This is a genomic window from Lysinibacillus phoenicis (assembly GCF_047238325.1).
Classification (GTDB): domain Bacteria; phylum Bacillota; class Bacilli; order Bacillales_A; family Planococcaceae; genus Lysinibacillus; species Lysinibacillus irui.
Genome location: NZ_JBDFMP010000002.1, coordinates 3,548,014 through 3,663,356, shown reverse-complemented (window position 1 = coordinate 3,663,356; position 115,343 = coordinate 3,548,014). Strand labels below are relative to the sequence as shown.

At 37.4% G+C, this 115,343-nt stretch carries 122 protein-coding genes, 1 tRNA gene and 1 other annotated feature (2 of these 124 only partly in view); of the genes, 34 read left to right on the top strand and 89 right to left on the bottom strand.

Annotated elements, in window-relative coordinates; genetic code table 11:
* The 6 genes from ABC382_RS19830 to ABC382_RS19805 all read right to left on the bottom strand — a co-directional run.
* Positions 1-225: the 5' portion of a phosphoglycerate kinase gene (locus tag ABC382_RS19830; protein WP_312506000.1), read on the bottom strand. It extends 960 nt beyond the left edge of the window; the window shows 225 of its 1,185 coding nt (coding positions 1-225); the start codon lies at positions 223-225; its stop codon lies off the left edge, out of view.
* A 517-nt stretch (positions 226-742) separates the two neighbouring features.
* On the bottom strand, positions 743-1,759 hold the full coding sequence (gene gap, locus ABC382_RS19825) for a type I glyceraldehyde-3-phosphate dehydrogenase (protein ID WP_312506004.1): 1,017 nt from the start codon (positions 1,757-1,759) through the stop codon (positions 743-745).
* Between the two features lie 126 nt (positions 1,760-1,885).
* Entirely contained in the window at positions 1,886-2,926 is a 1,041-nt protein-coding gene (locus tag ABC382_RS19820) for a sugar-binding transcriptional regulator (protein ID WP_274794374.1), read from the bottom strand.
* A 175-nt stretch (positions 2,927-3,101) separates the two neighbouring features.
* Positions 3,102-3,224 (bottom strand): hypothetical protein, encoded by a 123-nt coding sequence (locus tag ABC382_RS19815; protein ID WP_255250346.1) that lies wholly within the window; start codon positions 3,222-3,224, stop codon positions 3,102-3,104.
* A gap of 261 nt (positions 3,225-3,485) precedes the next feature.
* The gene (locus ABC382_RS19810; protein ID WP_274794375.1) at positions 3,486-3,719 is read right to left on the bottom strand and encodes a glutaredoxin family protein; all 234 of its coding nucleotides are present in this window, start codon (positions 3,717-3,719) and stop codon (positions 3,486-3,488) included.
* A 51-nt stretch (positions 3,720-3,770) separates the two neighbouring features.
* Complete coding sequence (locus ABC382_RS19805) at positions 3,771-4,688, bottom strand: DMT family transporter (RefSeq protein ID WP_312506009.1); 918 nt, start codon at positions 4,686-4,688, stop codon at positions 3,771-3,773.
* A gap of 123 nt (positions 4,689-4,811) precedes the next feature.
* Between ABC382_RS19805 and ABC382_RS19800 the strand changes: the two genes are divergently transcribed.
* Positions 4,812-6,182 carry an aminotransferase-like domain-containing protein gene (locus tag ABC382_RS19800; RefSeq protein WP_312506011.1) on the top strand — a complete coding sequence of 457 codons (1,371 nt, stop codon included), beginning with the start codon at positions 4,812-4,814 and terminating at the stop codon, positions 6,180-6,182.
* A gap of 57 nt (positions 6,183-6,239) precedes the next feature.
* On the opposite strand, the gene ABC382_RS19795 is transcribed toward ABC382_RS19800, so the two are convergent.
* From ABC382_RS19795 to ABC382_RS19785, 3 genes are all read right to left on the bottom strand, one after another.
* Positions 6,240-8,510 (bottom strand): S9 family peptidase, encoded by a 2,271-nt coding sequence (locus ABC382_RS19795; protein WP_274794377.1) that lies wholly within the window; start codon positions 8,508-8,510, stop codon positions 6,240-6,242.
* A 149-nt stretch (positions 8,511-8,659) separates the two neighbouring features.
* Positions 8,660-9,409 (bottom strand): TPM domain-containing protein, encoded by a 750-nt coding sequence (locus tag ABC382_RS19790; RefSeq protein WP_322611117.1) that lies wholly within the window; start codon positions 9,407-9,409, stop codon positions 8,660-8,662.
* The gene (locus tag ABC382_RS19785) at positions 9,409-9,993 is read right to left on the bottom strand and encodes a LemA family protein (protein ID WP_322611118.1); all 585 of its coding nucleotides are present in this window, start codon (positions 9,991-9,993) and stop codon (positions 9,409-9,411) included. Before ABC382_RS19785 ends, ABC382_RS19790 begins: the two co-directional genes overlap by 1 nt.
* Positions 9,994-10,128: 135 nt before the next feature.
* Between ABC382_RS19785 and ABC382_RS19780 the strand changes: the two genes are divergently transcribed.
* The gene (locus tag ABC382_RS19780) at positions 10,129-10,743 is read left to right on the top strand and encodes a spore coat protein (RefSeq protein ID WP_313469928.1); all 615 of its coding nucleotides are present in this window, start codon (positions 10,129-10,131) and stop codon (positions 10,741-10,743) included.
* A 42-nt stretch (positions 10,744-10,785) separates the two neighbouring features.
* On the opposite strand, the gene ABC382_RS19775 is transcribed toward ABC382_RS19780, so the two are convergent.
* From ABC382_RS19775 to ABC382_RS19760, 4 genes are all read right to left on the bottom strand, one after another.
* A complete protein-coding gene (locus ABC382_RS19775; RefSeq protein ID WP_274794381.1) occupies positions 10,786-11,508 on the bottom strand; it encodes an amino acid ABC transporter ATP-binding protein in 723 nt (240 codons plus the stop codon).
* A complete protein-coding gene (locus ABC382_RS19770; protein ID WP_274794382.1) occupies positions 11,505-12,209 on the bottom strand; it encodes an amino acid ABC transporter permease in 705 nt (234 codons plus the stop codon). The genes ABC382_RS19775 and ABC382_RS19770 overlap by 4 nt, the downstream gene beginning before the upstream one ends.
* 88 nt (positions 12,210-12,297) lie before the next feature.
* Entirely contained in the window at positions 12,298-13,095 is a 798-nt protein-coding gene (locus ABC382_RS19765; RefSeq protein ID WP_274794383.1) for a basic amino acid ABC transporter substrate-binding protein, read from the bottom strand.
* Between the two features lie 496 nt (positions 13,096-13,591).
* Positions 13,592-13,666, bottom strand: a tRNA-Arg gene (locus ABC382_RS19760).
* 306 nt (positions 13,667-13,972) lie between these two features.
* Between ABC382_RS19760 and clpP the strand changes: the two genes are divergently transcribed.
* Positions 13,973-14,563, top strand: coding sequence for an ATP-dependent Clp endopeptidase proteolytic subunit ClpP (gene clpP, locus ABC382_RS19755; RefSeq protein WP_004228025.1), 591 nt, complete (start codon positions 13,973-13,975; stop codon positions 14,561-14,563).
* 149 nt (positions 14,564-14,712) lie between these two features.
* On the top strand, positions 14,713-14,844 hold the full coding sequence (locus ABC382_RS19750) for a hypothetical protein (protein WP_313469932.1): 132 nt from the start codon (positions 14,713-14,715) through the stop codon (positions 14,842-14,844).
* On the opposite strand, the gene ABC382_RS19745 is transcribed toward ABC382_RS19750, so the two are convergent.
* From ABC382_RS19745 to lplA, 29 genes are all read right to left on the bottom strand, one after another.
* A complete protein-coding gene (locus ABC382_RS19745) occupies positions 14,841-15,098 on the bottom strand; it encodes an HPr family phosphocarrier protein (protein ID WP_274794385.1) in 258 nt (85 codons plus the stop codon). The two genes, ABC382_RS19750 and ABC382_RS19745, sit on opposite strands and share 4 nt — an antisense overlap.
* Before the next feature lie 113 nt (positions 15,099-15,211).
* Positions 15,212-16,159, bottom strand: coding sequence for a DNA-binding protein WhiA (gene whiA, locus ABC382_RS19740; protein WP_274794386.1), 948 nt, complete (start codon positions 16,157-16,159; stop codon positions 15,212-15,214).
* A gap of 63 nt (positions 16,160-16,222) precedes the next feature.
* On the bottom strand, positions 16,223-17,218 hold the full coding sequence (locus tag ABC382_RS19735) for a gluconeogenesis factor YvcK family protein (protein ID WP_274794387.1): 996 nt from the start codon (positions 17,216-17,218) through the stop codon (positions 16,223-16,225).
* 4 nt (positions 17,219-17,222) lie between these two features.
* Positions 17,223-18,116, bottom strand: coding sequence for an RNase adapter RapZ (rapZ, locus tag ABC382_RS19730; protein ID WP_274794388.1), 894 nt, complete (start codon positions 18,114-18,116; stop codon positions 17,223-17,225).
* Between the two features lie 9 nt (positions 18,117-18,125).
* Positions 18,126-18,593, bottom strand: a complete 468-nt coding sequence (locus ABC382_RS19725) for an NUDIX hydrolase (protein WP_274794389.1) — start codon at positions 18,591-18,593, stop codon at positions 18,126-18,128.
* Positions 18,594-19,017: 424 nt separating this feature from the next.
* Positions 19,018-19,962 (bottom strand): thioredoxin-disulfide reductase, encoded by a 945-nt coding sequence (gene trxB / locus ABC382_RS19720; protein WP_274794390.1) that lies wholly within the window; start codon positions 19,960-19,962, stop codon positions 19,018-19,020.
* A 186-nt stretch (positions 19,963-20,148) separates the two neighbouring features.
* Positions 20,149-21,672, bottom strand: coding sequence for a tetratricopeptide repeat protein (locus ABC382_RS19715; protein ID WP_274794391.1), 1,524 nt, complete (start codon positions 21,670-21,672; stop codon positions 20,149-20,151).
* Between the two features lie 90 nt (positions 21,673-21,762).
* Positions 21,763-22,380 (bottom strand): bifunctional phosphoribosyl-AMP cyclohydrolase/phosphoribosyl-ATP diphosphatase HisIE, encoded by a 618-nt coding sequence (hisIE, locus tag ABC382_RS19710; protein WP_274794392.1) that lies wholly within the window; start codon positions 22,378-22,380, stop codon positions 21,763-21,765.
* On the bottom strand, positions 22,377-23,138 hold the full coding sequence (hisF, locus tag ABC382_RS19705; protein ID WP_322605833.1) for an imidazole glycerol phosphate synthase subunit HisF: 762 nt from the start codon (positions 23,136-23,138) through the stop codon (positions 22,377-22,379). The genes hisIE and hisF overlap by 4 nt, the downstream gene beginning before the upstream one ends.
* Positions 23,132-23,764 (bottom strand): imidazole glycerol phosphate synthase subunit HisH, encoded by a 633-nt coding sequence (gene hisH, locus ABC382_RS19700; RefSeq protein WP_274794394.1) that lies wholly within the window; start codon positions 23,762-23,764, stop codon positions 23,132-23,134. Before hisH ends, hisF begins: the two co-directional genes overlap by 7 nt.
* Entirely contained in the window at positions 23,761-24,360 is a 600-nt protein-coding gene (gene hisB, locus ABC382_RS19695) for an imidazoleglycerol-phosphate dehydratase HisB (protein ID WP_274794395.1), read from the bottom strand. Before hisB ends, hisH begins: the two co-directional genes overlap by 4 nt.
* Positions 24,361-24,364: 4 nt before the next feature.
* Positions 24,365-25,639 (bottom strand): histidinol dehydrogenase, encoded by a 1,275-nt coding sequence (gene hisD / locus ABC382_RS19690; protein WP_274794396.1) that lies wholly within the window; start codon positions 25,637-25,639, stop codon positions 24,365-24,367.
* A gap of 32 nt (positions 25,640-25,671) precedes the next feature.
* On the bottom strand, positions 25,672-26,316 hold the full coding sequence (hisG, locus tag ABC382_RS19685; RefSeq protein WP_274794397.1) for an ATP phosphoribosyltransferase: 645 nt from the start codon (positions 26,314-26,316) through the stop codon (positions 25,672-25,674).
* Positions 26,309-27,481 (bottom strand): ATP phosphoribosyltransferase regulatory subunit, encoded by a 1,173-nt coding sequence (locus ABC382_RS19680; RefSeq protein WP_274794398.1) that lies wholly within the window; start codon positions 27,479-27,481, stop codon positions 26,309-26,311. Before ABC382_RS19680 ends, hisG begins: the two co-directional genes overlap by 8 nt.
* 331 nt (positions 27,482-27,812) lie before the next feature.
* Positions 27,813-28,355 (bottom strand): acyltransferase, encoded by a 543-nt coding sequence (locus ABC382_RS19675; protein WP_274794399.1) that lies wholly within the window; start codon positions 28,353-28,355, stop codon positions 27,813-27,815.
* Between the two features lie 5 nt (positions 28,356-28,360).
* Positions 28,361-29,002: a pyrophosphatase PpaX gene (ppaX, locus tag ABC382_RS19670; protein WP_274794400.1), complete on the bottom strand. Its 642-nt coding sequence runs from the start codon at positions 29,000-29,002 to the stop codon at positions 28,361-28,363.
* A 15-nt stretch (positions 29,003-29,017) separates the two neighbouring features.
* Entirely contained in the window at positions 29,018-29,839 is an 822-nt protein-coding gene (gene lgt, locus ABC382_RS19665) for a prolipoprotein diacylglyceryl transferase (protein WP_312506031.1), read from the bottom strand.
* A 55-nt stretch (positions 29,840-29,894) separates the two neighbouring features.
* Positions 29,895-30,830, bottom strand: a complete 936-nt coding sequence (gene hprK / locus ABC382_RS19660) for an HPr(Ser) kinase/phosphatase (protein ID WP_274794402.1) — start codon at positions 30,828-30,830, stop codon at positions 29,895-29,897.
* A gap of 122 nt (positions 30,831-30,952) precedes the next feature.
* Positions 30,953-31,270 carry a cytochrome c551 gene (gene cccB / locus ABC382_RS19655; RefSeq protein WP_274794403.1) on the bottom strand — a complete coding sequence of 106 codons (318 nt, stop codon included), beginning with the start codon at positions 31,268-31,270 and terminating at the stop codon, positions 30,953-30,955.
* Between the two features lie 48 nt (positions 31,271-31,318).
* Complete coding sequence (locus ABC382_RS19650) at positions 31,319-32,161, bottom strand: YitT family protein (RefSeq protein ID WP_274794404.1); 843 nt, start codon at positions 32,159-32,161, stop codon at positions 31,319-31,321.
* Positions 32,162-32,330: 169 nt separating this feature from the next.
* Positions 32,331-33,560 (bottom strand): EAL and HDOD domain-containing protein, encoded by a 1,230-nt coding sequence (locus ABC382_RS19645; RefSeq protein ID WP_274794405.1) that lies wholly within the window; start codon positions 33,558-33,560, stop codon positions 32,331-32,333.
* Positions 33,561-33,709: 149 nt separating this feature from the next.
* Positions 33,710-34,354, bottom strand: coding sequence for a VTT domain-containing protein (locus ABC382_RS19640; protein WP_274797377.1), 645 nt, complete (start codon positions 34,352-34,354; stop codon positions 33,710-33,712).
* A 252-nt stretch (positions 34,355-34,606) separates the two neighbouring features.
* Positions 34,607-36,154 (bottom strand): fatty acid--CoA ligase family protein, encoded by a 1,548-nt coding sequence (locus tag ABC382_RS19635; protein ID WP_274794406.1) that lies wholly within the window; start codon positions 36,152-36,154, stop codon positions 34,607-34,609.
* A gap of 142 nt (positions 36,155-36,296) precedes the next feature.
* Positions 36,297-38,231, bottom strand: coding sequence for an FtsX-like permease family protein (locus tag ABC382_RS19630; protein ID WP_274794407.1), 1,935 nt, complete (start codon positions 38,229-38,231; stop codon positions 36,297-36,299).
* Positions 38,203-38,979 (bottom strand): ABC transporter ATP-binding protein, encoded by a 777-nt coding sequence (locus ABC382_RS19625; RefSeq protein WP_274794408.1) that lies wholly within the window; start codon positions 38,977-38,979, stop codon positions 38,203-38,205. The genes ABC382_RS19630 and ABC382_RS19625 overlap by 29 nt, the downstream gene beginning before the upstream one ends.
* Before the next feature lie 12 nt (positions 38,980-38,991).
* A complete protein-coding gene (locus ABC382_RS19620) occupies positions 38,992-39,417 on the bottom strand; it encodes a hypothetical protein (protein ID WP_274794409.1) in 426 nt (141 codons plus the stop codon).
* Between the two features lie 11 nt (positions 39,418-39,428).
* The gene (locus ABC382_RS19615) at positions 39,429-40,412 is read right to left on the bottom strand and encodes a sensor histidine kinase (protein WP_274794410.1); all 984 of its coding nucleotides are present in this window, start codon (positions 40,410-40,412) and stop codon (positions 39,429-39,431) included.
* Positions 40,412-41,116: a response regulator transcription factor gene (locus tag ABC382_RS19610; RefSeq protein WP_312506040.1), complete on the bottom strand. Its 705-nt coding sequence runs from the start codon at positions 41,114-41,116 to the stop codon at positions 40,412-40,414. The genes ABC382_RS19615 and ABC382_RS19610 overlap by 1 nt, the downstream gene beginning before the upstream one ends.
* A 100-nt stretch (positions 41,117-41,216) precedes the next feature.
* Complete coding sequence (lplA, locus tag ABC382_RS19605; protein ID WP_312506041.1) at positions 41,217-42,209, bottom strand: lipoate--protein ligase; 993 nt, start codon at positions 42,207-42,209, stop codon at positions 41,217-41,219.
* Positions 42,210-42,353: 144 nt separating this feature from the next.
* On the opposite strand from lplA, the gene yhfH reads away from it, so the two are divergent.
* Positions 42,354-42,479, top strand: a complete 126-nt coding sequence (gene yhfH / locus ABC382_RS19600; protein ID WP_004230455.1) for a protein YhfH — start codon at positions 42,354-42,356, stop codon at positions 42,477-42,479.
* A 220-nt stretch (positions 42,480-42,699) separates the two neighbouring features.
* Here yhfH and ABC382_RS19595 read toward each other — a convergent pair whose 3' ends face one another.
* The 6 genes from ABC382_RS19595 to ABC382_RS19570 form a co-directional block, all read right to left on the bottom strand.
* A complete protein-coding gene (locus tag ABC382_RS19595) occupies positions 42,700-44,889 on the bottom strand; it encodes a YhgE/Pip domain-containing protein (RefSeq protein WP_274794413.1) in 2,190 nt (729 codons plus the stop codon).
* Positions 44,890-44,999: 110 nt separating this feature from the next.
* Entirely contained in the window at positions 45,000-45,572 is a 573-nt protein-coding gene (locus ABC382_RS19590; RefSeq protein ID WP_274794414.1) for a TetR/AcrR family transcriptional regulator, read from the bottom strand.
* A gap of 120 nt (positions 45,573-45,692) precedes the next feature.
* A complete protein-coding gene (locus tag ABC382_RS19585) occupies positions 45,693-46,217 on the bottom strand; it encodes a FixH family protein (RefSeq protein WP_322611120.1) in 525 nt (174 codons plus the stop codon).
* Positions 46,218-46,220: 3 nt separating this feature from the next.
* Positions 46,221-47,609 carry a sensor histidine kinase gene (locus tag ABC382_RS19580; protein WP_312506044.1) on the bottom strand — a complete coding sequence of 463 codons (1,389 nt, stop codon included), beginning with the start codon at positions 47,607-47,609 and terminating at the stop codon, positions 46,221-46,223.
* A complete protein-coding gene (locus ABC382_RS19575; protein ID WP_274797378.1) occupies positions 47,606-48,289 on the bottom strand; it encodes a response regulator transcription factor in 684 nt (227 codons plus the stop codon). The genes ABC382_RS19580 and ABC382_RS19575 overlap by 4 nt, the downstream gene beginning before the upstream one ends.
* Positions 48,289-49,257, bottom strand: a complete 969-nt coding sequence (locus ABC382_RS19570; RefSeq protein WP_322611121.1) for a YncE family protein — start codon at positions 49,255-49,257, stop codon at positions 48,289-48,291. Before ABC382_RS19570 ends, ABC382_RS19575 begins: the two co-directional genes overlap by 1 nt.
* A gap of 177 nt (positions 49,258-49,434) precedes the next feature.
* Between ABC382_RS19570 and ABC382_RS19565 the strand changes: the two genes are divergently transcribed.
* On the top strand, positions 49,435-50,520 hold the full coding sequence (locus ABC382_RS19565) for a glycosyltransferase (protein ID WP_274794418.1): 1,086 nt from the start codon (positions 49,435-49,437) through the stop codon (positions 50,518-50,520).
* 188 nt (positions 50,521-50,708) lie between these two features.
* On the top strand, positions 50,709-53,009 hold the full coding sequence (locus tag ABC382_RS19560; protein ID WP_322611122.1) for a collagen-like domain-containing protein: 2,301 nt from the start codon (positions 50,709-50,711) through the stop codon (positions 53,007-53,009).
* A 146-nt stretch (positions 53,010-53,155) separates the two neighbouring features.
* On the opposite strand, the gene hemY is transcribed toward ABC382_RS19560, so the two are convergent.
* The 3 genes from hemY to hemE form a co-directional block, all read right to left on the bottom strand.
* Positions 53,156-54,580 (bottom strand): protoporphyrinogen oxidase, encoded by a 1,425-nt coding sequence (hemY, locus tag ABC382_RS19555; protein WP_274794419.1) that lies wholly within the window; start codon positions 54,578-54,580, stop codon positions 53,156-53,158.
* Positions 54,581-54,594: 14 nt separating this feature from the next.
* Positions 54,595-55,515 carry a ferrochelatase gene (hemH, locus tag ABC382_RS19550; protein ID WP_274794420.1) on the bottom strand — a complete coding sequence of 307 codons (921 nt, stop codon included), beginning with the start codon at positions 55,513-55,515 and terminating at the stop codon, positions 54,595-54,597.
* Positions 55,516-55,661: 146 nt separating this feature from the next.
* Positions 55,662-56,711: a uroporphyrinogen decarboxylase gene (gene hemE, locus ABC382_RS19545; protein WP_412927038.1), complete on the bottom strand. Its 1,050-nt coding sequence runs from the start codon at positions 56,709-56,711 to the stop codon at positions 55,662-55,664.
* Between the two features lie 286 nt (positions 56,712-56,997).
* Here hemE and ABC382_RS19540 point away from each other — a divergent pair, with 286 nt between their 5' ends.
* Positions 56,998-57,516: an antibiotic biosynthesis monooxygenase family protein gene (locus ABC382_RS19540; protein WP_274794422.1), complete on the top strand. Its 519-nt coding sequence runs from the start codon at positions 56,998-57,000 to the stop codon at positions 57,514-57,516.
* Between the two features lie 79 nt (positions 57,517-57,595).
* On the opposite strand, the gene ABC382_RS19535 is transcribed toward ABC382_RS19540, so the two are convergent.
* Positions 57,596-58,777: an ABC transporter permease gene (locus ABC382_RS19535; protein ID WP_322611123.1), complete on the bottom strand. Its 1,182-nt coding sequence runs from the start codon at positions 58,775-58,777 to the stop codon at positions 57,596-57,598.
* Entirely contained in the window at positions 58,761-59,510 is a 750-nt protein-coding gene (locus tag ABC382_RS19530; RefSeq protein ID WP_274794424.1) for an ABC transporter ATP-binding protein, read from the bottom strand. The genes ABC382_RS19535 and ABC382_RS19530 overlap by 17 nt, the downstream gene beginning before the upstream one ends.
* A gap of 104 nt (positions 59,511-59,614) precedes the next feature.
* Between ABC382_RS19530 and ABC382_RS19525 the strand changes: the two genes are divergently transcribed.
* The 6 genes from ABC382_RS19525 (at position 59,615) to ABC382_RS19500 (ending at position 62,949) form a co-directional block, all read left to right on the top strand.
* On the top strand, positions 59,615-60,028 hold the full coding sequence (locus ABC382_RS19525) for an HIT family protein (RefSeq protein ID WP_274794425.1): 414 nt from the start codon (positions 59,615-59,617) through the stop codon (positions 60,026-60,028).
* Between the two features lie 146 nt (positions 60,029-60,174).
* Positions 60,175-60,711 carry a tryptophan transporter gene (locus ABC382_RS19520; protein WP_274794426.1) on the top strand — a complete coding sequence of 179 codons (537 nt, stop codon included), beginning with the start codon at positions 60,175-60,177 and terminating at the stop codon, positions 60,709-60,711.
* Positions 60,712-60,844: 133 nt separating this feature from the next.
* Positions 60,845-61,240: a YtxH domain-containing protein gene (locus ABC382_RS19515; protein ID WP_274794427.1), complete on the top strand. Its 396-nt coding sequence runs from the start codon at positions 60,845-60,847 to the stop codon at positions 61,238-61,240.
* Positions 61,241-61,397: 157 nt separating this feature from the next.
* Positions 61,398-61,958, top strand: coding sequence for an HTH-type transcriptional regulator Hpr (locus tag ABC382_RS19510; RefSeq protein WP_016992097.1), 561 nt, complete (start codon positions 61,398-61,400; stop codon positions 61,956-61,958).
* A 189-nt stretch (positions 61,959-62,147) separates the two neighbouring features.
* Positions 62,148-62,693: a DUF3267 domain-containing protein gene (locus ABC382_RS19505; RefSeq protein ID WP_274794428.1), complete on the top strand. Its 546-nt coding sequence runs from the start codon at positions 62,148-62,150 to the stop codon at positions 62,691-62,693.
* 70 nt (positions 62,694-62,763) lie between these two features.
* Positions 62,764-62,949 (top strand): hypothetical protein, encoded by a 186-nt coding sequence (locus ABC382_RS19500; protein ID WP_274794429.1) that lies wholly within the window; start codon positions 62,764-62,766, stop codon positions 62,947-62,949.
* Between the two features lie 230 nt (positions 62,950-63,179).
* Here ABC382_RS19500 and ABC382_RS19495 read toward each other — a convergent pair whose 3' ends face one another.
* Positions 63,180-63,284, bottom strand: a complete 105-nt coding sequence (locus ABC382_RS19495; RefSeq protein WP_274794430.1) for a YjcZ family sporulation protein — start codon at positions 63,282-63,284, stop codon at positions 63,180-63,182.
* A gap of 143 nt (positions 63,285-63,427) precedes the next feature.
* Here ABC382_RS19495 and ABC382_RS19490 point away from each other — a divergent pair, with 143 nt between their 5' ends.
* The gene (locus ABC382_RS19490; protein WP_274794431.1) at positions 63,428-64,405 is read left to right on the top strand and encodes a peptidylprolyl isomerase; all 978 of its coding nucleotides are present in this window, start codon (positions 63,428-63,430) and stop codon (positions 64,403-64,405) included.
* Between the two features lie 145 nt (positions 64,406-64,550).
* Here ABC382_RS19490 and yhaM read toward each other — a convergent pair whose 3' ends face one another.
* The 3 genes from yhaM to ABC382_RS19475 are packed head-to-tail and all read right to left on the bottom strand — an operon-like array spanning position 64,551 to position 69,587.
* The gene (gene yhaM, locus ABC382_RS19485; protein ID WP_412927037.1) at positions 64,551-65,486 is read right to left on the bottom strand and encodes a 3'-5' exoribonuclease YhaM; all 936 of its coding nucleotides are present in this window, start codon (positions 65,484-65,486) and stop codon (positions 64,551-64,553) included.
* On the bottom strand, positions 65,483-68,368 hold the full coding sequence (locus tag ABC382_RS19480) for an ATP-binding protein (RefSeq protein ID WP_322611124.1): 2,886 nt from the start codon (positions 68,366-68,368) through the stop codon (positions 65,483-65,485). The genes yhaM and ABC382_RS19480 overlap by 4 nt, the downstream gene beginning before the upstream one ends.
* 4 nt (positions 68,369-68,372) lie before the next feature.
* Positions 68,373-69,587 (bottom strand): metallophosphoesterase family protein, encoded by a 1,215-nt coding sequence (locus ABC382_RS19475; RefSeq protein WP_274794434.1) that lies wholly within the window; start codon positions 69,585-69,587, stop codon positions 68,373-68,375.
* Between the two features lie 256 nt (positions 69,588-69,843).
* Here ABC382_RS19475 and ABC382_RS19470 point away from each other — a divergent pair, with 256 nt between their 5' ends.
* Positions 69,844-70,029: a YhzD family protein gene (locus ABC382_RS19470; protein ID WP_274794435.1), complete on the top strand. Its 186-nt coding sequence runs from the start codon at positions 69,844-69,846 to the stop codon at positions 70,027-70,029.
* Positions 70,030-70,078: 49 nt separating this feature from the next.
* On the opposite strand, the gene ABC382_RS19465 is transcribed toward ABC382_RS19470, so the two are convergent.
* Positions 70,079-70,861, bottom strand: coding sequence for an enoyl-CoA hydratase (locus ABC382_RS19465; RefSeq protein ID WP_274794436.1), 783 nt, complete (start codon positions 70,859-70,861; stop codon positions 70,079-70,081).
* Between the two features lie 139 nt (positions 70,862-71,000).
* On the opposite strand from ABC382_RS19465, the gene trhO reads away from it, so the two are divergent.
* Positions 71,001-71,969 carry an oxygen-dependent tRNA uridine(34) hydroxylase TrhO gene (gene trhO, locus ABC382_RS19460; protein ID WP_274794437.1) on the top strand — a complete coding sequence of 323 codons (969 nt, stop codon included), beginning with the start codon at positions 71,001-71,003 and terminating at the stop codon, positions 71,967-71,969.
* Between the two features lie 338 nt (positions 71,970-72,307).
* Here trhO and ABC382_RS19455 read toward each other — a convergent pair whose 3' ends face one another.
* The gene (locus ABC382_RS19455; RefSeq protein WP_274794438.1) at positions 72,308-73,960 is read right to left on the bottom strand and encodes an FAD-binding dehydrogenase; all 1,653 of its coding nucleotides are present in this window, start codon (positions 73,958-73,960) and stop codon (positions 72,308-72,310) included.
* Positions 73,961-74,365: 405 nt separating this feature from the next.
* Positions 74,366-74,607, top strand: a binding site (T-box leader).
* 161 nt (positions 74,608-74,768) lie between these two features.
* On the opposite strand from ABC382_RS19455, the gene serA reads away from it, so the two are divergent.
* From serA to ABC382_RS19440, 3 genes are all read left to right on the top strand, one after another.
* Positions 74,769-76,376 (top strand): phosphoglycerate dehydrogenase, encoded by a 1,608-nt coding sequence (serA, locus tag ABC382_RS19450; protein ID WP_274794439.1) that lies wholly within the window; start codon positions 74,769-74,771, stop codon positions 76,374-76,376.
* 105 nt (positions 76,377-76,481) lie between these two features.
* Positions 76,482-76,976 carry an RNA polymerase sigma factor gene (locus tag ABC382_RS19445; RefSeq protein ID WP_274794440.1) on the top strand — a complete coding sequence of 165 codons (495 nt, stop codon included), beginning with the start codon at positions 76,482-76,484 and terminating at the stop codon, positions 76,974-76,976.
* Positions 76,963-77,895 (top strand): hypothetical protein, encoded by a 933-nt coding sequence (locus ABC382_RS19440; protein ID WP_274794441.1) that lies wholly within the window; start codon positions 76,963-76,965, stop codon positions 77,893-77,895. The genes ABC382_RS19445 and ABC382_RS19440 overlap by 14 nt, the downstream gene beginning before the upstream one ends.
* 56 nt (positions 77,896-77,951) lie before the next feature.
* Here ABC382_RS19440 and ABC382_RS19435 read toward each other — a convergent pair whose 3' ends face one another.
* From ABC382_RS19435 to ABC382_RS19415, 5 genes are all read right to left on the bottom strand, one after another.
* Positions 77,952-78,740 (bottom strand): HAD family hydrolase, encoded by a 789-nt coding sequence (locus ABC382_RS19435; protein ID WP_312507315.1) that lies wholly within the window; start codon positions 78,738-78,740, stop codon positions 77,952-77,954.
* Between the two features lie 130 nt (positions 78,741-78,870).
* Positions 78,871-79,119 carry a DUF3006 domain-containing protein gene (locus ABC382_RS19430; protein WP_274794443.1) on the bottom strand — a complete coding sequence of 83 codons (249 nt, stop codon included), beginning with the start codon at positions 79,117-79,119 and terminating at the stop codon, positions 78,871-78,873.
* Positions 79,106-80,293 (bottom strand): MBL fold metallo-hydrolase, encoded by a 1,188-nt coding sequence (locus tag ABC382_RS19425; RefSeq protein ID WP_322611125.1) that lies wholly within the window; start codon positions 80,291-80,293, stop codon positions 79,106-79,108. Before ABC382_RS19425 ends, ABC382_RS19430 begins: the two co-directional genes overlap by 14 nt.
* 67 nt (positions 80,294-80,360) lie before the next feature.
* Positions 80,361-81,707 (bottom strand): GntP family permease, encoded by a 1,347-nt coding sequence (locus ABC382_RS19420; RefSeq protein WP_274794445.1) that lies wholly within the window; start codon positions 81,705-81,707, stop codon positions 80,361-80,363.
* Positions 81,708-82,847: a glycerate kinase gene (locus ABC382_RS19415; protein WP_274794446.1), complete on the bottom strand. Its 1,140-nt coding sequence runs from the start codon at positions 82,845-82,847 to the stop codon at positions 81,708-81,710.
* Positions 82,848-83,002: 155 nt separating this feature from the next.
* Here ABC382_RS19415 and ABC382_RS19410 point away from each other — a divergent pair, with 155 nt between their 5' ends.
* On the top strand, positions 83,003-84,100 hold the full coding sequence (locus ABC382_RS19410) for a CdaR family transcriptional regulator (protein ID WP_322611126.1): 1,098 nt from the start codon (positions 83,003-83,005) through the stop codon (positions 84,098-84,100).
* Positions 84,101-84,121: 21 nt separating this feature from the next.
* Here the strand turns inward: ABC382_RS19410 and ABC382_RS19405 are convergent, their stop codons facing one another.
* A complete protein-coding gene (locus ABC382_RS19405; protein ID WP_312507320.1) occupies positions 84,122-85,627 on the bottom strand; it encodes a coproporphyrinogen III oxidase in 1,506 nt (501 codons plus the stop codon).
* A gap of 174 nt (positions 85,628-85,801) precedes the next feature.
* On the opposite strand from ABC382_RS19405, the gene ABC382_RS19400 reads away from it, so the two are divergent.
* Positions 85,802-86,197, top strand: a complete 396-nt coding sequence (locus ABC382_RS19400) for a hypothetical protein (protein ID WP_322611127.1) — start codon at positions 85,802-85,804, stop codon at positions 86,195-86,197.
* A 57-nt stretch (positions 86,198-86,254) separates the two neighbouring features.
* Here ABC382_RS19400 and ABC382_RS19395 read toward each other — a convergent pair whose 3' ends face one another.
* The 4 genes from ABC382_RS19395 to ABC382_RS19380 all read right to left on the bottom strand — a co-directional run bounded on the left by ABC382_RS19395 (position 86,255) and on the right by ABC382_RS19380 (position 89,590).
* Positions 86,255-87,163: a copper amine oxidase N-terminal domain-containing protein gene (locus ABC382_RS19395; protein ID WP_322611128.1), complete on the bottom strand. Its 909-nt coding sequence runs from the start codon at positions 87,161-87,163 to the stop codon at positions 86,255-86,257.
* A gap of 120 nt (positions 87,164-87,283) precedes the next feature.
* Complete coding sequence (locus tag ABC382_RS19390; protein WP_274794452.1) at positions 87,284-87,946, bottom strand: ribonuclease H family protein; 663 nt, start codon at positions 87,944-87,946, stop codon at positions 87,284-87,286.
* A 137-nt stretch (positions 87,947-88,083) separates the two neighbouring features.
* The gene (locus tag ABC382_RS19385; RefSeq protein WP_274794453.1) at positions 88,084-88,431 is read right to left on the bottom strand and encodes a YlbF family regulator; all 348 of its coding nucleotides are present in this window, start codon (positions 88,429-88,431) and stop codon (positions 88,084-88,086) included.
* Between the two features lie 16 nt (positions 88,432-88,447).
* On the bottom strand, positions 88,448-89,590 hold the full coding sequence (locus tag ABC382_RS19380; RefSeq protein ID WP_274794454.1) for a DUF445 domain-containing protein: 1,143 nt from the start codon (positions 89,588-89,590) through the stop codon (positions 88,448-88,450).
* Between the two features lie 209 nt (positions 89,591-89,799).
* Between ABC382_RS19380 and ABC382_RS19375 the strand changes: the two genes are divergently transcribed.
* The 4 genes from ABC382_RS19375 to ABC382_RS19360 all read left to right on the top strand — a co-directional run bounded on the left by ABC382_RS19375 (position 89,800) and on the right by ABC382_RS19360 (position 93,447).
* A complete protein-coding gene (locus tag ABC382_RS19375; RefSeq protein ID WP_274797379.1) occupies positions 89,800-90,003 on the top strand; it encodes a YheE family protein in 204 nt (67 codons plus the stop codon).
* A 171-nt stretch (positions 90,004-90,174) separates the two neighbouring features.
* Positions 90,175-90,591, top strand: coding sequence for a hypothetical protein (locus ABC382_RS19370; RefSeq protein ID WP_274794455.1), 417 nt, complete (start codon positions 90,175-90,177; stop codon positions 90,589-90,591).
* Between the two features lie 438 nt (positions 90,592-91,029).
* Positions 91,030-92,349, top strand: a complete 1,320-nt coding sequence (locus tag ABC382_RS19365) for a hemolysin family protein (protein WP_274797380.1) — start codon at positions 91,030-91,032, stop codon at positions 92,347-92,349.
* Between the two features lie 189 nt (positions 92,350-92,538).
* Entirely contained in the window at positions 92,539-93,447 is a 909-nt protein-coding gene (locus ABC382_RS19360) for a cation diffusion facilitator family transporter (protein ID WP_322611129.1), read from the top strand.
* A gap of 18 nt (positions 93,448-93,465) precedes the next feature.
* Here the strand turns inward: ABC382_RS19360 and ABC382_RS19355 are convergent, their stop codons facing one another.
* The gene (locus ABC382_RS19355) at positions 93,466-94,212 is read right to left on the bottom strand and encodes an effector binding domain-containing protein (RefSeq protein WP_274794457.1); all 747 of its coding nucleotides are present in this window, start codon (positions 94,210-94,212) and stop codon (positions 93,466-93,468) included.
* A gap of 65 nt (positions 94,213-94,277) precedes the next feature.
* On the bottom strand, positions 94,278-95,204 hold the full coding sequence (locus tag ABC382_RS19350) for a helix-turn-helix transcriptional regulator (protein WP_322611130.1): 927 nt from the start codon (positions 95,202-95,204) through the stop codon (positions 94,278-94,280).
* A gap of 538 nt (positions 95,205-95,742) precedes the next feature.
* Here ABC382_RS19350 and ABC382_RS19345 point away from each other — a divergent pair.
* On the top strand, positions 95,743-96,864 hold the full coding sequence (locus ABC382_RS19345; RefSeq protein ID WP_274794459.1) for a response regulator: 1,122 nt from the start codon (positions 95,743-95,745) through the stop codon (positions 96,862-96,864).
* A 74-nt stretch (positions 96,865-96,938) separates the two neighbouring features.
* On the opposite strand, the gene ABC382_RS19340 is transcribed toward ABC382_RS19345, so the two are convergent.
* Positions 96,939-97,586, bottom strand: a complete 648-nt coding sequence (locus ABC382_RS19340) for a response regulator (RefSeq protein ID WP_274794460.1) — start codon at positions 97,584-97,586, stop codon at positions 96,939-96,941.
* A gap of 12 nt (positions 97,587-97,598) precedes the next feature.
* Entirely contained in the window at positions 97,599-98,714 is a 1,116-nt protein-coding gene (locus ABC382_RS19335; protein ID WP_274794461.1) for a GAF domain-containing sensor histidine kinase, read from the bottom strand.
* 188 nt (positions 98,715-98,902) lie between these two features.
* Between ABC382_RS19335 and ABC382_RS19330 the strand changes: the two genes are divergently transcribed.
* Positions 98,903-99,328, top strand: a complete 426-nt coding sequence (locus ABC382_RS19330) for a disulfide formation protein C (protein WP_322611131.1) — start codon at positions 98,903-98,905, stop codon at positions 99,326-99,328.
* A 56-nt stretch (positions 99,329-99,384) separates the two neighbouring features.
* Positions 99,385-100,224 carry an RluA family pseudouridine synthase gene (locus ABC382_RS19325; protein ID WP_274794463.1) on the top strand — a complete coding sequence of 280 codons (840 nt, stop codon included), beginning with the start codon at positions 99,385-99,387 and terminating at the stop codon, positions 100,222-100,224.
* A 46-nt stretch (positions 100,225-100,270) separates the two neighbouring features.
* On the opposite strand, the gene ABC382_RS19320 is transcribed toward ABC382_RS19325, so the two are convergent.
* Together ABC382_RS19320 and ABC382_RS19315 are read right to left on the bottom strand one after the other, a co-directional pair.
* Entirely contained in the window at positions 100,271-101,101 is an 831-nt protein-coding gene (locus ABC382_RS19320) for an aldo/keto reductase (RefSeq protein ID WP_322611132.1), read from the bottom strand.
* 78 nt (positions 101,102-101,179) lie between these two features.
* Entirely contained in the window at positions 101,180-101,350 is a 171-nt protein-coding gene (locus ABC382_RS19315; RefSeq protein ID WP_274794466.1) for a hypothetical protein, read from the bottom strand.
* Between the two features lie 390 nt (positions 101,351-101,740).
* Between ABC382_RS19315 and ABC382_RS19310 the strand changes: the two genes are divergently transcribed.
* Complete coding sequence (locus tag ABC382_RS19310; protein ID WP_322611133.1) at positions 101,741-102,586, top strand: VOC family protein; 846 nt, start codon at positions 101,741-101,743, stop codon at positions 102,584-102,586.
* Between the two features lie 71 nt (positions 102,587-102,657).
* Here the strand turns inward: ABC382_RS19310 and trmL are convergent, their stop codons facing one another.
* The 3 genes from trmL to queG form a co-directional block, all read right to left on the bottom strand.
* Positions 102,658-103,131 carry a tRNA (uridine(34)/cytosine(34)/5-carboxymethylaminomethyluridine(34)-2'-O)-methyltransferase TrmL gene (trmL, locus tag ABC382_RS19305; RefSeq protein WP_322611134.1) on the bottom strand — a complete coding sequence of 158 codons (474 nt, stop codon included), beginning with the start codon at positions 103,129-103,131 and terminating at the stop codon, positions 102,658-102,660.
* A gap of 75 nt (positions 103,132-103,206) precedes the next feature.
* Positions 103,207-103,665, bottom strand: coding sequence for a hypothetical protein (locus tag ABC382_RS19300; RefSeq protein WP_412927036.1), 459 nt, complete (start codon positions 103,663-103,665; stop codon positions 103,207-103,209).
* Between the two features lie 70 nt (positions 103,666-103,735).
* Positions 103,736-104,866 (bottom strand): tRNA epoxyqueuosine(34) reductase QueG, encoded by a 1,131-nt coding sequence (queG, locus tag ABC382_RS19295; protein ID WP_312507328.1) that lies wholly within the window; start codon positions 104,864-104,866, stop codon positions 103,736-103,738.
* Between the two features lie 59 nt (positions 104,867-104,925).
* Between queG and ABC382_RS19290 the strand changes: the two genes are divergently transcribed.
* The 3 genes from ABC382_RS19290 (at position 104,926) to ABC382_RS19280 (ending at position 106,961) form a co-directional block, all read left to right on the top strand.
* Positions 104,926-105,615, top strand: coding sequence for a B3/B4 domain-containing protein (locus ABC382_RS19290; RefSeq protein WP_322611136.1), 690 nt, complete (start codon positions 104,926-104,928; stop codon positions 105,613-105,615).
* 15 nt (positions 105,616-105,630) lie between these two features.
* Positions 105,631-106,140, top strand: a complete 510-nt coding sequence (locus ABC382_RS19285; RefSeq protein WP_274794472.1) for a hypothetical protein — start codon at positions 105,631-105,633, stop codon at positions 106,138-106,140.
* 599 nt (positions 106,141-106,739) lie between these two features.
* On the top strand, positions 106,740-106,961 hold the full coding sequence (locus tag ABC382_RS19280) for an antA/AntB antirepressor family protein (RefSeq protein WP_412927035.1): 222 nt from the start codon (positions 106,740-106,742) through the stop codon (positions 106,959-106,961).
* On the opposite strand, the gene ABC382_RS19275 is transcribed toward ABC382_RS19280, so the two are convergent.
* A complete protein-coding gene (locus tag ABC382_RS19275; RefSeq protein ID WP_412927034.1) occupies positions 106,954-107,307 on the bottom strand; it encodes a hypothetical protein in 354 nt (117 codons plus the stop codon). The genes ABC382_RS19280 and ABC382_RS19275 overlap by 8 nt on opposite strands.
* 98 nt (positions 107,308-107,405) lie before the next feature.
* On the bottom strand, positions 107,406-107,636 hold the full coding sequence (locus tag ABC382_RS19270) for a hypothetical protein (protein ID WP_412927033.1): 231 nt from the start codon (positions 107,634-107,636) through the stop codon (positions 107,406-107,408).
* A gap of 193 nt (positions 107,637-107,829) precedes the next feature.
* Here ABC382_RS19270 and ABC382_RS19265 point away from each other — a divergent pair, with 193 nt between their 5' ends.
* Positions 107,830-108,051 (top strand): helix-turn-helix domain-containing protein, encoded by a 222-nt coding sequence (locus ABC382_RS19265; RefSeq protein ID WP_243432702.1) that lies wholly within the window; start codon positions 107,830-107,832, stop codon positions 108,049-108,051.
* A gap of 21 nt (positions 108,052-108,072) precedes the next feature.
* Here the strand turns inward: ABC382_RS19265 and ABC382_RS19260 are convergent, their stop codons facing one another.
* From ABC382_RS19260 to ABC382_RS19220, 9 genes are all read right to left on the bottom strand, one after another.
* Positions 108,073-108,345: a helix-turn-helix domain-containing protein gene (locus ABC382_RS19260; protein WP_341275678.1), complete on the bottom strand. Its 273-nt coding sequence runs from the start codon at positions 108,343-108,345 to the stop codon at positions 108,073-108,075.
* A gap of 141 nt (positions 108,346-108,486) precedes the next feature.
* On the bottom strand, positions 108,487-109,371 hold the full coding sequence (locus ABC382_RS19255; protein ID WP_313470542.1) for a DUF3037 domain-containing protein: 885 nt from the start codon (positions 109,369-109,371) through the stop codon (positions 108,487-108,489).
* Positions 109,338-110,336, bottom strand: coding sequence for a HipA family kinase (locus tag ABC382_RS19250; protein ID WP_412927032.1), 999 nt, complete (start codon positions 110,334-110,336; stop codon positions 109,338-109,340). Before ABC382_RS19250 ends, ABC382_RS19255 begins: the two co-directional genes overlap by 34 nt.
* 157 nt (positions 110,337-110,493) lie before the next feature.
* Complete coding sequence (locus tag ABC382_RS19245; protein WP_412927031.1) at positions 110,494-110,796, bottom strand: hypothetical protein; 303 nt, start codon at positions 110,794-110,796, stop codon at positions 110,494-110,496.
* A 96-nt stretch (positions 110,797-110,892) separates the two neighbouring features.
* A complete protein-coding gene (locus tag ABC382_RS19240) occupies positions 110,893-111,561 on the bottom strand; it encodes a hypothetical protein (protein WP_337976219.1) in 669 nt (222 codons plus the stop codon).
* Entirely contained in the window at positions 111,558-114,449 is a 2,892-nt protein-coding gene (locus ABC382_RS19235; protein ID WP_412927030.1) for a replication protein, read from the bottom strand. The genes ABC382_RS19240 and ABC382_RS19235 overlap by 4 nt, the downstream gene beginning before the upstream one ends.
* Positions 114,439-114,747, bottom strand: coding sequence for a hypothetical protein (locus ABC382_RS19230; protein WP_412927029.1), 309 nt, complete (start codon positions 114,745-114,747; stop codon positions 114,439-114,441). Before ABC382_RS19230 ends, ABC382_RS19235 begins: the two co-directional genes overlap by 11 nt.
* Positions 114,748-114,873: 126 nt before the next feature.
* Positions 114,874-115,335: a hypothetical protein gene (locus tag ABC382_RS19225; protein WP_412927028.1), complete on the bottom strand. Its 462-nt coding sequence runs from the start codon at positions 115,333-115,335 to the stop codon at positions 114,874-114,876.
* On the bottom strand, positions 115,335-115,343 hold the final stretch of the coding sequence (locus tag ABC382_RS19220) for a hypothetical protein (RefSeq protein WP_412927027.1). The gene runs 621 nt beyond the window's last position; 9 of the gene's 630 nt are visible here — the last part of the coding sequence; the start codon falls outside the window, past its right edge; its stop codon occupies positions 115,335-115,337. Before ABC382_RS19220 ends, ABC382_RS19225 begins: the two co-directional genes overlap by 1 nt.

Here is a 115,343-nt window from a genome sequence, read left to right as displayed (position 1 = left end):
TGTTAAACGCATGTCTTCTTTTACATCACCCTTTGGACGACCTAAGTGAGAAGCTAAAATAACTTTAGCACCTTGCTCTACTAAATACTCTATTGTAGGAATAGCTGCACGAATACGTGTTTCGTCGGTAATGGCACCATCTGCCATTGGAACATTAAAATCTACACGTACAAAAACGCGTTTACCCTTTACATCAATATCTTTCATTGTCTTCTTATTTAACATGAAGAAACTCCCTTCAAAGTTTGTTTTAGTTTTACATCCTTGTGTTTTACCCATCTTGGCTCCACACCATGCTTACTAAATTGAAAAGGCATGTTGGTACTTTTTCGATCATCATCTACGAGCATTAATTCCCCAACTTTTGATAATGAACCCTAATACTTGTTTTTATAGTAGCAAAAGTTACTTACTATGTCTTGCAATTCACCATGTATCAATTACGGCTCAGCCATAATTGCGTCCAGATTTTTTTCGAGCTTGTTCGAAAAGCTCCTCTTCAAAATCTGTGACATCCGCTGAGGCTCACCCCCGAATCGAAGAGAACCATTTGCGCATTCATTTCACCATCTATAGTGGGTGCTTTCTGCTGAATCAAGATAAAAAAGGGAGTAAGGGTAAAATCCCTTACTCCCATTACCCTTGTATATTATATCTATTGGATATTATAAAGGCTATACTTTTTGTGCATAAAAAGCCGTAATATGTCACACTTTTTACTCAAAATGTCGAAATATGATACTTATTTATGGTTTAATCCTTGTTCAGCAATGTATAAAGCTAAGTCCATTAAGCGAGTAGAGTAACCAATTTCGTTATCGTACCAAGCTAGTACTTTCACCATTTTATTTTCTAAAACCATTGTTGAAAGACCATCTACTGTAGATGAATGATGGTTACCATTATAATCAATAGAAACTAATGGTAGCTCATTGTAGCCTAAAATGCCTTTTAATTCATTTTCAGAAGCTTCTTTTAATACTTCGTTAATCGATTCTCTTGTTACATCTGCTTTTAGTTCTACAACTAAGTCCACACAAGATACGTTAGGTGTTGGCACACGCATAGAGAAGCCATCTAACTTACCTTTTAATTGTGGTAATACTTTTGAAACAGCTACTGCTGCACCAGTTGTTGTTGGAATCATAGACACCGCACCAGCACGTGCACGACGTGGATCAGAGTGTGGGAAGTCAAGGATACGTTGGTCATTTGTATAAGAGTGAATTGTTGTCATCATACCGCGTTCAATACCAAATTTCTCATCTAACACTTTAGCTACTGGTGCAAGACAGTTTGTTGTACAAGAAGCATTGGAGATCACATCATCAGTTGCTGGGTTATAGTCCTCATGGTTTACACCCATAACAAATGTAGGCATTGCCCCTTTAGCTGGTGCAGATAGAATAGCTTTTTTAGCACCTGCTTCAATGTGCTTTCCTACTTCCTCCATTGAACGGAAACGTCCTGTACATTCAAGAACTACGTCTACACCTAATTCGCCCCATGGTAATTGTGCTGGATCTTTTTCAGCATATACTTTTACGCGTCGACCATTTACTACGAAAGAATCTTCATCTGCATTGACTTCAGCATCATAGATACCGTGTACTGAATCATATTTCAATAAGTGTGCAAGCTGACCAGCATCTGTTAAGTCATTGACAGCCACTACTTCGAATTCATCATGCTTCATTGCCTCACGAAATACTAATCGTCCAATACGTCCAAATCCATTAATCGCTAATTTTAATGCCATTGTTAATTCCTCCAATAATGTGTATTGTCTGTCCCTAATAGTAGGAACATTAAATTTGTTTTATGCTCATTCAAAAAGTGTTCCAACACTTTTTGAGATCGAGTGACATGTTTGATATGATCCCCATCATCGATGGTTATTTTCTAAATTAGCAGCAATTGCTTTTGCAGCTGCTTCATCTGTTATAAAGATTGTTTGCTTTGGCGCCACTTTAAAATAAGAAAGCATGGCATTGACTTTTTGTTTTCCTGCAGCCACTGCAATGACTTGCTGACTGTTTTGAACCTGCTCAAGTTGAATACCAATCGTGCGGATACGATGCACGATTTCTCCTTCAGCATTAAAGTAATAGCCAAATGCCTCACTGACAGCGCCTTTTTCCTCTAAAATTCGCAAATCCTCAGGAGATGAATTACGACGAATGGCCATTTCCTCTGCTGAGCCGATCCCATGAATGACACAATCTGCTTGATCATAAAATGCCATCATTTCTGTTACCATCGGCTCTGTCAACATCGCTTGATAAGCCTGCTCACTTAAATGCTCTGGTAAGAATAAAGTGCGGTACTGTGTTTCCATTTGCATAGCAAAGGTTGCAACAAGTGTATTGGCCTGCATTTGCATTTCATGTCCAATTCCTCCCCGTGCAGCAACAAAAGTTATCTTCTTTTGAAGATCCACAGGATGCAAAAATTGTGCAAGAGAGGCAACGGATTTCCCACCAGTGACAGCTACTATTTGCCCATCAAAAGCTGAGGACATAAATTGAAGTGCTGCTTCTTTGCCAAGCAAGGATAGGATTGTATCGTCTTCATTATAGTCACCAGGAACAACGACAACACGATGGATACCGAAATGTTGTTCGAGCTTTTTAGCAAGCTGAGTTAAACCAGACCATTCATAAACAATAGCTCTTAGTTTCTCAATAACAATTTCTCCATCTTCTGTACATACCATACCCGACTTTTGCGAATCTATTAACCCTTGTTCACGTAAAATATCTGTTTCTTTACGAATTTCTCTTTCTGTCATTTTCAATGAATCAGCAAGTGTGCGTCGTCCGATTGGCTGCATAAGTTGAACGGCTTGCAAAATTCGATACCTTGATTGCAGAAGCGGATACATTTCAGGAAGTAGCCTTTGCTGCGCCTCTGGAACAGTTAACATATTTATCTACTCCCTTATCAATAGTTGTGGGTTATTTTTCATCCCACTATATTATTTTGTGTCCCACTTATGATTTTATTATAATATGCATTTTTTTAAAGCGCAAGTAATTGTCTAGTTTTGGATGAAAAAAAGTCCCATAGCCAATAAAAACGGCTACGAGACTTTGGGGAACTTATTTTGTGAAAGATAAAATTGCGTTTTTCTTAAATCCTTCTAAAGCTTTTGTTGCTTCATTTTTATTTGTAAATTCAAAAATTCGAACATCCTTTTTCTCAAAAACTGTAATAACCCACATTGTAAAATCTCCCTTCACATCATCCATTTTTGTAATATAACAACCACTAAAACCTGTGATACATTTGATTAACTGTTTTATAACAACTTCTTACTTGATACCTATTCTACTCCGATTTTCATGAAAAGAAAGTCTAATGTGAAGGTCTTCACAAACTGTTCAATTTCAAAACGCTTTCATTGAACAATTTGTGAATTGTGTGAATTACAGCTAACATTCTAGTCATTTTTACCGTTAATAACTCTTTATACGTTTGGTAACTTAACTGCCTAATTGCTCCATTAACGTGGCATAATCTAAATGACCATACTGGATGACAACACCATCTTTTTCAACTACGGGAATCATTAGCATATATTTTTCATGTATGAAATCATCCTGTTCAATATCGATCATATCAATTTCGAATGGAACATCTTCCTGAACAAGCTTTAATGTTTGCAACCCCTCTACACATAATGGACAATTGGCTCGACTAAAAAATTTTACAATCATGAATAGCACCTCCCACTCTATTATAAACAAAAGTGTGATAAAGAAATGCTTCTATTCATTGATGGCTTTTGATGGAACAGGTTTAGATTCTTTTTGCTTAACCGTCGTATTTTTGCCCACAATGACTGAAAGTACGACAATCATTGCTACAACGACTGTAAATGATGTGATAGATTCATTTAAAAAAAGAGTTGCAAAAAGGATCATTAAAAATGGCTGTACATATTGAATTTGACTCACTCTTGCAATGCCTCCCATAGCCATTCCGCCATACCAAGCAACATATGCTAAAAACTGGCTGACAACGGCTAAGTAGAACAGGCTAAGCCATGCTGTTGCAGGGGCCTGTAGCATATCTGCTGTAAAGCTTAAAAAAACTGGAATGATAAAAAAAGGACCTGCTATTAGAATGGCCCATGCAATAACTTGCCAACTACCTAGTTCCTTGGATAATTGTCCTCCTTCCGCATAGCTAAGACCTAGTATTAGCACTGCCGCTAATAGGGCTAAATCCGCCATATGTAATTGCCCTAAGCCTAGATAGCTAGCATAGATGATGACTGCTATCGCCCCAATGACACTTGATAGCCAAAATTTTAATGAGGGTCGTTCACCTGCTCGAAAGATAGCAAAACCTGCAGTTGCTAAAGGTAATAATGCTAATTCTACTGCGCCATGAGATACAGGCAAACTGGTCATCGCCCAAGAAGTAAGCAACGGAAATCCTAACACCGCTCCAAAGGAGACAATCATTAAGCTCTTAAATTGCCTTGCAGAAGGTAGCCTTTCTTTTCTTACAAGCAACACAATGGCTACAATAATCCCAGCGATTACTGCTCTCCCCAACCCAACGATTGTAGTACCAAAATACGGTACCGCTATACTTGTTGCAGGTAATGTTAAACTAAAGCAAATTACTCCAACAACACCTAACAACAAGCCTATTTTTTCCTTTCTTTTATCCGGCATAATTCTCATCCTTCCATTTTTCTCCCTATCTGTCCCTGGTATAATCAATAGTAAGAGGTACTACATCAAAAATAAACAGAATTTTCTAGCAACTGTCCTGGTACAGATAAGGGGGGAAACGAATTGGAGGCTAAATATTTGGGGATTATCGAGGACATAAAAGATAAGATGGCAAACGGCTTACTCACTACAGGTAGTAAGCTCCCTTCTGTTCGACAATTAGCTGAGCAATTTTCCTGTAGTAAAAATACAGTAATCAGAGCGTACAATGAGCTGGAAAAGGAACATTTTATTTTTTCCATTCCAAAAAGCGGTTACTATGTTGTGAATAAATTAGAGCAGCCAACCACATCACAATATGTCGTTGATTTTTTGTCTGCAGGTCCAGACAAAACGATTATGCCTTATATTGAATTTCAGCATTGTATCAATCAAGCCATCGATATCTATAAGGAAGAATTATTTAGTTATAGTGACCAACAAGGCCTTTACTCTCTTCGTGTTCAAATAACGAAGTATTTACAAAGCTTGCAGGTCTTTACCGATCCTGATCGCTTATTTATCGTTTCAGGCTCTCAGCAAGCCTTACATTTATTAGTGTCCATGCCATTTCCGAATGGCAAAAGTAATATATTAATTGAACAGCCTACCTATTTCGGTTTTATAGAATCTGTTCACCTACATCAGGCTACTACCTTTGGGATTGATTTGACGATGGAGGGTATTGATTTAGAGCGACTCGAATATATTTTTCGCAATAATGATATCAAGTTTTTCTATATAGTGCCGAGATTCCAAAATCCTCTCGGTCATAGCTATACAAATGCTGAAAAAAGAAAAATTGTAGAACTAGCAGAAAAATATGATGTTTATATTGTGGAGGATGATTTTTTAGGAGATTTGGATCCAGACTCTAAATCGGATCCATTGTTCGCTTATAATCCTTCTGGCAGAATTATTTATATTAAAAGCTTTTCAAAGGTGTTTCTCCCTGGCCTCAGAGTTGCTACTGTCGTACTCCCAACTATAATGATGAATCATTTCTTGCGTTATAAATTTAGTGCAGATTTCAATAGCGCTGTTCTCTCACAGGGTGCCTTAGATATTTATTTAAAAAGTGGTATGTTTAATAGCCATATTAAAACGATAAAAGCACTTTATGTAGGAAAAATGAAGGCTTTACAGGAGGCTTGCGAATCATTACTTCCAAGTCATACTAACTTCACGAAACCTGTATCAGGCTTTTATCTGTCAATCGTTCTTCCTGACAATGTGAGTGCTAAGCAGACAGTGCACCTATTAAAAAATAAAAATATTTTCATGGATGATGCTTCTAGAATGTTTTTACCAGAATTTAAAAGGGATAATCTGATTCGTTTAAGTATCTCTCAAGTGGATGAGCAATTCATTCATCACGGCATTGAGGAACTAGCTCAATGTATTTCTTCATTAGAACGTAAGAAGCCTTACCCAAATACCATTCACCTACTATAATCAACAAAAGGCATCGAGTGCGAGCAAGCTACACATCAATGCCTTTCGTTTTTCATGTTATTTTAAGTGACTGTCGAAGAATTTCACCATAGCATTATAGAATTCAATTCTATTTTCTTCATTCGCAAAGCCATGTCCTTCATTATCCTTAAGCATATACTCTACGTCGACACCTCTAGCACGTAAAGCTTCTACAATTTGATCAGATTCTGCTTTATTGACACGTGGATCATTTGCGCCTTGAGCGACAAATAAAGGTGTTTTAATTTTATCCGCATGGAAGATAGGTGAAACAGCTGTTAATAATTCTTTGTCTTTTTCTGGGTGACCTACTCGTTCATAAAACATGTCACGCATAGTTTCCCAGTATGGCGGGATGGTATTTAATAATGTGAAAATGTTAGAAACGCCTACATAGTCAACCGCTGCAGCATATAAATCAGGTGTATACGTAATACCAGCTAGTGTTGCATAACCACCAAAGGATGCACCATAAATACCAATGCGTTCTGGATCTGCAATACCTTGATCAATAGCCCATTGTACGCCATCTGTAATATCATCTTGAATTTTTAGACCCCATTGCTTATTACCAGCTTGAAGGAACTCCTTCCCATAGCCAGTTGACGAACGGAAATTCACTTGTAGTACTGCATAGCCACGGTTTGCTAATAATTGTACTTCTGGGTTAAAGCCCCACATATCACGAGCCCATGGTCCACCGTGTGGATTCACGATAAGAGGGAGATTTTTTGCCTCTTTATTTTTCGGCAAAGTTAAATAACCGTTAATTATTAAGCCGTCTCGACTCTTATATGAAATTGGATGCATTTCAGCAAGCTCCTCTGGGTTTAACCAAGGGCTTAGAGTGGCCAATTCTTTTAATTCGTCCGTAGTGGAATCATAATAATAATATTGTCCATAAACGGTATCACTAGAAACACTAACAATAAATTTTGTCATCTCTTTATTGTAATCATTAATACCTAATTCACTTTCAGGCACACCAAGTTTGTTTTGGATTTTACGGAATAATTTTTCAAAATCCTCGTCAAAGAATTGATAATTTGTTTTATCAGTAATATATGCACCATATAACAATTTATCTTGATCTGCATTATATAGTATACCTGAGACGTCTACTTCATCATTTGACATGATAACTTCTTCTTTACCTTTTAAATCATATTTTACTACTTCTACCTTATCCCGACCTTTATTCGATGTTGCGTAAATGTATTGATTGTCTTTCGAGAAAGCTACTGGCATTACTTCATCTCCAGCCTCAACTTCAATAAATGGTCTAAATTCATCCTTTTCAGAATCTCGATAAAGAATTGTGCCTGCCACACCGTCTGAAGCAACGGCAACACGCACATTACCGTTTCGATCTGCTAACCAGCTTGTAATATTGCCAGGGTTTTTTGCAACATGAGTCGTTTCCCCTGTTTTTACATTGAGCTTGTACACATCAAAAACAGTGGCATCCTCTTTATTCATCATGATCAATATTTCATCTTTCACACCCTGTAGACCACTTAAAATTCCAACTGTTACGTTTGGATACGGAGTTAAATCTTTTTCCTCTGACCCATTAAATGTTGTAGAATAAATATGGAAGTTTTCATCTCCTCCTTTATCCTTTAAATAAAGTAAAGTATCATCTTTCCAGAAAAAACCTGCAATATCACGATCTTTTGAGCTTGAGACACGTATCGGCTCACTATCATCATTCATTTTTTTCACGAACACATTAGAACGACTCTCCCATGCAGAGGCAAACGTAATGTAATTTCCATCTGGTGAAAGTTCATAACCGAAATTCCCAGGATTTTTCATGAAATCCTCTACAGAAATTTCCTTTACTCCTTCATTATTAGAACCATTCTTTATCTGATTTGCATTGTTTAAAATTTTTACTGCATCTTGTTTAGAAATAAATTCAGTACTTACCACACCATTAAATAAACCAAGTTTATTCGCCTTTTCTAAATACTCAGCAAGTGATGCTTCTTTCTCTTCTTTATTTATAGCCCTTACTAAAATACGAGCAACCTCATCACGTTTTATCATCGAACTTAAATCTGTTAGCTCTCCAGCCTTTACCCATTGCCCAATAATCTGTTGGCGCATTGGTTCTGATCCGTGCTGGAATGTTAAAGCTGTTACAGCTAAATTCAAAAATTCCTGTGCTGAAATGCGTTCCTCCTGTGCTACCACGACACTGTTCGTTTCATCTGCAGCACGTACTTCTTGTAGTGTGGTAGGAATGACCACAGATGTTGTTAATATTATCGCTAATGATGCAGATAAAAATCTTTTTTTCAAAATGATTCCTCCTTATATCAGTTTACGTTATACCGATTGTCGATATACCCAAATTATACCAATAATGTAATTAATGTCAATGAATAAGGTCACTAAATATATCCATAAGGAAAGCGAACTAATATGATTAGTTCGCTAATACAGACAGATTAGAATTTTCTGCTTGCTCCTCCTCCTGCAGAAGATCCTCCACCAAAGCCTCCAAAGCCTCCACCACTCGATCGACCTCCACCAAAGCTTCCTGGAAAACCACCAAAGCCCCCAGCTCTTGGACCACCACCGCCTTTTGAAAAGAACGAATAAATGATGAGGACAACAATTATGATTAAGATGATTAACCAAACAGGCATATCTTCACCCTCGTTAGCTCCTACAGGTACTTCACCATTCCAATTATACTCTTCCGCAACAGTGCGAAATACTTCAGCATATGTAGCTTGGAAGGCTTGATCAATGTTTCCCTCACTCGCAGATGGGTAAAATGCATGATCTAAAATACGTCCTAGCTTACCATCTGGTAATGGTCCCTCTAGTCCCTGACCAACAGCTATTACCACATCATTATTGCCTTCACCCTGACCAAAAGTGGCTAGTATTAGGACACCATTATTTTTTTCTTTGTCACCTATTCCCCATGAGCGAATCATTTTGGTTGCATACATCTTTGGCTCTTGCCCGCTGAGACTATCCACTGTGACAACCATAATCTCAGCACCCGTGCCTTGATCTAACTGCTCTGAATAATGATTTAATTGTTCTTTGACATTTGCAGATAAAACATTGGCAAAATCATGGATATACGTATTTTTCATTGGTGATGGCATAGCTGCTTTCGTCATATTCGTACAAAAAAGAAGCACCGAGCAAACGATGGTAATCTGTACAATATAACGTTTCATTAGTGTGTACCTGATGATTGACTAAAATCGATTGATGGCGCCTTGTCAGCCCCTGCGGCCACTTTAAAGTATTCTTTTTGCTCGAATCCAAACATCCCTGCAACTAAATTACCCGGGAAACGTTTAACATGCTTATTAAATTGCTGTACCTCATTGTTATAATCCTCGCGTGCTACAGCTAGACGATTTTCTGTGCCTGCTAATTCATCCATTAACTGACGGAAATTTGCATCAGCCTTTAAATTAGGGTAATTTTCCACTACTACAAGTAATCTGCTTAGTGCGCCAGTTAAAGCATCATTTGCCACAGCTTGCTCCTGCGGTGAATTAGCACTCCCCATTTGCGCACGTGCTTCCGTTATACTTGTTATGACTTCTTGTTCATGATTGGCATAACCTTTTACAGATTCTACTAAATTGGGGATTAAATCAAAACGGCGTTGGAGCTGATTCTCAACTTGAGCCCATTTTGAATCAACATTTTCCTCTGCCGACACCAGGCTATTATATTTAGGAATGAATAATAAAGCGATTACCACAAAAATAATAACAATGACAGCAATAGGTCCGAACGATTTTTTCAAATTTTAATGCCTCCTCAACTACCTTTTCCTTCTGTCATTAGTCTACATTTTTGCTTTTACATTTATACCGTATGAAATGGAATGGACTCGACATACTAAATACTGCAACAAAATATCTTTGAGGAGGCGTTTTTTTTGTCACAATCGTTTTATAACGAATCATCAAATCAAACAAATTTCAATCAACAACATAGCCTAAATCATGGTGGCCATGAAATGATGGACATACATGAAACGATCGGCGAAATTATTGCTGGTATGAACCAAGCCATTATTTTACGCCCACATGTAAAGGATCCAGAGCTACTAAGCATTTTGGATCGCCAATATAACTTCACTCTAGGTATGTACAATACAATTGTGGAGTCCTTTAAAACTGGACATGATCCATCTGTGCCAACAGGGCGTTATCAAATGGAGACAGGTAATGACTTTAAATACGGCTTAAATGCTGGTCAACCTAAAAAGCCAATGCAAAATGCCAATGAAATAAATGATGAAGCCATTTCTGGTTTCTTACTTGGTGCTCAAAAAGGGGCAGCTAAATGTATGACTACTGCGGCGATGGAGACAACAAACCCTGTTGTTCGTCGTGTTGTTGCTGATAGTATTCCAAACTGCATCGAAATGGCTTACGAATTATCGATTTACCAAAATATGCATGGCTATTATCAGGTGCCTCAGTACTCTGAACAGGATATGCAAACGATGCTTAATGCATACGACACAACATCTAATCCCCTTCATTAAAAAACAGTCCATGGTGTAATTCACCATGGACTGTCTTTTTAATTATAGAACTTTCCCTAAAAATGCCTTCGTACGTTCGTTTTGCGGATTGCCGAACAATTCATCCGGAGAGCCTTCTTCTACGATAAAGCCTCCATCCATAAAGACAACTCGATCGCCCACTTCACGAGCAAACCCCATTTCATGGGTAACAACAACCATTGTCATCCCTTCAGCAGCTAGATTTTTCATTACATCTAGCACCTCTTTTACCATTTCTGGATCAAGTGCGGAAGTAGGCTCGTCAAATAGAATGGCTTTGGGCTTCATTGCTAAGGCACGTGCAATGGCTACACGCTGCTGCTGACCACCTGAAAGCTGCTCAGGATAATTATAAGCCTTGCTGTCGAGTCCAACCTTTTTCAATAGCTCATGTCCAAGTGCTTCAGCATCTGGACGACTCATTTTACGAATTTGCATAGGTGCCATCGTTACATTATCGAGAACTGTCATATGAGGGAATAAGTTAAATTGTTGAAACACCATGCCAACTTCAGCTCGAATCTCATTGATATTCGTTTTAGGATCATTTATTTTTACGTTTTCAATATAAATAGCACCATCTGTCACTTCTTCAAGCATATTGATGCAGCGTAAAAATGTACTTTTCCCTGAACCAGATGGTCCAATGACACAGACAACCTGTTTCTCTTGAATTTCATAATCGATTCCTTTTAATACTTCAAGCTTGCCAAAATATTTGTGTAGGTTCTCAATTTTTATCATCTTGCTTCCCGCCCTTCTGCTTTACGAGGGACATAACTATTGCTAAAACGTTTCTCGATAAATGCGACAATCTTCGTTACACCATATGTTAAAACTAAGTATAGTAATGCAGCAACGATGTACGGTTCCCAGAAGCGGAAACTTGCACCCGCTACTACTTTACTAGCATATAAAATATCTGGTGCTGCAATAACTGTTACTAATGATGAATCTTTTAATAATGCAATGAATTCATTCCCTAACGGTGGAATCATGCGTCTAAATGCTTGCGGTAAAATGACCTTTCGCATCGCCTGGTTATGCGTTAAACCAAGAGAACGAGCTGCCTCCATTTGCCCTTTTGCAATACTTTGAATACCTGCACGGAAGATTTCCGCATTGTAAGCTGCACAGTTTAAAATTAGTGCTGTAATCCCTGAAACCATATAGCCTAAAGAATGACCAAAGATTGTTGGAATCACTGCTAAGTGTATTAACAAAATTTGCACAAGCATTGGTGTTCCACGGAATAAATCGATATATAGTTTAGATGGCCAATAAATCCATTTTTTACTCGATAATTTTCCTAGGCCCAAAAATAGACCTAATAGAATACCTCCAAAATAACCACTAAGTGTCAAAATAAGTGTTACGCCAATACCTCGTATAAACATATCTCGGTAGTTCCAGACAATGTCCCAGCGTAGGTCAAAGATGTCCATCCGAAAACCCCATTCCCCTTTAAAGTTACGAAAATTAAATGAGCCGCCAGCACAGTAGCTGTGCTAGTGGCATCACCCTACTCATTTATTACTGAAAATCCGTACCTGTAATTTCTTTTAATTTTCCGTTTTCTTTAATCTTTTTAAGACCTTCATTCAATTTATCTAATAGCTCTTTATTCCCCTTTTGAACCATAAAGCCATAGTATTCTTTTTCGAATGCATCATCTTCAATTACTTTTAGTTTTTGATCTGGATGAGCTTTAATATATTCATAAACTACTGCATTATCTCCAATAGCTGCATCAACGTTTCCATTTAACATCTCTTGAATAGCGATTGGCTGACTTTCAAAAGCCATAATATTTGTACTTGCTTCACCTTGTAACTTTTTCGCTGCCATATGACCAGTAGCATTAATTTGAACGGATACCTTTTTATCTTTTAGTTCTTCTAATGACTTAATCTTTGAATCTTCTTTCACAACGATTAGTAATTGAGATTCATAGTATGGTTCTGTAAAATCAAATGATTCTTTACGCTCTTCCGTGATTGTGATCCCAGAAGCACCGATATCTGTTTCGCCATTTTTAATTGTTTGGAAAACAGGCTCCCAACCAATATTATTCCATTCAACCTCAAAATCCATTTCATCCGCAATAGCTTGTAAAATATCGACATCAATCCCAACAATTTTCCCTGAATCGTCAACAGATTCAAATGGTGCAAAAGTAGCCTCTGTACCTACTTTATATACTTTCTTCCCATCTCCGCCATCTTCTGAAGGTGTACTACCTGAGGATGCATCATCTTTTGTTCCGCAACCTGCAAGTGCTAATGTTAAAGCTGCTATCATCATCAATAACATCCATCCTGTTTTTTTCATTGTTTTTCCCCCTGTTTCGATAATATTCCGAAATGCGTATTATTTTTCGCAATTCGGAAATGTTAGACTATTAGGTCAATTATATTAACATTATAGTAATTAGACAACAACTTTTCACATAAAACTAAATATTTTTTCATATAAATTTATATTAAATGCATATAATTAGATAAAATATGTATAAATAACAAGAAATCAAACCTAAAACTAATATATATACAATATAAACGATGCCAATTTTCGATAAATTTTGGCAAAAAAAAAGAATCCCCTCAGAAAGGATTCTTTTTTTGACTATGACTAGTCCACGTACAGTATGTTCACTAAAAAATAATTTGGAGTTGTTGCTTTTTTGAAGGTTTGAAAGGAACAAATAGGGGAATAATGCCAACTAGGACAGTATTCCCTTACTTTTTCCTCTCTATCTCCACTAAGCAGGCTGCTAAACTACTTATTAGGAGACGAGCTATAACAAGTATATCTATAATCAGTAAAATGGCGCCCTCGGAGGGAATCGAACCCCCAGTGCAAGAACCGGAATCTTACGTGTTATCCATTACACCACGAGGGCAAAAGCACAAAAAAAAAGTACTCACTCTAGGCTTACGAAAAGCATGATGTAGATAATCCTCATTTTTGAAGCATACCTGCAAAATAGTGTCCTGTACTTTAAACTTATAACCTTAACTATTATACAAACGTATCTCACAAAATACAACCATAGAATGCAAAAACAATATATTTTTTTTAATTTCACTTTAGCAGGGTTAATATTTGACCTTCCCTGACTATAATGTGTATGATAAGGATACAGCTGAAATAACAATGGAAATTTCAGCAAAGGTATTCGAATTTAGTTTTTTAAGGAGGATTTAACATGAATTTAATTCCTACAGTTATTGAACAAACAAGTCGTGGTGAACGTGCATACGATATTTACTCACGTCTGCTTAAAGACCGTATTATCCTTTTAGGAAGTGCTATTGATGACAATGTAGCTAACTCTATTGTCGCACAGCTTCTTTTCCTACAAGCAGAAGATCCAGATAAAGATATCTCTCTTTACATCAATTCACCAGGTGGATCTATTACGGCTGGTATGGCTATCTACGACACAATGCAAATTATTAAGCCACAGGTTCAAACCATTTGTATTGGTATGGCTGCGTCAATGGGAGCATTCTTACTTGCTGCTGGGGAACCTGGTAAACGTTTTGCATTACCAAATGCTGAAGTCATGATTCACCAACCACTAGGTGGTGCACAAGGTCAAGCGACGGAAATTGAAATTGCTGCTAAACGTATTTTATTCTTACGTGAAAAATTAAACGGCATTTTATCTGAACGCACTGGTCAACCACTTGAAGTCATTGCAAGAGACACAGATCGTGATAACTTCATGACTGCTGAGCGAGCTAAAGAATACGGTTTAATTGACCATATTATGCATCGTAGCGATAATAAATAAAAAACAGAAGGCATCACAGATTTGCTCTGTGATGCCTTTATTGTGTTGAAAAATAATTTTTTTTGTGAAAGGTGATAATGTTCTCCCTACTCATTTTAAGCGTTACTCTTAGAGGATCAACGTCACAAATGAGATAAGGAGCGAACGTAATGAGTGAAGCGGCTCATCGGACGCCTCTGGGGAAAGGACGCGGGCGGAACGGAACATTTATTCAACAACATGAAGGCACCACAGAATTGCTCTGTGGTGCCTTTATGTTCGATAATATTACAAATGTTTAATCTTCTTTTTCGATAAGTGTTGCCAATGCTGTAACCGCTTGCTCGGCATCGTTACCTTCACTGCTTAAAGTAACTTCGGTACCTTTAGCGACAGCTAGACTCATGACACCCATAATGGATTTTGCATTTACTTTTTTCTCATCTTTTTCTAGAAAGATATCAGCACTAAAACGATTTGCTTCTTGCACAAATAGTGCTGCTTGTCTAGCTTGTAGTCCTAATTTTAATTTGACCTGGACTCTTCTCTCAATCATTCTCAAAACTCCCCTTCACTACCGTTCATCTATTAGTTTTATCTTACCTTACTTACTAGCAAAAGAACAATAAGCGATTACGCATGACATTCATACCTGAAAAGTATGAAAACTTAACCACCTATTTTTTCACCGCGTCTTAATGCTTCCGCAATTTCGTCAATTTTTCTTAATCGATGGTTAACGCCTGATTTACTAACCGTTCCACTGGAAACCATTTCACCAAGCTCTTTTAACGTAACATCTTGGTATTCTACACGTAGACGTGCTATTTCACGAAGCTTCTCTGGCAGTTGATCAAGGCCAATCGAATTTTCAATAAATCGAATATTCTCCACTTGCCGTAATGCTGCACCTATGGTCTTATTTAAATTGGCTGTTTCACAGTTTACAATACGGTTGACACTATTGCGCATATCTCGCAATATCCGAACATCTTCAAACTTCATCATAGCCTGGTGGGCACCAACAATATTAAGGAAATCTGAAATTTTTTCTGCTTCCTTTAAATACGTCACAAAACCTTTTTTCCGTTCAATTGTTTTAGCATTGAGCTCAAATTCATTCATTAAATCCATTAATGCTTCACCATGCTCTTTATATAAAGAATATATCTCTAAATGATAGGCTGATGTTTCTGGATTATTGACAGAACCTCCTGCTAAAAATGCACCTCTTAAATACGCTCTTTTTTGTCCACTCTTTTTAATGAGCTCTCTTGAGATTGTATGATTAAATTGAAAGTCGTCTGAGATGATTTCTAAATCAATTAACAGCTCACGTGCACCTTCTCTTACACGGCATATATACACATTATTTTTTTTAAGTCGCATTTTCTTGCGAACTAGTAATTCCACATTGTATGGATATAACTTTTTCATAATCGTATATAATCTTCTAGCTATTGCAGCGTTTTCAGTTTGCACGTCTAAGCTTAGTTGTTTATTTGCAAAGGATAATGAACCATTCATACGAATTAGGGCAGAAACTTCTGCTTTCATACAATGATTGTCCGCTTCTATTTGCGTCAGTTCTTTTTTTGTTTCAGAAGCAAAAGACATATCACGCCCCCCTTTCAATCATATTTCTATGTATATGTTATCTTACCATATACAATAAACGTATTATGTTTCTATAATCGGTCTATTTACCTTTTGATGGTAAATATCAGCGTAATCTACTAGCCATTCTGCAACATTTGCAGCATTATGTCGAACAGTTCCATCCTGCCTAATAGTCGCAATGTCACGTTTAATTACCTCTAAACCCATACTTTCAAGCTTTGCCACATCAAATGTTACTGGTTCAGCTCTTTCTTCTTTATACAGTTCTTTTACTGGAATTGGGAGTTCTTCATCATTTACTAAAATCGAATCAATAAAATCGTTGCCAACATGCTTATGTATGGCTGCTACATGATCGCCTGCTGTATAAGAAATGGTTTCACCTTTTTGCGTCATTAAATTACAAACATATATTTTTCTTCCTTTTGCTTTCACTACAGCTTCACCAATCTCCTTCACAAGCAAATTGGGAATGATACTTGTATACAAGCTTCCAGGACCGATTAAAATATAGTCTGCACGATGTATGGCACGAATAGCTTCTGGTAACGGTTGCACATTTTCAGGTACTAAAAAAACGCGATTAATGCGCTTTGTTGCTGTTGGTATTTTGGATTCTCCTTCGATAATTGAACCATCCTCTAGCACAGCATGTAGGTTTATTTTTTTATTTGCAGCTGGTATAACGCGACCATGAACTTTTAAAACCTTTCCCATTTCACTTATAGCATGGCTGAAATCGCCTGTAATATCAGTAAGAGCTGTAAGCATTAAGTTTCCCAAAGAATGTCCTCGTAAATCCTCTGATGCTGAAAAACGGTACTGAAACATTTGCTCAACAAGTGGCTCAATATCTGATAATGCTGCAATGACATTGCGAACATCACCAGGTGGTGGAATATCGTAGTCATCACGTAAACGGCCAGAAGAACCACCATCATCTGCCACTGTTACAATAGCAGTAATATCAAATGGATGATGCTTAAGCCCGCGCAGTAACGTAGAAAGTCCTGTGCCACCACCTATTACCACAAGCTTTGTTTGCTTTTTCCCCATTCACTCATTCCTTTCTACGATTAATATCACGATGCGTAATAACCGTATTTTCCTTGCCTGCAAAATAGGCACCAAAAAATTCTGCTAACGTCACTGAGCGATGCTGCCCCCCAGTACAACCGAAAGCAATGACAAGTTGAGATTTACCTTCTTGTCGATAAAGAGGAATCATAAAGTCTAATAAATCCGTTAGTTTTTGGATGAGTATTTGTGTATCTTCCAAAGCTAAAACATAAGAGGATACCTCTGTTTGAAGACCCGTTTTAGGACGCAGTTCCTCCACATAATATGGATTTTTAAGAAAACGCACATCGAATACTAAATCAGCATCAATGGGCATACCATGCTTAAAGCCAAAGGACATGATGTTAACAGTAAAAATAGTATCTGCATCACTAGCAAATTCTTTGACAATTCTTTCGCGCAGTTGCTTTGGCTTCATGTTAGATGTGTTATAAACGAAATTAGCACGGCCTTTTACTTCAGATAAGAGTGCACGTTCATGTTTGATTCCATCTAATGGTAAACCATTTACTGCTAATGGATGGGCACGCCTTGTTTCTTTATAGCGTCTGACTAATGTGGCATCGTCTGCATCTAAAAATAAAATACGAGCTACAATATCGCCTTCTTTTAGTATATGGTCTAATGCGCCAATTAGAGCATCAAAAAAATCGCCACCACGCATATCCATTACCGCCGCGATACGCGTACTATTTTTACCAGAATCTCTTAGCAGAGTTAAAAAAGTTGTAAGTAACGCAGGTGGTAAATTATCAATACAGTAATACCCTAAATCCTCAAAGCTTTGAATAGCCACGGTCTTTCCAGCTCCAGACATTCCTGTAATAATAACCAATTCATGTGTACTTTGTTGGCTTTCAACCACCACTGTCATGCAACTCCTTTATTGTTCTTTTGATATTTGTATTTTCTGATGAAGTAATTCAAAATTCGTTGTATAGTCAAACGTGCCATATTGAATACCTGTTTGTGAAACGGCAAATTGTAAATTAGTTCGATCTCCTTCAGCCATTGGCAAATGTGCTAAATCCTCAACTGGGTGCCATGCAAGCTTGCCTTCTCTCGTTTCTTCAAATGGTATACCTTCTACATCCTTTGCAACAAATGTATAGAGCATCCATTCGTCCACAACATCATTGTTTTCTTTAATGATCATTGTATAAACACCCTTTAAATGAACATTCAAAGGTGTAACATTTGTCTCTTCTTGAAACTCACGGACAGCAGCCTCAAAGATAGACTCACCGCTCTCCATTTTGCCTCCTGGAGCAACATACCAGCCTCGTCTTGGTTTCTGAAGTAATAATACTTTACCGTCTTTTACGGCAATTAAATTTGCAATTCTTTGCATAGGCACACCTCTAATCACTTTTGCATTCTACTCTCCATTATAGCAAGACCTTGCAAGATTTGTCCTCATTTACAACTCTCTAGCAAAGACAATTAACAATTTAGTTTTATTCAAGCATTGTGAATTATTTGTGGGCATAACTTACGCTTTTTATAAATTAAATATCCTTACTGGAATGATCGTCATTCCGCTAGATGACGCTTAAGAGGTGTTCTCTTCATTTAGTAAAACAATGTAAATAACATCATGATCAATACAAATAAAAAAGTAGGTTGCTCCCACCTATTGAGGCGGAAACAACCTACTAACAAAATAAAAGGGGGATTGCTAATTACATGTTTAATCATACACCTTTTATATGTCATTCAAGTTACAGCAATATTAAAACCACATTAAAATTGTATTTTTTTCCTTAAAAGCCATGTTAGGCATTAATTTTTTCTAATAGTTCTTCTACATAATGCTGTACAGCTTGTGCAGCAATACTACCATCACCTGTTGCTGTGACAATTTGACGAAGTGATTTTTCACGAACATCCCCAGCAGCAAAAATACCTGGGATTGTTGTTTCCATATTGTCATTTGTCAAAATATAACCAGCATCATTTAAAATACCTAATGATTCAAATGGTTTAGTTAAAGGTAACATTCCAATGTATACAAAGACACCATCTGTTGCAAATTCAGATTCTGTACCATCAACAGTTGATTGTAGTGTTACACTACCAACTTTACCATTAGCCTCATTAATTTCTTTTACAGTTGCATTCCAAATGAAATCAATTTTGTCGTTAGCAAAAGCGCGATCTTGCAGAATTTTTTGAGCACGTAATTTATCGCGACGGTGGACAATTGTGACTTTATCAGCAAAGCGAGTCAGATAAACACCCTCTTCAACAGCTGAATCTCCTCCACCTACAACGACTAGATTTTTTTGTTTAAAGAATGCACCATCACATACTGCACAGTAGCTGACGCCACGGCCGCCAAGTTCTTTTTCACCTGGCACACCCATTTTTTTATACTCTGCTCCTGTTGTAATGATAATGGCACGTGTTTTATATTCTTTTGCACCTGATTTAATGGTTTTATATTCTTCACCATCAATGATTTCTGTTACATCACCGTAGGCATATTCAGCACCAAATTTTTTAGCGTGCTCAAACATTTTTGTAGAAAGCTCTGGCCCTAGAATTGTATCAAAACCTGGGTAATTTTCTACTTCTTCTGTGTTTGCCATTTGCCCACCAGGAATACCACGTTCAATCATTAATGTTGATAAATTTGCACGAGATGTATAGACAGCAGCAGTCATCCCTGCAGGACCTGCACCAATGATTACTACATCATAAATTTTTTCTTCCGACATAAATACTTCCCCCTAAACAAAATACTTTTTATCTTCATTAAGTGTAACGTCACCTATTGAAGAAGATAAAGCCCTTGGCGGATAGGACGGTTATAAAACGCAATGTCGCCAAGGAATATTGGTGATAACGTTAGTATGTTCATCGTATGTGAAAGTATAAAGTTATTCAACTATGTTGCTCACACGCTAATTATGACTATCAGGTAAAAATGTTAAGATTTCATCAATATACTTCGTTAAAGTGGAAACAGAAACCCCATATTGTTGAGCTATTTCTTTTTTTGTTACTTTGAGCATCTGTGAAGATTTAAACAAATAGTCATTTGCTCCCGCAATCGCTGCAGGATTAGTAAAACGATAATTTTGTACTAAAGCTTGTTCACAAAGTACAAACCACATCTGAAACATTGGAACAATCAGTGATGATAGCTTTCCATACTGTTCTAATAAAATTTCTGACACATGGACTGCACGTAAAAAGCTTGCTTCTACTTTATTTTTCTTATCAAATTCATGACCCAGTGCGTAAGCCAAAAATAACTTCTCGAATGAGCCTAATTGTTCAATATTGACCCATTTCGGATGGGCGATAATTTCTTGCTTATGGGCAGTTCCTTTCAATAAAAACAACCCAAAAATACGTTCACTTGTATAAGAACTTTCTAATTTTTCAACAATAAAATCACGATCATGCTCCAAGGCATCCAGAGCAAATTCATTCTCCTGTTGGCGCCATGGCTCAAAGCCTTCTTTGTCTGGATCTAGCTCTAGAAGCTGATCCCAAGCACTTTTCGAAATCTCCACATGATCTGAGAAATATGCAGCATGGGATAACCAAAAGTAAAAACCTGCATCTCCAACATAGCCTCTCTTTTGCATACTGCGTAACCACTTATAGGCTAATTCGTATTGCCCTATTAAGGCTAATGTCGCTCCAAGCTTATAACGATGCTCCCATGTATAAGGCTGAATTTTAACAAGCACATTTAATAGCGCTTGTAAGTCTTCTTCATTCTTTTCATAATACGCAATCACCGTTAAATTACATAGCGCATGTAAGTTGCCCTTATTTTCACGTAGCACTGTATGTAAGAGAGCTTTTGCTTGTTCTTCTTCTCCAACATAAAAATAAGCGAGCGCTAAATTATTATAGGCAGACCAAAATGCTGGGCGATCTTCAATTAAATCTTCTAAAATATTAATAGCTTCTGGGAAATCTCCCTTTTCCATACAACGACGAGCCTGCTCCTGGCGATATAAATCCTCACCTGAGCCTTCAAGTTCTTCTAAATCGTCCTGCTCAAAAGCGACGAATTCTAATATTTCTGCTGCCTCATCCGCATAAGCACCTTCTGGCTCTAACTTTAAGTATTCTTCCGCAAAGCGTTTAGCATCATGCATTATGCCTACACACCCAGATACCTCTGCCATATAAAATATGATTTCAGGATTATCTGGATCAATTTGATAAGCATGACGAAGCAGATCATACGCTTCCTCAAAACGTTGACCCTCTAACTCTACTATGGCTAGCTGCAAGTTAATCATTGGATCATCAGGACTTAAATCTACCGCACGCTGTAAATATTTATAAGCCTTATTCATTTGACCACTGTTCATAGCTTGAATTGATTTTTTATAATAATAGTCGCCTGTTGGAATGAACGACACTATATTCGATTGAGTCTCATTTTGACGTTTCTTTTCCAATATATTTCCTCCGAAACAAGAAATAAGGAACGTATTTTACGTTCCTTTACACAGTAATCTCTATTATACCATACAATCAATAATATGCTGTTATTTCTCCTCGTGACGTTTTTCCAACACATGTAGTACATCATAAATACTTACCTTTTGTTCTTGCAGTAAAACGAGAAGGTGATACAGCAGATCAGCTGCCTCCCATTTTACTTCCTCAGCATCTCGATTTTTAGCCCCTATGACAACCTCCGTCGCTTCTTCTCCAACCTTTTTACAGATTTTATCAATACCCTTATCAAATAAATATGTAGTATATGCTCCCTCTGGCATTTCCTGCTCACGCTTTTCAATCACACGTGCAAGTTTAGAGATAATGTCCACGGAGCCTACCTTATCATATTGTTGAATAACCTCCGTAAAGCAAGAAGTTGTACCGTTATGACAGGCTGGTCCAGCTGGTAGAACTTCCACCACTAAGGCATCTTGATCACAGTCTGCTTTTATGGATACTACTTGTTGTGTATGACCACTTGTAGCCCCTTTATGCCAAAGCTCTTGGCGCGAACGAGAATAAAACCAAGTTTCTCCTGATTGAATTGTTTTAGCCAATGACTCTTGATTCATATAAGCTACCGTTAGCACTTCTTTTGTATTTGCATCTTGTACAACAGCTGTAACAAGACCTCGCTCATCGAATTGGATGTTCTCTATCATCTTATTGCCACTCCTTTTTCACGTAGGTATTCTTTTACTTGTGCTACGCTTGTTTCCTTGTAATGGAAGATCGAAGCTGCCAGTGCAGCATCTGCATCTACCTCTTGTGCTAATACTTCGTAAAAATGCTCGGCATGTCCTGCTCCACCACTAGCAATAACCGGGACTGTTACTGCCTCTCGTACCGCTTTTGTTAAAGCTAAATCAAAACCGGACTTTTCTCCATCTTGATTCATGCTTGTTAATAAAATTTCACCTGCTCCTAAACGTACAGCTTCCTTTGCCCAATCAATAGCCGACCAAGCTGTTTTGTTACGCCCACCATGTGTATAAACCATCCACGTGCCGTCCACTTCACTATAGCGAGCATCAATTGCTACTACGATACATTGTGCACCAAAGAAATCGGAGCCTTCTTGGATAAGGGCTGGTCGCTCCAAAGCAGAAGTATTGACTGATACTTTATCAGCACCCGCACGTAAAATACGTTTCATATCATCCAATGTACGAATACCACCACCTACTGTAAAAGGAATGGCAAGTGTAGCAGCTGTTTGACGAACAACGTCTACCATCGTTTGGCGACCTTCATGTGAAGCAGAAATATCTAGAAAGACAAGCTCATCTGCCCCTTGTTCATCATAGAACTGCGCAAGCTCTACTGGATCACCCGCATCACGAATAGATTCAAATTGTATGCCCTTTACAACCCGACCTTCCTTCACATCAAGACATGGGATAATACGTTTCGTTAGCATACTTTCACACCTTTCAGCCATTGCTCTAATAAATAAATACCTAGTTCCCCTGACTTTTCAGGGTGAAATTGCATGCCTGTCACGGAACCATTTGTCACAATACCTGGCACTTTCATGCCATAATAATCTGCATAGGCAACAAGCTCTGATTCCTCTATATTTTTTGCATAATAGGAATGAACAAAATAAACATGCTTCGCTGCTATTTCATTGTTCAACCATGCCGGCTGATTCGTTAATATCAGCTCATTCCACCCCATATGTGGCACCCGGTATAGCTGGTCTTCTGTCATACCGGTAAAGCGGGTAATACACCCTTTAAAAAATCCTAACCCTTTTGTTGGCGTTACTTCATCACTTTGCTCAAATAATAATTGCATGCCTAGACAAATTCCCAATAAGGGGCGATTTTCGCTATACGCCTTTTGTAAATAACAATCTAGCTTTGTTTCTGCTAATCGCTTTCTAGCATCAGGGAATGCGCCAACTCCTGGTAATAAAAGCGCATCTGTCGTATCTAGCATCTTTTCATCAGCAGACACAACAACCTCACAACCTAGTCGCTTTAATGCCTGTTCTACACTAAATAAATTACCCATACCATAATCAATCACGCCTATTTTCACGTTAACAGCCCCTTAGTCGATGGTACACCTTTAACACGTGGATCAATTTCTACTGCAGCATCAATAGCACGTGCTAGTGCTTTGAAAATTGCCTCAATAATATGATGTGTATTGTTTCCATAAGGTACTATGACGTGAACATTCATACGTGCTTCTAGCGCAAATTTCCATAAAAATTCATGCACTAACTCTGTATCAAACGTCCCTACTTTTTCTTTTAATGGTGGCACTCGATACTCTAAATGTGGTCGATTGGAGCAATCTACTACAACCTGTGCTAGTGCGTCATCCATCGGCACAAATGCTGTACCATAGCGTTTAATACCTTTTTTATCACCAAGTGCTTCACGAATAGCTTGGCCTAAGACAATACCAAGATCTTCTGTTGTATGATGATCGTCGATGTAAGTATCACCATTCGCTTGGATAGTTCCATTAAATAGTCCATGCTTGATAAATAAATCTAACATATGGTCCATAAATCCAACACCTGTTTGAATAGTTGCTTGGCCTTCACCATCTAAATCAATTGCTACTGTAATTTGCGTTTCATTTGTGGTACGTTCTACTTTTGCATATCGTTTCTTTTCTACCATTGTCCTATTCCTTCTCCCATCCGCGTGATTCAACTGCACGCGCATGACCCTCTAAGCCTTCCATACGCGCTAGACGTGCAATTTTCGGTGCATTTTCTTCCCATGTTTTTCCGCTATAATAAACAATACTTGATTTTTTCACAAAATCATCAACACTTAAGCCACTTGCAAAACGAGCCGTGCTATTGGTTGGTAACACATGATTTGTCCCTGCAAAGTAATCTCCAACAGGCTCTGAGCTGTATCGGCCAATAAATATACCACCCGCATGTCTTACTTGCTCAGCAATAACTTCTGCATTTTCTGTAAGAATTTCTAAATGCTCAGGTGCTAACGTGTTAATCGCTTCCACTGCATCTGCTAAAGTGTCAGCAACATAAATTGCTCCGAATTTTTCTATGGAAGCCCGTGCCACTTCTTGACGTGGTAATGTCTTCAATTGCTTGTCTACTTCCTCAGCAACCTTTTTCGCTAGTTGTTCCGAAGTCGTTACGAGGATGGCACAAGCTAATACATCATGCTCTGCCTGTGATAAAAGATCCGCAGCAATTTCATCAGCGTAGGCTGTGTCGTCAGCCAACACCGCAATTTCACTAGGTCCCGCAATCATATCAATCGCTACTTCACCAAACACCTCCCGTTTGGCCAGAGCCACGAAAATATTGCCAGGGCCTGTAATTTTATCGACTGGAGCAATTGTTTCTGTACCGTATGCAAGTGCAGCAATCGCTTGTGCTCCACCAACTTTATAGATTTCATTTATGCCTAAAAGATGAGCTGCTACAAGTACACCTGCTGGTAATTTTCCGCTCTGATTAGCAGGAGAAGTAATGACAATACGCTGCACGCCTGCAACCTGAGCCGGAATCACATTCATTAATACCGATGATGGATATGCTGCAGTACCACCTGGAACATACAACCCTACTGCATCCAAAGCAGTCACTCGTTGTCCTAACCAAGAACCATCTCCCAACTCCATATGGTAGCCTGTACGTATTTGTTGTTCATGGTATAATCGAATATTTTCAGCAGCCTCTGCTAAATCGCTATACAGTTGTTGATCAAGAGCATTTACGGCTTCTGCAATTTCCTTCTCTGTAACACGCAAGCTTTCAGGAGCATAGCCATCCCATTTTTCAGTATAGAATCGTAACGCTGCATCTCCCTGTTTCTTCACCTCAGATAAGACTTGTCTCACAACATTTAGCTGTTCCTCATTTCCTCCTTCAAGTGGCCTTTTTAAAGAAATACCTTTTGCAAGCTTTGTTATTTTCATCGAATTAAACCCCTTTAGTCCCTTATATATAACTAAATTTGATTATTTTTGTGCTCATTCACACATTTTTTCAATCGCTTGACAAGATCCATAATACGCTCACCCTTCATACGATAACTTACAGGGTTTGCTATTAATCGTGAAGAAACGGCAGTAATAAATTCGTACTCTACTAAACCATTTTCTTTTAGTGTACGGCCAGTAGAAACAATATCGACAATACGATCCGCTAAACCAATCATCGGTGCTAATTCAATAGATCCATTAAGTTCGATAATTTCTACTTGCTCTCCAATTCCCTTATAATATTTCATAGCGATATTCGGATATTTCGTAGCAATTCGAGGTGCAATTTCATTCATTGATGTATTTGGTAAACCTGCAGATGCGATATAGCAATTACTAATTTTTAAATCGAGTAATTCATGAACCTCACGCTGCTGTTCTAACAAAACATCCTTTCCAGCAATCCCAATATCAGCAACACCATGTTCAACATAGACAGGAACGTCCATTGGCTTTGATAAAATAAAGCGAATTTTTTCCTCTGGTATTTCAATCATTAATTTACGTGACATTTCTACTTCTGCTGGTAAATTAAAGCCTGCCTCTAATAGCATTCGATAGGCCTCTTCAAAGATTCGCCCTTTTGGCATTGCAATCGTTAATTCATTCACTGCCAATTTCCTCCTGTCCTACAACCACCACTTCTGTAAAGTAAGCTAAATAGGCTGCTTCATCTACTAGGCTGCTACGTAACTGTAAAGTAGCCAATTTCCCTGCTGCTCGCAATGCTTTGACCTTTAACAATGCTGCCTCAAATTGTTCTTCCTCAAAGAGCACAACGGTTGCTTCCTGTTGTTTCTCTGACTCCCCATTTAACGTTTCTAATAATCGGTCAACTCGAATGCTAAAACCTGTCGCACCAACCTTTGAACCAAATACCCCTAGCAAGCCATCATAACGGCCACCATTCCCTAACGGAAAACCGCTCCCTACCGCAAATACTTCAAAAAGCATGCCAGTGTAATAGCTCATATGACTCGAAAGTGTGAAATCAAAAGTAACATGTTCAGCTAAGTCAGCCATTTCTAGTAGCTGAGCAAGCTGCTGCATATACTCTAACGCATCATTTTTACGTACATATTTTTCAATATCCCGAATATCCCTTACATTCATTGCTTCTTCTATAAACTGGAGGAGAGCATCGGTTTTAGCTTTTGGCAAATCAAATGACTCCACCGCTTCTTCAAACCCTACATAATTCCGTTGGACAAGCAAAGCTCTTAGTATTGCTTGTTGCTCGTTACTCTCTGTGTAATCTTGTAAAATGCAATGAAGGATGCCTGCATGACCAATTGTCACTTTAAATTCCTCTAATTTAAAATGCTTCAATAGCTCCATTGCTGTAACAATGACTTCTGCATCAGCAAATACGGATTGATCACCTATTAACTCAATCCCCATCTGGTCGAACTCTGCTGGTCTTCCTCCCTCAGCTTCTTGAGCACGAAAAACACTTGCGAAATACGCAAGGCGTAGTGGAATCATTTCTTTCAATAATTTCGATGTTGCTACTCGAGCAATAGGCGTTGTCATATCTGGTCGCAATACTAGTGTGTTCCCCTGACTATCCACCAATTTAAATAAATGAGCATCCGCTATCGCTGAAGCTTTCCCGACCGTATCGAAATATTCCACAGCAGGTGTTTTAATAAACTCATAACCCCTTTTATATAAAAAGTCTCTGCCTGCATGTCTAACGGCTTCAACCTTCTCATAGATTTGCGGGAATGTATCACGCATTCCAAGTGGTTTTTCAAACATTTTTAATGAAGACATATGGTCACATCCTTATATCACACTTTAATTCACTAGAGTATTAGAGAATTAGATTATGAAAGAATTCTAACTTATTTTGCTTAAACAGTCAACGTTATCTTCTCTATTTTCACAATCTTTAAATACTTATTTTTCTGTTAATTATACACATTGTATGGTGTACGAACCCATAACATCATTTCTTTAAATTTAAACAATATGTGTATTTGGACTATATTATGACGAAGCACTTTCATGGACCATCACAATAAAAGCTATGCCTACAAGTGTTCTGGATAGCCTTTATACTAAAAAAACTCACGAAGTATGTCTCCATACAACGTGAGTTTTTCTACTTTTGTGGCGTACTCCACTCTACAACTTCATTACGCTTACGCTCTGCCATTTGTTCAGCAGTATAAATAATTCTCATAGGGTTTCCTCCTGCTAAACAACCTGCTGGTACATCCTTATGTACGAGGGAGGCGGCTGAAACAATAGCACCATCTCCAATTGTTACACCAGGTAAAATCGTTGAATTTGCTCCAATCATGACTTCATTACCAATATGAACATCACCTAAACGGTATTCTTCTATTAAATATTCATGCGCTAAAATGGTCGTATTAAAACCAATTACCGTATTTTCTCCAATGAAAATACGTTCAGGAAACATAGTGTCTGGCATAACCATCAACGCTAATGAAGTTCGCTCGCCAATTGTCATATTTAAAAATGTACGATATAACCAGTTTTTCACACGTAAAAATGGTGTGAAGCGTCCGATTTGAATGACAATGAAACACTTCATCACCTTCCAAAAGGACACCGTGTCATAAATATTCCAAAGCGAATTAGCTCCTTCAACACGGTAACGTTCTGTTTTACGCGCCATCTAACTTACCCCTCTTTCACAATATCAAATAAATCCGTCATATGCTGAAGCATATATTCTGGTTGATATTGCTGTAAGTATGCCTCACCTTTAATCGCCCAAGCAACACCTGCTGCTCTTACTCCTGCACGATGACCCGCTTCAATATCATGCGAATTATCTCCAATCATAATTGCGTCTTCCTTGTCTATCCCTAAGCGCTCCAAAGCTAGTAGGACTGGCTCTGGATCAGGCTTTACATTTTTCACATCGTCTGTGCCAATACGGACATCAAATAGATGTGTAGCACCTAGTATTGAAAGTCCTCGATCAATGGTATCATTACGTTTCGTCGAAACAATGGCCAAGCGAATACCTTGTGCTTTTAATTGTTCTAGCGTTGTTACTACATCAGGGTATTGGCTCACAAGTTCATCATGATGTTCTATATTCCAAGCGCGATATTTTGCTATTAAAGCCTCCTCTTCACCTGGAGCAATGTCATTAAATGTCTGTTTCAGGGATGGACCAATGAATTTCAAGCAGTCTTTTGGCGAATATTGCCCGGGAAATCGCTCATTTAACACATGCATAAATGTTTGAATGATTAAATCATTTGTATTAAGTAAAGTTCCATCAAAGTCGAATAGTAGAGCTTTTACAGCCATATTTTTTACATCCCCTTATTTGTTTTCCAAGTATTTCACGGCTGGTTTTACCTTTATTCTGCGATAAATAATCGCTCCAAGTCCAACGATAATCCCAATAATAGATACAACCTGCGCTGAGCGTAAATCGCCTACAAGATACAGACTATCTGTACGCATTCCTTCAATAAAGAAACGACCAATTGAATACCAAATTAAATAACTAAAGAAAATTTCCCCACGATTTAAATTTACTTTGCGTAAAACAAGTAAAATAATAAGCCCAATAAGGTTCCAGACGGATTCATATAAAAACGTCGGATGTACATACGAACCTAATTCTTCGATATACATTTGATTGATAATCCAATCTGGCAGCATGAGATTTTCTAAAAATGCTTTAGATACCTCTCCACCATAGGCCTCTTGGTTCATAAAGTTGCCCCATCGACCAATAATCTGACCGATTAAAATACTTGGTGCTGCAATATCCGCTACTCGTAAAAAGCTTACATTTTTTATACGAGTATATATGTAAGCTGTGACAAATGCCCCGATGAGGGCACCATGAATGGCAATACCGCCATTCCATATTTCAATGATTTTCCCGGGATTTTCACTATAGTAATCCCATCGCATTGACACATAGTAAATACGTGCACAGATGATGGATATTGGCACTGCCCATAATAACAAGTCTGCAAGGAAGTCTTCAGGCAATCCTCTCTTAACAGCCTCTCTCTGCCCGACAACATAGGCTAAAATGATTCCCGACACAATCAGCAATCCATACCAACGCACTGGAATTGGCCCTAAATGGAAAGCAATCGGGTTAATCTGTAATAGTAATAAATCCATCTTCTACCCCTCTCAATATGTCATTAATCATGGATGGTTTGTTTGTTTGTTTGTATTAATCGTCTAACACATCATTCGACGAAATGACTTCATCTAAGCGTCTTGAAAATTCCTCAGCTGCATTAACTCCCATTTTCTTCAAGCGATAATTCATCGCAGCTACTTCAATAATAACGGAGACATTGCGCCCTGGGCGTACTGGGATTGTTAATTTTGTCAGCTCAGTATCAATTATTTTCATTTTCTCTTCTTCTAAGCCTAATCGATCATAAACTTTTTGCGGGTCCCAAATTTCCAGCTCAATGATCAGTGTAATACGTTTATATGGACGCACTGCACTCGCACCAAATAGTGTCATAATGTCAATAATCCCAATACCACGTATTTCTAATAAATGCTCCAACAAAGGTGGTGGACTACCAATTAATAAGTTTTCCGATTCTTGACGAATTTCTACACAGTCATCTGCTACTAATCGATGACCCTTTTTTACAAGCTCAAGTGCTGTTTCACTTTTACCTACGCCACTTTTCCCAATAATTAAAATACCAATTCCATACACATCGACGAGTACACCATGGGCTGCTGTCATTGGTGCTAGGCGTCCCTCTAAGTAGTTTGTCAATCTACTCGAAAATTTTGTTGTCGTCATATGTGTTTTAAAAACTGGAACATGCTTTTCGTTGGAAGCTTGTATAAGCTCCTCTGGCACTTCTAAATCTCGAGAAATAATAATAGCAGGCGTATCTTGCGAACAAAGCAAACGCATACGCTCTAGCTTGACATCTGCTGGCAGCATTTCAAAAAAAGATAGCTCTGTTTTGCCAAGCAATTGTACACGATTAGCAGGATAATGTGTAAAATAACCTGCCATTTCAAGTCCAGGTCTTGAAATATCACTTGTCACTATTGTTCTGCCAATCCCTTCCTCACCAGCTAATAACTCTAACTTAAATTTCTCCATAACATCTCTTGTTAATACTACGACCAATGAAAAAGCCTCCAATCAATGGATAAGGTTCTCCTTATTTTAGCATGTCTATGTATAAAAGAAATGTATTTACTCTTAACAAAAAAACTAGCGGCTCTCCAGTCCGCTAGTTTTGAATAGTATTATTTCTGAGTAGCTAACCATTTAGCAACTGCCTCAGCATCTGCCCCTTTAACAACTCCAGGAGGCATGCCACCTTTACCATTATTAATAATATCTAAAATTTCTGATTCTGATAAACGAGAACCTACATCGTTTAATGCTGGTCCAGTCGCACCTTGTAGCTCGCCACCATGACAAGAAACACAAGATTTCATAGCAATTGCTTCACCATCCGGAGCAGCGGCACTTTCATTGTTAGTTGCCTCTTTATCTCCGCCGCCACATGCAGCTAAAAAGATTGCTGATCCGAACACTAATGTTAACATTGCTTTTTTCATTAGTACCCCTCCTCATAATAATTATCTTACGCCGCCATTATACCAAAATTATGCACGTTTGAAACCTTCTCCTAATACCTCATACGCATCAGAAACGATAACAAACGCTGATGGGTCAACGCTTTTAATGAGTTGTTTCAGCTTTGTGAATTCTGTTTGATAAACAACAACCATAAGAACTGGTCGTGCTTCTCCCGTATAACCTCCGATGGCTTGTAACTTCGTGACTCCACGATTGATTTCAGCATAAATGGCTTGCCGAACTTCATCTTGTTTCACCGTAATAATATAGACCATTTTAGATTGACTAAAACCTAGCTGAATGATATCAATTGTTTTTGTCGTTACATAAAGTCCAATCAAGGCATACAAACCTTTCTCTAAATCAAAAACAACTGCTGCACTAATCGCAATGATTCCATCTATTAATAGCACACTCGTACCAAGCGATAATCCAGTAAATTTCGTAATGATTTGCGCTAGTAAATCAGTGCCACCAGTTGAAGCATTCCCTTTAAAGACCAGTCCTATTCCTAATCCAACAACAATTCCACCAAAAAGAGCTCCAAGTAAAGAATTATCAGTCCAAGGTTCCCAGCTATTTGTTAACAAGACAATAAACGGTAACGTAATCGTACCGATAAATGATTTAATACCAAATTTTTTGCCCAGCAACAACACTCCAGCAATAAATAGTGGAATATTAAACGCATATTGAACAATTCCCGGATTCCAACCAAATAAACCATGCAAAATCGTACTAATTCCACTGACCCCACCTGAAGCGACTTGATTTGGTAATAAAAAGACATTAAAACCAATAGCTATTATTGCCGCTCCTACTATCACATACACATACTCCACAATGCTTTCTCTCACATCATGCTTCATTTCCCCACGCCCACTTCAACTATCAGAATTTTTTAAAGACGTGATGATTATAGCAAATACTTTTCACATTGAGAACTTCATCTTGATGAAGAAAGCACTGTCTTGTAGACATACAAAAGAAGCTAACTCACCTGAAAATAAGATAGCTTCTTAATAAGAGTACAGTCATTTAAAATGATTTTTCTGCCCATTCCATGGCCTCATAATATAATTGATCAATATCAACTAATTGGATATTCAATTGTGTAGCTAGCCCCTCTAATCGCTCCCAGTCTAATTTACTTAAAGCGATACTAAACTCCAAATAAGGTGTCATGTCCGTTTCATTACCTAATATTGTATTCGTGATATCCTCCGAAAATGGAAGCTGGTGTAGAATAGCTTCCATCGGTCTTTGAAGTAATGTATCAATTAGTGAAAACATGCCCACTAAGAAATATTCCGAGAAATTCTTTTTGTAGGAAAGCTTCGCTAATTTCTCACAGACCTTTGCACGGAATAAAGATGTACACATCACTTCTTTAAATAAATCAGAGTCGGCATCTATATCCATTTCTCGCATAGCCAATAAATAAATCCATTTTCGTAAATTCGAAATCCCAAGGAGGACAATGGCTTGTTTAATAGAGCGTACTTTAGATTTTGAGCGCTTAGAAGAATTATTAATCATTTGTAATAATTTATACGTCAATGAGATGTCCCGTTCAATATTTTCTGCTAGTAGTTGAATATTTGGCTCTTCTTCTTTTAGTAATGAGATGATATGAATGTATTGGATCGTATTCGCTGGAATGTCTGTTGCGTGTATTATTTGAGGTTGTTCAAAAAAATAGCCTTGAAACAATACATACCCAGAGGATTTAGCCACTTCAAATTGATGGCGAGTTTCTACTTTTTCAGCGAGTAATTGAATATGTGGAAATCTTTCCTTTACTTCACTTTCAATCTCCATTCTTTTTACGATAGATGAAGCTAAAAAGTCTACTTTAATATAGTCGACTTGTTCGAACAGTTCATCATAAACTTCTACATGTTCTTCCATAATAAAATCATCTAATGCTATTTGGAATCCATGTTTTTTCAGCTCAATCACCCGTTCAACTAACTGTGGGGTAAGCGGAACATCTTCTAATATCTCAATCACAACCTGTGAGGGATTTAAAAATTCATGAATTGAGCTCATCAATAAGTTTTCTGTAAAATTAACAAAACCCGGTTTACCTTTTGTTACTTCTTCAAAACCAATTGAAAGAAATGAGTTCACAAGGACGTCAATAGTTGCTGCGTCTGAATCAACCATTGGAAAGGCATTTACGTTTTTGCCACGATATAATAATTCATACGCAACAACCTGCTCATGAAGATTAAAGATAGGCTGTCTGCCAATAAATACTTCCATTTCGATACCCCCATTTCTCCATATTCTAGTAATTCTAAGTATAGCATTTTTTACAACCTGATGCTTATACTTCAATATAATTTAACACGGTCCTACTAATCCAAAAAAAGACAGTCCAAGTGATTTTTTCATCACAAGGACTGTCCTTATTATTTACCAACTTTGGATTTAATGGCTCCGATTACTGCAGGTACAACAGAGATAAAGATAATCAATATAAGTACTATTGAGAAGTTATCTTTGATAATAGGAATATTCCCAAAGAAATAGCCTAGTAATGTACAGCTGAAAACCCATAAAACGGCACCAAGAATATTATAAAGAAGGAAGTAGCTATAGTTCATTTTACTTGCACCGGCTACAAACGGAATGAATGTACGAATAAATGGCATAAAACGGGCTATAACAATCGTTTTCCCACCATGAGTATTAAAGAATTTTTCTGCTGCCTCCATGCGTTCTTTCTTCACAACTCTACCAAGAAGGCTCTTTGGAGGTATAGATGTTCCTACCTTATGACCAATATGATAGTTCATCGTATCTCCTAAAATAGCTGCTGCTAAAAATACAGGGATTAGAATCCACATATCAAAGGCTCCCATTGCAGCTGCTAGTGTACCACTTGCAAATAGCAATGAATCACCAGGTAAGAACGGGAAAATAACAACGCCTGTCTCTACAAAAACAATCGCAAATAAAATAAGATAACTCCAATTGCCAAAATCACGAATAATTTCTTCTAAATGTACATCAATATGGATAATAAAGCTTATTAACTCTTTAATGAGTTCAATCATGTTTTTGTATGCTCTCTTTCAATAGTATTTTTACTAAAAGCTTTGACGTAGCTCCACATCAAAGGGTTCCAAGTTTTGTACGTCTTTTTACATTACTTCCTCACTATATGACAAGCTCTTGAAAAGTATGTAGAAGATTTCACAAGTTTGATTTTATCACTTACAGATAGTTACGCTCAACTGATTTTACTATTATACGAATAATGTACAAAAAAAGAGCTACCATTTTTCAATAGTAGCTTTTCTCGTTTAAACTTTTTCTTTTAATGAACGACGTAGTATTTTTCCTGTCGTGTTCTTCGGAAGTTCGTCTAAAATCTCGATTACTTTTGGAACTTTATACTTTACCATATGCTTAGCACAATAAGAAAGGAGGTCCTCTGTAGACGTGGCTGCTACTTCTTTTAGTACAACATATGCATGAACGGCTTCCCCTAAGTTAGGATCTGGGAACCCTACAACTGCTGCCTCCACAATATTATTATGGGTAAACAAGACTTCCTCCACTTCTCGAGGATAAACATTATAGCCCCCAACAATAATCATATCTTTTTTGCGATCAACAATATAAAAATACCCTTCCTCATCTACTCTTGCTAAATCTCCTGTATAAAGCCAGCCATCCCGTATCGCCATCGCTGTTTCTTCTGGCATTTTATAATAGCCCTTCATTACGTTAGGACCACGTACAATTAGCTCCCCTACTTCGCCAACAGGCACTTCCTGACCGTTCACATCAACCACTTTATTCTCTACATTACTAATGGAAGTACCAATAGAGCCGGCTTTTCGATCACGATCTAGCGGATTAAAGCATGTAACGGGTGAAGCTTCTGATAAGCCATACCCCTCGGACACACGCACATTAAATTTCTGCTCGAAATTATGTAATAGTGCAACAGGTAAAGAGGCACCACCTGAAATGGCCAAACGAATTGTCGAGAAATCTTCTGGATTGCCCTCAGGTAATTGATATAAGAAATTATACATAGTTGGAACACCAGCAAATACTGTTGCTTTTTGTTCTCTCGCTAGTGCAAAAATTTCTGTAGGACTAAATCTTGGTGTAAGTAAAACTGTAGCTCCGCTTAATAAAGGCGCATTGACTACAACCGTTAAGGCAAATACATGGAATACCGGTAAAGTAGCGATAACACGATCATCCGCCTTAATTCCTAAATAATGGGCAACATCACGAGCATTTGAATAGACATTGCCATGTGTCAGCATGGCACCCTTTGGACTGCCTGTTGTACCAGAAGTATACAAAATGATAGCATTATCGTCATCTGCAACTTCAATAGGCTGTAAAGATTGAGAAGCATTAGCGATAACTTGTGTAAATAAATGTGTCTTTTCTTGTGCTTGTGGTGATAAAGCAGCCACTTTTTCTACTACATCTGGCGTTGTTTCACAAATAACGAATGATGCTACTTGCGGAAAAGCTTGTACACCCTTTTCAACAAGTGGTAGCAAAGCATCCAGCGCAATAACTACTTTTACATCCCCATTATGCAAAATATATGAAATTTCATCAGGTGTATAGATTGGATTGACTGGTATTGCTGTTGCCCCTAAGCGCATTGTTGCATACAAAGCAATTAAATAATGAGGCGTATTGCCGAGTAAAAACGCCACATGATCCCCTTTTTCAACGCCTAAATCTTGTAACCCCTTTGCAAAGCGACCAACTGTAAGCTCAAATTCCCCGTAAGTAGTATCCTTCCCCATAAAATGATACGCAACTTTTTCCGGTTGTTCTGTTGCCTGTTGGTGAACACGTGAAACTAAATTCAATTACACCATCCCCTTATCGTATAAAATGAATCGTTATTCAGTAATATTATATAAGAAATATATCTAAAAGACAATGAGTCTTTTTATTTCATGTCGTAAATTACGTCAAATAATTCATTTTTTGCTCTTTTAAACAAATACATCATGAACGAATATGAGAGATGTAGCGCCAACGAATTAAATAAAAGTAGACGACTTGTATTAACACAAAAAAGCCAAAAGCAAAGAACACTTCTTTTACAATCGAAATATTTGCAATGTCTCTCAAAATGCCTTGAACCATTAGAAAAGCAAAGGCACTATGCATCATCGCAACACCCCATGGTAAGAAGAATTGAGGAAATAAATGACGATTAACAAGCTTTTTAAGCTCTGCATCGGTTAAACCCATACGCTTTAATACATCAAATTTGCGCTTTTCTCGTTCAAGTGACGTATGCAATTTGAAATAGATAAAGCTCCCAGCTGCAAGTAGAAAGACAGTGGCAACTAAAACACCTACTAATGTAAAGAGTGAGTAAGTAGCTAGTATATAAGAATAATTTAATCCAGCATTCTCAAAGTAAAAAGGACTAAATTTATCCTTCTTAATAAAATACAAATTAGACTCTAGATAATCTATATTTTTACCGATTTCCTTAGTCTCCATCCACTGTGGAATCACAAACGTAAATAAATGATAGCTTGGTTGAATAATGTCTTGATCAGCAATTGGACGAACAAGCTTAGCAAAATCTTCATCACTGATGACGATGGAATTGACACTTACAATCGAACCAGGGAATACTATTTTTGGATAGACACTATCAATCGTTATCGGTATATTATTTTCCTCTAGCACGGTATGCACGATTCTATTTTTTAACTTTTTTAGTGAATCCTCTGAATAAGGGATAAACACTGCCTCTCCAGATCCTAAATTCAACAAAGGATAGCTGTAAGAAGAAAGTAAGACATTCATATCGGACTCTCGAAAGACCTCAACCTCATTGCGTGTAAAAGAAGAGGTTTGCTTCACTACAATAAAACGAGAAAGCTGATAGGATAAACCCTTCTCCTCTAATTGTAGCCTTAATGAATTGATATGCTCTCGTTCATATGGATTATCGACATCCCCTTTATAAACGAGCCCCAATGGATTTAGCCGATCATATTGGGTTGTATAGGAGGACATAGTCGCTAAAACACCAACAGATAAAAATGCAAGGGTTGATACCATCGTTACAACGAAAAACATTTTTACATTATCCATCATAATATGAGTTTGTTCAGCAAGAGATAGTAGACGATACCGCTGCCAATGATATTTGCGTTTTCCCCGGGCTAAATCTAAAAAGCAAGGAACGGAATCACTAAAAAAATAATACGTTCCAAATGTTGCGGAAAATGGGATTAACAGGGTTAAACCGATCAAAGAAGTATGTCCTACAACAAACGCTAAAATATATGTCGTTAAAATTAAAGCAACACCATAGACAGCTCGGATTTTTGAATAGGTAGCTAGGCTATTTAAATAATCACTACCTTTTAAAAGATCACGTAATTTTCGCTCTCGTGTGAAGTACACACTAATAAATGAAATTACTACAAACGCACTTGTGAACACTCCAATTGTCAGTAAAAATGGCTCCCAGGAAACGTAAAGGGGTAAATCATCTAAATGCAAAATTTCTCGTACAATCATAAAAAAGAATTTGGAAAACGAGAAGCCAAACACAATCCCTACAATGATGGAGCCAGATCCAATGATCATTGTTTCTAAAAAAACAAGTCGATTCATCTGGCGTTTTTCCATTCCCAAATGCAATAAAATGGCGAATTCTTGGGATCTAGCCTCTAAAAAGGCACTCATGGAATAATATAAAAAGAATAATGTAAAGAGGACGAGTACAATTTCTGCACCCACCATTCCTATCAGGGATACTTCGCCTAATATCCCTCGTTCAATATCTGGATGAAACATTAACATGGAATAGATAAAAAATACAGCCACCGAAAAAAAGCTTGCCATGAAAAAGGCACCATAGATACGGCTGTTCCGCACGACATTACGGTAAGCGAATTGTCGAAAGGTCACCTACTTGCCCTCCTCCTAGTAAGCTCAAAACATTTAATATGCGTTGGAAAAACATTTGACGACGATCATCACGATAAATTTCATTGAAAAATTCACCATCTTTAATGAATAACACTCGATCACAATAGCTTGCTGCAATCGGATCATGCGTGACCATCACAATCGTTGTTTGTTTCTCACGATTAACTTTCGTTAAAAGTTCTAGCACATCACGTGAAGAATTCGAATCTAAATTACCCGTTGGCTCATCTGCTAAAATGAGGCTAGGATTATGAATAAGTGCTCGCCCAATGGCAGTTCTTTGTGCCTGTCCACCAGAAATTTCATTTGGACGTTTATGAAGAAAAGAAGTTAAGTCTAGCTTTTCAACAATACTAGCTAGACGTTCCTCCATTACTTCTAGCGGCTGCTGATCTAAAGTTAATGGCAGCACGATATTTTCTTCAACCGTCAGCATATGCAAAAGATTGAAATCTTGAAAGACAAAACCGAGCTGTCTTCTTCTGAAGTAAGCAAGCTCTGTTGCATTCAGCTTATGTGGATTCATTCCATCCAGTATGATTTCTCCACTTGTCGGTTCATCAATGGTTGAAATAATATTCAGTAATGTTGTTTTACCGCTTCCTGAAGGCCCCATAACAGCTAGAAACTCACCTTCTTCAACATCAAAGCTCAATTGATTTAAAGCACGGTGCGTGACCTTACCTTCATACACTTTCGTCACATCTTTAATTTGTAAAATAGGCATCCTTCATTCACCTTATTTCTTCATTAATTCTAATGGCTGTGGTAAAAGCCACTCTAATACTACCTCAAAGCCAATTTGAAAATGAGGCTCTATCAATGCCATTACGGACTCTTCCTCTACCAAACTAAAGCAATGTTCTCCAATAATGACATCCCAAGCATCCATTTCTCCATCTACAATCTCACCACATACCGTATAATACCCACTGTACATAATCTTTTGATCTTCGACAGGAAATGCATTCAATAATGTCGGTTGTTGTAAGTTTAACCCAAGCATATTTGAAAAATGCAGTAGTTCTACGCCTAGCTTTTCATTTGCTATGAGGAAATTTTGATAAGCTAATGTATCTCCATGTTGCATATGAGTCATATAAAGAGCTTTTGTTTTCTCCTTATCAATCGTTAATACCCAATCTTCAATACGTACTTCTACCATTCTAGCGCCCCCTAGTTTGTAAATGTAACAGTCACAATCGTCCCTTTTCCTACCTCTGACGTAATAGCCAAATCATGTCCTAGTTTTTCACAGATTTCTTTGGCTAAATACAGGCCCATCCCAGTAGATTCCCCTGTTTTTCGCCCATTTTCCCCGGTAAAAAAGGCCTTCGTCACACGTGACAGATCGGAAGCTGGAATTCCAATTCCCTCATCACAAATGGCTAGCTGTACAAAGTCATCCTTCGTTATGGCAGAAATTGTAATTTTTTTATTGGCTTCAAAAGTATATTTCACAGCATTTGTAATAAATTGTCCTAGAATGAAGCGAAGCCATTTTGAATCACTCGCAACAATAAGATTATCGTCTATATGAATTTCTGGGAAAACTCTTTTCGTAATAAATAAACGTTTATTTTCATTAACAGTTGCAGTAACAATTGCTTTAAGCACAACCTGCTCAACTTGCATATCGTCCTCAAAATTTTCTAAACGCGCATTGACTAGTACCATGTCCAAGCCTCTACGCAAGCGATCTATTTCCTCCTGTATATTCTTTTTATCAAGAGGTCGGTCATCCTGTAATAATAGCTCCATTACAGAAATTGGTGTTTTCATTTGATGTACCCATTGATTCATAAACTGATCATGTCTCTTTTGACTGGCATATAATGCATGTAGCTCATGCTGATAAAGACGATACAATTCATGCATATATTTCTCAGTTTGCATAGCTTCTGGCGTCTTCGCATTTTTTTGGAGCACATCCTCCATCGCTGTTGGAAGCTGGGTTATTTTCACTAAGTATCGTTGTCGCATTAAATAACGGACAAGTAAAAAGGAAGCTAATAGTACAAGGCTAATACAAAAGGAATATATAGCCGTATCAATATTTCGGAAACCGTCTAGTCCATAGATGACCATGATAAAGCCAACTAATAAAAGCTGGAACACTATAAATGAAGCATAATCACGTAAAAATAATTTCCAGCCCACTACAGTTCACCCGCACTTAATATAAATCGATAACCAGCGCCACGTACGGTTTCAATAGTTGACGATATGTTATAATCGGTTAATTTTTTACGTACTCGGGTCATATTAACATTCAATGTGTTCTCATCAACAAATGCCTGATCGTCCCACAGCTCCTCTAAAAGTTGCTCACGTGTCACGACTTTTGGCGCATTCCCCATCAGTAATTCTAGAATGATACATTCTTTTTTCTGAAGTGGAATTTCTAAATCATTTTTATGTAGCTCCATTCTTTCTAAATGAAGTACAAGCTGTCCTTGCTTAATTGTCCGCTCCTCTTGCCTTGCTGCATACTCACCATATGTACGGCGTAGATGACTGCGAATTTTAGCTAAAACAATCTCATAGTTGAACGGCTTTGTAATGAAATCGTCTCCCCCATTTTCAAGTGCGAAAATTTGGTCCATTTCTCCTGAGCGAGCAGAAATAAAAATAATTGGGCACGTTGTATGCTGGCGTAGCTGACGACACCAATAGTAGCCATCATAGGCTGGTAAATTTATATCAAGCAGCACCATATGTGGATTAAATGCTGTAAATTCTTCAATAAGATGATCAAATTCTTGAATTGTTGCAACTTCGTATTGATATTTTCTAAGCGTTTCCGCTAGTAACGATGCAATTTTAACATCATCTTCGACTATGAATATTCGATGCTTTTCCATATCAACACTCCTTTCTTTCTATATTGTATCAAAAAAAGGTTCGACGACATAATTGTCAGCGAACCTTTAGGCTAAAATAGTACACGAAACCGAATTTTCCTTAATAAATTAATTGTAAAAAGTCCTCAGTTGAAATTCCACCAAAATATGTAGGAATATCAATGTCTGCTAATACATTAGCAATGGCCGCTCGATCATAGTTTGTCCCAATTAGGCGCTGCTCTATATCAGCCATATCACCTACACCAAAGAAATCACCAAAAATATGTGCTTCTTCAATTACTCCATGGTTCACTTCTAGGCGGATGTCAATACCACCTGTTGGGAAACGATGTGTTTTTTGAATGTTAAAGCGCGGTGATTTCCCAAAGTTCCATTCCCATGTTTGATAACGCTCTGCTGATAGCTTGTGAATATTTGCCCAATCTTCCTCTGTTAACTCATAATAACGAATATTTTCTTCTCCACCGAAAATGGATTTCAAAATCTCAAGGCGAAACTCTTCTATCGTCATGTTCTCCTTTAAAAACTCTGAAATGTTTGCTACTCGGGAACGTATAGATTTAATACCTTTCGATTCAATCTTATCCTTTTTGACTTTTAATGCAGAGACAACCGCATCAATTTCTGTATCGAACATCAATGTGCCGTGGCTGAACATACGCCCTCTTGTAGAAAACTGAGCATTTCCAGAAACTTTACGCCCCTCTGCAAGAATGTCATTGCGTCCTGAAAGCTCTGCATTCACACCCATTTTTGCTAGAGCATCTACCACTGGCTGTGTGAATTTTTTATAATTCATAAAACTATTGCCATCATCATTTGTAATAAAGCTGAAGTTAAGATTCCCTAAATCATGATAAACAGCTCCTCCCCCTGATAAACGGCGCACTACAATAATGCCATTGTCCTCTACATAGTCTGTATTGATTTCCTCAATTGTATTTTGGTTTTTCCCGATGATGATGGACGGTTGATTGATGTAAAAAAGAAGCACAGGCTCTTTCTCAACGTCCATTGTTTTTAACAAATACTCCTCAATAGCAAGATTAATACGTGGATCATGGATCCCTTTATTATCAACGAAAATCATAGTTTACGTTTCCTCCTTCACAAAATATCCATTTTAATTTTAACGTAAATTAGGCATTTTGTGTTGACGAAACGCATCTGTTATAATACACTAGAAAATATAGAAACAGTAATAGTACAGATGAACTTAAAGGAGGAGTCCACAATGTTAGAAAACGTAGTTGAATTTTTCAAGAATTTACCTGCAAAGCAATGTACTGAGTGCGGTGAAAAGATGGAAGAACAAAGCGAATGCTACAGCAACACTTGTGAAAAATGTAACCACCTATAAGCATTTGCCTATTCTGTAATTGTCATATACGTGCCCCACACGTAGCAATATTGACACCCTTCATCATATTTTGATGAACCCTTAATTAAATCTCTTACACTTACAAAACACCAGCTGATACGCTCATATCAGCTGGTGTTTTATGTTGTCGATAAGATTCATTGACAATCCTTTAACATGAACAAAAAGCACTCACCAACTTTGGTGAGTGCTTTATGAATTAGTTTTCTTCTGCTACTTTAGAGTAACGTTTATTGTGAAGTAGCATGAAGTAACCGAAAGTGATTGCTAAGAATGCTACTAAGAATCCAGCTAGAACACCATAGTTTTGCATTAAGAATGATGTATCGCCAGTAGAAATGCTTGATTTAAATGCTTGAACCGTATATGTCATCGGTAATAGCTTGTTAAATACTTGTAATGGTGATGGGATTAATTCTAGTGGGAACGTACCTGCACTTGTTGTTAATTGTAAAATTAACACGACAATTGCCATGAAACGTCCAGGGTCACCAAAAATTGAAACTAGCATTTGAATTAAAGCTAAGAATACATAGCTAGTTAATAATGCTGTTACGATAAAGTAGCCCATGTTATTCACTTCAAGTCCTAGACCCCATTTAACAATAACTACCGTTAACAATGTTTGTATTAAACCTACAACTGCTAATACAGTTACTTTACTTGTAAACCAAGTTGCTCCATTTTTTGGGCGAATTGCTGGTTCAACAAGTGGGAACACAATCGAAATTAATAATGCTCCTACGAATAAGCCAAGAGAAATGAAGTATGGTGCGAAACCTGTACCATAGTTAGGAACATGGTTAACAGATTCTTTTTCAACTTCAACTGGACTACCTACCATATCATAAGTGTCTTGATTTGCTTTTACTTCATTTGCTTTTTCACTTGCTTCACCTAATTTGCCAGATAAAGTAGATGTACCATCTGCTAATTCAGTAGAACCATCTGCAAGTGTTGCTGAACCCTGTGCTAGCTCACCAGATTTTGACGCAAGTGTAGAAGTACCTTGATTTAATGTTGTTGTACCACTCGCTAATTCATTTAATCCTGATGCTAACGTTTTTGAACCTGTTACAGCTGTATTCACACCTGCGTGTAATTCACCTAATTTTGCCGCTAATGTCGCATTACCTGCTTGTAAGCCTTTGGCACCTTCCATTAAAGCACTGCTTTTCGCTGTTAATGCATTAGCCCCTGCTAATACTTCTGCTTGACCTGCTGCAATTTGACTTGCACCAGAGCTTACTTGATTAGCACCCGCTTGAAGTTTTTCTGTTCCAGCAGATAATGATGATAAACCATTATGCACACTAGCACTTCCTGCTTGTAGTTCTGTTAATGTTTGTTTTAATACAGCTGCTTGCTCTTCAGGCATTGAAGCCATCATACCTTGTAATTGATTTGCTAAAGCTGTAATACCTTCTTCAACTTTTGCAGAACCAGCTGTAAGTTGATTTGCTGCACCGTTTAAGGCACCTGCATTTTCAGCAATAGATGCTGCCCCTGCACTAATTTGTTGTTGTTTGTCGTTTAAAGTGTTTAAACCTGCACCAACTTTTGCAACACCTTGTGTGTATTGCGATAACCCTTGTTCTAGACTAGAAGCACCATTTGCTGCTTGCTGTGCACCTTGTTGTAATTGAACAGTACCATCTTGTAGTTTGACTAAACCACTAGATAAATCATTCGCACCTTTTGCAGCATCTCCAGCACCTTTTGTTAGTTTATCTGTACCATTAGATAATTCAACTGTACTTGATGCCAATTGCTCTAAGTACCCTTTTAAATCTTTTGCACCATTTGCTACTTTTTGTGCACCCTCATCTAGCTTATGGGAGCCATCTGCCGCCTCTGTAAAGCCATCTCCAAGTGTTGCAATAGAGTCAAATAATTTTTCAGCATAAGTCGCTGATACTTGTGCATTTACTTCTGCCCGTACACGATCCATGGCTGTTTCACCAATTTGAGCACCAAGGAAGTTTAGTCCCTCGTTTGGAATGTAATTCATCACTAATTTTGATGGTTTGTCATCTAATAGCGTTGTAGCATGTTCAGAGAAATTTGTTGGAATTTCTAGAATCATATAATAATCACGACCATTTAAACCTTTTTCAGCCTCATCCTTTGAAACTTCTATAAAGTTAAATTGTTCGCTATCCATCAACTTATCGACTAAGGTGTTCCCTAAATCTAATTTAACGCCATCCATCTCAGCACCAGTATCTTCATTTACAACAGCTACTGGTAGATTAGGCAGCCCTGCATAAGGATCCCAAAACGCCCATAAAAACATACCCGCATACATTACTGGGATAAAGAGCACAGCAATGATTGAGACAAGCATTTTTCTCGTTTTAAAGATCTTCAGCCATTCAGCTTTAATCATATAATATCCTCACTCCTAAACTATTTGACCGAAAACGTCATTTGGTCATTTTCATTCAAAAAAAATAATCAACCTCAACAATTTTGCAAAAACTTACTGGATTCAACGAATCAATTTACAATTAAGCCTCGAAAAATGGTTTCCTTAAAAAGATTAAGAATCTTCTCTTCAGGAATCACATCACCGTGTAACTCATGCCAATCGACAACAAAAGCAAGATATGCCTTTAACAATAAGTAACTAACAAGCTCTGCGTCACATTCTCTAATTTCACCTTTATTAATACGTCTTTGTATTAACTCTGCAACATACGATAAAATTTCTGTCTCTATCTGTAGTAGCACCTGTTTAACAGCTGGTGTTCGTAATTCTTTTTCTTCTTCGATAAGCTTTGCAAATAAAAGATGTTTTTCACGGAACTGTAGCATTTTCATTAAAGCATTATGCGCATTATCCATAAAGCTTGCTGATGCATCCAACACTGCATCCGCTTCCGCCTTCATTTCACGTACAAGTGACATTGCGATCTCTTGAAATAAAATTTCTTTATTTGCAAAGAATGTATAAATCGTACCTTTACCGACATTGGCAATTTTCGCCACTTGCTCCATCGTCGTAGCCTTGTAGCCAAACAATGTAAAAGACTTTGCAGCTGCTTCAATAATTTCCTGCCTACGATCCATTAGTAACATCCTTTCTTGTTGGGTTATGTACATCTAACGTACACTTCATAAAAATGACCAGAAAACCATTTCGGTCATCTGGTCATTATCATATTCCTATTTTATAAAAAAAGCAAGCATTTAATGATGATTTTTTTCATCTTTTTTTTCGTCATCATGTTCTGTATTATCTGACGAATTATTACTATGATTCATCATGTTATTATCCATGCTGTTATTGGATTTTTCATCCTCTGGTAAAACCTGTGTCATATCAGGGCTTCCAGCAATAATTTGTTGCTTTGGCATATTATGAACACCGTTTGCTGTAGTATGTGCATACATATAGTAAACACCGTCATGATCAAATGTTGTCGATGCTTTATAAACACCATCTTTTTCTAATTTCCCATTAATCATTTGTCCTTCATCACGTTTCCCTGATTCCCAAACCTCAAACTCTACCACAGCATCATCAACATTTTGCCCACCTTGTTCTACATGTGCTGCCAGCTCAATTGTTTCATTAAGCGATACTTCTTTTGGTGTTAAAATTTCTACATCTGGAATTTGCGGCACTTCTGGTTCTGGTAAAGCCTCTTTTTTTTCTCCACATCCTACTAATAATGTAGGTACTGCAATTAGTGCGAATAACCATCTTTTCATCTTTTAATCCTCCATTAATGGCAACTGTATCTTAACAGTTGTGCCTTTTTCTACAACACTTTCAATTTCTAACGATCCCTGTAACTGCTTTAGTAGCTGTTCAACAATGGATAATCCTAATCCACTACCACCGTCTGCACGACTCCTTGCTTTGTTAACTCGATAAAATCGCTCTGTGACATGTGCTAAATCCTCGGACGGGATACCGATACCATAATCCTTAATGGTAATGAGTGCACTCCCCGTCTTTTCAACAGCAACAATTTCCACAATAGAATTTTCATATGAGTAATTAATCGCATTTTCAATAATGTTAATAAAAATTTGCTTTAGCTTTACTTCATCAGCTTCAATAATTAGCGCATCATCTACATCCACATGTAATGTTATGTTCTTTTTATCTGCTTGATGTGTTAGTATTTTTTGAACTTCCCTTAAAGTCTCACCAAGCGGAATAGGATATAAAGCAATGTCGGTTTGTTCATTTTCTGTTCTTGCTAGTTGAAGTAATTCGTTTGTTAACCTCTCCATTCGATTCGCCTCACGGACAATCAACTGAATAGTTTCTTCTTTTTGGCTTTCTGTAATAATGCCATTTTGCATAGCTTCACTATAGCCTTTAACATAGCTTATTGGTGTCCGTAATTCATGCGAAACTGTTGCCAGAAATGTTTTTTGGGCTTCATCCTCTAGCTGAATCGACTCTGCCATTTTATTAAAGGTACTAGATAATTTACCGATTTCATCCCGTGAATTGACAGGTACACGTGTCTCATAATTCCCGTGGGACATCTGTTCTACTGCACGTTGTAAATCGTTTAATGGTCGCATAATATGTCGAATACCTTTATAAATCAAATAGCTAGCTACCACTAAAAATATAAAGGCACTAATGAACAGGAGAATAACTCCACTATTAGCTAACTCACTAATTTTAGCTAGCGGGAAGTAAATATAAATAATACCCTCTAATCGATTTTGATCAACGAGTGGTATCACTACTGAAATTAGTTGTCGATCAAACCTGGGCTCATAGCCAATTTTTTGCACGTATTTTCCTGATAATAATTTCTGTCTTTCTTCTGGTCCAATCAGTGTCTCATAATCTATATCAAACGGAACACAGGCACTTAACTCCCGAGGATTTCTTACTGCAAATATATTTAAATTTGAATAATCGTTAAATTGTTCAATATCTGCAATAAATTCATCCGTAACCTTACCATTGTTATACATTGTCTGTAGCTTCAAGCCAACTTCCACCATTGTCTCTTCAGTATCTTGGACATATAAACGTTGATACAAAAAATTTGTGAGAACGTACATAAAGACAACGGTAATGATGAGAAATGCGAAAATCAACAACCAAATGCGAGTAGCAATCTTTTTCATTCGCCAGGATCAAAGCGGTAGCCCACTCCCCAAACGGTTTGAATATGCGCAGCCGCATCCTTTCCAAGCTTTATTCGTAAAGTTTTGATATGGGTATCAACGGTGCGCGTTCCACCTACATAATCAATATCCCAAATACGTTCTAATAATTGCTCTCTTGTATAGGCATTGCCCGGATTTTTCATAAATAAATGCAATAATTCAAATTCCTTTAAAGTAAGTGGAATACTCTTACCATCAACAGATACTTTACGTGCAATCTCGTCTATTTTAATAGGACCAAAAATTACGTACTTTTGCTGTAGCTCTGTAATATTCGCCCCACTTCTTCTTAAAACAGCATAAATCCTTGCTACAAGTTCATCATGTGTAAATGGCTTAACTATATAGTCATCTCCACCAAGTGTAAGGCCTTTTACCTTATCCTCATTGGCATCACGTGCTGTTAGAAAAATAATCGGTACATTGGACATCGCACGAATACTTTGACAAACAACAAAGCCATCCTCATGGGGCATCATGACATCGAGCAATACTAAATCAATTTTTTCTCGTACGATCACATCATATGCCTCTGTACCATTTGCGGCTGTAAATGTCTCAATATCGGAGTTATTGAGCATCATTTCTATTAATTTACGCATATCCTGCTCATCATCGACTATTAATACAGTTGTCATCATTGTTCCTCCCTTACTAACAGCTGAAAAGCACCTTTTCCTACATCAACTGTTTTTTCCTTCTGGCCGTCCTTTATAAAGTACAATGTATGATCATCATAGCCAGCGACAACAATATAGTTTTTAAACTGGTTTACTACAAATGGATTTGCGCCAACCTCTTGATGCCATTTGATCTGGCCATCAAAACTAGCAACATATAACTCATTATGACCATGACTAACAACAAGGACAGCATCTTTTGTCTTTTTTAATCCTACAGGCATCAGAGGCATGTCAATCTCTCCATGCAGTTGGCCAGTAGATAAATCATATTTTTTAACAGAACTATTTGGCTTACTGCCTTCTCCATGTCCACCAATCCACAGCTCATGTGTTTCTTCAAGAATGGCTATTCCATGTGAGGATTTTTGAATGGGCCATTCCTGTTCAATGGACAAATCCTTCATATTTAACACCGATAATTTTGTATCTTTAAAATTTATAACATACAGTTTATCTTGATACGATGCCATAGACATAGGATAATTGCCAAGCTGCTGTGAACCAAGCTCATTTCCTTCTCGATCAAAGCTTGTCACTGTATTGGTTTTACTATTTGTTATAAAAAATTGTTGGATGTTGTCATCATAGTATACATTTGTTGTACCTATCTCTACTTTTTTTGAATAGAGCTTTTCTCCGGTTGATATTGTATAGACGTCAATATTATTTAATTGGTGTCCATACAATAATATTTGATCATTTCCTAATAGTATTGCCCCTGAATAAGCTTTATCAAATAACCATGTTGCAAAAACATTCCCATCCTCATCAATAAAATCTAATGATGGTTCTTGTATGTTTAATGAAGCTATAAAATTTCGATCTCTCTCAATGGGTTCATATGATTTTTCAGCGCAACCCGCTAACCATATTATTTGTAGTAACGAAAAAATGAAGAATGCCCATTTTTTCAACTTTATCACCTCTGCCCCTCTACTATACTTCACAATTGTGAAATTCGGGTGAAACTTGGAAGGTGAATTTATGACAAACCATAAAAATACATTTCACATTTTTTGCGTCGATTCCCTCCGTTCAATCATCTAACCAATTTTTTCTTTGTTACATATAGTACTAAGATAATGGTAAGGAGGTATAACATGATTTCCATTAGCTTATGTATGATTGTAAAAAATGAAGAAGATGTTATTGGTAGATGTCTTGAATCCGTTAAAGATTTAGTAGATGAAATTAATATCGTTGATACGGGCTCAACAGATAGCACGAAACAAGTCGTTGCACAATTTACAGATCGAATTTTTGACTTTAAATGGATTCATCATTTTGCAGCTGCACGGAACTTTTCCTTTCAGCAAGCAACAAAGGAATATATTCTCTGGCTAGATGCGGACGATGTTTTATTAGAGGAAGATCGAGAAAAATTTAAGGCGCTAAAAGAATCACTGACTTCTGATATTGATGCTATTTCAATGAATTATCATTTAAGTTTTGATCATGAAGGTAATGTAGACGCCTTAATAAGAAGATATCGCCTTGTAAGAAGAGATAAGAAATTTCAGTGGATTGGAGCAGTGCATGAATATTTAGAAGTGGGTGGTATGCTGTTTGATAGTGATGTCGCCGTAAGTCACTTACCATTAACGCATGATCATACACGTAATATTGAGATTTATAAACAACTAGTCGAATCTGGAGAAACATTATCACCACGAGATACATTTTATTTTGCCAATGAATTACTAGATCATGGTTATTATGAAGAAGCCATTCATTATTACGAATTATTTTTAACCTCAAAATTAGGCTGGGTGGAAGATAATATTCGAGCTTGTTTCAAATTAGCAGATTGCTTTTCTCATTTAAACGATACAGAAAACAACTTCAGTGCTATTTTACGAAGCTTTGAATATGATGTACCTCGCCCTGAAGCTTGCTGCCGATTAGGTTATCATTTCATGGAGCAAAATAGAAATGATGAAGCCATTTTTTGGTACGAACAAGCACTTGTCATTAAACAAAAACCAAACGCTCCTTTTCAAAATAAAAGCTTTACTACTTGGCTCCCCCACTTACAGCTTTGTGTGCTTTATGACCGTTTGCAACAATACGAATTAGCAAACGCACACAATGAATTAGCTAGCTCCTTCATTCCGAATGACCCTAAAATTTTACACAATAAAAGGTATTTCGAAAGTATTTTAGCTAATGGACTAGACGATATCTAAATTACACTAGATACTCTAACTTAAGAAATTTAGGCAAATTGTAGCTAAGCATTCTAGTAGAATACATGCTGTTAAAAATAACTCTCGAAGTTTTAAAAATAACTCTATGTTTTAAAGGGAATAAGTAGTTATGTGTCTACCTCCTCTCTCATTCACAGAATACGATACTTGAGAGAGGAGGTGAAACTATGCATTTTGGGAAATTTCTAGATCGAGTTTGTAATAAATGCCATTCCTTTCCCTGTTGTTGTAAAACAGGGCCTATACCAGGTTGTCCAATTTGGCCGGTAAAACCTACCGGACCTACTGGATGTATTACAGGACCAACTGGACCTACGGGTATGACAGGTGTTACAGGTGTTACAGGTGTTACAGGGGCTACTGGGGCTACTGGGGCTACTGGGGCTACTGGGGCTACTGGACCTGCCGGCGTGACTGGACCTACTGGTGCAATTGGACCGGCTGGCGCTACTGGGGCTACTGGCGCTACTGGGGCTACTGGCGGTATCGGGCCTGCCGGCGTGACTGGGCCTACTGGGGCTACCGGAGCGATTGGACCTGCCGGCATGACTGGGCCTACTGGGGCAATTGGACCGGCTGGCGCTACTGGGGCTACTGGCGCTACTGGTGAGATCGGACCTACTGGCGTAACTGGACCTACTGGTGCCATTGGGCCTGCCGGCGTGACTGGGCCTACTGGTGCCATTGGGCCTGCCGGCGTGACTGGGCCTACTGGGGCTACCGGAGCGATTGGGCCTGCGGGCGTGACTGGGGCTACTGGTGCCATTGGACCTGCCGGCATTACTGGTGCTACTGGTTCGACTGGTGCTACTGGACCTGCGGGCGTGACTGGGCCTACTGGGGCTACTGGCGATATCGGGCCTGCCGGCGTGACTGGGCCTACTGGGGCTACCGGAGCGATTGGACCTGCTGGCGTAACTGGACCTACTGGGGCTACTGGTTCGACTGGTGCTACTGGACCTGCGGGCGTGACTGGGCCTACTGGCGCTATTGGACCTGCCGGCGTGACTGGACCTACTGGCGTGACTGGGGCTACTGGTGCCATTGGACCTGCCGGCATTACTGGTGCTACTGGTTCGACTGGTGCTACTGGACCTGCCGGCGTGACTGGACCTACTGGCGTAACTGGACCTACTGGCGCTATTGGGCCTGTGGGCGTGACTGGACCTACTGGTGAGATCGGACCTACTGGCGTAACTGGACCTACTGGTGCCATCGGACCTGCCGGCATTACTGGTGCTACTGGGGCTACTGGACCTGCCGGCGTGACTGGGCCTACTGGCGCTATTGGACCGGCTGGCGTGACTGGGCCTACTGGCGCTATTGGACCGGCTGGCGTAACTGGACTTACTGGCGCTACTGGTGATATTGGACCTACTGGCGTAACTGGCGCTACCGGGGCTACTGGTGCCATTGGACCTGCCGGCATTACTGGGGCTACTGGGGCTACTGGACCTGCCGGCGTGACTGGGCCTACTGGGGCTACCGGAGCGATTGGGCTTGCTGGCGTAACTGGACCTACTGGGGCTACCGGAGCGATTGGACCTGCCGGCGTGACTGGGCCTACTGGGGCTACTGGCGATATCGGGCCTGCCGGCGTGACTGGGCCTACTGGGGCTACCGGAGCGATTGGGCCTGTGGGCGTGACTGGACCTACTGGTGAGATCGGACCTACTGGCGTAACTGGACCTACTGGTGCCATTGGACCTGCCGGCATTACTGGTGCTACTGGACCTGCGGGCGTGACTGGGCCTACTGGCGCTATTGGACCTGCCGGCGTGACTGGGCCTACTGGGGCTACTGGCGCAATTGGGCCTGTGGGCGTGACTGGACCTACTGGTGAGATCGGACCTACTGGCGTACCTGGACCTACTGGCGCTACTGGTGATATTGGACCTACTGGCGTAACTGGCGCTACCGGGGCTACTGGTGCCATTGGACCTGCTGGTGTGACTGGACCTACTGGGGCTACTGGTGCTACTGGTCCTGCGCTTACCGAAGGATTCTCAGCATTTAAAAACACACTAACTGTTAATGCTTCTACCTCTATTGCTGACTGGAGTGTAGCATCACCTTACTTTACAACGCCTGCTTTTAATCCAGCAACGGGGATTTTCACTGTACCAACTACAGGAAGATACTCCTTTGAAGCAACTATAAATTACTCTACTACTGCGGCCATTAGTGTTACTTTAGGGGGTGGAATCAATCCTTCATTTGCAATACGAAGAAATGCAACAACAAATCTAATTAGCGGCTTGTTCCCTGTATTGAATGTAAACGTCGCACTGGTATTAACTTTACGTGCAATACTTGGAAATGGTACTATCACTTTGGCAGGTGAAGTAGAATTAGTAGCTGGGGATACAATTGACTTGTTCTATGAAGCCAATGGTTTGACAATTGGACTTACGCTAGGTGGAGCTAACTCCGGTGGTATCGTTTGGTCATGTCATCGAATATCTTAAGTCTAATTATCTATTAGCTTTTTAAAGCAATTAGTAATCGAAATAGCAAACTATCTATATTAGTTTGCTATTTCTTATTCATCATTCAAAACATACATAAAAAAATAGTACAAACATTGATAGCTCATGTTTTGTACTATTTCTTTTTATTGCTGAAACATTTCCCTTACCACATCTTCTGCAATATGTTTCCCTTGCTGCACACATTCTGGTATAGATATTCCTTCAAATGAGCTTCCTGCAAGTTTTACAGTTGGAAAATGTTCATACAATTCCTGTTTTATTCGCTGGACCTTGGCTTCATGTCCTACTGTATATTGTGGCATTGCATTTTTCCAACGAGTCACTACTGTCATCATTGGTTCGCCATTTACCCCAATGGTTTTATTTAAATCCTGAAGTACAGTTTTTTCTATTTCAGTATCAGATAATGCTACAATGGCTTCGTCTCCAACACGCCCAATATAGCTACGTAATAATACATAATCGTCTGGAGAGGTACCTGGCCATTTTCGGTTCATCCAAGTACAAGAAGTAATTGAAAAATCACTATTTCGAGAGACATAAAAAGAAAGTGCATCCAAATCGCCAAGCTGTTCCTTTTTAAAGGCCATTGTGACAGTTGCAATGGTTGCTGCCTTCATCGTCCCTAATTCATTTAACAGACTATGCTTACTAAACATTTTTTCTGCCACATTAAATGGTGTAGCGATAATAACAGCATCTGCTTTTATATTGGAAAAATTGTTTAACATCACTTGAACGGTTCCGTCCTTGCCATGTTCAATTTCCTCCACTTTCACACCCTTCATAACTGTCCCTGGAAGTAGTGATTCTTCTATACTTTCAATCAGTGTTTCAAGGCCATTACTAAAGGTCTGAAAAATCCCTTTATTTTCATCAATCAAATGATTGCTTAAGAAATTTGTTCCTGCCTTTTTCATGCCGATTAGTAAGCTACGATATTTTTGCTCTAAACTGTAAAGCTGCGGGAAAGTGGAGCTCATACTTAATTGCTCGATATCACCTGCAAATGTACCTGCCAGTAAAGGTTCTACTAAGTTTTCCACGATCTCTGCACCAAATCTTCTTCTAAAAAAGGCACCTAACGGTTGATCGTCATCTTGTGCTGAACGGGGAATGAAAAAATCCCCCGCAGCACGCACTTTTCCGCTAAGTGAAAATAACCCTGATGTTATGAATGACGAGATATGAGGCGTTTCTCCAGATAAAAGTTGACTAGGAATAGGGTATAACTGGCTACCTACTGCAACATAAGTCGGTCCTGCATTACTCGTTTGTATTTTCTGCTCGATACCGAGATCCTTTGCTAAAGCACTAACATAGTTTTCACGATCAAAAAAAGATTCTGGCCCGCGCTCAATAATAAAACCATCTTTTCTCAATGTTTGAATTTTTCCGCCAAGACGTAATGACGACTCGACAAGTACGATATCTAATGGCAATTCTTTTGCGCTTGCTTCTTTTTGCATATAGAACGCAGCTGTAAGGCCTGTAATGCCAGCGCCTATGACAACTACCTTTCGTCTTTTCTGAGTCACCAACATCATCACTTTCTTTTCGCTTAGCTTAATTTTTTATGAATTGCATCTACCATCGCATCGATAAATAATGGGTGTGTATTTGGCATCGCTGGGCGATAGTATTTTGCGTCAAGTTCATCACAAACAACTTTACACTCAAAATCATTATCATATAATACTTCTAAATGCTCCGTTACAAAACCTACTGGTGTATAAACAAATGAACGGTAACCTTTTTCTTCAAATAGTTCACGAGTTAAGTCTTGGACATCTGGACCAATCCAAGGTTCTGGTGTTTGCCCTGCTGATTGCCAGCCCACCTCAACATTTTTTAAACCTGTTGCTTCTTGAATAAGTCGAGCTGTTTCGATTAATTGATCCTCATAAGGATCTCCTAAATCTTTAATCTTTTCAGGAAGTGAATGTGCTGACACGATTAAACATGCTTTTTCACGTTCTTCCTCAGACATAGCCTCAAACGTAGCATTCACTTGTTGTTTCCAATACTCGATGAATTTTGGCTCATCGTACCAAGACTCTACAGAAGTAATCGTTAAACGATCACCTGCCGCCTCTACAGCACGACCGTTATAGGATTTAATAGAGAACGTAGAGAAATGAGGAGCTAAAACAATAGAAACCGCTTCTTTGATGCCCTCTGCCACCATTTGCTCAACTGCATCTTCAATAAATGGATGAATATGCTTTAAACCAATAAACAATTTATATTCCACTGTATCCTGTACTTCATTTAACCGTGCACATAAAGCTTCAGCTTGTGCCTGTGTTGCTGCTGCTAATGGTGATAAACCACCAATTGCTTCATAGCGGCTACGAAGATCTTCTAAATGCTCTTCAGAAGGTTTGCGGCCATGACGAATATGTGTATAGTAAGGTTCGATATCTTCTTCTTTATAAGGTGTTCCGTATGCCATTACCAATAAGCCTTTAACTTCTTTCATTACCCATTCACCTCAAAAATTGTTTTATATTTTATACATTATGTGATAAAAAGAAGCTGCCCAGTCTTTCATATTGGACAGCTCCCTTTCTATGATAAAATCATTCATCCATAGAAAAGGGATTTTCACATTTAATTTGTTTGTTATTAGGAACGTGCTTGAATTTGCTGTGCACTATACTCATGAATAAGTGTAGTCAGACGTTTTAATACATCTGGATCTACTTCTGGGAAAACTCCATGCCCCAGGTTAAAAATATGTCCTGGCATTTCTAAGCCTTGGTCAATAATATCTTTGGCTCTTTTTTCAATAACAGACCAATCCGCAAGTAATAGAGATGGGTCTAAGTTACCTTGAACAGGTTTTGTAATGCCATTTGCACGTGCCTCTTTAATAGGTAAACGCCAGTCTAAGCCAACAACATCAATCGGTAAATCATTCCATTCTTTTGCTAAATGGCTAGCACCGACACCAAATTGAATTAATGGCACATTTTCTTTTTGCAACTCTGCAAAAATTCGCGTCATAATTGGTTTTATAAACACACGGTAATCTTCAACATTTAATGCACCAACCCAAGAATCGAAGACTTGTATTGCTTTTGCACCCGCTTTAATTTGAGCAGTTACATCTGCAATAATCATATCAGCTAGTTTATCCATTAATGCAAACCATGCTTGAGGTTCTGATACCATAAATGATTTTGTTTTATTATAGTTTTTTGACGGACCGCCTTCAATCATGTAGCTTGCAAGTGTAAATGGTGCGCCAGCAAAACCGATTAAAGGAACATTTAATTGCTCTTCTGTCAGCAACTTAATCGTTTCTAATACAAAGGGTGTATGCTCTTTAGCATTAATTTCACCTAATTTTTCTACATCCGCAACTGAACGAATAGGATTTGAAATAACAGGACCAACGCCTGCTTTGATTTTTACATCTATCCCAATGCCAGGAAGAGGTGTGACAATATCTTTGTATAAAATAGCAGCATCGACATTGTAATTTTCTACAGGTAGACGAGTGACATACGCACATAGCTCAGGTTGATGTGTAATTTCCTCTAAGGAATATTTTTCTTTTATAGCACGGTATTCTGGCTGTGAACGTCCTGCCTGACGCATATACCATACTGGCGTGTGTGCTGTCCTTTCTCCACGTGCAGCTCGCAGAAGTGTATCATTAAAAGTTGTCATGAAATTTCCTTCCCCTCAAAAAATCATTTTTCTCCTTTATACCTGTTGTTTCACTTTCGGTACAAAAAATATTTGGTGAATCAAGTTAAAAATGTCTTGTTTATTCCTTTATTATTGATATCCGTTTCCAATAGTAAACGCTTCCTCTGTTATTGTATAGTTTTCCTAGTGAAATGTCATAAAATTGTTCTTTCTCGGCAGATTCTTTTTGGTCAAAGCGTTAGACTTATGCTTAAAAGGGTATAATCACGCTATAATTAATAAGATTCATAAGGAGGATAAATTGATGTATATTTATTTAACTTCTGGTACTGGTGATTTTTTAGAACAGGTAAAAAATAAGTATCCAAATGAGCATATGATCTTAATCCACGGAGACGGAAACTCTGTCTTGATACATGAAACAGAAGGAAAAACAGTGTTTGCAACGCCTCGTAAATTCGAAGTTTTGGATTCAGTAAATGACCTAGAGGAACGAGGCTTCTTTGTTTTTAATAATATTCCTGTGACAGACGAGGGACGTCCTGTATTCGAACACCGCTTTTTAGAGCGTTCGCGAGCCATTGAGGAGGAGCCGGGCTTTGTTGCCTTCCGTTTATTAAGACCCATCAAGAGTGATACTTACATTGTCATGACACAATGGAATGGGCCACATTCATTTGAAGCATGGAAGAGTTCTAAAGCCTTTGAAAATGCCCATGCTAAAAAAGATGATTCAACTGGAGTACGCCAGCAGAACATCTTTTCAGCAGCTTCTTATGTAACAACCTATAGCGCAATACCGAAGGAAGAAGATTCACAATAAGCCTAAATAATTAAAAGCTCATTTATCCAACAATAGCATTGGGTGAATGAGCTTTTTAATTTATCAATAGTATTCTATTCTACTTAGAAACCTTCGATGTCAATTCACTAATAACCAAAACAACGATGACAGTAATATAAAACATTGGTTGTGTCATTGCACATAAGCCCACAATAATAGCTTGTGTAATCATTGCTAAACGCACAACCTGCTTCACAGCTAATGGACGGGCATTATCGGGTAATGGATAGAGCATATCCATTCGAAATTCACCGCTTGATAGTAATGCTTGCTTTAACTGAATGGTTGTCGCAAAGCTCAGTGCACCAGCAGCAATCCATGTAACGACAGGAATGTCTACAAATGCAGCAATGATTGCTGAAATAGCTGTAAGACGAAGCCATAAATAGAAATGGTCATCTGTTCGAACAAAGGTACGAAATACCAGATACTTTTGAGCATTGCCCTTACCGTATGGTACAAATTTATAGAGCCAGTCCATCCAACTACGGCCACGGATGCTTCCATGTAAATGGGGTACGTCTGTAAAATAATTAGCAAAACGGTAAAAGCTCATCATACGATTCTGTTCAAGCTTTACAAAATGTTCATAAGGCACAGGTTCACCGGTCGATTTTTTTCTAAAGACAATGATATAAATAACGCTGATAACTGTAACGACTACTGCTAATAGGAGCTGAGCATGGAGTCCCAAATAGATTGCAGCTGCAAATACGATAGCTCGAATAAGCCTGTCCACCCAGACCATATTGCCTCGTTCACTATAACGATAGTTGAATTCTCCTTGAACACTTATATATTTCAAAACAATGACAAGTAAAAATACTGTCCATATGTCGATCGTTGTTAATTCCGTTACTGCTTTTAATAATGGAATACAAACAATATAGACAATCGCTACTATCCACACTTGAGACCAATAAGTCCAAGCCAATGCCTTATTAAAATACTGTGATATTTTTGATTCTAAAGGCAATAGGTATACTTGGTCTGGCTCTCTCAAGAGCGTAGTAGGGCGGCTAAAGGCCAATAAAATCCCTACGATTAGAGCAATGATGATTTCTGCTGGAAAGTCTGTTTGTACAACTTTCAGCCATTCACTATATTGATAGCCCCCTGCTCCAATAAGAAAAACAAGTACAATCGCAATATGCCCTGTAAATATAAATTGCATATATTTTTGTACTTCTCCTATATAATGCATGAAGCGAGAGGACCATACATCACGCAAGTTCTTCATGGTCCCGCTCCTTTGTCATGGCAATATAGAGATCGTCCAATGTCGCATTCGGCATTGCAAACGATTTGCGTAAATCAGCCATTGTTCCCTGCGCTCGAACTCTTCCTTCGTGCAATAAAATAATTCGATCACAATGCTTTTCAGCTGTCGATAGTATGTGTGTAGACATTAATATAGAAGCACCTTCTTTTTTCTTTTCATCCATCTGGTCTAATAATGATTGAATACCTAGGGGATCTAAGCCCACAAAAGGCTCATCAATAATATAAAGACTTGGATTCACTAAAAAGGCACACATAATCATGACTTTTTGACGCATTCCCTTTGAAAAATGCGAAGGGAACCAATTTAATCTTTTCTCCATTCGAAATTCTTTTAATAGCACCTCTGAACGAGCATCAAGGGTTGCCTTATCAATACCATATGCCATCGCTGTTAACTCTAAATGCTCTCTTAATGTAAGCTCATCATATAGCACAGGGGTTTCGGGAATATAGGAAAAGGCTGTTCGATACTTGTCCGTATCTTCTTTTAATGTTACCCCGTTTAGTCGAATGTCCCCTTCCTTTGGTAACATTGTTCCTATAATATGTTTAATTGTTGTACTTTTACCAGCTCCATTTAAACCGATTAAGCCAACTAATTCCCCTTTTCCAATAGTAAAAGATAAATCTTTAATAACAGGTTTTCTAGTATATCCACCCGTCACATGCTGTACCTCTAATACTGACATATCCTCACTCCTCTTCTTGTTTTATATTTTATCAAAAATTAGCAAATGATACAGGTTTGAGTATGATAGAATGTATTTACACATACGTTAAGGGGGAAATTCTCATGAGCGATTGCCTATTCTGCAAAATTATCGATGGATCCATTCCAAGTACAAAAATCTACGAGGATGACCATGTCTATGCCTTTACAGATATTTCACCTGTTGCTAAAGGCCACACATTATTAATACCAAAGCATCACTGCCAAGATCTATTTGAAATGCCAGAGGAAGTGGCACGTAATCTATATGCTGTTGCACCAAAAATCGCCAATGCTATTAAAGCAGCATTTCAGCCGATTGGTTTGAATACGATTAATAATAATGGCGCTGCAGCTGGACAGACTGTTTTCCACTACCACTTACATTTTATTCCGCGTTACGACGAAAAAGAAGGGCTTGGCCTAATTTGGCAAACGCAAAAATATTCAGCAGAGCAGTTAGCTGAAGTAGCAGAAAGTATTAAAGCGAATCTGTAAAGGATTGGAATTTTTAACACAAAAAGATTCAGAATATTGTATTGCAAATAGAAACATTTTAGCGTACAATCACAAATAAGTTTCGCTAACGGTCAGGAGGACACGTTAGGTGACAAATAGATTAGCTTAGCTGAGGAGAGATTCAAATGAATACGAAGAATTTAGTTTTAATGGCACTATTAATTGGTGTCGGTGCAGCCCTTTATGTGGTTACACCAGGAATGGTAAATGGTATGAAACCTGATTTCATGTTAACAATGATGTTTATTGGAATATTATTGTTCCCAACTGTGAAAGAAACGTTCTTACTATCACTTTCAACGGGTGTACTTTCAGGTTTATTTACAACATTCCCAGCAGGTCTTGTCCCGAATATTATCGATAAAGCTGTTACAGGCTTTGTATTTTTAGCCTGTTTATTGATTCTAAAAAAACTGGCAAGTCATTTCGCTGTTTCTGCTGTTTTAGTTGGTTTAGGTACCATTCTATCAGGAACTGTCTTTTTAAGCGTCGCGCTTTTTGTATTCAATGCAAATGTCGGTGCAACCTTTACAATGCTATTTATTGGCGTTGTCCTGCCAGCTGTTGCATTTAACGTCGTTGCTTTTGCTGTCATTTATCCAATTGTCGCAAAATTAGTAAAGCGCTCTAAATTCAATACAGCTATTTCTCAAATTTCATAAATACTCACTTTAAATAATCAAAAGAAACTAAACCGTGATAGTAAATCACTCGTTTAGTTTCTTTTTTCTTTTTGTATTCGGGCATTTCATGGTTTAATAGTAGATAAACATGACTAGAAATGAGGTAAACAATATGAAAGCAAAACCATTTTTACTTGGACTAACAACAGGGATTATAGGTGGGACAATCGCTGTGCTTTTCTCAACACCACAATCAGGGCAACAAGTACGTGCTACTCTTAAACAAAATCTTGACCAAACAAAAGGTATGCTCCTTGATGTAAAACAACAAGTAGGGACTGTTAAGCACTCTGTCAATACTTTAACAAATGAAGTGAAAAATAATATCCCACAAATAATAAATGATTTAAAGCAAACAATCACAACTTTTACTGAAGAAATCGAACCAACGAAAAATAATTTACAACAAGAATTAGATGCTTTACAGAATTCGATTAGCGAAATCGAGAAAAACATTGCACAAATCACCGAAAACAAGAAAAAACCGCAAGAAAAAGTTAGCGACTAAAGTCCTTTCAAAGCAGTTAAAAATCTATTTTTTTACCAAAAATTATTGCTATAATATTATTTTTTAACCACTTTTCAATTTTTTAATTTTTCTAACTTTAAACTTTTTTTCTTTACTGCTATAATATTTTTAAAAATGTGAAAGAAAGCAGTAGGTGATGGCTTTGTCAGAGGAATTATACACACAAAAAGAAGCGATGCTTTATAGTCAAAGAATCGCACAATTATCAAAGGCGCTATGGAAAGCGGTTGAAAAGGATTGGCAACAATGGATTAAACCCTATGATTTAAATATTAATGAACACCATATTTTATGGATTTCTTATCATTTAAAAGGGGCTTCCATTTCTGATGTAGCAAAATTCGGAGTGATGCATGTTTCTACAGCATTTAACTTCTCCAAAAAATTAGAAGAGCGTGGCTTCCTTAAGTTTTCGAAGCGTGATGACGATAAACGAAATACGTATGTTGAGCTTACTGAAGCTGGTACAGAGCTTATTGTAGAGATGAATAAGAACTACCATAATACGTATCATTCCGTACTGGAGGGATCCCTTGCTTTAAAAGATTTATATGGCCGTTTCCCAGATTTTTTAGATGTAATGGCTGTTATTCGCAATATTTATGGCGAGGATTTCATCGATATTTTCGAACGCTCCTTCCAACATTTCCGTGATTCCTTTGACACGCTAGAAGAAAGAACACCTGTAAAGGGATAGGACGAAGCTTCAAACTACTCGTAATTTTTTCTGGATGAACGCATTTAGTATTCCTGCTCATTCGAATGTAAATCATGTGAAAGGAGGTATTTCAGAAATATTTCTGAAGTACCTCCTTTTTCTTGCATTCTAACATAATTCAATTTACATTAAATAGGACACTTCCTATTTTGGAGTTGATACAAAACCATGCATTGTTGGAAAATTTTAAACCTAGAACATCATTATGGTACAACGCGTATTATTATAATGGGTGTTATTACTTTTCTATTGGTCTTTTCTGTTTCATATGTAATGTTTAATTTATTTAACGAAGAGCATTACACAGATCGGTTATTCTGGCTTTTTGTAATTGCTGTACTCACTCTTTATCCAGTTCATAAATTTTTGCACTTTCTTGCACTATATGATTTGCGCCAGCATTTAAAATTACGTGTACGTACCCAATTTTATATAATTCCTGTTTTGCATATGCGAATTCGTGAACCTTTATCTAAAAATCGTTACATCTTAGCATTACTTACGCCTTTTATCGTTCTAAACACAAGTATTATAGTAGGAACTTGGCTATTACCAGCCTATACACACTACGGAACATTGCTGTTAGCTTATCACTGTAGTTTATGTTTGATTGATATCCTTTACGTGAAATACTTGCTAAATTCACCTAAAAATTCCCAAATAGAAGAAACACCTAAAGGCTATGAAATTTTAGTTCCACCAACTGTTCACTAAAATGCTTGTACTTGTTTTTTATTGGCGTTCTTTGTTATGCTATTACTATTGAAAGAGGGGAGGAATAGACTTGCTATTAATGATTGTAGTTCTATTCTCGGTATTCTATTTATTTCAAATTAATCGCATGACATATGCTTTATGCATGCGACGTGAAATTCCCGAAGAAAACCAACCAAAAATATTCCGAACTATAAATATACTAATTACCATTTTACTTGTCTCATTTTATGTGGAAATTTTATATGCAGTTTAATGGAAGTATCCTTTACGCCTCGGCGTAAAGGCATCCATATCGGTTCAAAACATTGACAAAATAAATTGAAAGACATCCGCGTTCGTCCGCACACTCAAAATAAGTTGAGCCCCCCATGCAACAACTTTTTCTAACCAATAAATTTGGTAGAACTAAGCTTGCGGCGCGAATGTCTACCATTGTTAAGAAAAGCTAAGAGTTGAGCTCTTAGCTTTTCACTGTTTTATTAATTAGTATAGGTACGCTGCGCCAACAATAATTAATAAAATAAATAACACAACTAATAAAGCAAAGCCTGAGCCGTAGCCACCGCCACCGTATCCTCCGTTGCCCATAACTTCACCCCCTTTCTTTTCTATATCCTATGCGCTTCAAAATTTGAAATATAGGCAATACTCAAGGGGGAACCATTTTGTTTTTAAAACGTTTATGTTATAGTAAAAAATGGACGAAACCATGTTAGGAGAGAATATCCACTATGAAAAAGACAGTTTTATCTTTAACTTTAGCTGCTTCTGTATTAGCTCTTGGTGCTTGTAGCGGCGGAGATAGCAAAGCAATCGTTACTTCTAAAGTGGGCGATATTTCAGTAGCTGATTTTAATGAAAAGGCAAAAGCTTTAACAGGCTCATATGTAATGCAACAACTTGTGACTGAAAAAGTTTTAGCCGACAAATATGAGGTAACAGATAAAGAAATTAAAGAAGCTTACGACACTACAGCATCACAATTTGGTGATGGCTTTACACAAGCACTTGCTGAAAGTGGTTTAACAGAACAAGGCTTTAAAGATTCTTTACGTGTTCAGCTTCTTCAAGAAAAAGCTTTAAAAGATCAAGCAATTAAAGAAGAAGATGTGAAAAAATACTACGAACAAATGAAAACAGAACTAAATGGTCGTCATATTTTAGTAGCAGATGAGAAAACAGCGAAAGAAGTCATTGCAAAAATTAAAGGCGGTGCTAAATTTGCTGATGTAGCGAAAGAATATTCTACAGATACAGGTTCTGCGAAAAACGGTGGAGAGCTTGGATGGTTCTCTGTTGGTTCAATGGTTGATGAATTTAACGATGCTGCTTACGCTCTTGAATTAAATACATTAAGCGAGCCAGTAAAATCAAGCTTTGGATATCATGTTATTGAAATTACGGACAAGCGTGACGTAAAAGGTGTTGGTGAATTTAAAGATGAAGAAGACAACATCCGTTCAACAATGATAAACAAGCTAAACCAAACTGGTGAAGCGCAAACGATTTTAAAAGACATCGTTGCAAAAATGGCAAAAGATGCAGATGTGAAAACATCAGATAAAGATTTAAAAGAATCACTTAAATTCTTTACAACAACAAGTGAAGAACAAGCCAAAGCGGCTGAAGAAGCAGCTAAAAAAGCAGAAGATAATGCTGCTAAAGATTCTGAAGACAAAGCAGAAGATACTGACAAGGAATCTAAATAGTCTGGATAAATATTAGTTCATCTAATAATGACAGTATCCTCAGCGAAAAGGAGCATCTGATTTTTCAGATGCTCCCTTTCTTTTTGCATTATTCTTTATGCCTGAAGACCGTTTTTGAACTACTATCTATATGAATTTACTTTTTCTATATAGTTGGTTTATAGAACGAGCGGTTATCCAGCGGGAAGAGTCGCTCTGTAAATTCCCCTGGAGCTGTTTTCCCTAATGCCCTTGTGAGCATATTCATTTTTGCATCTATGTTATCAATATAGTGCAAGATTTCCGCTTCTTGGAGCATAGGTTTTTTCGGGCTACCCCACTCTTCTTTTCCATGATGAGACAGAACCATATGTTGTAATAGCATGACTTCTTCACCATCAATTTCAAGTTCACTAGCAATTTTAGCAATTTCATTCACCATAATCGTAATGTGTCCTAATAAATTACCTTCAACTGTATACATCGTGGCAACTGGACCAGATAACTCTACAACCTTGCCTATGTCATGCAAAATAATTCCTGCATATAATAAATCGCGATTAAGCGTTGGATATAAATCGACAATCGCTTTACCTAGTTTTAGCATAGATACCATATGATCTAATAAACCAGATGCATAGTCATGATGGTTTTTCGTTGCTGCTGGGAAGACTAAAATAGCATCCTGATGCTTTTTAATAGCTGCTCTCGTAATACGTGAGATATTTGGATTTTTAATATCAAAGAAAAATTGTGTCAATTCTTCATATAGTTGTTCTTTGGGCGTTGCTGAGGAGGGAACTAAATCATGAATTGCGATTCCTTCCTCTGGCTTTGCAACACGTATCGATTTAATACGTAATTGATTTTTTCCTCTATAGTCATGAATCTCTCCGCCAACACGCACAATCGCTTCAGCATGATACATTTTTTCATGATCCTCATTCGTGTCCCATAATTTTGCCTCAATATCCCCACTTTTATCTTGTAGTAATAGCGACATAAATGGCTTTCCAACGGTTGTAACACCTTTTGTCGCTTGTTTTATCAATAAAAATTGATCTACTGCTTCTCCAACTTGAAGCCTCGTAATCCCTTTCATGTTGACGCCACTCCCCTTTCATTTGCTAGTGCTCCGATATCGACAATTTGCTCTTTCTGCCAATGTTCGAGCATTGCGTCATGACAAGTAAAATATAAAATTTGACGTTCATATCCTACTTCTTTCATCAATTGTACCATTTTGTCTGTACGGTTTCGATCAAAATGGACAAATGGATCGTCCATAATGATTGGAAATGGGGCAGAGTCCATCAGTGTTTTTGCAAGGGCCATACGTAATGCAATATAGGCTTGCTCTTTTGTCGCCTGTGACAATTCAATCATTTGGTAACGTATTCCTGCAACATCTTGTGCAACAAAATAGCCTTCATCATGAATCGAAATTCTCTCATATCGTCCACCTGTCAGTAAACTGAATATCGCATTCACCTTCGAAAGAACATGAGGTAATTTTTCTTCTCGAAGGCGGAATAATGCTTCATGAATGGCAGTAGCTACAGCCTTTTTAGTTGCCCATTGCTCAATCAGCTGCTGTAATTCTGTTTTCTCCTGCTCAAACTGTTGAAGTAATTGCCCATACTTTTCATCATTTAATAGCTGCTCTTTTTCAATAAGCAATGAAGCACGGTGTTCAAGACATTTGTCTATCTCTTGCTGTAACGAGCTTTGCTCCAGTTCCAAAGCATGTAGAGCTTCTATAATAGAATCCTCCATCAGATTTTCTTGCTGTGGCAGGTTGAGTGAAGCCAATTGTGCTTGAACCGTTTGCAATTCTGCTATGATTTTTCTTTGTTGCTCAAACTGTTCATATATTTCATAATAAGCTTGCTCGTTTTGCACTTGTGCCTCACTAAATAACAGAGCTATTTCAGATGTATATTGGTCAATTCTAGATTGGCCACCCTCTAGTTTTATTTTAAGGCTGGCTAACTGATCCTTCGTTTGTTGTACTTGTTGTTGATGCTTTTGTGCTTCCAGGTAGGCTGTTCGTAAATACATATATATTTCATGTTCATTGTAGGCTCCATCTAAGACCTGTTGGAGCTGTTCATAAATACTGTTCTTTTCCATCTGAGCTTCTTGTAGAAGGCTCAGTGTACTATTCCTTTTTGCTGCAAGCTCTTGAACGCCACGAATTCGCATAAATAACTCAGGCATTAAAGTTCTGGCTATTGATCCTTGTAATCGATAACGCTTTAAAAAAAGCTGAAGTGCCTGTGTGGCCTCTTCACTCTCTAACTCTGCTTGTTGAATTTTATATTCAAGTTGAACGTATTGCTGTTCTTTTTCTTTTTGCTGTTCATTGACATGTAACCAACGATCCTCATATCGTTGCTTCTTTAATAGCACAGCTTGTACTGTCATTTCTTCTTGTTCTAACTCTCGTAGGAGATAACTTTGCTCTTTATTTATAGGCTCTGCTTGTTTACTATGTCTCATATACAAAATGCTAAGCAATGACAAAAATGCTCCGACAATGATCACAACCACATTCTTTTCAAACACTCCATAAGCAAATGACAATAAACCAATTAGTAGAATAAGCCAGATAAAATACAAAGGTTGTGTTTGCTTATTTCTTAGTGACTTGGCAGCACGTAATTGCTCAAGCCTTCGTTTTTGCTGGGGCCACTGTGCTAAAATATGTTCTTCTTCACTTGTTAATGATTCCTGTACAATCCGTTGCTTTTGTTTAGCAATTGCATCTATTTCTAGATGTATTTGTTCAAGGGATCGTAAATGAAACTTAAGCTCCTCCTCTGCATCCTGCAGCTTACTTAATTGAAATTGAAACTGCTGTTCCTGCTGAAGTGAAACAGTCTCCCCAAGAAGATTTTCCTGTTCCTCTTTTTCTTGAACGCCTAATAAACGAAACTGTGCTTCCATTTCATGTTCAAGCATAAAGAGATCATCTTGTAAATTTTGCACCTTCACCAGCAATTGATGCCAGGTTGCCTCTTTTTGTATAAGGCGAGCCATCTCATTAACCGTTTGCTCGTTCACTGATGCTAGTACTTTATCTTGTAACGTTTGAAATTGCTCTTTTAATTGCAACAGCTGTTGGTTTTCATGCATTAGTCGATCTTTTAACTGTTCATATCGTCTAATACCTTCTGGTGGAAATTGTATATCTTGATAGTTGGCTAAAGTTTGTTGCAAAGCCTGTTGCTGCTTCATTAGAGGTAGTGCTTGTTTTTGTATAGTTAGCTGTTGCCACTGTTGTTGTTGCATTTTTTGTGTCTCATAAAGCCGCTCTAAATTTTGCTCTAGGAGTTGTAGCTGCTTTAATTTATCATCAAAGGTTTGAATTTTCCCTTGTTCCTGTTTAATCGTTCGTTCAAGCTGCTTTAAATGCTCTATTTTTTGATTAATTACTGGCACTTTACCGGTTTTCCTAAATAATTCATTTGCCTCTTTATCCATTTTCTTCTCAAGGGTCGATAAATGTTGAATACCTGTCGTACCAGAGGCTAGTAGCAAATGTGTTAGTTCCTCCTCTGACATTTTCTCAATCCCTTGTAGCTCATGTAATGAAAATGAAAAAATAGACTCAAAGCTGGCTCTTGAATAGCCATATAATAGTTTTGCTAACAGTTCCTCTTGTCCAGTTGTACCATCCTCTAAAAAGACAGTAACATCGCCCGTTGCCCTCCCTTTCACACGTTCAATGGTACATTGGCCATAAATCGGATGCTTGAGTATCAGCTGACCACCATACTTTGTCGAAGCTTTTGGTTCATATTTGCGCTGTGTCTGCTGCCTCGTGGGGAAACCAAAAAGCATTTGTAGAATAAATTGCTGAATTGTTGTTTTTCCCGCTTCATTTAATCCATAAAAAATGGTAACACCATCGCTTAACGAAATGGTCATATTTTCATGCTTACCAAAGCCATAAATTTGGATTTTTTGTATTGTCAGCATGTGATCACGCCCTTTGAATTTCTTCTGCCAATAATGCCTGTGCGCTATTCGTTAAATTCTCTATATCCTTGTCTGTAAGTGGCTCTATCAGCCTTGCGCCCCCAGCATATTGGTATAAATCTTTAAGTATATCCTTCCATTCATTACTATCCCATTGTTCCATTAAGCTGACAACTGATTGAGTTGTTGCAGTATGTTCATAAAATTTCCTAGTCTTCTGCAACACCAATTTTTGTACCCAACACATTGGCTCAATGCCTTCTTCAGCTTCCCGAACGGTCTCTAACCATGCATCTACTGTGGCATGCTCAAATAATGCTTCTGTTTGTTCATCAATATTTTGCAAATGAAGCTCTATAACTGATGCACCATACTTTGTTCTATTGACTGTAATTGCTTCTGCACATCTTTTGAGTAATTCATTAGCATGGATTACATTTTTACAATCCACTTCAACTGTACTATAAACTACAGTTGAAGTTGGAATAAAATCTAGTTCAGCCGAAGTTCGGGATAAAGTTACATCATAATAACCTTTCAAACCTTGCTCTTTACGATGGCGACTTTGTATATTGCCTGGATAAACAATTGGAGGATTTTGATGTAAAAGCTGTCGTTTATGAATATGGCCTAAAGCCCAATAATGGTAGTTTTTCTCTAGCAATTGTTGCTTAGTAAAGGGAGCATACACATCATGAGTCGTATTACTTGCCTCACTTCCGTGTAGCATACCAATATGAATGGTTTGTTGATTTTGTGCAATGGGATAGCTTTCGATAACCGATTCCCTCAAGTGGCGTTCATGATAACTGAAACCATATATATTGACTTGCTGATCCCGAATTTTTAATTGAACAACACTCGTTTCAGCTGGTAATTCATAGACATTACTTGGCAAAGAAAAGCGTGTCCAAGTACCATTTAAGTGATCATGATTTCCATAGCTCACAATCACTGGGATATTATGTTGGAAGAGCTTTTCCATTGCATCTTGAAATCTACGTTGCGCTTGCAAACTACGATTTTCACCATCATAAATATCTCCAACAATTAGCAAAAAGTCAGGCTTCTCTTGAATTGCTTTTTGAATAATTTTGTCGAATGCATCAAAAGTACTTGACCGAATGTTCTTTAAAATGTGTTCAGATAAACCAAATAAACCCTTAAATGGACTATCTAAATGTAAATCTGCCATATGGAAAAAACGAATTGCTGTCATCCAATCACCTCAAATAGTAGATAATTCTTAACTTGGTACTAATCAAAGTAGTACGAGTTCACTTATCAAAACCGAATATTTGTTCTATTTTATCATACTTCATCTTTTATGAAAAATGGTATGAAGGAAAATACTTGACCGCCTTACTTTTTCCACAATTTTCGTAATTTATCAAAAAAATCACTAGTTTTACCGTGAAGTTTATAAATCTTCTATGTATAATAGAAATATATTTTAGTAAAAGGGTGGGGTTTGCATGGAGAATTATCGTTTTACAGCTTTTGAAAAAACAGGGGAAACATTGTTTGATGAAACATGGACATTTGAAAATGATGAGGCTGCTAAACTAAATGGACAACAACAAATTGAGGAAAAAGGTGTTGCCGACAAAACTCATCGACTTGTAAACTCTTCAGGTAAATTAATATTATTCCATGTTTAATAGCGAGTAAAAGGCACGTAGACAATGCTGCTACGCGCCTTTTTACTATTTATTTCCCTACAAATACCGGTGTCCTTTTCTCTACAAATGCATGAATACCCTCTATATGATCTGTTGTTTTACGCATAGCAGATTGTCCTTCTGCTTCCAATGCTAGAACATTTTCTAGCTGTGATAAATTTTGAGCATGGAGAATTTTTTTCGTTGTAATCATCGAAGAGATAGGTGAAGCAAGCATTTTACCTACAAGCTGGTCAGCCATTGCAAATACTGTACCATCAGGTGCAATATAATCAATTAATCCTGCATCCAATGCTTCTTTTGCAGTTAATACCTTCCCTTCCCATATCATTTGTTTCGCTTTTACAGTCCCCACACGTTCTTTCATAAAGAAGTGACCACCTCCATCTGGAATCAGTCCTATTCCTATGAAGTTCATAGCTAGTTTACTATTTTCACAGGCTACAACAATATCTGCACCAAGTGTCAAACTAAATCCTAGGCCTGCCGAAGCACCATGAACTGCCGCAATAACAATCATCGGTAGCTGATAATAGGCCCTCACAATACGTGTTAGATAAACCATTGCCTCATCTATATTTAGTGGTTTGTTTTCATCGAGCATTGCCTTAATATCGCCACCCGCAGAAAAGACCTTTCCTTCTCCACGAATAACAAGTACCTGTATATCTTTTTCTTGTTGTAGAGCTTCAAAGCATTCTGCAAGTTCACGCATCATGTCACCATCCATAGCATTCATTGCCTGTGGACGATTCAATGTTAACGTTGCTCGACGTTCTAATTTTTCTAAAGTAATCGTTGAAAATTCCATCTCTCTTCCCCCCAAATATGAATAGTCATTCACTATGTACTATTCGAGTTTTTTTAGAAAACTCCTCCTACTCTAAGCAAAATTACTGTTGTTGTGCTATATTAAATGACGAACATTGTTATAAAGGTGGTTACGTATTTTGACACAAAAAGACTATCGTGTATTACTTTATTATAAATATATTACGATTGAAGACCCAGTAGCCTTTGCAGAAGAACATTTAGCATTATGTAAAGAAATTGGACTTCTTGGTCGTATTTTAGTAGGAAATGAAGGTATTAACGGAACGGTTTCAGGGACCATTGAGCAAACAGAAGCTTACATGAACCATATGAAGACAGATGCTCGTTTTAGTGATATTATGTGGAAAATTGATGAAGCTGAAGGGCATACCTTTAAAAAAATGCATGTACGCCCGCGACGAGAAATTGTTCATTTAGGTTTAGAGGATGATATCAACCCATTAGAAATCACTGGTGATTATTTATCTCCTAAAGAATTTATGGAACAAATGCAAGAAGATAACACCGTAATCATCGATGCACGTAATGACTACGAATATGATTTAGGTCATTTCAGAGGAGCAGTTCGACCTGATATTGAAAATTTCCGTGACTTGCCAGCTTGGATGGAAGCTCATAAAGAAGATTTTGCAGATAAAAAGATTTTAACTTACTGTACAGGTGGTATCCGCTGTGAAAAATTCTCTGGCTGGCTAAAACGCGAGGGCTATGGTAAAAGTGTTGGTCAATTACACGGTGGTATCGCCACGTATGCAAAAGATCCAGAAGTAAAAGGCCAGTTATGGGATGGTCAAATGTTTGTTTTTGACCGTCGTCGAAGTGTACCTATTAATCAAGTGGAACATGTCGTCGTTGGGAAGGATTATTTCACAGGTGAACCTTCTGAACGTTATACAAACTGCGCAAACCCTGAATGTCATAAATTAATGCTTTGCGAGGAAAAGCATGAGGCATTTTATATGCGTAGCTGCTCAGACGAATGTCGTCGTGCACCACGTAACTTCTTCGTTGAAGAACATGGTTGGTCGAAAGAACAGGTTGAAGAGCAAATTGCTAAAATAGCAGAGGCTCAAAAATCAAAGTAAGTATGCTTGATATAAACGGTATGGGTCCTTTTGTAAAAGTGAATGGAAACCCTTGGAGACACCGATTCTATCAGACTAACTAAAAGAGCATCGTTCGTTAAGACGATGCTCTTTTATGGTGTTAAAAAATCAAATCAATTAGCATTTTGCTAAAGGCGAGAAAGGCTTTCTATCCCACACTAGTGTTTATTTTGAGTTTTCAGATAAATGAATTTGCTTACTACTCTAGAACGAACGTAGTGAGCAAAGTGGCTCATTGGACGTCCCCTGGAAAGTACGCTGGCGGAACGGAAATCAACCCTGCTTTGCAAAACTTTTATTGCTACTTACATCATATTTTATTTTTCTTGAGCTAAATAACGCCCGACCTGCCGTCCACTAAATAGACAGCCTCCAACAAATGTGCCTTCCAAAGCACGGTAGCCATGAACACCACCGCCACCAAAACCACTTACTTCACCAGCTGCATATAAACCAGGTATTGGCTGACCATCCATTCCTAACACCGCACCATTCAGATTTGTTTGTAAGCCACCTAAAGTTTTTCGTGTTAAGATGTTTAATCGTACAGCAATTAATGGCCAATTTTTAGGATCTAACATTTTATGTGGTTTGGCAACACGCACCAATTTATCGCCAATATAATTCCTTGCTCCATGAATGGCATTAACCTGTAAATCCTTCGTAAATTTATTGTCCATTTCTCGGTCTCTTGCCAAGATCTGCTCTTTAATTTTCATGAAATCTAGTAGCTCATTTCCTGCCAGCTTATTCATACCATCAACAAGCTCTTTCAAATCATGAGCAATCACAAAATCCTCACCATGATTTTTAAAGGCTTGGATTGGAGCAGGTGGACCTGGCATGATTCGTTTCAAAACATCTCCAATGCTTTTGTTTGTTAAATCTGGATTTTGTTCTGAGCCAGATAGTGCAAATTCCTTCTCAATAATTTTTTCAGTTAAAATGAACCACGAGTAATCATAGCCTGTTTTTTGAATAGCCTCTAATGTGCTAAGCGTATCGAATCCTGGGAAATTTGGTGCATGAAATCGATTACCCTCTGCGTCAAACCATAAGGAGGAAGGCCCCGGCAAAATTCGTATTCCATGATTGGGCCAAATAGGATCCCAATTTTTTAACCCCTCTGTGTAATGCCACATTCGGTCCCGATTCACAATGCGACCCCCTACATGCTCAGTGATTTCTAGCATTCTCCCATCAACATAAGCTGGCACACCGCAAACCATATTTTTAGGTGGGGTCCCCAATCGTGCTGGCCAATTTTTTCTTACTAAATCAAAATTAGCCCCAATCCCCCCACTTGCCACAATTACAGCATCTGCTTCGTAGTTAAATTCTCCAATTCCTAGTCTTGAGCTTTTTTCACCTCTATTGATAAAAGTTTCCGCTAGTACAGTCCCACTAATGCCAGTAATTTTTCCGTTTTTTTGCAAAAATTCATCTACACGATGTCTTGGTTTAAAATCAATATATCCTTCTTTGATCCCCTGTTTTACTTTATCAACAAATGGCTTAACAATGCCTGGACCAGTTCCCCATACAATATGAAACCTTGGTACTGAATTACCATGTCCCCCCGCAAGAGAACCACCTCGTTCTGCCCAGCCAACAACAGGGAAAAATTTGATGCCCTTTGATTTTAACCAATCATATTTTTCACCCGCCGCAAAATCAACATAAGCTTTAGCCCATTTATATGCCCAGGAATCCTCATCCTCTAATCGATCAAAGCCAGCTGTCCCTTGCCAATCTTGCCATGCAAGCTCCTTACTATCTTTAATTCCAAGCCTTCTTTGCTCAGGAGAGTTCACTAAAAAAATCCCACCAAATGACCAATATGCCTGTCCCCCCATTGAATTTTCAGGCTCCTGATCAACTAAAACAACTTTTTTCTTTGCGTCGATTAACTCACAAGCTGCAACTAGCCCTGCAAGTCCAGCACCAATTATTGCAACATCGTATTTCATTACTACACCCCCAAATCAAATCATCCTTAACTAACATTCTTCCCTAACAGGCTGTTTACCTTCTAAAAAAACATTTTTTGTCTAAATTGTGACAGAGAAAAATGTTCGCTTTCTACACTTGAAACTACCATGGACTTGTATGAAGCAGCTAATTTATTCCAGTTAATTCCCATATAATTTTTTCTTCTCAAACTACATAGAAACCTAGTATTATCGGACTTTTCAAATATCGTTAGCGCTTTCATTGTATTCTCCAAAAAGACGTACAATATAATTGTTTAACAAAAAGATCGTTCGTGTTTGGTTATTATTCAGACTTTCGAAGTCAATATTTTTAAAGTATTTTAGAAATATCGTTGACAAAGGTGAACAATAGGGATTATGATGTTAACAAATTTAATCACACAAAATATAACGACGGAGACACACTAGTCGTAAGAAAATCCCAAGAGAGCTGATGGTTGGTGTAAATCAGTGATTTCTACGATAATAGTTCCACTCCCGAATAGATAGGCCGAACAACCCTAAGTAAGCTTATCCGTCACATGCACGTTACGCATATAGCTAAGACTGCAAGAATAATTTTTTCTAGTAGTAATTAAGGGTGGTACCGCGAACCAATGTTTATTCAGCCTTTCGCCCCTTACAACACAATAACTGTGTTTGTAAGGCGTGGAAGGCTTTTTATTTTGTTCTCGATCTAGTAGAAAGGAGATTGTTTGCATGCTGTAAGATGTTCGAATTTTACAACTTCCAGACTCTCATTGGTAAGACCACAATCATTTTTATTAAAAAGGAGCTAATTATAATGACTACTGCAACAAAAACAATTAACGTATTTATCGCTGATCCACTAAGTGAAGATGGTATTTTCCCACTACGTCAGGAACAAGACTTAGATTTAAACATTATCGTGGACACTGGTCTAGCACCAGAAGAATTAATCGCAAAAATTGCCGATGTAGATGTGTTACTTGTGCGTTCTCAAACAACTGTGACACGTGAGGTGATTGAAGCAGCTAAAAACTTAAAATTGATCGGTCGTGCTGGTGTGGGTGTTGATAATATTGACCTTGCTGCTGCAACTGAACATGGGATTATCGTTGTCAATGCACCAGATGGTAACACGAACTCTGCTGCTGAGCACACGATTGCGATGATGACATCACTTGCTCGTCATATTCCACAAGCTTTTAATACTTTGAAAAATGGAAAATGGGATCGTAAATCTTATGTCGGGGTAGAGCTAAAAAATAAAACTTTAGGTGTTGTAGGATTTGGACGTATTGGTGTTGAAGTAGCTTATCGTGCAAAGGGTCAACGTATGAATGTTATGGCATATGATCCTTTCCTTACAGATGAACGAGCAAAAGAGTTAGGTGTAACAAAAGCGACAGTTGAAGAAATTTGCGCAGCAGCAGATTTCATCACAGTACACACTCCTCTTCTTCCTGAAACACGTAATCTTATTAATAAAGAAAAATTCGCAATCATGAAAGATGGCGTACGTATTATTAACTGTGCACGTGGCGGTATCATTAATGAAGACGATTTATATGATGCGATTGTAGCAGGTAAAGTTGCTGGTGCAGCCCTTGATGTATTTGTCTCTGAACCTGCAACAGATCATAAACTACTGACGTTACCGCAAGTTATCGCAACGCCTCACTTAGGTGCATCTACTATTGAAGCACAAGAATCTGTAGCAGTTGATGTATCAAATGACATCATTAAGTTCTATAAAACAGGTACTGTAACAAATCCAGTGAATATGCCATCTATTCCGAAAGAACTTCTTGCACAAGTGGAACCTTTCTTTGAGCTAGCAGAAAAACTTGGTTCTTTTTTATCACAGGTAACAACAGAGCCTGTAAAAGAAATCAACTTATCTTATGCTGGTGAAGTAGCAAACTATGATGTTCGTCCATTAACTTCAAACGCATTAAAAGGTTTATTATCTAAAAACCACGGTAATCATGTAAATGATGTGAATGCTCGTTACTTGTCTGAACGTATTGGCATGAAAATTAATGAGCACAAAACAACAACGGCAAAAGGCTTTACAAGTTTAATTACGATTGAAATTATTACAGCCAATGAAACACATACAGTAGCTGGTACGTTATTAAATGGTTTAGGTGCACGTATTGTTAAGGTGGAAGACTATGTTGTGGACGTTATTCCTCAAGGTCACCTGCTTTACATTAAGAACACTGATAAACCAGGTGCCATTGGCCGTGTAGCAACAAAACTTGCAGAAAAAGATATCAACATTGCCACAATGCAAGTTGGTCGTGCGCAAGTTGGTGGGACAGCAGTTATGATGCTTACGATTGATAATGTAGTAACAGAAGAAGATTTAGTATTCGTGTCTCAACTCGAAAATATTGATGAGGTAAAAGCCATTACCCTATAGTAATGACTAACGTAAGCAGGGAGTTTCTACTCTCTGCTTTTTCTTTTTGGAAAAATGATACTTTTTAGTACCTTAATCGTCTTTAAAGGAAAGGGGGTGTATGGAATGAAAGTAGAAAAAATATTTCACTTACATAATCAAACCATTTTTAAATACTTATATTACTTACTGAATGACGAAACATTAGCAGAGGATTTTACACAGGAGACCTTTGTTCGTTATTTTAACTATCAACAATCAATTAAAGAAGGAGCACAACTCGCTTGGCTTCGTTCCACTGCTCGTAACCTTGCCTACGATCATTTTCGACGGAAGAGGCTTATACAATTTGTCCCTTTTTTACAACAGCATGAAAAACAATCCTCGCCCTCCCCAAATGAATGGTTAATGCAACAAGATGCCAAGATTCTGTATCTTGCCATTAGTAAACTAAAAATTACATATCGTGATGTCATTATTCTACGGAAAATTGAAGGTCTATCAATCGAAGAGACCTGTGAAGTACTCGGTTGGAACGAAGGAAAGGTAAAAAATACATTAAAACGAGCACTCGTTGCATTAAAAAAACAGCTTGGAGGTGAGATGGATGAAGAATTATAAAAAGGGATGGCAGCATTTACATGATTTGAAATTAACCGATCAGCAAGAACAATATTTATTGCGTCAAATAACAGCCCCTTCCTCAACGAGAAAAAAATCGTCTACGACTATGTGGAGGATTCCATCTGTGGCATTGTTATTTGTAGTAGTTCTCTCTATATTACTTTTATCCTTTATTCAAGAGCCTACTACTGCTCCTAGATCAACAGACTCTACTAAAATGATCGATCGAATTTATGTAAAGGACAATAAAAATACAGAGAGTTTTCTACCAAAGGGTACTTGCCTTTATGTACCGCAACAATGCTACCTAGATAACAAACGACTAACTCAGTTACAAGAAAAAATGAAGGAGGCTTCCCCTATTTCGATTACTAGTGGACAATGGGAAAGCAATGATTACTTTACACCTTATGATTTATTCATACTGTATACAGATGGTTCTCAAGAGAAATGGAAGGTACTCAATAATGATATTCTCTTCAATGTTGAAACTCAGCAAGCCTTTTTAATCGAAGAATCAATGGACTCACTTATATATTTTTATGATGACAAGCGGTCAACCAAATTGATCATTGGTAATATATTTATCTTTCTTACGCATTTCATATTATGGATTGCTAAAAAAAGAATGCCTCATACCGAGCGCCGCTTTTTTGCTGCGACAGTTGAGCATGCTATTGCCAATTTAATTATGCTTTTATTGTTTGGAGGTATTTTATTTAGTATTTATCTTGTCCAACATACTATTCATGCAACAATTATTTATAGCTTTTTCTTACTATACTCAATCATGCAAATCCTTTATCGCAAAAAAGCTGGTGAACCTCATGGTTTCTTAATTGCTAGCGCTTTTGTTCAGCTTTGTTTAGCTATAGCTTTTACAAGTTTATACCTTGCACTGAATGTCTTTTTTTAATAGATGGATCGAAAAATAAAAAATGTACTGACCACAAGGGACAGTACATTTTTTCATTATAGCTTATTTATAAGTTCTAACAATGCTGTCAAAGAGTCTACTTCATAGGTTGGTGTGACAGCTCCATTGGCAATATTGTTTTCACGATTAATCCATACATTGCGCATTCCGACACGGGAAGAACCTAAAATATCAGTATTAAGATTATCGCCAACCATGATTGCCTCATCTGCTGTAATACTTGCTTTCTCCATAACAAATTCAAAAATAGATGCATCAGGCTTACCCTTGCCAAAGTCTCCCGAAATAATAATATGATCAAAATACGGGGCAATTTCAGGTGTGATTTCTAGCTTCAAGTTTTGTAGACTTGGTGCTCCATTTGTGAGTAATACAAGCTGATACTTTCCTTTTAGTTGATCTAATACAGCAAATGTATCTTCATATAAAAATGGTGATACTTTACGCTCAGCCACAAAGCGTTCTCCTAGCTCAGCTCCGAACTGCGCATCATCAATATTAAGAGCAGCTAACCCTTTTGTCCAAGCTTCTGCACGATAGCCAGGAACAATTTCTTTCATCTTTTGGAAAGAATCTGTCGTATCATCAAACGTCCCCCAAAGACCTTCGAACGGGTTAATACCTATTAAGACTGTATAATCATATGTTTCATACCCCTCATACAGGGCGCGTGCCTCTCGACGAACAGCCTCCTCTAGTTTAACAGGATTCACATTATGTACTGTTGCTGCATAATTACAAGTTTTTTCAAAGGCTGTTTTGACTGATTTTTTATCCCATAGTAGTGTATCATCTAAATCAAAAATAATTGTACTTATCGACATTTTGTCCGCTCCTAGCTCCCGGTTAATACTACTATTTTAGCATATTTTCAAAATATTTAGGATAACAAATTATGCATAATTCCTTTCATTAAAACAAGCTGTGCGTCAATTTCTCACAGCTTGTCATCCATTATTTTTGTTTATTACGTAAACGGTTCATAAGGCGTTGAATATCCGCTTTTTTTTGATCAGTTTCTTCCTTTAAAATTTCTATATGGTAATGTCCGTCTTTTTCTTCAATCTCCACACGATCTCCTACTTGCACAGGCTCGTTTATGGCTGATTGTATAATAATTAGTTGTTCCTCTTCATCTGGAAACTTTAAGAAAATAGCATATCCATCTTCAATACGGTCTAACGTGTATTTAGTCGAGCTCACTTAGCAGTTCCCCTTTCTCATTACGTAATTGAGCAGCATCTCCTTCGTTTAACCAAATCTGCTTCGTTGTCCATTTTAAATAATTTTGCCCTTCTCGTGCATTGGCTCCGCTTGTAATATAAATCGTTTTTCCTGGCTGCAATGATAGATTTGGAAAATTAAAAACTTGATTACCTTCAATAGAGATAAGCTGCCAATCTTTTAACGAAACTGCTTGCTGTCCATTATTTTTTATACCTACAATTTCACCAACTAAATCCTTGCTCGTGATTTCAATAGCGGGCGTCAGCGGAACTACTTCAGATGTTTTTTCAGTATTCGCCACAGAGGTTTCCTTCCCATTCACCGCATAGTTTACCCCATCTGTTGTCACAGTAATCGTTCCTATATCAGCCGTGGCATAGATTTTACTACCAATCTCCTTCAATCGATCTACCACTTCCGCATGTGGATGTCCATATTTATTATCTTTCCCATAACTTAATATCGTGACCTCTGGCTTTACAGCACGAATGAAATCCTCTGAACTACTAGTATTCGATCCATGGTGACCGGCTTTTAAAACTGTTGCTGACACATCATATTGCATCATTTCTTTTTCTAACGCTATTCCAGCATCACCTGTTAATAAAAAGGAGACATTGCCATAAACTATTTTTAACACAATCGAAGCATCATTATTATCTGATGCCTGCTCATTTGCATTTAAAACTTTCACAGTGACATCCTCATCAAACTTAATATTGTCACCTGGCGTCGGTACATCATAAGGAATATTTTTTTCATCAATCAGCGTCAACATTTCTTCAAATGTTTGAGATGTATGTACTTTTCCTGAATCGTAAAATTGCTCAATTGTCATTGAGTTTAATACAGGAATGAGCCCACCAATGTGATCAGCATCAGGATGTGTCGCCACTACTATATCGAGCTTACTCACCCCAAGTTCCCTTAAATAAGAAACTACTTGCGGGCCAGCTCCTTTTACACCTCCATCTACAAGCATTGTTTTACCATTTGGTGACTCTATTAATATAGAATCCCCTTGACCTACATCAATAAAATGAACGCGCATATCATGGCCAGCCGTTACAGGGATTTTTTCTGTCTGGATTGCTTCCGTACAGCCTGCTAATAAAAAAATACAAAGGAGCAATACTATTATTTTTTTCATCTACTAACTTCCTTTCTATTTTTTCATTATACAAAAAGAGAGCTAGCCATGGGCCGCTCTCCTTTTTTTAAACGAATATCCACCATAATATCATCGTAATAATTATTGTCACTAGACCTTGTAATAAGGTTGCAGCCGTTTGTGCTTTGTAGGCTTGTGTGACTTCCATACCGCTATACTGTGTAATTACCCAGAAGAAGCTATCATTGACATGGCTAACTGTCATTGCGCCAGCACCAATTGCCATTACCACTAATGCTAAAGGTACCGCCCCTTCAATTCCAAGTGTCACAAGCATTGGTGCTACTAAAGTAGATGTGATCACAAGGGCTGTTGTGGAAGAGCCTTGAGCTGTTTTTAATGCTGCTGCTACAATAAACGGTACAAGAAGGAATAAAGTACCTGATGCAAACACTCCTAAATCCATTTCCTGTAGAAGTTCTCCGACTCCAGCATTCTTAATAACGGTCCCAAATGAACCGCCAGCACCTGTAATCAGTAAAATAGGAGCCGCTTCTTTTAAACTCTCACCAATCCAACCAGTTAATGTCGTTTCATTGATTTCAGGAAGTAATAAAAATGCCGCTGCTACCCCTAAAAATAAAGCTACTGTAGGGGAGCCTAAAAATTTAAAAACTGTATTGAAGGTCGACTCTGTATCACCCACTAATGCTGCGATCGAACCTAGACCAATCAAGACAATTGGCAGAACGATTGGTAAAAATGCTTTAAAAGTTGATGGCATTTTGCCAAAGGATTTAATAACTTCCTCATAATCCAATGCCTCTACCTCATCCTCAGGTACTCGAATTTTTGTCGCTACTTTTACCGACCATAGATAGCCTACAAATGTCGCTGGTATCGCTACTAATAAACCAATAACAATAACTGTACCTAAATAATCTGCTGCACCAATATTCCCTGCAGCTGCAATAGGACCAGGAGTTGGAGGTACTAATACATGTGTCGCAAATAAGCCTGTCGCTAAAGCTACTGCCATTGAAGCAATGGTTACATTTGCTCGCTTTGCTAAAGACTTCTGCAAGCTGGATAAAATAATAAAGCCAGAATCACAAAATACTGGAATGGACACAATGTAACCGATTAAAGACATCGCTAATTGCGGACGCTTTGGACCTACAATTCGTAATACCACTTCTGCCATTCGATAGGCAGCCCCTGATTTTTCTAATATTAAGCCGATAATCGTTCCAGCGATAATGACTAGTCCAATACTTGTCATCAAGCCACCAAATCCAGTATTTATGCTTTCAACTACTGTTAATAATGGCATTCCTGAAGCAATCCCAACGAAGAAGGCACTAATTAATAGCGCTAAAAACGGGTGAAGCTTTAATTTAGCCGTCCCCAATACTACAAACAATACCCCTATTAAAATAATGATGAACAACATCTAGTCATCCCCCTTTTGTATGTAACACTCGATGATTTTCTTTATTTTTAAGCGAATAAAGTGAGCAGGTTCTTGCATGGCCTGCTGAACAGTGACCTCTTGATCTACTAATGACTCCACAACTGAAAAATACTTTTGCAATGTCCCCTTTGCCTTTACATCAATCCCACCAGACAATAATATTGCCTCTACGTTTGCTTGCTTAGCAGCTTTCGCCACCCCTAATGGAGCCTTACCATGTAATGTTTGGAGATCGGATTTTCCTTCCCCCGTAATCACTAATTGCGCATCTGCTAAATGGCCCTGTAACTTGACAGCACCCAAAACAATTTCAATTCCCGCATGAAACGTTCCTTTTAAAAATGCGATTAAAGCTCCTCCCATTCCCCCTGCAGCTCCCGCACCTTTATAATCATGGAGTCGAATGGAAAATTGTTTTTCTACAATATCTGCAAAATGTTTTAAACAATTATCAAAATGTACTATTTGATGTTTTTTGACACCTTTTTGAGGACCGAAAATGGCTGTTGCCCCACGTTCACCTATGAGCGGATTATCAACATCACAAGCGATCGTAAATGTGGCATCTGCTAATCTAGCATCCATCTGTCGAATATCAATAGTAGCTAATTTCTCTAAATTTAACACGCCATTCTCAAGCTCTGAACCATCCGTTGCTAATAATCGCACTCCTAATGCCTTCAGCATGCCAATCCCCGCATCATTTGTGGCACTTCCTCCAATGCCGATAATAAACTTTCTAAAGCCTTGATCGAGCGCAGCTTTAATTAATTGACCCGTTCCATATGATGTAGCTAGATTAGGATTTTTCTCATTGTCTTGTAACAGCATAATCCCAGATGCTTGAGCCATCTCTATCACACACGTCTCTTGATCTCCTAATACTCCATATTGAGCCTGGATAGCTCTTCCCAATGGATCTAATACATTTACTGAAAAATATTGACCCTCAGTAGAGGTGATAAGCGATTGCAGTGTGCCCTCTCCACCATCTGCAACTGGTAATATCATTGTTTCAATCGATTGATCCGCATCCAAGATCCCTCTTTGCATTGATTTTGCCACTTCCACAGCTGACAGCGTACCCTTATAGGAATCTGGACTAATTATGACTTTCATGCTCTACCTCCACTTTTGTCGTCCCTTGATATTTAAATTTTTTCTTAGTTAAGCGCTTACAATTTATTATAATGACAATAAATTCAGAAAACATTATAATAGGTGTACAATTTATCTGTCCTATAACAGAGTTTTTTTATGCGAGGTGTATAAACATGTTGACGAAAAAATTAGCAGAAGAAATCGTACACCAAACGATGTTACGCTTACGTCACAATATAAATGTCATTAGCCCAAGTGGAGTCATTTTAGCCTCTGGCGATAAAATGAGGGTGGAAAAAATTCATGAAGGTGCACTTTATGTGGCACAAACAAAAAAGACATTGATTATTAATGAAGAAAATATAGAGCTGTATCCAAATACGAAACCAGGCATTAATATGCCTATTATGTATCAGGATGAAGTGGTGGGTGTTATTGGCATAACAGGAGAATCAGATGACATGCTTGATATTGCCAATCTTGTGCAACTAACAACAGAAATCATGACACATCAAGCAATTGTTGAATCAAAAAGCGAATGGCAACGGAAAAATAATGATTACATATTTGAAGCGCTCGTTCACGGCAGTAAGCTCGATGCTGCATTAAATGAACGAATTCAGAAACTCCCCTTTTCACTACTAGCACCCTTTCAAGTGATTTTAGTAAGCTTAAATGAAACGTCATACGCCGAAAATACAATCCCTTTCTTTTTTGAGGATTTATTTTACAAACAGCCTATTCTTGCGGGACATAGCCAATTACAGGAATATTATATCTTACTGTCAAATTATGGAGAACAGAGTTGTCGCCCCATTATTAAAGCACTACGCAAGCAAAAACAGAAGCTACCTTCGCTTCACATAGGAGTTGGTCCTGTTGTCCAACATCTATCACAGCTTCCTTATAGCTACCAAGGCGCTAGAACTGCGCTTGAATTTGCTACAATCCAAAATGAATTAACCTTTTTTGAGGACGTCGAGTTATTTTCCCTTTTTAAGCCTCGAGAATCAGATGAAGTACAAGCCTTTCAACATCGCATTCTTAAAAACTTAGATGCTAAACAGCTAGATACATTACAATCATTTTTTGACTGTAATTTACAGCTGAAGCTTTGTGCACAACAATTAAACATTCATCGTCATACACTTACTTACCGCTTAAATAAAATAAGAGAAATAACAGGCTATGATCCAACCTATTTTGAGGATGCCGTTATTCTAAAAATGGCCTGTACATTACAAAAGCTTCAAACAATAAAGGCAATCTGAACAACTCAGATTGCCTTTATTTTATCCATTATATAATTCATCTAAAAACTCTAGTTTTTTCCCAATCGCATCTTCAAAGGTCATAATATAGGCTGCTGGATCTTTCGGATTATGGAATTGTGTGATTTTTCCCGTCTTAGGATGAACAAATTTAGAAGAGGCTCCACAGCCTATTCCTAAAATCGTTTGTACTTCTTCCATAATGACAATATTATAGATACTTTCTTCACCAACTTTACTATAGCCGACATTTTCTAAATTACCTAAAATATTTTTTTGACGATATAAATAGTAAGGAACATAGTTATTTTCCTTTGTCCAAACCTGTGCCATTTCCATCATTTCAGCCACCGTATCACGATCTGCTACTTTATATTTATCCTTATTACGAGTCATCTCGGACGCACGTTTGAATGATAATGTATGAACCGTTAACGACTCTGGCTGCATTTTAGCAGATTCCTCTAATGAATGCTGGAATTCCTCAATTCCCTCATTCGGTAACCCAATAATTAGATCCATATTAATATTATTCATTCCCGATTCTCTTGCAAGCCAAAACTTATCAATCGTTTCTTGCACCGTATGATGACGACCAATTGCTTTTAATGTTTCATCTGTATAAGATTGTGGATTAACACTAATACGATCAATGCCCCATTTTTTAAGTACTGCTAATTTTTCAGGTGTAATCGTATCTGGTCTTCCCGCTTCAACTGTAACCTCACGAATTGTTTCTGGATTTGGGAATGATTCATACATCGTTTGATATAAGGCATCCATTTCATCTGCCTCAATTGAAGTTGGTGTACCGCCCCCCCAATAGATAGAGGTAATTTTCATATTATTGTCCTTCAGCCATTTACCCATTTCACGCAATTCAATGTGTAAGCCGTCTAAAAAGGTAGTCACACGACCTTGCTTACGGTTGCTACCAATGGCGTAGGCTGGGAATGTACAATAGGCACATTTCGTTGGACAAAATGGAATACCGATATAGACACTGATTTCCTGACCAATTTCATCAATATCAGGAATGGTTACTAATTGTCGTTCTACAATTTCCTTTAAAAGTGCCACCTTGTCTTCTGATAAACGAAAATCACGAATAAGAAGATCGGCAATTTCTTGCTCCGTTTTGCCTTCTTTTCTAAATTTATGATATAGCTTAGTTGGGCGCACACCTGTTAAAATCCCCCACTGTTGATGCATCCCAGTATATTGCTCCAGAACATCTAAAAACACGTGTGACAATGCACGTTTAATGCGAATATTTAGCTCACGACCAGTTGCAGCTGATTCGTATTTTATGCTGTATTCATTTTTATATTGCTTTCCATCTACATTCAGAACTGCTTTTGTGGATATGGAAAAATTGTCATCAGTTAGATAATCAAATGAAGCGGACATATCTGCTCCATTTGAATCAACCTTCAGCTTTGAATCCTCAAAAAATAAATTCGCTATATGATTTAGTACGCGAATCCAATCTTCAGGATATTTTTGATCTATGTGAATAATTTTCATTTACTTTCGCTCTCTTCTTTTCTTATTCCTGATATATTGCAGATTTAAGTTTAACAAATTTCTATGACTTTAAGCAAAGTTACAATGAGAAACTTAGAAATAACAGAATATTCAGTTTAAAATAGACAATCTATTTATTTGTCATTATAATTTTTACAAAAGGTGGTGTTGATAGTGTTTATTTTAAAAAATAGCAACCGTACAGCCATTTCGAGCTTTATTCATGAAATAGAAGTAATATTCCACCGGTTTGATTTAGATCGTTGTGATGAAAAAACATTATATGTGACTGTCTTATTTAAATACGGTACACATAAAGCTCTGTGTGATTTTATCTACATTATTGACCAGCAAGAAATATATGGTGCAATTTCTATCAACAAGCACTACGAAAAAGTAAGAGATTTTATTCAACAACACTTCCAGCAATTTGTGCTGTATTCAGATGAAATGACATTAGCTAAAACCTTTATGAAGACAGTATCCTTTAAGGAATGTCTTCAACAATTTACCAAAAGGTATCCAACCTACTTGTCCTCGAATAAGTCCATATGCCTTGAGAATTGCTGAATGACAGGTAAATTAAAAAATAGTATGCCAGGAAATCCTGGCATACTACTATTTCTTTTATTTTAAATAATCTTCAACAAATTCAACAGGTACATATGTCTTTGTGTTTTTTAGTGTTGGTGCTACGGTTAATGTACGCAATGCTTTGTTATAACCAAATGTTTTGTCTCCACGAGTTAGTGTGTAAGACATATTTCCTTTTGAAAGAATAGCCCCTTTACTTGTAGATTCCACTTTATATCCTAGCTTTTCAGCAATGACACGTAATGGCACCATTTTTGTTCCAGCTAAATCATAAGAATCTAATGCGATGATGCTCTCAATTTCTTCATTTACTGGATTTGTCGTATTTGCTGAATTATCATTAAGAACAATCACTTTAGATGGTGTTGTTTGGGCTGGAATACTTTTAGTAGATGCCGTATAGAAAACAACTAGATGCTGCTCTGCTAAATCTTTAACGTCTACCTTTTCACCTTCTACATTGAGTAGCTCTGTCTCTTTCCCAATATTTAATTTTAGAATATCATACGTATTAGTTAAATCTTCAAAGAAATAATCCACTTCAACAAAGCCCACTTTTTCAGTTTCAACAATAACAACCTCAGGATTAAATTGCGGTGGATAAATATATTTTTGAGGCTTATTAGCAAATGTATAAGCGATCACATTATCACCTTTTTGAAGCGCTACTTCTTTTCCAGTATTATCAAATACAAGCGTATCTTTAGTAATTTCTAATACATTTGTTTGCTCGCCATCTTTGACTGTGTAATATGTAATGTTTTCTCCAACACGAATATCATCAACAGTACCGCGAGTATTATTGAAAATATGTACTGGATCTATTTGGATTTGTGGAACCTCCGCTGTCGTTGTATGTTCATTTGCTGATGCTACTGGCACAACGGCACTTCCAACTAATAATGCAGTCATTGCTACAGGTGCAAATTTTTTCATGTTCATAAAATCTCTCTCCTTATTGTTTGGATTCATAGGAGTAGTAGTTTTAACATGGAAAAAGTTTCATTGAAGATCGAGATTTATAAACAAGTGGTGACAGTCATCACTGCCACCACTTGTTCGTTATTCTTTAACAATCTCACTCAAACCAGTAATATCGATACCATTTAATGCTTGGGTAGCTAGGCGGTCCGCTTCTGAATTGTCCTTACGCGAAATAAGCTGGTATTCCGCTTGGATGCTAAGCTGCTCTAACTTAGCATCAATTTTATCTGCCCAACTTGCTAATTCCTTTTCTAATGCTGGCCATTCGCCACTTAACTGATTGATGACCACCTGCGAATCTCCTATAAAGCGTACAGGTATATGGTGAACATGTAATAATTCTAGCTCCACTAAGCCTAAATAGAGCGCTGCATATTCTGCTTCATTATTTGATTTAAGCTCTGATGAAAAGGCATTTCTTCTTAAACGATAAGGCTTACCGTTTTGTTCATAATATATGGCACACCCTAGCCCTGCCTGCCTTGTCCCCCTGTCAAAGCCTCCATCAAAATAGACTGTAATATTATGGGGCTCTGTATCTATTTCCTTTAAATATGCTTTTAGTTCTTTTAATGTCCAATTTGTATTTTGTCGATCAATACAATGAAGGGACTTAACTCTTCCCGTTTTCTCCATATCCTCTGCAAGTAATAAAGCTTGAGCGGCTGGCATTTCTTCAGAACGTAAAACAGTTGTTGCTCCTTTAGGTGTTTTATAGGTCCATTCAATAAGTACATGCATAATATTAACCTCCAATACGCTTAGATTGAAACATAAAGTAAAAACGTGTACCGACCACTTGCGGATACACGTTCTTTTACTTACTTGTTATATGTGCAATTCTTAGGACAATTATTCCTTTTTAAATTGCTATTATCTTATTGAATCCCCTCATATAAGCCTTGGATCGGTTTTATTAAAATACGATTCACTTCTTCGATCACCTTGCTTAACTTCATTTCAGCTTCAAGCATAGTTGATATTTTTTCATTTTGCTGTGCGAGCTGTGCCGCCTTTTGTGCATAGACAAGCTCATCTTCCAAAATATCCTCACCAGCTAGTTGTTTTTTCTGTAAATCGATTTGGATTTTACGGAAGTTTTTAAAGACATTTAATGCCTCTTCATCATTTTTTACAACTTCAACAGCAGCCTTTAAAGCTTCAAACTCAGAAGTTTTACGGAATGTTGCCTCAAGCGCATTAATGTCATTATAAATATTAATCATTTATACAATCTCCTTTTTAAATAAAGTAAACAATTAACCCTTGCACAATCCCAATCAATCCACCAAGAACTGCACCTAATACGGTAATCATTTTAAACTCACGTTTTGAAATACCTAATACAAGCTCCTCTAATTTTGCTACCGGGAAGGAATCTACCTGTTCTCGAACAACTTCTTGTAGATTTAAACGTTTTAATACATCCTCAAGTTTTTCCTCTGCTTTCACAAAAGCTTTGTCAATAACTTGTGGAATTACTGTATATTTGGCCCACTCATTTCCTTCAGGCCAGTAATAAGAAATCGGTTGATTTAAACGTTCAGAAATAGCTAATTGCTCTTTTACATACACTTGTAATTTCGATAAAATCGGCTCAAATTGAATATCTTGTAAAAAGTCCATTGCTGGTCGATCTTTTAATTTTTCCCATTCCTGTGTAAATATTTTCGTTAGTAAAGTTGAAGTTCCTGGTGCTTGTAGAAACTTCACAAGCTCACGTTGAACTTTTCCAACTAGTGAGGAGGAATCACCTAAAAACATGTTGATCATACCACCAAGAGACCCCTTGGATGATAAGAAGTCATCAATCATTGCCTTAATCGTCATTTCGCCTTCAGGTGATAAAAAATAATCCTCACCCTTTTCCAAAATATGATGTACGGCTACAGGAATTTTTGCATCAATTGTATTTTGAATATCTTCAGACAACAGTGTACGAATTGATTTTGTTGATAGTGTATTCTTTACTGACGCAAATTGTCCCTCAACAATCGCTTCAACCTTCTGCTCAATGGTACTGGGCATGTGTGAAAAGCCCGCTAAGTTTAGCCAATCTTGAATTGTTTTATCGTTTGTAAAGATTGTTTCTTCAACCTTTGTTTGCACAAAATGTTCTACTTTGTCCTGGATATCCTTTGAGAAAAATTTCTTTCTAAATGTTTCAGGCGTTAATAAATAATTCACGACTGTAAGGCCAAGCTGCTTCGCCAATTCATCACGTCTTTTTGGAATAAGTCCTGGTGTAAATGGTACACGCCAATTTTTAATATATATCGCATTATGTGGGCGAAAAAGCATTTTAATGGCCAAATGATTTGTTACGCCCCCAATAGCAGCCCCAATAATTGCCATAAAAAGTAATGTCACTAGAAAATTGTCCATTAGTATCCTCTCATTTCAATTGTATTCATGATTGGCGTAATTTGTCGCCTTCTGCACTCATTATAGCAGAGCAATGTTTTTCAACGAAAGAAATACCCTCTTTAGAATATCAAACTTATTCTATTACTATCTATGAAAAGCGAATAGTTGCAAAAATACCGTTATCCTTGAATAATATGAACTACATAGTACAGAAATGGGGTTAAATGATGATTCAGCATTTCAGTTTTAAACCTTTATTTGAAAATACTCAACTTCCAGGATGGTCCATTTCGTTTTTTTATCTGCGAGAACGATATGCAGCTGAGTATTTAAAGGACGGCACAATTCAATGGATAGGATCCATTCCTCCAAATGAGGAAGATGTTAAAAAAATGATTCATGAGCTTATGCTTTTCCACGTATACGAGTAACAAAAATAGTCATTTTTTCATGATACCCCCGCATAAAAATACCTATATTTACTATAAATAGCACGCCCTTTAAGCTAATTATGTTGATTCATGTTGAAATTTGTATATTTTTCTTATACATTTAGGGTATTAATTTAATAGTAAATGTTTTTTATGCAGGGGGCCATTTTAATGAGTAAAGTCGCACTTTCAGATGATCTAAACAGCTATAATTCCAAAGCGTTAATTCGTACAAAAGTAAAAGAATTATTTTCAGAATTTTCCACCAAAATATTCGAACTAGCCGATGAAGCTGGTGCTATTAACAGTAAAAAATTTGAAGCTCTTTCTGGCTTTAAAAGCGACTTTTATAATGAATATTGTAGTCAATTAAAGGGCTTTTTTGATTCTTCTGCTAGTACTTTCGGTAAGAAATCAATCAAAACTTTATATTTAACGTATAATGGTAAAAACTATATCCTCACACAACAGGGCATTACGGAAAAAGCGCCTGTATCCATAGCACCTTTTACTGAAGAAATACCTGTAAAGGAAACCATTCATGATGTTGAAAAGGCATGTTTAAAATTACGCTTCCAACAAGAATAAACCAGAAAGCATTTTTAAGTACGTAGAAAAGAGAGAGTCTCAAAAATGAGACTCTCTCTTTAGCTATAAAAAAAAATAATTCATTTAAAAAAATCCGCAAGCTAAAGCACTCTTGAGATTTTTGACGTGTCGTATTATATGAGATGCAAAATGCTTCTTTCCCTAAACAAACTATCCTTTGCTCTTTTTTAAATTAGCATATAGTATTGGCAATTACAATCTTTTGGTATTTGAATCTAGTGACTTTTTTCGAAAAGCCACTTGAAAAACAAGCGAAAAAGTTGTTGTCAATATTTGTGTTTTTCTTTTAAATAATTTATGATTGAAACATCCAACAATTTTTTAAATCATAGGAGGTGTACACTTTGTTTACTTCCCTCATTCGGGCGGGAACAAAGGAATTATTTGGACGGAGACATATTGGAGATAACCATTAGGTTGGCGGCATTCGCCCTACTAATTATAATGACAGGATTTTTCGTTGCAACTGAATTTGCAATCGTAAAAGTGAGATCTACCCGCATTGATCAATTGCTCGCTGAAGGGCATAAAAAAGCGAAAAATGCTAAACGTGTTGTTTCAGATTTAGATGAATACTTATCTGCGTGTCAGCTAGGTATCACCATCACTGCACTCGGTTTAGGTTGGTTAGGTGAACCTACATTCGAAATTATTTTGCACCCAGTGTTTGAATTTCTAAATTTGAATGGTAGTATTACATCTATCCTTTCATTCATACTTGCATTCTCTATCGTAACGTTTATGCATGTTGTTATTGGGGAATTGGCGCCAAAAACATTAGCCATCCAAAAAGCAGAATTTGTCACATTAAACTTTTCTGGCCCATTAATTTTATTCCACAATATAACATATCCAATCATTAAGTTATTAAACGGATCTGCCCGCGGATTAACTGGTCTTTTCGGCTTAAAAATGATGTCAGAATCTGAAGTAGCTCATACAGAAGAAGAGCTGCGCATGATTTTGTCGGATAGTTTAAAAGGTGGGGAAATTAATAACTCAGAATATGAATATGTTAACAGTATTTTTGAGTTTTCAGATCGTCTTGCAAAAGAAATTATGGTTCCTCGAACTGAAATTGTTGGCATTGATAAAGAGCTAACAATTAAAGAAGTATTTGATTTAATGGGTGTTGAGCAATATACTCGTTATCCAATTCTTGATGGAGATAAAGACCATATTATCGGCTTAGTCAACATGAAGCATTTATTAACCGCTTACATTAAAGACTCAAAGAATGGTGATAAACCAGTTATTGACTATATGCAGCCTATTATTCGAGTAATGGAAACAACGCAAATTAACGATTTATTACTAAAAATTCAACGAGAACGTATTCATATGGCCATTTTAATGGATGAATATGGCGGAACATCTGGTTTAGTAACGATTGAAGATATTATTGAGGAAATTGTCGGCGATATTCAAGATGAATTCGATGAAGATGAGATCCCAGAAGTACAAGAAATTGCAGAAAATCACTTTATTTTAGATGCCAAGATGCTTCTTGAAAATGTGAATGATATGCTAGGTACTGACATAGAAGATGATGATATTGATACTATTGGCGGTTGGTTCATGACAAAGCGTTTTGATGCAGTCGAAGGAGACAGTATTCAGGAGCAAGGTTTTGAATTTATCGCAAAGGAATTAGATGGACACCATATTTTATACTTAGAAGTTCTGAAATTACCTGAAAGTGATTTATCAAATGAATTAGACGCTGTCACTGACTAAAATTGAATTGCCTTATTGAACTTGTCGTGGTACTATTAAAAGCACGCTTGTTTATTCAAGGCTATAAATATGGTTGTTCCTTCACACCTTATAGGTGGGAGGAATTCCGTAAGAAATAGATGAAAACGACTCCCTTTTCAAAAGGGGGTCGTTTTCTAATGTCCGAAAGTTTTGCGAGGAGGAAACAAAATGGAGCTCTATACAAATTTACGTCAAGGGGAAAAAGGTGCCTGGTTATCCATCGGTACATATCTAATTTTAAGCTCCATTAAGCTAACGATTGGCTATATTGGTACGTCGGAGGCATTAAAAGCAGATGGCTTAAATAATACGACAGATATTATCGCGTCTATCGCGGTATTAATTGGCTTACGTATTGCTCAAAGACCGCCTGATTCCAATCATCAATATGGACATTTACGTGCTGAAACAGTTGCCTCTTTGGTAGCATCATTCATTATGCTCGTTGTGGGTCTTCAGGTACTAATCAATTCTTTACAAAGTTTATGGGAACCCACTGGTACAACCCCATCCCTCTTAACAGCTTATGTAGCAATAGGAAGTGCTGTAGCTATGTATGTTGTTTATCGTTATAATTTAGCACTATCTAAAAGAATTAAAAGTGCTGCTGTTAAAGCTGCGGCCTTTGACAATCGCTCAGATGCACTTGTCAGTATTGGAACAGCAATCGGTATTTTCGGAGCTATATTTGGCTTCCCTATTATCGATTCTCTTACAGCCCTAGTCGTAGCCTTTTTAATTATTAAAACTGCAGTCGAAATCTTTTGGGAAGCTGTGCAAAGTCTTACTGATGCATTTGACATTGATGAGGTCGAGACTTTATCAGTCTTAATACGTAATGTTGATGGTGTAATCGAGCTCTTGGATTTTAAAGGTCGAGCACATGGTAATATGTACTTTATCGATATAACCGTAACAGTTGACCCTTACCTCAATGTTTTTGAAAGCCATCGTATTACCGAGGAAATAGAACGTACCATTTTACGTGAAAATCGTTTTTGCCAGGTTCTCGTGCATATCGAGCCGCATATCGAAAAGATTCTCCCACAAAACGACGACAAGTCTCCTACCAATTGATTGGTAAGAGACTTGTTTTTATTTTACCGCTATATAGATTTCTACCTGAGCTTCCTGTGGATTCGCACAACGTTCATCATACAATTCAAAATCTCCTGTATACGTTCGTTCTACGCCAGAGTTGGCAAACCATGCCCAAATGTCTTGCCATGTTTGTATGACAACGTCTGGTAACGCTCCTTGATTTGATGTAAAAACTAAATATTTAGCTGCTGGTACGGTTTTAACAGTTAAACCAGCTGGTATGTCACCATCAAGACTATTTAACATTTGTACTCCTAGTGTAATGAAGTATTCCCCATTTACATCCGTCTCGTAATCCGAATATAAACCATAGATGTTTGCATTTTTTTGATTAGCTATTTGCTCTATAATATTTTGCTGATAAAAATCATTCCATAATTGCGGGATTTTAGCTTGTGACGTTATTTCTTTTGCATTGCTTGTTTGGGCTGATATTCCTACGATTTGAAATGAATCCCTTTCCACCATTTTCGGGTCCTTCCATTCGCCTTTTCTCCATCTTTTTAAGCTAGGTAAAAAAGAATTAAGCATACTACGTGCTTCATTTTCAGGCATACCCTCTTCCTTTAGATGCTGCACACAAAGGTCAATCATCCCTTCTACGGTTAATTGAGGTTGTGTAAATTTGCCTTCCTCATAACAATAAGCACAATACTCCTGACTTTTGTGACCACCTTTTTCAGTTCCTAATAATGCCTCTTCTATTAATGGCATTCCACAGCTTTGACAATAGCTCTGCATGTTTACTCCACCTTTCGCTTTAGTTGTCCTAACTATAGCAAAGGAAACCTGACAACTGTCTGTCATCAATTATTTTCATTTTTATATAAATAAACAATTTCTTGTGCTCGTTTTTGAATAATATCTCTTATATACAATGGTTCTATAATTTTTATACGATGGCCAAAACTAAGTAAAAAGCCATAAAGCCATTCATCTTCGGGTATCGAGATATGAATCATGGACTGCTCATGATCAATATGCTCTGCACCAAACGATTCTTCCACCAATGTCGTGATCTTTTTATCAAAAGAAATAACTAAATTGACTAAGTTTTTAGGTTGATGCCATTCTTTACCCCAAGGGAGTTCACTTAAATTAACTTTCTTACGCTCAAATGTGGAATCCTCTTGAATTATATTTTTCATTCTCGCCAGTTTAAACAAACGAAAATCCCTTCTTAAGACGCAATAGCCATATAAATACCATGTCTTTCCTTTTTGAACTAACGTATGCGGTTCAACTACTCGATTTGTTTGTTGACCATATGTAGTGGAATAGCTGAAACTTACACAATGCTTACTTGCTATTGCTTTCTTTAACGTTGTAACAAGCTCTTTAAAAACAGTGTTTGGTCCCCATGGACTAAGATCTACAAATAGGTGATCAATCGATTGTTTTACTTGGCTATCCGCAATACTTGTTAATTTCTCAAGAACTGCTTCAGCATGTGAATCCTCATAGGTAGTCAAGGCACTTTTAATAGCGATGGAAAGTGAAGTAAGCTCATCTTTTGTCAAAACTTGTTTATCGACACGATAGCCTTCAATTAAACTAATACCTCCATTAACACCTTGTTGACTAATAACAGGTACACCTGCACAGCTAAGTGTTTCAATATCTCGATAAATCGTACGCACTGACACATTAAATAGCTCTGCTAGTTCTTGAGCTTTAACCTTTTTACGATTAATTAAAATCATCGTCATGGTTAATAGACGCTCTAATTTCATGCAAAATCTCCTTTCAGATATATCCCATAGTTCCTATACTCTATTACATCTTAGTTACTAACAAACTATCCTTTTAAGTATTTTTTAAGTACTTTTTGAGTTTTATTTAAGACAAATGTACTATAATAACGCCTAATTAACAATTACAATGATTATACTATTTTTACAATATAAGATAACAATGCATCTGGCTACACGACAGCTTTATTTCTCAATACAATATTGTTTTATTTTTTTATAAGAATAGTTTCAAAATTTAAACGCCTAAACAATTATTTCAATTCTCTTACACAACATAAAAAACTTCTAACTTCTATATAATGAACGGCGGGTACTTTCTATGAAGGGAATCTCAACACACCACAGGATCTACTACTCTCGCCTGTGATAGATTTACCCCTAAGATTGCTTTTTTCTATTAGCAAATTTTTAATAGAAAAGATTTGCTTTTCTCCCCCCTTCATTATATAGAAGCCTTTTCACCCAAAATAAACTAGTTTAATGGTTTTCAATTTAATTGTAAAAAGGAGAGTTTGATGTGATTCGAGCCGTTTTAATAGACAATGAACCTTTAGCTTTACACTATTTCCAAAATAAACTACACGCCTTTCAACAAATACAGGTTATTCAAACCTTTACAAGTGTAGAAAAATTTCTTAATGAGTTGCCAAACATAGAGTTTGACGTCATGTTTTTAGAGATAAAACTCCAAGAATTATCTGGACTTGAAGTAGCAGATATTATTAAAACAGAACGTCCACAAGTCAGCGTTATTTTTATTACCTCCTATCATGAATTTGCTTTACAAGCCTATGAAATCGGAGGTCTCGATTATTTATTAAAGCCTATTAGTCATACTCGTTTAGAAAAATCGATAGCCCGTATTGAGCATGAATTTTCTATACAGCAAATGCTACAACAAGCAACACAAACAGTCTTAAACGTACAATGCTTTGATCAATTTGCTGTCTATAGCAATAATAGCTTAGTGGCATTTAAAACTGAAAAGACGAAGGAATTATTTGCTTATTTTATTTTGCACCCAAACATACCGATACATCGAGATAATTTAATTGATATTCTATGGCCAGATTTAGATTATGTACGTGCCAAATCAAATCTTCATACAGCTCTTTCTTATTTAAGAAAAACGTTAAATACAATAGGCTATGACAACTGTATTGTTTTTTCAAACAAATACTATGTTTTTGAAAAACCAAATATTGTGTGTGATTTATATGATTTTCAAAAACTTCATGAAGAATTTTCACGTTTGGAATTTCCCTCTATTTCATTGATTCATCAGTGTCTTTCTATTTATAAAAATGGCCTATTTGTTTTCGATGATTATGAATGGTCAACTGCCTACAAAGATAGATTAACGAAATCATACATAGAGTTACTAGAAAAAGGGTTTCAACTAACGATTTTTTCAGATACTGAAAAAGCAATTGAATTTTTACACGCTTTATTAGATTATGATCCATACAATGAACAAAAACTTGAGCACTATTTGTATACGTTAATACAGGCAGGACTTCATGAACAGGCACACAAAATATTCCAAGCATATAAGCAAAAACTAAAGGAAGATTTAGCACTAACACCAAGCCCTTCCTTACTAGAAATATCCAAAAAATTAATTGTTTACAATAAATAGTTTTAAAAACGGCGAGTACTACTAATTTGTAGGTACTCGCCGTTTAATTATCAACTTATATTTGCTGTACGTCTTTAAGTGCCACTACCCTCTGTTAGGCCATGCTTCACTGCATAGAGCGCAGCCTGTGTACGGTCTTGCACTTGTAGCTTTGTAAAGATATTTGAAATATGCGTTTTAACCGTTTTTTCAGTAACAAAAAGTGAGGATGCTATTTCTCGATTACTCTTTCCTTTTGTAAGCTCTGCTAGCACATCTTGCTCGCGAGGTGTTAACGGATTTAATAAATGTGGTGCATTTTGTGATTCTTGTCGGTCCATTTCAAGCGTTGTGGTTGCATCTGGATGCAATGTATTTTCGCCACGCATTATACGTCGAATGGATAATACTAATTCATCTGGCTCAATATCTTTTAACTGATAGCCAGCTGCTCCCGCCTCCATTGCTGGAACAACATGATCTCGATCAGAAAAGCTAGTGAGCATTAAAATTTCTATTTGTGGATATTTGGCTTTGATGCGTTTAGTTGCCTGAATGCCATCCATTTCTGGCATGACTAAATCCATTAAGATAATATCTGGTTGGATACTTTCTGCTAATGATACAGCTTCAAGTCCATTTTTCGCCTCTCCGACAACCTCAATATCTTTTTGTGTCTTTAAGAAAAACAAAAGTCCACGACGTACCACATGATGATCGTCTGCAATTAATACTCGTATCATGTCCTCTCCCCCTTAATATGGTAAGCGGATTAGCAGCTCCGTACCTTTGCCTATTTCACTTACCCAGTCAGCGGTGCCACCCACTGATTTAGCACGATCTTTTATAGATTGTAAGCCCATTGACAGCAACTTTATATTATTGTCGATTACAAATCCCCGTCCCTCATCACGAATAACCAATAAAATATCTGTAGGTGTCACAGTAATATATAATGCTGCTTCTAGCACACCAGCATGGCGCCGCACATTATTTAATGCTTCTTGAGCTACTCGAAATAATGTTTCTTCAATACGTGAGGGGAATTGTAGTACACCTGACACCGTAACATGTAATTTTAATCCTAGCATTTCAGCATATACCTTTATGGCTTCAAGTAAACCATTTTCTAATCCCTTAGGGCGCAATTGCCAAATCAACGCACGCATCTCTGTTAGGGCATCTTGTGTTAAGTGCTGAATCTCTTTAAATGTTTCTTTCACCTCATGGTCCTCTGTCATTTCAATACCAGCTCTCGCTGTTAATGTTACGGAGAATAGAAGTTGATTGACAGAATCATGTAAATCACGCGCTAGACGGTTACGTTCCTTCACAAGGGCCATTTCTTGCTCTTGTTTTGTTAATAAAATTCGTTTAATCGCCGACCCCATCTGAAATGCCACCGATTCTAGTAAGGCAAGATCTTCCTCTGAAAAACGTACAGTGTCCTTCGATGCAACATTTAACACCCCAAAACGTTCTTGTCCAGATTGCAGGGGTACTGTGGCATGATGTGTAATCCCTTCATGGTCTCCAACATTTGCTGCGATAGCACTTTCAATACGTTGACACTCGATAATATTTGAAGCTTTTTTCAGTTCCTCATTGCGATAACGGGAGACACACCAACAGCCACCCTTATTTAAATAATGACAATTTTTATATTCCAATGCTTCTGGTAAATTTTCATGGACAACAAGCTCAGAGCGCCCCTTTGCATCAATAAAAAAAATCCAACCTGTTTCAAATTTGGTGCCATTTAAAAATTTGATGAGTGCACCTTTTAGCATTGTGACAATTTCAGTTTCTTCATTTAATAGTTCAGCAATTTCTTTTAAAATACCGATATTGGAATGCTCATTCTCCCTCACGAAAACACCTCTTCTTTAGCATTACTACTACTAATGATACCATTAAGGAGTTAGAGTCGTCTGCTTCCGTCATTCATACTTTAGACTGAAATTAAAGGCATACCTTATTTTGCGTAAGTTGATTTACATATAAAACTAGAACATCTATAATCGTACAAGTACATGGTTTTATGAAGGGAAGATTGGAAATGTCTAAAAAAGAGGAAAATGGCTTATTATTTATTTGGATTGTTTCTGCAGTAGCGACATTAGGTTCATTATACTTTTCCGAAATTCGTCACTATGAGCCTTGTAAATTATGTTGGATTCAACGTATTTTTATGTACCCAATTGTCATTATGACAACTGTAGCATTTATTCAAAAAAATGCTCGCATCGCTGTCACAACGGCCGTTTTTTCTGTCATCGGAGGCTGTATTTCACTATACCATTACGGCATTCAAAAGCTTAGCTTTTTAGCTGAAAATGCTCCTTCCTGTGGCGCGGTTTCTTGTACAGGACAATATATTAACTGGTTAGGATTTATTACTATTCCGTTTCTAGCATTAACTGCATTTATTTTAATCGCAGGGGCAAGCTTTTATATAATAAAGGCTGCTAAAGCTGCAAAATAATCGAAAGACCGTGTTCTACCATTGGAATACGGTCTTTTCATCGGAGGATACAATCTATGTTTCTTTATGAAATGAATGAAGATAACTTAACTATTGAAGAGCTATTGCGTAATCAGTGGAGGCTTGGGAAAAAGCTAGTCCATGAATTACGTATGGCTAAAGCAATCACATTAGCAAATGATGAGCTTATTCAATGGAATACACCTTTACAGACAGGAACGATAATCAAAATTACGTTTCCTATTCCAACATCTAGCTACAAACCAACGCCTGTTTGTGCTATTGACGTTGTCTATGAAGATGACCATTGTTTAATCGTATCGAAGCCAAAAGGTATGGCAACACACCCGAATGATGAACGTGATACGCATACTTGTATGAACCATGTTATGGCACACATAAAAGAACATGGTGGCATTTATGCAGAGCATGTCCATCGTCTCGATAAAGGAACACAAGGGTTACTGCTTGTAGCAAAGCATCCTTTAGCAAAATCTATTTTTGATCGGATGATTGAGGAAAAATCTATTATTCGTACGTATGCTGCAGAAGTCCAAGGAAATTTAAGGTCTTCCACTGGAACTATTTCTGAGCCAATTGGCAAAGACCGACATCATGCTACAAGACGTGTTGTGTCCAAAACTGGTCAGCATGCTGTAACTCACTATGAAGTTGTGGCTCGCTACAAAAATTCCTGTGTTGTCCATCTGATTCTTGAAACTGGACGTACACATCAAATACGTGTTCATTTAGCCTATATCGGCCATCCGATTATCGGCGATACAATGTACGGCGCACGAGAAACGGCAAGCGGTGACTACGAGCTCCATGCCATTCAATTAGAATTTGAACATCCATTTTTAAATCAACGAATTATCGTTAAGGACGAGCAATAATCAAAAAAATCCCGCTTCTCTCCTCTGAGAGCGGGATTTTTACTTATTAGAAATCAAATTTAAAATGATCAGGATCTTGCCCAAATCGCTGATTACGATTTAATGTTGCCATCTTCTCCATTTGTTCCTGTGTTAATGCAAAGTCAAAAATCTCTGCATTTTCCTCAATTCGGCTCGGAGTCACTGATTTAGGTATAACAAGTGTATCATTTTGTAAATGCCAACGTAGCACTACCTGAGCAGGAGTTTTACCGATTTCTTTCCCTATTTCAACAATGGTAGAATCAGTAAGTACGCCTCCACGACCTAGCGGTGACCAAGCAGTAACCGCAATTTGGTGTTCACTGCAAAATGCACTTAATGCTTGTTGCTGTAAATAAGGATGTACCTCCACCTGATTAACCATCGGAGCGGTATTTGCCTTAGCCAATATTTTCTCTAAATGGTGCTCATGATGATTTGATACACCCGTTGCACGAATTAGTTTTTCGTCATATAGGCGTTCAATCGCGCGATATGTTTCTTCAAATGTTTCTGGGACAGCCCAATGTGTTAAATATAAATCTAAGTAATCCAAATTTAATTTCTTGAGTGAAACCTCAAAAGCACGTAATGTTGCGTCATATCCTTGGTCATTATTCCATACTTTAGTCGTCACAAAAATATCTTCACGTCGAATACCTGAATGACGAATGGCTTCTCCTACTTCTACTTCATTACCATACAATGATGCTGTATCAATCGCTCGATAACCAAATTTTAATGCTTTGTCGATGGCCTGTAATGTCTCTTCACGTTCTGTCATTTTATAAACCCCTAAGCCGAAGCGAGGCATTTCTACACCATTAGATAATGTTTTTGTTGATTGTAAATGCAAGAACTACAACCCCTTTCTTTTCCTAGTACCATTATACAAAATATTGGATTTAAGAAAAATAAAGAAGGTTTCATAACACTACTCTTTCTTTAATTCAACATCTTCCAATTGTATAGGATCAGCAATACGCTCATCCTCTGCCAACTCCAGACCGTCTCGTAAATGCTCCATCTGCTTTCCTAAATCTTTTAATTCCTTCATATCTCTTGCCATCGTACCATTTTCAATGTTTGGCACCTTTTTTTCCATAATGATCACCTCATTTATAGTTTTCCCTATATCGATATGTTTGAACCATTTCTGACATATTTTATTCAGCTATGTCGTTTCATTTTTATAATAGATAGGCTATACTAAAAAGAGATGTCTTTATAAACATGAGGAGGGTACTTCCATGAAATTATTATTAATTCTTGGTGTAACAATTGCTTTCTTATCTGCTATTTTCACTGCTGGTTACGAAGGCGACTACAAAGCTGATAAATAAAACCTCAAGAAAATCACTAAGCATAGAAAAATGCTTAGTGATTTTCTTTTTTTATGGAACAATATAATTACTTGACTTTCCTTTATTTTTAAAATAAACTAACTTACATAAAGTAACTAGATAAAAAAAGATAACTAACCGGAGGTATCCACATGCATTTTCATGAAAAACCGAATACTTATGTCACAAATGTTGAATTAAAAGTAAGTGATCTACAACGCTCTTTAACATATTATCAAGATGTCATTGGCTTCAAAGTTTTACACCAAGAATCACATAAAGCTACGTTAACGGCAGATGGACGTACAGCTTTATTGACAATTGTTCAACCTGAAACAGTAGAAGAAAAGCAACGTATGACTACTGGCCTTTATCACTTTGCTCTACTATTACCAACCCGTCGTGATTTAGCAAATATTATTACTCATTTTCATGAAAAAGGCGTATATCTTGGAGCTTCCGACCACGCTGTGAGTGAAGCACTTTATTTAAATGATCCTGACCATAATGGCATTGAGGTTTATGTGGATCGACCTGAAAGTGAATGGACATGGTATGTCGATCAAGTGCATATGGTAACGGAGCCATTAAATATTCAATCAATCTTAGAAGAGGGCAATGGAAACTGGAGTGGTCTTCCAGAAGGAACAGTAATGGGACATATTCATTTATCTGTCTCCAACTTAGCAGAGACTGAGCAATTTTATACAAACGGCTTAGGTTACGATATTGTCTCACGCTATGGCACACAAGCATTATTTATTTCTACAGGTCGATATCACCATCATATCGGTTTAAATACTTGGCATTCTGAAAATGCTCCAAAGCTTGGCGAAAATCAAGTGGGCCTAAAGACATTCTCGCTACGTTTAGACAATGAAGAACAAGCATCTTCTATGAAAGCAAACTTACGTGCAATGGGTGCACCTGTCATAGATATTGACGGTGGGTTCCAAACTGAAGACCCTTCAGGGAATGTTGTATTATTGAAATTTTAATCATATGTAAAAAGCAATTCTCACATATAAGTTGCCTATTCATGGGCAGCCCTATATAGAGAATTGCTTTTTTAATGTAATCCTGGATATCCTTGTTGACGTAATGCCTCATAAATTACAATAGCAGCCGTATTAGATAAATTAAGAGAACGGACATGATCACTTTGCGGAATACGTAAACACATATCTCGACGTTCATAAGCAAAGTCCTTTGGCAAACCTGTTGTTTCTTTTCCGAACATAAAGTAAATATCTCGGTTTTGATCACTAAAATCATGTGTCGTAAATGGCTCTTCACTATATGTTTCGATTAAATATACATCTCCATTTTTAGAGTATTCTATAAAATCATCAAGTGAGTCATGGTAGACCACATTAACACTATGCCAATAATCTAAGCCCGCACGTTTAAGCATTTTATCATCCGTCGAAAAGCCAAGTGGACGAATTAAATGTAATGATGTATTAGTGCCTGCACAGGTGCGAGCAATGTTCCCTGTATTGGCTGGTATTTCTGGTTGATACAAAACGATATGCAATGGCATAACGGTACACTTCCTTATTAAGAATTTCTTTAAATCGGTTTAAGAGGACTGCGAAACTCATTTAGAGGGCAACTCTCACTTTTGGAGCGGTTTTGCCTGCATAGGAGCGACTTCCCCTCTGCTTTGAGCGGGGCTCGGCTCTTTTGGAGCGACTTCACTCACTTTTGGAGCGGTTACCATCTCTTTTCGAGCGACTTCACCCACATTTGGAGCGGTTACCATCTCTTTTCGAGCGACTTCACTCACTTTTGGAGCGGTTGCCATCTCTTTTCGAGCGACTTCACTTACTTTTGGAGCGGTTGCCACCTCTTTTCGAGCGACTTCACTCACTTTTGGAGCGGTTGCCATCTCTTTTGGAGCGACTTCACTCACTTTTGGAGCGGTTGCCGCCTCTTTTGGAGCGACTTCACTCACTTTCGGAGCGGTTACCACCTTTTTTGGAGCGATTTCACTCACTTTTGGAGCGGTTGCCATCTCTTTTCGAGCGACTTCACTTACACTTGGAGCGGTTATCACTGCATTTGGAACCGCCACACCCACCTGGAGCGGTTGCTACTCCTCTAAAGTGACCCCCTCTTTAATTTAGTAGAGAAAATCGACCTCATTACTGAAAAAACTGCAATCCTTTGTTAATTTCAGCAAGCACATTTTCGTCCTGCTCTATAAGATCCGCTTCTTCTAAGGCGACTTTGGCCTGTTCTCCACCTATCTTTCCTAAAGCCCATGCTGCGGTGCCCCGGATGACTGGACGATCATCGTTTTTTAGTAGGCCGATTAAATCCGGTATGGCGGCTTCTTCTTTAAAATGAGCAAGTGCCAAAATGGCATTGCGTTGAATGGGCTTTTTGCCCCGCCAGGAACCTGATACGTGGCCAAACTTTGTCTTAAACTCTCGATTTGAAATGGTTAAGAGCGGTGTCAGTAGTGGCTTAGCAAGTTCTGGATCTGGTTTGAATTCTTCATGTATCCAATTGATTTTCCCTTTATTTTTTGGGCAAACTGTTTGGCATGTATCACAGCCATATAAACGATTACCGATATGACTACGAAACTCATCTGGCAATGTTCCCTTTGTCTGGGTTAGAAAGGCGATGCAGCGCTGGGCATTTAATTGTCCTCCTTCGATTAATGCGCCCGTTGGACATACATCCAAGCACAAACGGCAATCTCCACATTCATCCTCCATTGGCTTATCAGGTGCAAACGGAATGTTTGTGATGAGCTCACCCAAATATACATAAGAGCCAAACTCTGGCGTTATAATCGAGCAGTTTTTACCGCTCCAGCCAATGCCTGCACGTTCTGCTACTGCACGATCTACAAGAGCACCCGTATCAACCATTGATTCAATACGTACACCCTCCACACGTTCCTCAAGCCAATTAGATAATAGCTTTAAACGTTCACGTAATGCTGTATGATAATCGACACCCCATGAAGCACGGCAGAAAATTCCTCGCCTTGCCCCTCTTTTACCAGTAGGTGCATTTTCCATACGTGATGGATAGGCAACTGCTATTGCGACAATGCTCTCTGCTTCATTCAATAATTGAAGGGGTTCGGTACGTTTTTCAATATCACTTTCTTCAAAGCCAGACTGATAGCCTAGCTCCTGCTGACGACGCAGTCTGTTTTTAAGTTCTGTAAAGGGAGCTGCTGTGGTAAAACCTATTTTATCAACGCCAATGGACATGGCATATGCCACAAAGTCACGTTGTAGGTCATCTAAGTTCATTTTATTTCCAACTCCTTACATGGTACAATAGTAGAAATAGATAAAGTAGGTGAAGTTCTTTGGAAATTTCCATTAACCAATCTCTATTAGCACAACATCCCGAGCTAAAAATCGGCATTATTCATTATACCAAAATTGTCGTTGCAGAATCCCCTCAAATGATTAAAGGTAGAATGCAATTGTATCAGGAAAACCTTTATTTAGAATTGCAGGATCATCCTGTTACTCAGCTAGAGGGTATTGCTGAATGGCGAAAGCTATGGAAAAAACTCGGTGCTGATCCAAACCGTTATCGTCACTCAGCAGAAAGCTTAATGCGCCGAATTAGTAAACAAAATTATTTAACACCTCTTCATTCAGGTGTTGATTTGAATAATTTTTTCTCTCTCCAATACGAAATGCCAATTGGTCTATATGATGTCTCGAAAATCAAAGAGTTTGTAGAAATTACTTTAGGTCATGAAGAAGTTGGCTACGAAGGTTTAAATGGTCGTTTTAATACATTAAAAAATATTCTCTACAGTCGTGATGAGGTAGGTGCATTTGGTTCACCTTTCGTAGATTCTACACGTACAGCTGTTACAGAAGAAACAACTGAGGCGTTACAGCTATTTTATCTTCGACCATCCTTAACAAATGAAGCTGCAAACGACCTTCTTATGTCAGCAGGAAAAATGTTTAATCAAATTCATGGCGGTGACTATCAAATCGCTCTCTTGTCTAACGATGCACCATCTACAACACTATAAAAAGGACGTGTTTTCGTGATTAACCTTGCAGAAGCTGTTAAATTAAAAAGTATATTAGGAAAGAAAACTCAAGAACTTGTGAGTGAATTACATCGCAGTGCTTTTGTAACAGTAGAAAAAGGACAAGCTCCTAAAACAAGTTATCGTGCGATGCCGCTAATTGAAGCTGAATTAGCACAGGTTCGTTTAGATGCACGCACATTAGATCGTTTAGTATATGAAGCGAATATCCAAAACTCAGTAGATTTTAAAGGGCAAAAACTAGCTCTGGTGGAAGCCATTGAACTAGCAACACAGCTCCGTGCCGAGGCTGAACTTTGTAAAGAATTCAGCATGCGTGAAAAAGAAAGTGTCCGATTTGGCTATGGTGAAAATGCGTTGTTATACGAAATCGCCATGTATGAACCCGACGACTATCGAGAACGTGCGATTAAACTTGAAAAAGATGCACATAAATTATCCAATCTTATTAATTCGAAAAATTATAGTATACAAATTAATTTTGATGACTCTCGTTATTTCTAGACTCGGGGCGGTGAGACTCCAAACACCTTTTGATAAAAACATTGATATATCAGTAATTACAAGGCTTTTTCAAGGGTATTCCAAAATAAGTGAATGCCATTTTGAATGCTATTTATAAAAAAGCGTTGTTGGGGGCAAGTTTAATTAGGATTGGGGTTAACTCCCCAGTCCTTTTTATTTTACCTTCCACACTCTTTTACATCATTCGAAAATTAAGCAATTTTTTTCACTCCTGGAATTTCGTCAATGAAACTCACTAACCAATTTTGGACAGTGAAATAGGACAGTTCATTTTTGAGTTATGAGATTTTCACAAATTTGTGAGTATCTAAATCACTGTCGAATATTAGACCATAGTAACTCGCGGCTGAAAATTCAGCCACCAATTACTTCTGCTCAATTTTGAGCAAATCTTTTCAATCCGACATTTTCACGTGTAAGATTTTGTAGCTAAAAAATGAACAGCTAAAAAGGTGTCCCCAATTTTGGGGAGACGTGAAATTTGACGTCTCCTCATTTTTGAGGAAGCCCACCTGTACTTCCAGACATAAATGTCGTAAAGCTGATTTATTAGGACAATCCATTTTTGGTTTGACCGCATGACTGAATACGGATTTGTTGAAAACTTTGATTTTGTCGTGCTGGACAAAATTGTCCATGACGAAACAGCATTTGGTGGTAACAGAAAAATTACAGACCACGCATTAAAAATCGACATGGCCAAAGAAATATCGATGATTGAACGTATAGATAAGGCCTGCATATTTTTGCGCAAGCCCCATCTGTGTGTTAAAATGTTACTTAGATTTGTATTTACTTAGTCGATGTTAGCGCATCGGCTTTTTTATTTTCTTCATTTTTAATCACCGTTTCATATAATTTGTCAGCATGAATATTAAGGGTTTTGACTTCTTCTGACATGTCCTTAAACAAAGGATTGAATCCCATATCAATCAAACGTACTGTATCTCGTAATTCTTCAATCGCAACACAAGCCATTCCAGGTTTTTTATGCCAACCTTTGTATACTATATCATCAAGTCTTTCTATCAATCGTGCTACAGCACCCTGTACAACCTCTAATTGAATAATTTGTGCTGATAAGTTATAGGCATTGCAACTATTCTCATGTACCAATGATTTTACCTTTGCTGCTGCTTGTTCCATTCCGATTCCCTCTTTCATTCTTTATTTGTTTGCTACTGCATTCAAAAGTATTTGTTTATTGTGGTCAGACATGGCAAGCCATTCTTTCGTTGTCACCTTCATACATCGTCACTTCCTTTCAAAGATACGTTTCCAAACACAACATGCAAGCGATGGCGCATGTAAGCCACTTCAACATCGGTTAATAGCTTGTGGTACTTCATAATGCGCGCTAAACGGTGTGTATGCTTGTGAGCATCTTTTACCTGGTCCAGTTGAATCATTTTATTGTGGATGTATTCATTGCGCTGCTGGATAGTTTTTGATTGGTGACTTCCACACATTTTCATTTCCTCACCCCTTTCTAAATATCGGCTATTTCTAGTGCATTCACCGACTAACCATTGATGGTCATAAAATAGATTCGTACTAACTTCTTTGTACTTTTTACTAACTTCATTGTACATAGTAGTTAATAATTAGTCAATAGTAATTATGAAAAAATACCAACTTCATTGTATAATTAATTCAGGAGGGATTGTTTTGATAAAAATTACTTTGGATAGAATTATGTTTGAGAAAAAAATTAAAGTACCCCAATTAGTGGAGAAAAGTGGATTAAACAAAAATACTTTGTATGCTTTACAAAAGAATGAGGTAACTCGGATTGATTTAAATACTTTAGATGCATTATGTATAGCTCTGGATTGTGATATCACCGATTTACTTGAATACTCACCAAATAAAAAAGAGGACGCCCAATAATTCGGGTGTCCTTTAGTCATGTCACTCGATATTCATTAACCATTCTTCTATAGTAGCCCTATGAAATAAAATACGGCCACGCACTTTTTTATGTGGGATTTCATTTCGACGAACCATAGTATAAATCGTGGTGTTGCTTATTTGTAATTCTTCAGCCAATTCATCTACAGACATTGTCATTTTTTTATCAGGATCCACAATAATATTTTTCGCTGCTTGTAATGGCTTTACTAATTCTATTTCTAAATCGTCTGGTATCTCTACTAATAACTCTAATTTTAAATATTGTTTCATGGGCACGCTCCAATTGTTTTCTATTATCATTGCCATTTTATGAACTGAATAAAAAGAAAAACACTCTCGACTGATCTTGCAGTTGAAAGTGTTTTTTATCAGTATAGATATTTTGCTTAACAAGCGTAATTTATTTCTTAATTACGATATAAGAATTTCTTCAATATCATGTGCATCATTTTCGATAGTTCTGCAAAGTTCAATTACTTTCGATTCTTCATCCAAATCCAATTTTACGATTCTTTCTTTATCCATCTTTGTTAAGTATGCCAAAACTTCATTAAATTCTCTATGATCCAATATCTCTGAAGACTTAAATAATAAATGCATTCTTGCATCATCTTCTATATTTTCAAACATTAATTTCATTTTAGCAAACCACTCTGTGTTTTTACTTGGACCAGAGAATTGTGGAACGGCTTGGAGATAATTCCACACACCGTTTTTATAACCAAAATCCACATTAATTTTTAATAGATCCCCTAAGTCTTTTATGGGTGAAATAGGAAAATCATACATTACCTTTGTTCCAAGTAAATCATGCTCTTCAAAGACCTCTCTCACATACTTCTTAACACTTACATGTTTATCATTAACTTGTAGATATTTACTACCGATATATGTTTCGAAAACTTTATTAAACAATTTTTCATAATCTGCAGTTAGAGAAAAGCTTGGTCTAGTTAGTGTTAATTTTTGATTTTTGTAATACTCGTACAGTTTTTCGAGAAAATCTTCAGCAACAGGAGAGCCAACACCTATTTCCCCGACATTTCCCAAAAGGTCATGTATACTTTCTTTCAAATAATACTCAAGTTTATCCTTATATGATTTGTATAACGCAACATCTCTATTGGAGTTAGCTATAGCTTTTATCTTTGGAGAATTTTCGTCAAGTATAAGATACTTCGTTTCAATAGTCTGGTTAAACGAATGCATAACCACTCCAACATTCACTATCTCGCCAGCTAAATCATCCGCACAATAACGAACTATACTATACCAACATTCTTTTCTTTCCTCCATTGCAACTCACCTCCTAGATAATTAGAAAAAGCATTTCTTTCAGCCATTCGTTGTATAATAAATCTAACAAGATTTTTTTGATTTAAAATAAATTGTTTATGGAACGCTATTTGTTGACTTTTTTGCCCTTTTACAAACCACTCGTCTGGTATTTCTTTAAACCATTCATCCAGAAGAGGCTCTGATATATCTTCGATTAAGTTTACTACATTTTTAAAGCTGTGTTCCACTACATTTGTTAAATCAATTTTATCTTCCAAAGAATTAAAAACAGGCCCAAGTCCATCTAACAACCCTTGATTCACATTATTTCCAAAAGCGATATTTATATACCCATCAATATACTGATATGTATTTTCTACGCTCCTCATGACATTTACCTTTTCTATTCCCCATTTTGGACCAAAAAAAGCATGTCCGTGGTCTATTGCATATATTCTTCTTAAACTAGAATGGTTAGAAACGAGAAGGTTACCTGTATTTCCGTATCTGTCAAAATTAGCAATAAGTAAATCAAATGCAAGTATCTTGGAAATATCACCAACATTTGTTATATTGGAGAAAAAGGTATTCCATGATCTTGTAATATAAGGCTTTTTCATTTGTATCATTTCCCTATAATTTTCAACCATATTATTTTCTGTATCTTTTAATTCCATACTTGCAAATAAATTACCTTCATAAAACCGATGTACAAAAGTCAATGCAGGATCTTTTTCGATTAACTTCCCACTAAGATACGCTATTGCCACTTCTGGAATTGGTACACCCAAGTAACATGCAATTTGATAAGCTAGTAATTCATTCAAAAACATACAATCATAAGTTACCATTTTGTTATCTTCAAAAACCTTTTGAGTCTTTAGAACGTATCTATTAAAATCGTCTCCTAAAATTAAAGAAGGTCGACTTATTCCTTCGCCTAACGGATTTAATACCGCATTAACATTTATTCTATTAATCAACAATCTCCCTCCCCATTTCATATAATTGCTTTCTTTATTATAAATTACCAATGATTCTATTACAATTATTACAAATTCATACAACCTTGTCACTACTTCAGCTATACTATTTCTTGATAAAAAAGCCACACCTTGTTAGATGTGACTTATGTAAAATTTATAGATTTTCATAATACAGAATGCCTTTAGGAGTTATTTCTACTGCGTAACCTTCTTCTGGAACTATACGTTTTTCATCATAAACTAAATTGACATAACCTAGTTCATTCAAGACTTTATATGCCAAAAATTTCTCAAAATCTTCGCTGTCAGATTTGCCTTTAAACGTTACACTTTTATTCATTTCTTTATCTTTAAACATTCTTACATAAAGTTCTTTTAAAAGTATTTTACGATAGGCATTTCTTTTCTTTATTTCTATTTGTTCTTCACCATTTTTTGTAAAAATTTTACCTTCCATATTTATCACCTCCCATTTACCTATATCATAGTACAAATGGAATGTATTGTCATTATAAAAAGAGACTACCAATTTAGTAGTCTCAAATAGTTTAATTTATTGATTTTGCAATTCTGTCCTACCTTCAAAATGCATCACTTCTCCATTAACTAAGGCTAATACATGGTAACAATAAGTGTTTGACACATCATCTGGATAATCCTTCATTAGCTCATACTGCAAATGCATTGAGTAATTAATAAGATCCTCTATTAATGTGGAAATATCGTTTTTATTTCTAATCGCTCCGTTAACGTCTCCTAATCGTTCATATGCCTTTGAAACGTCCTTCGGAGCAATTAAACTGCCTGCTATACCGAATGAAGGTACTATGGACATTTCAACCCCATCATCCACATTATAAGTAATGCTATACATACTCCCTGACTCAATATCAAATCCAATAATTTGAACAGTGAAGAATATGTCTTTGTGTATTTTAAATACTGTAGCAAATTCATCAGGAACTGTATGAGCTAATCTATTTAGATGCATACAAATTTCAGTTGCTTTGTTAGAATTTAAACCTTTCAATTCCTCGATTACATATTCGTAAATGGCATTTAAACCACCGCCTGCAGCAATAAAATTATCAGATATACGATGAATTTTAGTTTCCATATCAGGTAGTTTAATAGTTTTTCCAAATAGCTTAAAAACCTGTTTGGTATCACCACTAATTAAACAAACTGATTGGCCATCTCCAAAAGTAGAAATGAGTGTCATACTTTCCCTCCAATTGGTTCGAATTTTATTTTAGGTAAATTAGGATTCGGAATAAATTGTTTTGCTGCTTGTACAACTTTTTTAGCTTTAAATTGGATAAACACCTTAGCTGGTGAATTGATACCAAGCATTTTTTTAGCTTTATTTACTACACCATCCACAACACCTGTAATTGCTTCAATTGCATTAACAGCCATATCTGATATACCTTTAATGAGACCATTTATGATGTCTTTACCGATTGAAATAAATTGAGCAGGTAATGATTTTACTTTTTCCACCATGCCGTCTCTTACTTCCGTTATTTTATTAATAACATTCTTCTTCATTGTAGAGATTGTATTAACGAAATTAGTGGCCAAATTCTTCACGAAATTGATTACTGAACTTACCATATTTGAAATTGTACTACCTGTATTAGTAGCCAAATTTTTAAAGAAATTTAGAACTGAAGTAGAGAAGTTAGAAACTGTGGAGGACACTTTTGAGCCCATTGAGGTAAAGAATTTAGCTATGTCATCCCACATGCCTTTTAATAGACTAACGCCTGTTTTAGCAAGGTTAGTGACAATCGTTTTGATACCACCGAAGAATGATAGTGTCATCCATCCAACAACAAGATCAATGGCCCCTTTAAAGATTTGTTTAACGCCTTCCCACATCTTGCTGAAGTCGCCTGTAAAAAGACCAGTGAACACTTTAATGGCACCCATAATCACATTTAAAGCACCATCTATGACTTGCTTAATGGCGTTCCACACAGTTTCAATAACAAACTTTACTGCTGGCATAACAAACTCAATAACGGCTTTAATGCCATTAAATACGTTCTCTACAGCTTGTAATATTTGAGTACCGTTTTGATCCCAAAACTGTTTGATTTGAGCAATTTTTTCTCCAATAAAGGAAGCAACGGACTCAAAGACTGTGACTGCTATATCCTTTATAGCATGAAAGACAGTATTAACGTTTTCCCTGAATGTTTCAGAACTTTGATAAGCAGCCACAAGAGCAATGCCTATTCCTGCAATGGCGGCGACAACCAAGCCTATTGGAGATACAATTGCTCCTACTGCAGCTGCTAATGCGGGCCATGCGGTGACGAGTCCACCAATCGCTGGCATTAATGCCGCGAATGCACCTACTAAAATACCAATTGCTGCACCAATGGCTACAATTGCTGCAGCTAATCCAGCATTATTGGTAACCCATTGAGAAATTATTGAAACTAAATTTGCAATGACATCCAGAACAGGTTTTACAGCTGTTTGTAGACTTGCAAATGCTTCTCGCATAGTAACAGTTGGATCATTCTCTAGTTTCTTTTGAGATTCTGCAATATCATCAATGCCTTTTTTCAGATCAACTTGTTTTCCTTCAGCCTTAAGGATGGTATCTATAATTTTTTTCCCTTGATCTTCCCACATTGTTCCAAACATCTTTGTGCCAAGTTGGTTACGGACAGTTGCATCATCGACACTAGCTAATGCCTTTGTGGCTTCAAGCATAGCCTTTTGACCTTCTTCGCCACCTTCAGCGATTGATTGCCCCCAGGTAACAAACTGTTTAGCTGAAATATCAGTTTGAGCTATTATCTCTTTTAAAGAATTATCAAGCCCATTACCGAAGTCAGCCATTTGGATACGGCCCTCTTTGACACCATCCAAAAGTGAATCTATGTTCCAACTTTTTGTATCAACACCAGCTGCCATAATAGCCTGTACTTCTTTTGCTGTGAAACCAGCCTGAATCATCTGATCTCCGTATTCAGCGATAATATCTAATTGTTCTGGAGGAAATCCTGTTTTCAATAAAGTATTCACTAAACCCATTGCTTCTTCATTTGTGATTCCTAAAGTAGCAGCAATTTCATTACCTTCTTGAATTAATTCTGTGAAATCAATACCTGAATACGCTGAAGCAATTACTCCTGCCATTTTTACGACCGATGCATTCGCTTCATCAGAAGCATCTTTATTCAAGGCCCATTGACGACGCACACCTTCAAGTGCTTCTTCACCATCTACACCATAGGTTTCAATCGATTTAATCGCATCTCGAACCGATGCCTTACTTTCTTCTGGTACATCAAAAGAAATATCGATCTTAGTGTCTAAACTTGAAACATCAAGTGCTTGTTGTACAACTCCTGCTATACCTCCTCCAGCTGCTAATCCTGCAACGACACCACCTAATTTATCACCAAATCCGTTTACTTCATCTCCTGCTTCATTTGCAGCATCTGCTATCCTTGATAACTCTAAACTAACGTTCGTTAATCCCCTAGAGTCAACTTGACGCAGTGCATTACGCATTTGGTCAATATCTGCACTTGCCCCTAGTGCATGACGGCCCATAATTTGCAAGGCACGGTTTATTTGATCTGCTGAAGCTGTACCATTTCTAATCGCATTGGTAAGCCTATTACCAAGTGCATCAGAAAACTGATTTACATCGGTACCTGTTGCTCTAAAAAATGTACCCAGTTCTTGTTGGCTTCTAGATAGCCTTTCATGGTCCATCTGAACTGTGCTAAGTTGATTACTGTAATTTCTAAATTGAGCTTCTGTTAATGCTAGCTCTCTTTGGAATGCCCTATACTGTTCGGCTCCAATGTCACCTCGTTGAAACTGTGCATCTACTTGCGATTGAGCAGCTCGTAATGCAGTTAACTTTTCTTCAGTATTTTGTACTGTTTGTTGCAAAAGTTCCATCTTTTGTGCAACTAGTTGCGCGTTACCTGGATCCAATTTTAATAATCGTTCAACGTCTTTTAATTCGCTTTGTAAATTACCAGCTTGCTTATTAACATCTTTTAATGCTCCTTCTAAACCGGTTGTATCACCATCGATGGAAATCGTAATCCCTTTAATACGATTATTGGCCATAGAAATCATCTCCTTTCAATTTTTCTTGTATTTCTAAAAAGATGCCTTTTACTGGTATAGTGGTACAACTATCAACCCAATCATTATACTTAGGTAGATTAGGATTAGCAGTTTTAGCAAAACTCCAAATTATTTGTGCAAGCTTTTCGTTATGATATAAATCATTCTTATAATCAGTTGAATAGATTCCGATATTAGTTATTAAATCCCCGTGAAAGTTTTTTCTATAAATTCTTTTTGTCATTGGGCTAGCGCACATTGGAGTTTCTTTACCATCAATCTCTATTGTGAATCGCATTTTTCAACCTACTTTCTTTAAAAATAGCGCCAATCATTGGACTGACGCATATTACTTATAAAATTGTCATGCAATCTGTATCTTTATCAAAAGAAACCGACATCATAACTTTTTGAACTATTAAACTTACTCATTTCGTAAATCTTTTAAATCAGAGAAGGTTAATTTTTCTTTTTCCTCATACTCTACAAAATCTCCAATTTCTATTGAATACTCATGACCACCAATCATCCAACCTCTTTTCTTAAAATCCTCTGTAACTGAAATTTCTAACAAAGATTTATAATGTCTTTTGTTTTCTATTTCGTCTTCGTATTCTTTAAAAAAGATTTCAAGCTTTCGTGTGAATGTTGGTGAATTATCTAGTTTTTCTTTAGTTAAAAAACCTTTGATTGCATTAGTCATTTCACTAAAGCTAAATAGCCTTCCTTCCCCACGTTTTTCTCCGTTTTCTACTGTCAATTCTTTCGTAAATTTCATTTTTGCAGCTTCTGAAATTGGACGAATTTTTACTGGATAGTAGCCGATATGTTCTTTTTGTTCTTTGTCCTTAATTAATTTGTAGTATTTTTCAACTAAAGTTGTCATTATTTATC

What these genes read in the sequence shown, in the direction of transcription:
- ABC382_RS19610 (WP_312506040.1), bottom strand. Translation starts at nt 41,116, where the DNA reads ATGGAAAAGCATCGAATATTCATAGTCGAAGATGATGTTAAAATTGCA.
- ABC382_RS19455 (WP_274794438.1), bottom strand. Translation starts at nt 73,960, where the DNA reads ATGAAATACGATGTTGCAATAATTGGTGCTGGACTTGCAGGGCTAGTT.
- cccB (WP_274794403.1), bottom strand. Translation starts at nt 31,270, where the DNA reads ATGAAAAAAGCAATGTTAACATTAGTGTTCGGATCAGCAATCTTTTTA.
- ABC382_RS19750 (WP_313469932.1), top strand. Translation starts at nt 14,713, where the DNA reads ATGAGTGAAGCGGCTCATCGGACGCCTCTGGGGAAAGGACGCGGGCGG.
- ABC382_RS19465 (WP_274794436.1), bottom strand. Translation starts at nt 70,861, where the DNA reads ATGGAATTTTCAACGATTACTTTAGAAAAATTAGAACGTCGAGCAACG.
- ABC382_RS19315 (WP_274794466.1), bottom strand. Translation starts at nt 101,350, where the DNA reads ATGGAAAAAAAGGTGCCAAACATTGAAAATGGTACGATGGCAAGAGAT.
- ABC382_RS19620 (WP_274794409.1), bottom strand. Translation starts at nt 39,417, where the DNA reads ATGGTAGAAGTACGTATTGAAGATTGGGTATTAACGATTGATAAGGAG.
- ABC382_RS19405 (WP_312507320.1), bottom strand. Translation starts at nt 85,627, where the DNA reads ATGAAAATTATTCACATAGATCAAAAATATCCTGAAGATTGGATTCGC.
- ABC382_RS19445 (WP_274794440.1), top strand. Translation starts at nt 76,482, where the DNA reads ATGAAAGTAGAAAAAATATTTCACTTACATAATCAAACCATTTTTAAA.
- ABC382_RS19770 (WP_274794382.1), bottom strand. Translation starts at nt 12,209, where the DNA reads ATGGACATCTTTGACCTACGCTGGGACATTGTCTGGAACTACCGAGAT.
- ABC382_RS19680 (WP_274794398.1), bottom strand. Translation starts at nt 27,481, where the DNA reads ATGTCTTCATTAAAAATGTTTGAAAAACCACTTGGAATGCGTGATACA.
- hemE (WP_412927038.1), bottom strand. Translation starts at nt 56,711, where the DNA reads ATGACAACTTTTAATGATACACTTCTGCGAGCTGCACGTGGAGAAAGG.
- ABC382_RS19230 (WP_412927029.1), bottom strand. Translation starts at nt 114,747, where the DNA reads ATGCGATTCACAATAGAGATTGATGGTAAAGAAACTCCAATGTGCGCT.
- ABC382_RS19745 (WP_274794385.1), bottom strand. Translation starts at nt 15,098, where the DNA reads ATGATTGAGAGAAGAGTCCAGGTCAAATTAAAATTAGGACTACAAGCT.
- ABC382_RS19270 (WP_412927033.1), bottom strand. Translation starts at nt 107,636, where the DNA reads ATGAAAATGTGTGGAAGTCACCAATCAAAAACTATCCAGCAGCGCAAT.
- ABC382_RS19510 (WP_016992097.1), top strand. Translation starts at nt 61,398, where the DNA reads ATGGCTTTGTCAGAGGAATTATACACACAAAAAGAAGCGATGCTTTAT.
- yhfH (WP_004230455.1), top strand. Translation starts at nt 42,354, where the DNA reads ATGTTAGAAAACGTAGTTGAATTTTTCAAGAATTTACCTGCAAAGCAA.
- ABC382_RS19560 (WP_322611122.1), top strand. Translation starts at nt 50,709, where the DNA reads ATGCATTTTGGGAAATTTCTAGATCGAGTTTGTAATAAATGCCATTCC.
- ABC382_RS19590 (WP_274794414.1), bottom strand. Translation starts at nt 45,572, where the DNA reads ATGGATCGTAGGCAGGAAATTATTGAAGCAGCTGCAAAGTCTTTTACA.
- ABC382_RS19470 (WP_274794435.1), top strand. Translation starts at nt 69,844, where the DNA reads ATGGAGAATTATCGTTTTACAGCTTTTGAAAAAACAGGGGAAACATTG.
- trmL (WP_322611134.1), bottom strand. Translation starts at nt 103,131, where the DNA reads ATGCCATTGCATATCGTTTTGTATCAACCAGAAATACCAGCCAATACA.
- ABC382_RS19725 (WP_274794389.1), bottom strand. Translation starts at nt 18,593, where the DNA reads ATGCAAAGAATTGCAAATTTAATTGCCGTAAAAGACGGTAAAGTATTA.
- ABC382_RS19235 (WP_412927030.1), bottom strand. Translation starts at nt 114,449, where the DNA reads ATGGCCAATAATCGTATTAAAGGGATTACGATTTCCATCGATGGTGAT.
- hisF (WP_322605833.1), bottom strand. Translation starts at nt 23,138, where the DNA reads ATGCTAACGAAACGTATTATCCCATGTCTTGATGTGAAGGAAGGTCGG.
- ABC382_RS19810 (WP_274794375.1), bottom strand. Translation starts at nt 3,719, where the DNA reads ATGATTGTAAAATTTTTTAGTCGAGCCAATTGTCCATTATGTGTAGAG.
- hisD (WP_274794396.1), bottom strand. Translation starts at nt 25,639, where the DNA reads ATGAAAATAACAAAGCTTGCAAAAGGTATTTCTTTAAAAAGGCCACTT.
- ABC382_RS19350 (WP_322611130.1), bottom strand. Translation starts at nt 95,204, where the DNA reads ATGAAATTAGAGCGTCTATTAACCATGACGATGATTTTAATTAATCGT.
- lgt (WP_312506031.1), bottom strand. Translation starts at nt 29,839, where the DNA reads ATGGATTTATTACTATTACAGATTAACCCGATTGCTTTCCATTTAGGG.
- hemH (WP_274794420.1), bottom strand. Translation starts at nt 55,515, where the DNA reads ATGAAAGAAGTTAAAGGCTTATTGGTAATGGCATACGGAACACCTTAT.
- ABC382_RS19575 (WP_274797378.1), bottom strand. Translation starts at nt 48,289, where the DNA reads ATGACAACTGTATTAATAGTCGATGATGAGCAGGATATGCGTAAATTA.
- ABC382_RS19310 (WP_322611133.1), top strand. Translation starts at nt 101,741, where the DNA reads ATGCATTTTCATGAAAAACCGAATACTTATGTCACAAATGTTGAATTA.
- rapZ (WP_274794388.1), bottom strand. Translation starts at nt 18,116, where the DNA reads ATGACAGTGGTGGTTGAAAGCCAACAAAGTACACATGAATTGGTTATT.
- ABC382_RS19540 (WP_274794422.1), top strand. Translation starts at nt 56,998, where the DNA reads ATGTATATTTATTTAACTTCTGGTACTGGTGATTTTTTAGAACAGGTA.
- ABC382_RS19520 (WP_274794426.1), top strand. Translation starts at nt 60,175, where the DNA reads ATGAATACGAAGAATTTAGTTTTAATGGCACTATTAATTGGTGTCGGT.
- hisB (WP_274794395.1), bottom strand. Translation starts at nt 24,360, where the DNA reads ATGGTAGAAAAGAAACGATATGCAAAAGTAGAACGTACCACAAATGAA.
- ABC382_RS19525 (WP_274794425.1), top strand. Translation starts at nt 59,615, where the DNA reads ATGAGCGATTGCCTATTCTGCAAAATTATCGATGGATCCATTCCAAGT.
- ABC382_RS19330 (WP_322611131.1), top strand. Translation starts at nt 98,903, where the DNA reads ATGTCTAAAAAAGAGGAAAATGGCTTATTATTTATTTGGATTGTTTCT.
- ABC382_RS19645 (WP_274794405.1), bottom strand. Translation starts at nt 33,560, where the DNA reads ATGGAAGTATTTATTGGCAGACAGCCTATCTTTAATCTTCATGAGCAG.
- ABC382_RS19240 (WP_337976219.1), bottom strand. Translation starts at nt 111,561, where the DNA reads ATGACACTCATTTCTACTTTTGGAGATGGCCAATCAGTTTGTTTAATT.
- ABC382_RS19225 (WP_412927028.1), bottom strand. Translation starts at nt 115,335, where the DNA reads ATGACAACTTTAGTTGAAAAATACTACAAATTAATTAAGGACAAAGAA.
- ABC382_RS19675 (WP_274794399.1), bottom strand. Translation starts at nt 28,355, where the DNA reads ATGGCGCGTAAAACAGAACGTTACCGTGTTGAAGGAGCTAATTCGCTT.
- ABC382_RS19425 (WP_322611125.1), bottom strand. Translation starts at nt 80,293, where the DNA reads ATGAAAAAAATAATAGTATTGCTCCTTTGTATTTTTTTATTAGCAGGC.
- ABC382_RS19790 (WP_322611117.1), bottom strand. Translation starts at nt 9,409, where the DNA reads ATGAAACGTTATATTGTACAGATTACCATCGTTTGCTCGGTGCTTCTT.
- queG (WP_312507328.1), bottom strand. Translation starts at nt 104,866, where the DNA reads ATGAACTTAGATGACCTACAACGTGACTTTGTGGCATATGCCATGTCC.
- serA (WP_274794439.1), top strand. Translation starts at nt 74,769, where the DNA reads ATGACTACTGCAACAAAAACAATTAACGTATTTATCGCTGATCCACTA.
- ABC382_RS19370 (WP_274794455.1), top strand. Translation starts at nt 90,175, where the DNA reads ATGAGTAAAGTCGCACTTTCAGATGATCTAAACAGCTATAATTCCAAA.
- ABC382_RS19340 (WP_274794460.1), bottom strand. Translation starts at nt 97,586, where the DNA reads ATGATACGAGTATTAATTGCAGACGATCATCATGTGGTACGTCGTGGA.
- ABC382_RS19355 (WP_274794457.1), bottom strand. Translation starts at nt 94,212, where the DNA reads ATGCAGAGCTATTGTCAAAGCTGTGGAATGCCATTAATAGAAGAGGCA.
- ABC382_RS19580 (WP_312506044.1), bottom strand. Translation starts at nt 47,609, where the DNA reads ATGAAAAAGATTGCTACTCGCATTTGGTTGTTGATTTTCGCATTTCTC.
- ABC382_RS19530 (WP_274794424.1), bottom strand. Translation starts at nt 59,510, where the DNA reads ATGTCAGTATTAGAGGTACAGCATGTGACGGGTGGATATACTAGAAAA.
- ABC382_RS19385 (WP_274794453.1), bottom strand. Translation starts at nt 88,431, where the DNA reads ATGATTAATATTTATAATGACATTAATGCGCTTGAGGCAACATTCCGT.
- ABC382_RS19410 (WP_322611126.1), top strand. Translation starts at nt 83,003, where the DNA reads ATGTTGACGAAAAAATTAGCAGAAGAAATCGTACACCAAACGATGTTA.
- ABC382_RS19565 (WP_274794418.1), top strand. Translation starts at nt 49,435, where the DNA reads ATGATTTCCATTAGCTTATGTATGATTGTAAAAAATGAAGAAGATGTT.
- ABC382_RS19775 (WP_274794381.1), bottom strand. Translation starts at nt 11,508, where the DNA reads ATGATAAAAATTGAGAACCTACACAAATATTTTGGCAAGCTTGAAGTA.
- ABC382_RS19280 (WP_412927035.1), top strand. Translation starts at nt 106,740, where the DNA reads ATGACTGAATACGGATTTGTTGAAAACTTTGATTTTGTCGTGCTGGAC.
- ABC382_RS19535 (WP_322611123.1), bottom strand. Translation starts at nt 58,777, where the DNA reads ATGAAGAACTTGCGTGATGTATGGTCCTCTCGCTTCATGCATTATATA.
- ABC382_RS19260 (WP_341275678.1), bottom strand. Translation starts at nt 108,345, where the DNA reads ATGAAACAATATTTAAAATTAGAGTTATTAGTAGAGATACCAGACGAT.
- ABC382_RS19415 (WP_274794446.1), bottom strand. Translation starts at nt 82,847, where the DNA reads ATGAAAGTCATAATTAGTCCAGATTCCTATAAGGGTACGCTGTCAGCT.
- ABC382_RS19390 (WP_274794452.1), bottom strand. Translation starts at nt 87,946, where the DNA reads ATGCATGTACTTATTGAATGGACCTATAAAACACCTAAAGGAGCAACA.
- ABC382_RS19650 (WP_274794404.1), bottom strand. Translation starts at nt 32,161, where the DNA reads ATGAAGCATGATGTGAGAGAAAGCATTGTGGAGTATGTGTATGTGATA.
- ABC382_RS19380 (WP_274794454.1), bottom strand. Translation starts at nt 89,590, where the DNA reads ATGGACAATTTTCTAGTGACATTACTTTTTATGGCAATTATTGGGGCT.
- ABC382_RS19395 (WP_322611128.1), bottom strand. Translation starts at nt 87,163, where the DNA reads ATGAACATGAAAAAATTTGCACCTGTAGCAATGACTGCATTATTAGTT.
- ABC382_RS19490 (WP_274794431.1), top strand. Translation starts at nt 63,428, where the DNA reads ATGAAAAAGACAGTTTTATCTTTAACTTTAGCTGCTTCTGTATTAGCT.
- ABC382_RS19375 (WP_274797379.1), top strand. Translation starts at nt 89,800, where the DNA reads ATGATTCAGCATTTCAGTTTTAAACCTTTATTTGAAAATACTCAACTT.
- ABC382_RS19245 (WP_412927031.1), bottom strand. Translation starts at nt 110,796, where the DNA reads ATGGAAGGTAAAATTTTTACAAAAAATGGTGAAGAACAAATAGAAATA.
- ABC382_RS19255 (WP_313470542.1), bottom strand. Translation starts at nt 109,371, where the DNA reads ATGGAGGAAAGAAAAGAATGTTGGTATAGTATAGTTCGTTATTGTGCG.
- ABC382_RS19495 (WP_274794430.1), bottom strand. Translation starts at nt 63,284, where the DNA reads ATGGGCAACGGAGGATACGGTGGCGGTGGCTACGGCTCAGGCTTTGCT.
- ABC382_RS19815 (WP_255250346.1), bottom strand. Translation starts at nt 3,224, where the DNA reads ATGTGGGTTATTACAGTTTTTGAGAAAAAGGATGTTCGAATTTTTGAA.
- ABC382_RS19820 (WP_274794374.1), bottom strand. Translation starts at nt 2,926, where the DNA reads ATGTTAACTGTTCCAGAGGCGCAGCAAAGGCTACTTCCTGAAATGTAT.
- ABC382_RS19585 (WP_322611120.1), bottom strand. Translation starts at nt 46,217, where the DNA reads ATGAAAAGATGGTTATTCGCACTAATTGCAGTACCTACATTATTAGTA.
- hisIE (WP_274794392.1), bottom strand. Translation starts at nt 22,380, where the DNA reads ATGATAGAGAACATCCAATTCGATGAGCGAGGTCTTGTTACAGCTGTT.
- ABC382_RS19325 (WP_274794463.1), top strand. Translation starts at nt 99,385, where the DNA reads ATGTTTCTTTATGAAATGAATGAAGATAACTTAACTATTGAAGAGCTA.
- ABC382_RS19440 (WP_274794441.1), top strand. Translation starts at nt 76,963, where the DNA reads ATGAAGAATTATAAAAAGGGATGGCAGCATTTACATGATTTGAAATTA.
- ABC382_RS19505 (WP_274794428.1), top strand. Translation starts at nt 62,148, where the DNA reads ATGCATTGTTGGAAAATTTTAAACCTAGAACATCATTATGGTACAACG.
- ABC382_RS19420 (WP_274794445.1), bottom strand. Translation starts at nt 81,707, where the DNA reads ATGTTGTTCATCATTATTTTAATAGGGGTATTGTTTGTAGTATTGGGG.
- trxB (WP_274794390.1), bottom strand. Translation starts at nt 19,962, where the DNA reads ATGTCGGAAGAAAAAATTTATGATGTAGTAATCATTGGTGCAGGTCCT.
- lplA (WP_312506041.1), bottom strand. Translation starts at nt 42,209, where the DNA reads ATGATTTTCGTTGATAATAAAGGGATCCATGATCCACGTATTAATCTT.
- yhaM (WP_412927037.1), bottom strand. Translation starts at nt 65,486, where the DNA reads ATGAAAGGGATTACGAGGCTTCAAGTTGGAGAAGCAGTAGATCAATTT.
- ABC382_RS19595 (WP_274794413.1), bottom strand. Translation starts at nt 44,889, where the DNA reads ATGATTAAAGCTGAATGGCTGAAGATCTTTAAAACGAGAAAAATGCTT.
- ABC382_RS19475 (WP_274794434.1), bottom strand. Translation starts at nt 69,587, where the DNA reads ATGACAGCAATTCGTTTTTTCCATATGGCAGATTTACATTTAGATAGT.
- hemY (WP_274794419.1), bottom strand. Translation starts at nt 54,580, where the DNA reads ATGATGTTGGTGACTCAGAAAAGACGAAAGGTAGTTGTCATAGGCGCT.
- gap (WP_312506004.1), bottom strand. Translation starts at nt 1,759, where the DNA reads ATGGCATTAAAATTAGCGATTAATGGATTTGGACGTATTGGACGATTA.
- ABC382_RS19480 (WP_322611124.1), bottom strand. Translation starts at nt 68,368, where the DNA reads ATGCTGACAATACAAAAAATCCAAATTTATGGCTTTGGTAAGCATGAA.
- whiA (WP_274794386.1), bottom strand. Translation starts at nt 16,159, where the DNA reads ATGTCTTTTGCTTCTGAAACAAAAAAAGAACTGACGCAAATAGAAGCG.
- clpP (WP_004228025.1), top strand. Translation starts at nt 13,973, where the DNA reads ATGAATTTAATTCCTACAGTTATTGAACAAACAAGTCGTGGTGAACGT.
- ABC382_RS19625 (WP_274794408.1), bottom strand. Translation starts at nt 38,979, where the DNA reads ATGCCTATTTTACAAATTAAAGATGTGACGAAAGTGTATGAAGGTAAG.
- ppaX (WP_274794400.1), bottom strand. Translation starts at nt 29,002, where the DNA reads ATGGCTGTAAAAGCTCTACTATTCGACTTTGATGGAACTTTACTTAAT.
- ABC382_RS19515 (WP_274794427.1), top strand. Translation starts at nt 60,845, where the DNA reads ATGAAAGCAAAACCATTTTTACTTGGACTAACAACAGGGATTATAGGT.
- ABC382_RS19765 (WP_274794383.1), bottom strand. Translation starts at nt 13,095, where the DNA reads ATGAAAAAAACAGGATGGATGTTATTGATGATGATAGCAGCTTTAACA.
- ABC382_RS19360 (WP_322611129.1), top strand. Translation starts at nt 92,539, where the DNA reads ATGGAGCTCTATACAAATTTACGTCAAGGGGAAAAAGGTGCCTGGTTA.
- ABC382_RS19735 (WP_274794387.1), bottom strand. Translation starts at nt 17,218, where the DNA reads ATGGGGAAAAAGCAAACAAAGCTTGTGGTAATAGGTGGTGGCACAGGA.
- ABC382_RS19275 (WP_412927034.1), bottom strand. Translation starts at nt 107,307, where the DNA reads ATGGAACAAGCAGCAGCAAAGGTAAAATCATTGGTACATGAGAATAGT.
- ABC382_RS19435 (WP_312507315.1), bottom strand. Translation starts at nt 78,740, where the DNA reads ATGTCGATAAGTACAATTATTTTTGATTTAGATGATACACTACTATGG.
- ABC382_RS19805 (WP_312506009.1), bottom strand. Translation starts at nt 4,688, where the DNA reads ATGCCGGATAAAAGAAAGGAAAAAATAGGCTTGTTGTTAGGTGTTGTT.